The organism is Streptomyces sp. NPDC001393, from assembly GCF_053597455.1.
Window position 1 is genome coordinate 1 of record NZ_JBSFIH010000009.1, and the last position, 111542, is coordinate 111542.

Sequence of the window (111542 nt, forward strand, 5' to 3'; positions counted from 1 at the left end):
CCGCCGTCGTCGCCGCCCTCTGCCGCGAACGCGGACATGCCGTGGCCCGCGTGCACCGCCTTGATGTGCTGCCGGCCCACGACGGCCTGGTGGCGCGCCTGCCAGGGCCGGGGTCTTGCGTTGTTCGACGCCGCGAACGACTGGGTGGTCACCAGTCCGAACGCGGCCGCTACGACGGTGCAGGTGATGAACCGTCGTTGGTGCTTCGGGGGCAACATGCCCTCTCCTCCCTGCACCGGGCATATGGGGGTGTCCCGGCGCAGGGGGGATCTTGGCGTGGCCACAACAGTCACACAAAGGGCTCACAGGAAATATGGCATCTTGTTTACCTTGCGTCTGACGTGAGCCCGAAGTTGCGCTCGTTCCAGCCCGGTTGGGACGCCTCTTGGGTCACCGGACGAGCCGGTGCGGCCGGAGCGAGGCCCTCGTGATCATCGAGGAAGTGACCTCCGGCGTAAGGGGCCGTGGTGGTGTTCCCGGCGGTGAGAGGGTCCGGCCACCGTCGGTGGAGTGGATCAGTTCCACGGAGTCGTAGGCCCCACCGCTGAAGTCCGAACCCTCGTAGCCGGTGTGCGGATCGATGGCGAGGTTCGGCAGATCGCCGCCCGCTCGCAGGGACTTGGTCCCGTCGGTGGGGCCGGAGTTGGAGGAAGCGGTCAAGGACACGTCAATAACCGGTTGCCGGTGTTGGCCATCATCGGCCTGTCGAGCAGGGCGAGAGGCGCATGATCGGACCGCTCGCTGAGGTGACCCGGCGCTGTCCCGCGGAGCCGGTCGGGTACCGGCGGGGTGCGGCCCGCAGGAGCGGACAGCAGCCCCGGTCAACCGAGGCCGAACCAGCCGAGGACCGTCTGGACGAGCAGGATGGTGGACATGGCGGCGACGCCGACGACCACCACGGTGGCGGCGATGCGGTAGCGCGGCCCGTTGGCGGCCGTCCCGAGGACGGAGCGGCGGTTGGTCAGCACCAGCAGGTAGACGAGGACCACCGGACTGATCAGGCCCTGCAGGACCTGAGTGCCGATCAGCAGCTGGATGACGTCGACCGGGGTCATCGCCACCGCCGCCCCGAGGAAGATCTGGGCGGTGAACAGGCCCAGGAACAGCGGGGCGTCACGGAAGCTGCGGGAGACCGAGCGCTCCACGCCCGCCGCCTCTCCTATGGCGTAGCTGGCGGACAGCGGGACGACCGCCCCGGCCAGGGCGGAGGCGCCGAGCAGGCCGACGGCGAAGAGGAGTTCGGCGTTCTGGCCGGCGATCGGCTTGAGGGCCTCGGCCGCCTGCGCTGCGGAGTCCAGCGGGCCGGTGCCGCCGATGGCGGACGCCGTGGCGATGATGATGGTCAGGCTGATGACGCAGGCGAAAACGGCGCCGAGGATCGCGTCGGCGCGGATGAGGGGGTAGTCGGCGGGCCTGGCACCCCGGTCGACGACTCCGGCAGCGGCGTAGAACTGCATGTACGGGCTGACCGTCGTACCGATCAACGCGACCGCGAGGAGGATGAAGTCCTTGCTGGGCTCGATGTGCGGGACGATCAGGTGGTGGCCGACGGCGCCCCAGTCGGGGTGGCCGAGGATCATGGCGATCGGGTAGGCGAAGAACGCCAGGGACATGATGAGGAACACGCGTTCGGCCCAGTGGTAGGAGCCGAACAGCACCAGCGCCCACAGCAGGATCGCGGCCGGCGGGATGACCGCCCACTTGGGGACGCCGAGGAGTTCGAAGGCCGCGCCGATGCCCGCGAACTCTGACACGACCAGGCCGGTGTTGGCCAGCAGCAGGCAGAAGACGGCGAGCGCGGTCAGGCGCAGGCTGAACTGCTCGCGGATCAGGGCGCCCAGGCCCTTGCCGGTGTGGGCGCCGAGGCGTACGGCCATCTCCTGAACCATCACCAGGGCGACGGTGACCAGCACCATGAAGAAGAGGGTGCCGTAGGTAAACTGGGAGCCGGCCGAGGCGTAGGTGGCGATGCCGGCGGCGTCATTGCCGGCGTTCGCGGCGACCAGGCCGGGGCCCGCGACCGCGGCGATCATGGTGAGGCGTCGCCAGCCGGTGCGGCGGGGTGCCGTCGCACCGGCTGCCGGAGCCGCCTCGGTGGTGTCCAGGTCGCGGGTCACTGCAGGAACCTCCTAAAGTGCAGGCGCCCGCGTTCGGGCAGCATCGCGTCGAGCAGGTCGTCGGCCAGGATCCGGCCGATCGGGCGGTCGCCGTCGTCGACCACCAGGAGGGAGGAGGCGCGGGCCGCGACCAGCTGGTCGGCGGCCTCGGACAGGGCGGTGTCCGCGTGGACGGTCACGGGCGGGCCGAACTGAGCGAGCCAGGCCACCAGGTCGGCGACCGGCGCCGCGTCCTCGGCCACCGCCAGGTCGAACAGCGAGATGTCGCACAGCAGCCGGCCTTCGGCGTCGACGCAGACGACAGCGTCGATCTCGGTACGGTGCTCGGCCTGTTCGGCGAGCCGGGCCCGCACCTCGGCGATGGTCTCGTCGCGACGCGCAGTGACGAGCAGCGTGGTCATGGCGCCGCCCGCGGTGCCCTCGCGGTGGGTGAGCAGCCGCCGCAGTTCGGCCGCCTCCTTCTTCGGCATCCGCGTCAGCAGGGCCTCGCGCTCCTCGCGGGTGAGGTCGCGCAGGGCGTCCGTGGCCTCGTCCGGTTCCATCTCGTCGACCAGGCGGGCGGCGTGTTCCGGCTGCGCCTCGCGCAGCAGGTTCTCCAGCTCGGCCGGTTCCATCTCCTCCAGAGCGTCGGCGGCCCGCTCCGGCTCCAGCCAGCCGAGCAGCTGCTGGCGCTCGCTGCGGCCGAGGTCTTCGAGGATGTCGGCCAGGTCGGCCGGGCGCAGCCGGTGCAGTGCGGTCCGGGAGGCGCGCAGCCGTACCTCGGAGGGTCCGTCGGTGGCCTGCTCGGCGAACGGGGCGACCGCCTGCCAGTCGAGCACGCGTTCCGGGGTGGGCCGGGCCTGCCAGCGGCGGGGGCCGAGCCGGCGCAGGAGCGTGGGCAGGGAGACGTCCACGCCGACCAGCACGACCCGGTCCACCAGCGGTGCCAGGTACAGATCGGCGGCACGGGTGACCTGCACGCCGTCCACGTCCACGAGCTGGTGGTCGAGTACGTCCCTGGCGAGCAGCACCTCGCCCGGGCGCCGGGCGAAGTCCCGCAGGTCGATCCGCGCGGTGCGCAGCCGTACGTGCCCGGCGTGCACCTTGCCGATGGCGTCCGACGCCAGGAAGGTGTGCCGGCGCCCGATGCGCAGGATCAGCCCGGTGACCGGCGGGTACGGCTCCTCGCCGTAGAGGCGGGCGACGACGTCGGCGACGCGGCCGACCTCCTCCCCGGCCTGGTTGGTGACCGGGCCGCCGACCAGGCCCGCCAGCGAGACCAGGGACGTGCGGACCGCCTTGGAGGCGGTGGCGCGGCGCTCCAGGATCACCCGGCGGTCGCGCAGACGGGCCGAGGTGGACATGAGCAAAGTGTTGACGGACAAGGTGAACACCCCCTTGCCCCGGCATGACGGGGCAGCGGGCGGCCACGGCAGCGCACTCTTCCCTGCCCCGCGATCAGGGCAGGGCACACCGGGCCCGACGCACCGGGCGGGGTCGGGTCAGTGGAGGAGGACGGGCTGCCTCAGGCCGCGGAGGGACGGCGAGGACAACGCGGACAGGGGCCGACTATGGCCCGGACTACTGTCCATGCTCGCCTCCTCCCGGTCCCGGCCGCGCTCACGACGCCACGGCCATACGGCAAGGGCAACCGGGCGAATCGGCCCGGCGCACCCCAACTCGTCAGAGCTTTGGCACTCCACGGCGTGTCCCCGCAGCTGCGGGGAAGCCACTTGGGGTCACCCCTTCGGCCGGGGAGACCTGTCCTGATCCGGAGCGTCTCTCGACGGGTGGGATCAGTGGCCTGTGTCCGTGAAGACGCCTCACCGAACGAGGTGTCTCATCAAAACCGGATCAACGATACGCCCCCGCCGCCCCGCCCTCCTAATCCATGACCGGCGCTTGACCCCGGCTCTACGGGACCGTGACCTCCCGGATCAGGACCGCCACCGGCCGGCGGCCGACCGGCGACACCAGAAGGCATGCGCGAGCATCTGCGCCGCTCCACGTGACCTTCGCTGCCGCAAGGTCGATACTGCCGACAGCAGAGCTCCGCCCGCGACGCCACCGATCACATCTCAGAGGCCCGCCTGCCGGCCTCATGGGGAGGTACCCGTGAAGATGCTCATCAACGTGCCGGAGACCGTCGTGGCGGACGCGCTGCGCGGGATGGCGGCCGCGTATCCGGATCTGACCGTGGACGTGGAGAACCGGGTGATCGTCCGGCGGGACGCTCCGGTGGCCGGGCAGGTCGCACTGGTGTCGGGTGGCGGGTCGGGGCACGAGCCGCTGCACGGCGGGTTCGTCGGACCCGGCATGCTCTCCGCCGCCTGCCCCGGAGAGGTGTTCACCTCCCCGGTGCCGGACCAGATGGCGCGGGCCGCGGCGGCCGTGGACAGCGGTGCCGGTGTGCTGTTCGTCGTGAAGAACTACACCGGCGACGTGCTCAACTTCGACATGGCGGCCGAACTCGCCGAGGACGAGGGCATTCAGGTCGCCAAGGTGCTCGTCAACGACGACGTCGCCGTCACCGACAGCCTGTACACGGCCGGGCGGCGCGGCACCGGTGCGACGCTGTTCGTGGAGAAGATCGCGGGCGCCGCCGCGGCCGAGGGGCAGCCGCTGGAGCGGGTCGAGTCCATCGGGCGTCGGGTGAACGAGAACTCCCGGAGTTTCGGTGTCGCGCTCAGCGCCTGTACGACCCCGGCGAAGGGCAGCCCCACCTTCGATCTGCCGGGCGGCGAGCTGGAGTTGGGCATCGGCATCCACGGCGAGCCGGGCCGGGAGCGGCGGCCGATGATGACGTCCGGGGAGATCGCCGACTTCGCGGTGAACGCGATCCTGGAGGACCTGCCGCCGCGCAGCCCCGTGCTGGTGCTGGTCAACGGCATGGGCGCCACCCCGCTGCTGGAGCTGTACGGCTTCAACGCCGAGGTGCAGCGGGTACTGCGCGAGCGCGGGGTCGCCGTGGCCCGCACGCTCGTCGGCAACTACGTCACCTCCCTGGACATGGCGGGCACGTCGGTGACGCTGTGTCAGGTCGATGAGGAACTGCTGCGGCTGTGGGACGCCCCGGTGAAGACTCCCGCGCTGCGGTGGGGGATGTGATACGGCGGACGAGGCGACCATCCACCCGTGGCACGCCGGTCAACATCCCTACCACGCAAGGAGATCCCGTGCTCGACGCCGACTTCTTCCGCCGTTGGATGGCGGCGACCACCGCGTCCGTGGACCGCGAGGCGGAGCGGCTCACCGCTCTCGACTCGGCCATCGGGGACGCCGACCACGGCAGCAATCTGCAGCGCGGCTTCACCGCCGTTTCGGCCGCCCTGGAGAAGGAGGCGCCGGACACCCCGGGCGCGGTCCTGGTGCTGGCCGGGCGGCAGCTCATCTCCACGGTCGGCGGCGCGTCCGGGCCGCTGTACGGCACGCTGCTGCGCCGGACCGGCAAGGCGCTCGGTGACGAGGCCGAGGTCAGCGAGGCGCAGCTGGCCGAGGCGCTGCGCGCGGGTGTGGACGGGGTGATGGCGCTGGGCGGGGCGGCCCCCGGCGACAAGACCATGATCGACGCCCTGGTGCCGGCCGTGGACGCGCTCGGCGACGGCTTCGCCGCCGCGCGGGCCGCCGCCGAGGAGGGCGCGGAGGCCACCACGCCGCTGCAGGCCCGCAAGGGCCGGGCGAGCTATCTCGGCGAGCGCAGCATCGGCCACCAGGACCCGGGGGCGACCTCGTCGGCGCTGCTCGTCGCCGCTCTGCAGGAGGCGGCGGAGGGCGGACGGTGAGCGAAGCGAAGGTGGTCGGGATCGTGCTGGTGTCGCACAGCGCGGAAGTGGCCGCCTCGGTCGCCGAGTTGGCGAAGGGCCTGGCGGGCGGGGCCGCGGGGGTGCCCGTGGCCTGCGCGGGCGGCACCGAGGGCGGCGGGCTCGGCACCAGCGCCGAGCTGATCTCCGCCGCGGCGGCCTCGGTGGACCGGGGCGCCGGGGTGGCAGTGCTCACCGATCTCGGCAGCGCCGTGCTCACGGTGAAGGCGCTCATCGCCGAGGGGGACGAACTGCCGGACGGCACCCGGCTGGTCGACGCACCGTTCGTCGAGGGCGCGGTGGCGGCGGTGGTCACCGCCGCCGCGGGGGCCGACCTGGACGCGGTGCAGGCCGCGGCGTCGGAGGCGTACGGCTACCGCAAGGTGTGACACGGCCGCGGGCCGGCTGGTCACCTGTACGTGAGGAACAGCCTGGCCAGCCGCGCTCCTGCGGCCGCGGCCGCCGCGCGGTCCTCGATGGGGTGCACGCGGGAGTTCCTGAAGACGATGTAGGTGACCCCGGAGGGTGCCCCGCCGCCGTCCGGGTCGGCCCGGATGCCGAGGCCGCGGGCGGTGGCGTAGGAGGCTTCGCCGATGAGGTCGCGCGGGCCGGTGTCGCCGACAACGGCGTACTGCACCCGCCCCCGGTAGACGACGGCGGCGACCGAGCCGCCCCGTACGCCGTACGCGCGGGGGTTCCAGATGCGGCTGGGGGCCGGGACGACGATGTAGGGCAGCGTCGCGGCGTTGAGACTGCGGCCGTCGGACTGCTGGTAGGTGGTCATGGTGGCGAACTGCGGGTCGGTGTGGCGGTTGCAGCGGGCGGTGGACCGTCCGTCGCAGTCGATGTCCAGGTCGGCCTTCCAGAAGACGGCGGTCCGGGTGCCGCAGATGGGCACGGTCGCGCGGCGGCCGGCGTCGGTGCGGTACCGGCCGCGGGAGATCTGGTGGCATGCCCCCAGTCGGTCCAGCAGATCGGCGGCGGTCACCGCACCGCCTTTCCTGCGGGCCGCCGGCCGCTGCCGGGGTGGATCGGCATCGGCTACCGCGCCCTTCCGGCGGGCCCCGGGCCGCTGTCGGGGCGGGTCGGCATCGGCCGCCGCGCCCTCCCCGCGGACCACGGGCCGGTCCGGGTGCGGGTCGGCGGCGGCCGGGGTGTGCAGGGCGGCGGGAGCGTGCAGTGCGGCCGGGGCGAGCAGGGCGACTCCGGCCAGGGCCGGCGTCAGCGACGGGACACGCACGGTGAGGGACCCTCTCGTCGGGGACGGGCGGACATCCAGCACACTCTGGGTGCGGGTCCGGGCGCCGGAGCGTACGGGCCGCCCGGAAGGGGCTGGATGGAGCACTCATCTGACGCCCCATGAGGGACAAACCGACGCCGCATGAGGGACAAGCCGCATGAGGACAAGAGGACGGTGCGGGACGACAGGGGCCGGGGATCCGGGACGCAGCCCGCCCCGGATCCCCCGGCCACCCGCGTCGGCGCGGCTTCGGCGACGACAGCGTGTCCGCGCCAGCGGCATGAACTCCCCTGCCCTCGCGGATAGTTCAGCCCTAGGGAGGCTCAGCATACGTAACTCCCCCGCATGGTCACCAACGCGGGCCCCGGATCGGTCACCCGGGCGGACGCCGATCGGTCACCCGAGCGGCCGCGTGCCGGTCCCCCGCACGGCCCCCTTGCCGCATCCGCGGCCGCCGCGCCATATTGGTACGGACCTTTACGTGAATGCCGATGCCGCCGTCCCCCGGGAGGCAGAGCCGTGCGACGCGTGCCGTGCCCGCCCCTGCTGGTCTGCGGAGCCCTGCTCCTGGTCGCGGCGTGCGGCTGGAGCCAGGCCGACGAAGACGACGAAGGCCGGGCACCCGGCGCTCCGACCGGGGTCACCGCGCAGGCGGGCAGTGCCACGAGCGTGCACGTGATGTGGAACGCGGTGCCGGACAGCCCCGGCATCCGCACCTACGAGGTGTATCGCGGCACCACGAAGGTGGAGGACGTGCCGGGTTCACAGCACATGGTGGACGTCACCAGGCTCAGGCCGTCCACCGTGTATGCCTTCACCGTGCGGGCCCGGGACACCGAGGGGCGGCTCGGGCCGCCGAGCCGTGCGGTGCGGGCGCGGACACCGGCCAGGGCGGCGGATGACCGCTCGGCGCCCACCCGGCCGTCGCGTCCCGCCGGGCGGGTGCTCGGCGCCCGGGAGGTCCAGCTGTCCTGGGGCGCGTCCCGGGACGACCGGGGTGTGGTGTCGTACGACGTGTACCAGGGCGGTGCGAAGATCCACAGCGTCGGCGGGAACCAGACCGCGACCGTGCTCACCGGGCTGCGCCCCGGCACCGGTTACCTCTTCACGGTGCGGTCCCGCGACGCCGCCGACAACGTCTCCCCGGCGAGCGCCCCGGTCCGCCTCACGACCCCGGGTACCGACGACGGGCGGGACACCGCGCCCACCGGCTTCACCGCGACGACCCACCGGGCCGGCGGGGCGTACTACATCGACCTGTCCTGGGACCCGCCGCGCGTGGACGGGGTGATCACCGAGTACCGGATCCGGCTCGACGGCACCGCGGCGACCTCGCTGGTGTGGGGCGGCACTCCCCCGCGCGGACAGGCGCATTACAGCTTCTACATCGGCCGGAGAGCGGGAGAGGACCACCGGGTACGCCTGCGGGCACGGCTCCCGGACGGCACGTGGGGCGGCTGGTCGCCGGAGCGGACGGTGACCACGGCAGCCCCGTAAGAAGCGCGGGACTGTGTCGGTGTGCGGCTCCGCCGCCCGAAGGAACCTTTCACCTGGCCGGCCGCCCCCCAGGTGCGGGCACCCCTGCGGCCACGTTGGCTGCTGCCCATGCACACCTCGCGACTTCTCGTCCGCTCCGGCCCGGTCCTGGCGGCCGCCATGGCGCTCCCCGCCGCCCTCGCCGGTCCGGCCGCCGCGGCCTCGGGCATCTCCGTCAGCACCACCGGGTCCACCGTCTCGGTGGTCACCAGCGCGTGCTCGGAGATCAACGGCAGCTGGGGCAACGCGGCCCTGCTCACCAGCAGGCAGGCGAACTTCGCCCAGGGCCGGCAGTCGGCCCTCTCGGGCACGTCCGCCAGCCAGTCCGCGGCCTGGACGGGGGTGAGCCCGGGTACGTACACCGTCGTCGTGGTCTGCTCCAGCGGCAGCACGGCGGGCACCCAGCCGGTGACCGTCTCGTCCGGCTCGGCGCCGACGGCCTCGTCGACGACCGCCCCGACAACCTCCTCGACGGCCTCGCCGGCGCCCTCCCGCGGTGTGCTGGGCGGCCTGGGCGGTGCCGCCCGGGACTACGGCCCGCTGACGCTGGGCATCGGCGCGGCCCTGGTGGGCAGCGGGGCCATTGCCACGGGCTGGTATCTGCGCCGGCGTTCGAAGCCGTACCGGCTCTGAGGCAGAGCTGTACCGGCTCAGCGCACCGGCTGCCGACCCGGCTCAGCCGCCCTCGGGCAGGTCCGAGAACTCCGCCAGGGCGTGGGTGAGCCACTGGGTCCAGAAGGTCTCCAGATCGATGCCGGCCCGCAGCACGAGATGGCGCAGCCGGTCCTCGGGGGCGTCCCGGTCCGGCGGGAAGTCGCGCTTCTCGATCTCCCGGTACTCGGCCAACTGCCGCCGGTGCAGCTCGAGATGGCGGCGCAGGTCCGCCTCCATGCCCGCCGTGCCGACCACCGCCGCGGCCCGCAGCCGCAGCAGCAGCGTGTCCCGCAGCGGCTTGGGGTCCTGCGCGGCGGCGGTCCAGCGGGCCAGTTCGGCACGGCCCGCGGGCAGGACCTCGTAGCTCTTCTTCTGCCCACGGGCCGGCGCCTCGGCCGGCAGGGTGCGGATGAGGCCGTCGGCCTCCAGCCTCCCCAGCTCGCGATAGATCTGCTGGTGCGTCGCGGACCAGAAGTAGCCGATCGACTTGTCGAACCGGCGGGTCAGCTCCAGCCCCGACGACGGCTTTTCCAGCAGGGCGGTGAGGATCGCGTGCGGGAGTGACATGGCCTCATCCTAGGGACCTCCGGCAGGGGGCCTACAGCGCCGCCGCCAGCTCCGTGCCCTGCTTGATGGCGCGCTTGGCGTCCAGCTCGGCCGCGACGTCCGCACCGCCGATCAGATGGACGCTGCGCCCGGCGGCGGCCAGCTCCTCGTACAGGTCGCGGCGCGGCTCCTGCCCGGTGCACAGGACGACCGTGTCGACCTCCAGGACCGTGCTCTCCTCACCGACGGTGATGTGCAGGCCCGCGTCGTCGATGCGGTCGTAGCGCACGCCCGGGACCATGGTCACACCGCGGTGCTTGAGCTCGGTGCGGTGGATCCAGCCGGTGGTCTTGCCGAGGCCGGCGCCGACCTTGGTGGTCTTGCGCTGGAGCAGGTGGACCTGGCGGGGCGGCTTGGGCCGCTGCGGCGCGGCGAGGCCGCCCGGTGTCCGGTAGTCCATGTCGACGCCCCAGGCGCGGAAGTACGTCTGAGGGTCCTCGCTCGCCTTGTCCCCGCCGTCGGTGAGGTACTCGGCGACGTCGAAGCCGATGCCGCCGGCGCCGAGGATCGCGACCCGGTCGCCGACGGGGGCGCCGTCCCGCAGCACGTCGAGGTAGCCCACGACCCGCGGGTGGTCGACGCCGGGGATGTCCGGTGTGCGCGGGGTGACACCGGTGGCGACCACGACCTCGTCATAACCGGCCACGGTCCCGGCAGTGACCCAGGTGTCGAGGCGTACGTCGACCCCGTGGGCGTCGAGCTGGTGGCGGAAGTAGCGCAGTGTCTCGTCGAACTCCTGCTTTCCGGGGACCTTGCGGGCGACGTTGAGCTGGCCGCCGATCTCGCTCGCGGCGTCGAAGAGCGTGACCTCGTGGCCGCGCTCGGCTGCGCTCACCGCACAGGCCAGGCCCGCCGGTCCCGCGCCGACGACGGCGACGCGCTTCTTCAGCCGGGTCGGCGCGAGCACCAGCTCGGTCTCGTGGCAGGCGCGCGGATTGACCAGGCAGGAGGTGATCCTGCCGCTGAAGGTGTGGTCGAGGCAGGCCTGGTTGCAGCCGATGCAGGTGTTGATCGCCTCGGGTGTCCCGGCGGCCGCCTTGGCGACGAAGTCGGGGTCGGCGAGCATCGGGCGCGCCATGGAGACCATGTCCGCACAGCCGCCGGCCAGCAACTCCTCTGCCAGCTCCGGGGTGTTGATGCGATTGGTCGTCACCAGCGGTACGGACACCTCGCCCATGAGCTTCTTGGTGACCCAGGTGTAGGCACCGCGCGGCACGGAGGTGGCGATGGTGGGGATGCGGGCCTCGTGCCAGCCGATGCCGGTGTTGATGATCGTCGCCCCGGCGGCCTCGACGGCCTTGCCGAGGGTGATCACCTGGTCGAGGGAGGAGCCGCCGGGGACGAGGTCGAGCATGGAGAGCCGGTAGATGACGATGAAGTCCTCGCCGACGGCCTCGCGGACCCGCTTGACGATCTCGACGGGGAAGCGCATCCGGTTTTCGTAGGAGCCGCCCCAGCGGTCGGTGCGCTGATTGGTCTGCAGGGCTGTGAACTCGTTGATGAGGTAGCCCTCGGAGCCCATGATCTCCACGCCGTCGTAGCCGGCCTGCCGGGCGAGGCGGGCGGCGCGGGCGTAGTCGTCGATGGTCCGCTCGACGTCCGCGTCGGTCATCTCGCGCGGAACGAAGGGGCTGATGGGCGCCTGCAGCGGGCTGGGGGCGACGAGGTCCTGGTGGTAGGCGTAGCGCCCGAAGTGCAGGATCTGCATCGCGATCCGGCCGCCCTCGCGGTGCACGGCCTCGGTGACCACCTTGTGCTGCTCGGCCTCCGCCTCGGTGGTGAGCTTGGCGCCGCCCTCGTACGGCCGGCCCTCGTCGTTGGGCGCGATGCCGCCGGTGACGATGAGGCCGACGCCGCCGCGGGCGCGGGCCGCGTAGAACGCCGCCATGCGCTCGAAGCCGCGCTCGGCCTCCTCCAGGCCGACGTGCATGGAGCCCATGAGCACGCGGTTGGGCAGGGTGGTGAAGCCCAGGTCGAGCGGGGTCATCAGGTGCGGGTAACGGCTCATCGGGCCCTCCGTGCGCGGTGTCATCGCCTCTTGTTGTAGAGGAAGCCCGAGGCTTTGTGCAACTAGTTGCACAAGCGGGACGGGGTGACGCCGACCACTCTGTACCTACTGGCATGTACAGCAGGTATCTGCCGTACCCCGGTCCGAAAGGACGCCCCACCATGCCACCAGCACCCAGCGGTACGGCGATCACATCGGCCTGCGCTCCCCGGAGCTGAAGCGTGCGCTCTATCGGCGGATCGCCGAGCTGGTGCACGAGCGCACCGGCACCGCCCCGCGCAATGTCGTCGTCACCGTCACCGAGAACACGTCCGTCGACTGGTCCTTCGGCGACGGTGAGGCGCAGTACGCCCCGGCCGACACGGAGCCGGCCGGGGCGCCGTCGTAGCGCGCGAGGGGGTCAGCGGCTGCGCAGCCGCAGATGCAGGTCCCTCTCCTGGTCGCCGGAGGCCGTGCAGGTCTCCTCGACGGTGAACATCGCGTCCAGGGTGTGCCGGAACCGGTCCACGGCCCAGTAGCCGCCCTGGACGTCCGCCTGGACGGACGCGTCGAGGTGGACCGGCGGGCAGCCCGGTCCCCGGGCGTCGGCGACGTCGTACGTGCCGAGCCACACCATCGGCCGGACCTCGTGGAGCTGCTGAGGGATCTCGTCCGGGCCCCGGTCGGACGCGAAGCAGGAGCTCAGCGCGTCGAAGACGAGACGGGCGTCCTCCTTGGAGCCGCTGATCTCCACCATGACGGTTTCCGGGTGCGACCGCTCCGTGTGTGCCATTGATCGCTCCTTTCGTGCCGCGCCGCGGTGGAAGGGGGGTACCCCGCTCCGCCGCGTCCACCCCCAGGAAAGCACCAGCGGCCCCTCGGCACACCCCAGGAGAGCTCAGCCGCGGGAGAACTTGTACGTCTTGCTGTCGGTCAGGACACAGAAGCCCGGCGACATCACGATCACGCGCAGGATCCCGGTGCGCCGGTCGTAGTCGATGCCCTCCACCTCGAAGGTGCCGGAGCACGCGCTGCGCAACGGCAGCTGACGCCGGGCGGTGACATGGCCGGTGACGTCGCCCGAGCCGTTCGGCGGGGCCGACAGGTCGATCTGGAGCAGCGGCTTGGTCATGCCGAAGAGGCTGCCGTCGGAGTCGTCGGAGGAGCACAGCAGGGTGGTGGGGCCGGAGAAGTCGCAGCCCTGGACGTCGCGGACGGCGTGGTCCAGGTTGACGTTCGAGACCTGCGGGAGGTTCGCCGAGGGGGAGGTGGCCGGGTTGACGCCGGGGGTCGGGAAGACCAGCAGACGGTTCATCGTGCCCCACTCGCCGGAGAGCATCCACTGGCCGTCGGGCGAGATCGCGTCCCAGGAGTTGTTCAGGGCCTCGCCGGGGCTGAGCGTGTGGACGTACTCCGACCAGGTGCCGTCGGGCGCCTGCACGCGGTACATCTTCGAGTTGCCGGAGTCCTGCTGATAAGGCTCGATGTAGTAGCCGTTGTACGAGGCGTCGGGGTCGCCGACGTGGTTCCAGCCCCGACTGGAGACGCTGAGGGGAATGGTGCCGATCCCGGTGTACCGGTTGGGACTGTTCACGGGGACCTCCACGGAGGTCAGCCCCTGGCTCTCGTCCAGCGCGCGGGCGTGGTCGGAGCCGATCTCCGTCCAGGTGTCGGCCGCGGCGGCGGACCCGGGTACGGCGAGGGACACGACGGCGCTGGTGGCGAGAGTGACGAGTCCGGCGAGAACAGCGTGACAACGTTGCCGGGCGGACGCGGGCATGGCCGACTCCTTGGACGAGGAATGGGGACGCAGGGCGGGTGGGCGGGATCAGTCGGGCGGCGGGCGGGAACACTCGGTCGGCGGACAGTCTGGCGTGGCGCGATAGTCATGTACAGGCCAATGCAGCAACATCAGCGTGAACTCTCCCCGTCCGCCGAACGGGCGTGCAGGATGTCCGGGACAGCGGTCCGGTCCCGGCGTGACGGCTTCGACGGACGTGCACGGCTGTGGTGAGAGATGGTGGAGGTAACCGGCGACGGCGTCGGAGAGTCGGGTGTGAGCGCGGTGGATCAAGGGGAGTCGGCACGGGGGACGACGTGCCGTGCGGACATGCGAAGGCGGTGCATGGCATGAGTGCAGCCGAGGCTCCGGTGACGGAGGGCGGCGAGCCGGTGCCCGGGCCGGTACGGCCAGGCGGTCTGCTCGACGTGCTCCGCGTGGCGTCGGTGGTGCTGGACACCACCGGCCGGATCGTGCTGTGGAGCCCGCAGGCTGAGGAGCTGTTCGGGTACAGCGCCCAGGAGGCCCTCGGCGAGTACGCCGCCCGGCTCATGGTCCACGAGCGGCACTTCGAGCTGGTCGGCAAGCTCTTCGCCGATGTCATGCGCACCGGGCAGAGCTGGGCCGGCGGCTTCCCGATCCGGCACAAGGACGGCAGCACCCGCGTGGTGGAGTTCCGCAACATGCGGCTGCTGGACGACCGCGGTGACGTGTACGCGCTCGGACTCGCCGCGGACCAGTCGACGGTACGGCGCCTGGAGCAGGACGTCGCGCTGTCGGAGCGGATGGTGAAGCAGTCGCCGATCGGGTACGCCGTCCTGGACACCCAGCTGCGGTTCGTCTCGGTCAACCCGGCCCTGGAGAAGATCAACGGGGTACCAGCCGCCGAGCACGTCGGGCGGACGCTGCGCGAGGTGCTGCCGATGCTGAACCCCGAGCCGGTGGAGATCGACGCCCGGCGGGTGCTGGAGACCGGGGTGCCGGTCATCGACAACACGCTGGTCGGCCGCACCCCCGCCGACCCGGACGAGGACCACACCTGGGCGCATTCGCTGTACCGGCTCGACGACGCCATGGGCAATGTGCTCGGCGTCGCGGTCTCGGTCGTCGACATCACCGAGCAGCACCGGGCCTCCCTGGAGGCAGAGGCCGCCCGGCGCCGGCTCGCGGTCATCGCCGACGCCTCCGCCCGGATCGGTACCACGCTCGAGCTGGACCGCACCGCCTGCGAGCTGGCCGAGGTCGCCGTACCGGAACTCGCCGACGTGGCCGCCGTCGATCTGCTGGACGCGGTGGTGGAGGGCCGGCCCAGCACGCTCGGCCCGTCGGAGGAGGCGGTGATCCGGGCACTCGCGGTACGCCCGCAGGACGACGCGGACGCCGCACGGGCCGCCGACCCGCCCGGCCGGATCGCCCGGTACGGACCGGACCGGCTGGTCACCGAGTGTGTGCGCACGGGCGAGGCGGTGCTGGTGCGGCAGGTGGAGGACGAGGATCTGCCGCGCATCGCCCGCTCCCCCGAGGCGGCCGAGCTGCTGGGCCGGGCGGGCCTGCACTCGTATCTCGCGGTGCCGCTGATCGCGCGCGGCGAGGTGCTCGGCGCCCTGGACCTCAAACGCACCCGCAACCCGGCGCCGTTCGACGAGGACGACGTGCTGCTCGCCCGGGAGCTGGCCGCCCGCGCGGCCGTGCAGATCGACAACGCGCGCTGGTACCAGAACGCCCGCAACACCGCCCTCACCCTGCAGCGCAGTCTGCTGCCCAGCAGTCCGCCGGTGACGACCGGCCTGGAGGTCGCCTCCCGCTACCAGCCCGCCGGGGCCACCAGCGAGGTCGGCGGCGACTGGTTCGACGTCATCCCGCTGGAGGGCGGCAAGACCGCGCTCGTGGTGGGCGATGTGATGGGCAGCGGGCTCAGCGCGGCCGCGACCATGGGCCGCCTGCGCACGGCGACCACCACGCTGGCCGCCCTGGACCTCGACCCGGCGCTGCTGCTGGAGCACCTGGACAAGACGACGTCCGCCCTGGACCACTCCATCGCGACCTGTATGTACGCCGTGCACGATCCGCATCTGCGGCAGTGCCGGATCGCCAACGCCGGCCATCTGCCGCCGGCCCACCTCCGCCCGGGCCGGCCGCCGGTGCTGCTGGACCTGCCGACCGGGGTGCCGCTGGGCGTGGGCGGGGTCGGCTTCTCCACCGTCACCGTCGACTTCGAGCCCGGCGACGAGCTGGTGCTCTACACCGACGGGCTGGTGGAGACCCGTCGCCACTCCCTGGACGAGCGCCTGGACTTCCTGCTGTCCCTGCTCGACGACCCCGCCCGCCCCCTGGAGGAGACCTGCGACTTCCTCCTGCGGACCCTGCACCACCCCGACAACCACGACGACGTCGCCCTGCTGATCGCCCGGGCACAGGAACTGCCCTGACGGTTACGGCAGTACGCCGATCACCACATGCGCGGACAGCTCCTCCGACACCGCCGTACGGGCCGTCAGACCCGCGTCGCCGAAGGCCCGTACGGCGGCCGGTGCCTGGCGTTCGCTGGTCTCGGTCAGCACGCAGCCGCCCGGTGCAAGCCACTCGGGTGCCCCGGCGGCCACCCGGCGCAGCACGTCCAGCCCGTCCGCGCCGCCGTCCAGGGCGATGCGCGGTTCGTGGTCGCGGGCCTCGGACGGCAACAGGGGAAGTTCGGCGGTGGGGACGTACGGCACATTGGCGGTGAGGATGCCGATGCGGCCGCGCAGCCCGGCGGGCAGGGCGTCGTAGAGGTCGCCCTGGTGCGCCCGGCCGTCGAAGGCGGCGAGGTTGCGGCGCGCACAGCGTACGGCGGCCGGGTCGATGTCGGCCGCGTGCACCTCGGCTCCGTCCAGGGCGGCGGCGAGGGCCGCGCCGAGTGCGCCCGAGCCACAGCACAGGTCCACGACCACGCTCGCCCGCGGCGCCTGGGCCAGCGCCTGGTCGACCAGGAACTCGGTACGGCGACGGGGGACGAACACCCCCGGTTCCACCGTGACCCGCACCCCGTGGAACCCGGCCCAGCCCAGGACGTGTTCGAGCGGGTGCCCGGCGGCGCGCCGTTCCACCATCGAGGCCGCCTCCTCGGGCGTGCGGGCGGTGGAGAGGATCAACTCCGCCTCGTCCTCGGCGAAGACACACCCGGCGGCGCGCAGGGCGGAGACGACGGTTTCGGGGGAAGAGAGGGAACCAGGAGGGGACAAGGAGGCCGAAAGCCTTTCGGAGCACGGGACTTCAGGGCGCTCTCGCGGTCACCGCTGCCGGTGCACCGTCCGCGACCGGACGCCCACCCTACCCCAAGGGGGCGGCCCGGTCCGGGGCGGGAAAAACACCTGGCGCCGTCTCGGACGGGTGGCTACGCTCGCCGCGATGACGACTCACACCTCGCAGAGATTGGGGGTCCCGTCCGCGCAAGGTGAGCGCTGATGCTCCCTTCCACCGCGTACGGGGATTCCCGGCTGTCCATGTGGCTGCGCGTACGGGAGTACGCCGTGCCACCGTCCATGATCGAGCTCGCCACCGGCCGCCGTATCGCCGGGGACTGGGCGGGGGCCTGCGCCGCCGCCCGGATCGACGTCGACCTCGATCTGCGTTCCGTCGCCCGCGCCCACGGCCGGGACATCGCGGCCCGGCTCCGCGCCGACCTCCGCCGTCTCGCCCCGGACCTGCTGCGCTGGCACATGCCGAGGATCGCGCCCGACGGGCTGCTGCGCCCCGGCCTGACCCTGACACTGGCCCGGTACGCGCGGCCCGGCCGGTCCGGCCCGCTGCACCTGGTGGCCCGCACCCCACCGGCCTGGGCGGACGCCGGCCAGCGGATCAGCCTGGCCCTGTTCGATCCGGCCGACGCGCCCGCCGGCCGCCATCCGCATCCCCGCCCCAACCGGCGCTACCGGCTCGACCTGCACCGGCACCTGTGGGACGCGAGCAGGGCCGGCGAGCTGCGCGACCGGTCGGGCGCCGGTGGCCCGGCGCCGCCGGACCGCGATCCGCTGGGCCTCGTCCCACCCGGGACCGGCTGCGCCGTCGGCCAGTGGGCGGCCGAGGCGAGCATCCTGCTGCGCGCCGACGGGCACTCCGGCGAAACCTTCGCCGTACGGCTCGGTGGCGGCCGCCGGTTGCTTCTTGCGGTGACACAGGACGGGGGCGACGCACCGGAACCGACCGAGAACCGGCGCGGAACCGACCCGACCGCCACGACGCCGAACCCGGCGGGGCTGTGCCATCCCGGCCAAGCGCACCCCATCGCGGACGCGGGCGACGCGCCGGAACCCCCGCGCAGAACGCGCCCGGCCGACGGGACCCATGGCCCGGCCGGGGCGCGGCAAGCCGGTCAAGCGCACCACATCGCAGGCGGGAGCGACGCGCCGGAGCCGGCCGAGTTCCCGCGCGGCGCATGCCCGGCCAACGGGACCCACGACCCAGCCGGGGTACACCACCATGGCCAAGCGCACCACACCGCAGGCGGGAGCGACGCGCCGGAGCCGGCCGAGTTCCCGCGCGGCGCGTGCCGGGGCGACGGGATGCCGGGCCCGGTCGGATTCCCGTGTCGGGGCGCCGACCGTGGCGGGGTGCCGCGCCTGCGGATCGTGGGCGAGGTGCCGCCGGGAGGTCTGTCCGCCGTGCCGGTGCTGCCCGATGCGGCGACCTGGGTGGCGCCCGATCTGGAGTTGTTGCGTGCCGGGCTGATCGGCGCGGACCGGCTGCATCCCTTGGTCGCCGCGGCCCTGGTGCCAGGTCACACGGCGCCCGGCGCCGTCCGCGATCCGGATCCGGTGGAGCGGGCGCGTCGGGTGGAGTGCCGGGGAGACACACACCGGATCGGCCTGGTCGACGGTGTCCTGGTACCGCTGGACCACGCTCCGGACGAGATCCGGCGCGAGGAACTGCTGGCCGCGCTCGGCGGGCCGCCGTTGCCCTGTCTGCGGGTCATCGACGAGGCGCACCGGCGTCCCGACTGCCTGGCCGGTGTGCGGGAACGGCTGGACCACGGTGACGTCGAAGGCGCCCTGGCCGTGGTCGAGGGCCTGCTGGGCCACGGTGCGGTGCTGCGCGAGGGGCCGCTGCGGGACGAGCTGACGGCGGCCGCCGAGCGGCGCATCGCCTACGGGCTGTACCGGGCGGGTCTGACCGGCTTCGGCGGCACCTCCACCCACCGTCCGAGCCGCCGCACCGGCCAAGGCCGCCGCCCCACTCGACGGCAGACCCGTCCCGTCACCTTCTTCTGAACCCCCTTTCGTTTCCGCCCACTTCACACACCCCAGGTGATGCCCTCATGACGTCGTACGTGTCCACGCCCCTGCCCACCGGCCGGCCCCTCGCCTCCCAACTCGCCGTCGCCGAGGCCCTGTCGGCCCTGTTGCGCGACTCGACCACCGAGGCGCGCTCCGACGTCCAGCTGGAGGCACTGACCCTGGCCGTGGCCGCCGACCTTCCGGTGCTGCTCTGGGGCGAGCCCGGCATCGGCAAGACGGCGGCGCTGACCCAGCTCGCCGACGCCCTGGACCTGCCGTTGACCACCGTGATCGCGAGCGTCCACGAACCGTCCGACTTCTCCGGCCTGCCGGTCCTGGGAGACGACCCGGCGGTGCAGGGCGTTCCGATGGCCCCGCCGGACTGGGCCGTTCGGCTCGTACGGGCCGGGCGGGGACTGCTGTTCCTGGACGAGCTGTCCACCGCTCCCCCGGCGGTGCAGGCGGCCCTGCTGCGGCTCGTGCTGGAGCGGCGGATCGGGGCGCTGCGGCTGCCGCCCGGGGTACGGATCGTGGCCGCCGCCAACCCGCGCTCCTCGGCGGCCGACGGCTGGGAGCTGAGCCCGCCGCTGGCCAACCGGTTCGTGCATCTGCAGTGGGCACACGACCACGACGTCGTCGTACGGGGCCTGGGCGGGACCTGGCCGCGGGCCACCCTGCCCCGGCTCGATGCGGAGCTGCTGCCCGAGGCCGTGGCCTTCGCCCGGCGCGCGGTGTGTGAGTTCCTCGTCGCCCGGCCGGGGCTGGTGCACCGGCTGCCGAGCGGGGAGAGCCGCCGGGGCGGGGCGTGGCCGTCGCCCCGGAGCTGGGAGGCGACCCTGCGGCTGATCGCCTTCGCGACCGCCGCCGGATCCTCGCGGGACGTGCTGTCGCTGCTGGTCCGGGGCACCGTGGGGCACGGTCCCGGCTTCGAGCTGCTGGCGAGCCTGGACCGGATGGAGCTGCCCGACCCCGAGACGCTGCTCGCCGACCCGGCGGGTGGCGCACTGCCCGAGCGCGGGGATCTGCGGCAGGCGGTGCTCGACGGCGTGGTGGACGCCGTACGCAAACGCCCCGAGAGGGTGCGCTGGGACGCGGCCTGGGCCGTGCTGGTGCGGGCGATGGAGACCGGGGCACCGGACGTGGTGGTCGTGCCGGCGACCACGCTGGCCTCCCTGCGCCGGGAGGACTGGGACGTGCCGGCGGCGATCGAGCGGCTGGCCGGGGCGGTGTCGCTGGCCCGGCGGGCCGACGAGGCCGCGCGGCCGACCGCGGCACGCCGATGACGGCGGAGCCCGGCGCGCTGGACCTCGGCAAGCTGTTGGCCGCGCGGCTGCACGCGGCCCGCGTCCGGCCGTATCTGGCGACGGCCCTGTTCGCGCTGCGGCCGGTGGAGTCGCGGGAGGTTCCGACGATGGGGGTGGACCGGTACTGGCGGTGCTATGTCTCCCCGGCGTTCGTGGATCGCACACCGCTTCAGGAGCTGGCGGCGGTGTGGGTGCACGAGGTGGCGCATCTGCTGCGCGACCATCACGGGCGCAGCGAGCGGTACGCCCGCGAGCACCAGCTGAGCGGGCCCGCGGAGCGGCTGCGGATGAACATCGCCGCGGACTGCGAGATCAACGACGACGTGTACGGCGACGGTCTGGTGTGCCCCGAGGACGCGGTGACACCGGGGAAACTGGGGCTGCCCACGGGCTGGTTGATGGAGGACTACCTGCCCGGGTTCCGACTGGGCTCCCGACTGGAAAGGATGGCCTGGCTGGACTGCGGCAGCGGCGCCGACGGGCTGGACCGGGGCTGGGAGCTGGGGCCGGACGGCGCCCACGGGCTGAGCGAGCAGGAGCGGGACGCGATCCGGTTCCGGGTGGCGCAGGGCATCAAGGGCAGCCCGGGCAGCGCACCGCAGGGCTGGCGGCGGTGGGCGGAGGAGGTGTTCCATCCGCCGCAGCCGTGGCGCCAGTTGCTGGGCTCGGCGCTGCGGTCGGCGGTCTCCGCCCCGGGCGCGGGCGAGGACTACCGCTACGGCCGGCCGGCGCGGCGTTCGGCCGGGCTGCCCGGGGTCGTCCTGCCGAGTCTGCGGCGCAGGCCGCCCCGGGTGTGTGTCGTCATCGACACCTCGGGGTCGGTCAGCGACGCAGAACTGGGCAGCGCGCTGCTGGAGGTGGCCGCGATCTGCCGGGCCGTGGGCGGCCGGCGGGACCTGGTCTCCGTACTGTCCTGCGATGCCGCGGCCCGGACCGTGCAGCCGCTGTGCCGGACGGAGGGCATCGAGCTGGTGGGCGGTGGTGGGACGGATCTGCGCACCGGCTTCGCCCGCGCGCTGCGGACACGGCCCGACGCGGTGGTGGTCCTGACCGACGGTCAGACACCGTGGCCGGACGAACGGCCACCGTGCCGGACGGTCGTGGGGCTGTTTCCGCGAACCGGGGGGTCGTACGACGAACACGATCCCGACTACCGGCCGGACACACCGCCGACGTGGGCGCGGGTGGTGACGATCGGGTCGGGGGCGGGGTGACGGACCGAGGTCGCGCCGAGGAGCTCTGCCCCAGGGAGTGCCAGGCAAGGAGCCCGGTCCGACGACGTCCCGGCGGGCGTCCCGGCCCCGACGAAGTGTCGGCGAGTGTCCCGGCCGGATGCGAACCCCTCCGGTGAAGCGCCGGCAGGGAGCCCCGCCCCTCGCCGGGCGTGCGCTCCCTGTCCCTCTCCGGCATCGGGTCAGACGCCGGCATCGGATCGGACACCGGCATCGGGTCAGACGCCGACCGTCTCCTCGACCTCTTCTTCGACTTCTTCCTCGGTGTCCTCCTCGGCCACCCGCGCCGCCTTCCGCTCGGCCGGCGCCACGGCAGGCGTGGCGGTCGGCTCGGTCGCGCTCGCCGGGCCGGTGTGACCGGCCGCGTGCCGGGCCCGGCGGGGCCGCTCGTACAGGGCCGCGATGCCGGTCACGACCAGGCCGGCCAGCAGCCAGACGATGAGTGTCCACACGTTGCGCGAGAGACCGTCGTCGCCGAAGTACAGCAGGCTACGGGCGCCCTCGACGAAGCCGGCGCCGTTCCAGAAGGCGTGCAGCGTGCCGAAGAAGCCGTTCTGCAGCTCGGGGCGGAACAACCCGCCGGAGCTGGTGAAGTTGAGCATCACGAACAGCACCATCATGGTGAGCGTGGTCCAGCGCTTCAGGAAGGTGTGCAGGCCGACGCCGAGGAAGAGGATGCCGGCCGAGTACAGCCAGGCCATGCCCCACACGCCCGCGAGGTCGTGGTGGGCGAGGTGGAACACCGGCCCGGCGAGCAGCGTTCCGATGCCGCCGACCACGGCGGAGACACCGAGCGTGAGCAGCGCCCGTACCCGCATCGGGAGGGCGGCGCCCGCGGCGCCGAGGGCGGCGACCGAGGCGTAGGAGCCGATGCTGAGGGCGATCAGCAGGAAGAACAGACCCTGGCCCGTGGGGTCGTCGGCGACCGGTTCGGCCACGTCGGTGACCTTCAGCGGCACGCCCTCCTTGGCGGCGACCGGCGTGAAGACCTTCTCGACGGCCGTCGCGCCCATGTCGGAGGCGGCGCTCGCCACGAGCAGCTCGGGGGCCTTGGCGCTCGGCACATAGGCGCCGGTCACGGTGCGGGACTTCAGCAGGTCGACGGCGTCGGCGCGGGTCGCGACCGTGCGGACGTCGAGCTTGTCCCCGGCGGTGTCCTTGACCGTCTGGGCGAAGACCTTAGCCTGCGGGGCGCTGCCGACGACGGCGACCGGCAGGTGGTGCGGCTCCGGGGTCACGAAGGCCCCCATGTACGCGAGCCCCATGCCTATGCACATGAGCAGCGGGGTGATCAGGTGCGTGAGCACATGGCGCAGTGCCGGTGACCTCATCGCGGGCGACCTCCAAAAGGTTGGCTTATACAACTTCCACATCAAGTTGTACTATACAACTTAAACGCCGGAGGAGGTATTCCCGTGAGCGCAGCGGAGTCGGCCGTCGAGACGATCCAGCGCGAGATGACCATCTTCGCCCGCCGGGCCCGAGCCTCGGCGGGCCGTATGCATCCCGAGCTGTCCCTGGTGTCGTACACCCTGCTCGGCCATCTCGAGGAGCGCGACGGCTGCCGCGCGACCGACCTGGCGGCCCACTACGCGCTGGACAAGTCCACGGTCAGCCGCCAGGTCGCCGCGCTGGAGCGGGCCGGGCTGATCGAGCGCCGCCTGGACCCGGAGGACCACCGGGTCCAGGTGCTGCATCTGACGGAGGCGGGCCGGGAGATCCTCGCCCAGGTCACCCGGAGCCGCCGGGCCGCGTTCCGCGAACGGCTCGCGCACTGGCCGGAGGAGGACCTGGTGCGCTTCGCGGCCTACCTGGAGCGGTACAACGCGGGTCCGGGCGAGACCGGGGCCGACTGATCCCTCGGCGGTCCGAGACCGCTCATGCCACCGGTACCGCGGCCCGTTCGCCGGCCAGCCGCTCCGGGGCGCGGGCCGCGAGGAACGCCGTAGGGCGGCGCAGCCGGAAGCCCAGTGACTCGTACAACCGGATGGCGCCCGTGTTCCGGGCGCTCGTGTGCAGGAAGGGTGTCTCGCCGCGCTCCCGTATGCCGTGTGCGATCGCGTGGATCAGCCGGGTGGCGAGGCCCTCGCCGCGGAAGGCGGGGTCGGTGCAGACCGCGCTGATCTCCGTCCAGCCCGGCGGGTGCAGTCGCTCCCCCGCCATGGCGATCAGCGCGCCGCCGCGGCGGATGCCGAGGTAGGTGCCGAGTTCGACGGTGCGCGGCAGGAACGGTCCGGGCTGGGTACGGGCCACGAGGTCGAGCATCTCGGGTACGTCGGCCGGGCCGAGGCGGACCGCCTCCGCGTCCGGCGCGGCGGCGAGGCCGTCGTCCACGAACTGCACGCCGTCCACCCGGAAGGTGATCTCCCAGCCGTCCGGCACCTCACCGCAGTATCCGGCCAGCGGGATCTCCGCGCCGGGACCGGCCAGCGCGGCCAGGTCCGCCCAGTCCCGCGCGTCCGGCTCGTCGGGCAGCGCGAGCCACGGAGAGACGTCGACGGGGTAGCGCAGCACCCGGCCGCGCCGCTCGGCGAAGCGGGCGTGCGGACCCGTCAGGGAGGCGAGGGCGGGGTTGTCGAGGACGTGCGGGGCGTCGGCGGCAGGCCCGTCGCCGACGCCCGCTCCGGCTATGGCGCTCACGCGCTCACCTCGATCACGATCTTGCCGAGGGCGTGCCCGTCCTCCACTGCGCGCAGCGCCCGGTCGGCCTGGTCCAGCGGGAAGGTGCGGGTGATGTGCGGCTTCAGGGCGCCGCGTACGGCGAGGTCGGCCACCGCCTCGAGCACGGCGGCGGTGCGGGCCCGCCTGACGGGGGCGCCGCCGAGCGCGGCCACGGCCTCCTGCGGCGAGCCCGCGGTGATCAGTTTGCCGCGGTCCTTCAGCAGCTCGGCGACCTCGGCGAGCACCGGATCGCCCACCAGGTCGTACACCCCGTCGATCCCGTCCGGCGCGGCGGCCCGCACCCGCGCGGCAAGGTCGGGCCCGGAGGACACGTGCACCGCGCCCAGCGACTGGACGAACTCCCTCTTGCCCTCGCTCGCTACGCCCACGACCCGCAGTCCGAAGGCGCGGGCGATCTGCACGGCCGCACTGCCGACGCCGCCGCCGGCGCCCGTCACCAGCAGGGTCGACCCACCGGGCAGGTCGAGCTGGCGGACGCCGTCGTAGGCGGTGGCGGCGGCGACCGGGAGGGTGGCGGCGTCGCGGAAGGACAGCGCGGCGGGCTTGTGGGCGGTCACGTCGGCGGCGAGCAGGGCGTATTCGGCGTATGCGCCGTTCAGGGCGCTGCCGAACACCTCGTCGCCGGCGGCGAAGCCGGTGACCCCCGGGCCGACCTCCTCGACGAGGCCGGCGGCCTCGCTGCCGAAGACCGCCGGAAAGACACGCTCGCCCTCGCCGGGGCGGCGAAACCCCTGGCGCAGCTTCCAGTCGACGGGATTGACGCCTGCCGCGCGGACCGCGATCAGGATCTCGCCGGGGCCCGGTCCGGGGCGGTCCAGATCGATCAGCGCCTCGGTCTCCGGTCCTCCGTGCCGCGTGTAGACATACGCCTTGGGCATGCTCATTCCTCGCTTCTCTCGCGCTGTCACCGGTCTACCGGCGCCGCCATCGAGCGCAAAGGAGAAGCGCCGCAGAGCTATTCCCCTGGCCCGAAAGAGTTCATACGGCCGCAATCATCCGGGGTGACGGGCGGTGACCGGGGGACGGAGCGCGCGGAACGACCACGTACGGTTGAAGGATGAACGTTACGCGAGGCTTCACGGGCCGCCCGCGCGTCCACCATCCGGGGCTGCCGCCCGGACAGTACGACGCGGGCGAGGACTGGCCCGTCCTGTCCGCCGAGGTCACCCCCGACCTCGCACCGGCCGACTGGTCCTTCCGGATCGACGGCCTGGTCGAGCGGCCGCACACCTGGGACTGGGACGAGGCGCACGCGCTGCCGACGTCGGCGTACGACGGCGACATCCACTGTGTGACCGGCTGGTCGAAGTTCGGCGTGCGTTTCGGCGGGGTCTCGCTGGACGCGTTCTTCAATGTGGTGCGGCCCCATGTGTCCGCCACCCATGTGGTCGCCCGCTCCCACACCGGCTACACCACCAACCTGCCGCTCCCCGACCTCACCGGCTCCCGGGCCTGGATCGTCTGGGAGTACGCCGGCGAGCCGCTGCCGGCCGAGCACGGTGGTCCGGCGCGGCTGCTGGTGCCTCATCTGTACTTCTGGAAGAGCGCCAAGTGGATCGCCGGCCTCACCCTCCTCGACCACGACGAGCCCGGCTTCTGGGAAGGCAACGGCTACCACGAGCGCGGCAACCCCTGGAAGGAACAGCGGTACTCCGGTGACTGACACGGTGACGACACCCCCGGACCCCCACGCCGCAACCCCGCGCGTTCCGCCCACAGCCCCGGCCACCGGCACCGCGGCCCCGGAGCCGAGGACTCTCACGTCGGCCGCGGCCGCCACCACGGTCCCTGAAGGGCCCGACGACACGCCAATCCCGAACCCGAAGGCTCCAGCCCAGGCCCCGGCCGCCCCCTCCCATGGCGCCGGCGGGGTCACGGTCCCGTACCCGGCCGCTGCCGCCCTGCCCCGCCCCGCCGGGCCCGCCGGCCCCGCCGTTCGGTTTGCCGTGCCCGGGCGGATCGCGGTGAGTGAGCAGGTGGCGGCGGTGTGGCAGATCGCCACGGTGGTGGAGATCCGGCGTGAGACGGCGCACGCGGCCACCTTCCGGCTGGCGGTGCCGGGCTGGGCGGGGCATCTGCCCGGCCAGCACCTGATGCTGCGGCTGACCGCGGCGGACGGATATGTGGCGCAGCGCCACTACTCGATCGCGTCGGCGCCGGACGACTCCGGGCACATCGAACTGACCCTGGACCAGGTGCCGGACGGCGAGGTCTCCGGCTGGTTCCACACGGTCGCCCGCCCCGGTGACACGGTCGAGGTACGCGGGCCGCTGAGCGGTTTCTTCGCCTGGCCGGGCGACCGGCCGGCGCTGCTGGTCGGCGCCGGCTCCGGGATCGTCCCACTGATGTCGATGGTGCGGCACCACCGCAGGCGCAGGCTCTCCGTACCGCTGCGCATGCTGGTGTCCGCGCGCAGCCCGGAGGAGCTGATCTACGCGGCCGAGCTGGGGGTGGAGACGACGCCCGTCTTCACCCGCAGCGCCCCACAGGGTGTGCCCGTGGGGCGTATGGCGGCCGCACATGTGGCGCCGCTCCTGGCCGAGCAGCCTCCTGGTGAGTGGGAGGCCTATGTGTGCGGATCGAACGGGTTCGCCGAGCACGCGTCACGGCTGCTCGTCGCGGCGGGCCAGCCGGTGGACCGGATCCGGATCGAGCGCTTCGGCTGACCGTCCGGGTCACGCGCCGGGGTCGTTCGCGCGACCGTGGGGCGCATGGCGCGTTCCGTGCTCCAGGTGGGCTTGAAGTCGCGGTTCGCGGCGTGAGCGAGGTGCTCCGTACGGGGTACGAGACGGGTGTGGACGCTCGTGTGCGTGGGCGGCGGGGGTGACGGGCCGCAGGGACCGGCTCGCCGGCTCCGACGGTGCGAGGAGGTGGACATGCGTACCGGGCTGCGTGGCTGGCGCTTGCGGCGCAATCCGCTGCGGCGCCGCTCGGATGTCGTGGAGGCATGGACGGTGCTGATCGTGGCCGTCCTGTTGTTCGTCGTCACACCGCTGGTCGGCGTGGCCGCGGGGCTGCGCGCGCATGACACGGCTCAAAGCATCGCGGCCGCCCAGCGGGCCGAGCGCCACCAGGTCCGCGCGCAGGTGATCGGCGCCCCGCCCGAGCGGCTCTCCACCGAGCAGGGCGACCGTGCTTACGCGTACCGCGCCCAGGTCCGCTGGACCGAGCCCGGCAAGGGGACGCGCACGGCGTGGGCCCGGGTGCCTTCGGGGACCCGTACCGGGGACACGGTCTCCGTGTGGTTCGACGCCCGGGGCCGCAGTGTCGCGCCGCCGCCGGACGACGCGGCGATCTGGCAGCACACGGTGACCGTCGGGCTGGTCGCGGCGGGCGGCGCGGCCGCCGTCGTACTCCTCGGACACGCCGTCGAGCGCCGGATCGCGCTGCGCCACCGGCTGGCGGAGTGGGAACGGGAGTGGGCGCGGACGGGACCGAGGTGGACCCAGCCGCGGGCGTGAGGGGCGGGTGCCCGGCCGCCGCGAGGGAACAAACGCTTACTGGCCAGCCCTTGTGCACCCACGTACGGTGAGCTGACGCAGTCTCCCTTCGCAAAGGTGGTTGTACATGGCCCTGTTCGACCTGCCTCTGGACGAACTCCGCGCGCACCGCAGCGAGTCCACCGAGCCCGAGGACTTCGACGCCTTCTGGGACAAGACCCTCGAGGAGGCGCGCGAGCACGAGCTGGACGCCCGCTTCGAGCCGGTGGACACCGGGCTGTCGACGGTCCGGGTGTACGACGTGACGTTCGCCGGATTCGGCGGCCATCCGGTCAAGGGCTGGCTCCGGCTGCCGGCGGGCGCGACCGAACCGCTGCCGCTGATCGTGGAGTTCATCGGGTACGGCGGCGGGCGCGGGCTGCCGCACGAGAACCTGCTGTGGGCCTCGACGGGCCGGGCACACTTCGTGATGGACACCCGCGGTCAGGGCAGCGCCTGGGGCGCCGGGGGCGGCACGGCGGACCCGGTGGGCGCGGCCCCGGCGTATCCCGGTTTCATGACGCGAGGCATCGACGCGCCCGAGAACTACTACTACCGCCGGGTGTACACGGACGCGGTGCGCGCCGTCGAGGCGGCCCGCGCGCACCCGCTGACCGACCCGGGCCGCACCGTGGCGCTCGGCGCCAGCCAGGGCGGCGGCATCACCCTGGCCGTCGGCGGTCTGGTCCCCGACCTGGTCGCGGTGGCGCCCGACGTGCCGTTCCTGTGCGACTTCCCCCGCGCGACCACCCTGACGGACCGGCACCCCTACCGCGAGGTCGGCCTCTTCCTCAAGACGCACCGCGGCCGCTCGGCGGAGGTGCTGCGCACGCTGTCGTACTTCGACGGGGTGCACTTCGCGGCCCGCGGCCGGGCCCCGGCCCTCTTCTCGGCGGCGCTGGAGGACCAGACCTGCCCGCCGTCGACGGTGTTCGCCGCGTTCAACGCCTGGGCGCACGAGGACAAGGCGATCGAGGTCTACGACTTCAACGACCACGAGGGCGGCGGCCCTTTCCACGAGGCGGAGAAGGTGCGCTGGCTGAGGTCGTACGCCTGACGTACGCCTCCGCCCTTCCCTCCAGTCCGACCAGTCGGTACGTTCGGGGCACCCGGACCGCAGCGTCGCGGCCCGGGTTTCCGGGCGACGACGGAGGTCCCATGTCCGCGCACGAGACACAGGTCCACGGCCACTGCGACGCGCGCTTCACGGCGGTGCGGGAGGCCTTCGAGGACAACTTCCGCGAGCGGGGGGAACTGGGCGCCGCGGTGGCGGTGACCGTCGACGGGGCCACGGTGGTGGACCTCTGGGGCGGCTCGGCGGACGCGGCCGGCACCCGGCCGTGGGAGCGGGACACGCTGGTGAACGTGTGGTCGACCACCAAGGGCCCGGTGGCACTGTGCGCGCATCTGCTCGCCGACCGGGGGCTGCTCGATCTCGACGCGCCCGTGGCCGCGTACTGGCCCGAGTTCGCGGCGGCCGGTAAGGAGAAGGTGCTCGTACGGCATCTGCTGTCGCACCGCGCCGGGCTGTCCGGGCTGCGCCAGCCGCACTCCCTGACGGACCTGTACGACTGGGAGCTGACCACCGCCCGACTGGCGGCGACCGAGCCGTGGTGGGAGCCGGGCACCGTCTCCGGGTATCACGCGCTGACCTACGGCCACCTGGTCGGCGAGGTCGTCCGGCGCGTCTCCGGGCTGCGGCCGGGGGAGTTCCTGGAGCGGGAGGTGACCGGGCCGCTCGGGATCGACTTCACGGTCGGGCTGCCGGCGAAGGAGGCGGGCCGGGCGGCCGAGCTGGTGCATCCGCCGGCCGCCTCCCGCAGCGAACAGGCGGCGGTCTTCAGCCAGTTGGCGCCCGCCGCGCTGGCGGCACTGGCGAATCCGCTGGTCGGTGCGGCGGAGGCGAACACGCCCGAGTGGCGCGCGGCGGAGATCCCCGCGGCGAACGGGCACGGCACCGCACGCGCCGTCGCGGCGCTGTACGGCGTCTTCGCCGGGCGCGGTCGCCACGGCGGGCGGCGCATCCTGTCGCCGGAGGCGGCGGAGCGGGTGCGCGAGGGCCAGGGAAGCTGCCGCGATCTGGTGGTGGGCGCAGGCTTCGAGGGCGAGACCGAGGCCGGGCTCGGACTGTGGCTGAGCGGTCCGCAGCGGTCGTACGGCCCGAACCCGCGGGCTTTCGGTCATGACGGGTTCGGCGGCTCGTGCGGGCTCGCCGACCCGGAGGCCGGCGTGTCGCTGGGGTATGTGATGAACCGGATGGGGCCGCGCATCGCCGACGACCCGCGGAAAATGGCGCTGATCGACGCCCTGTACAGCGCCCTGTGACGGCGCGGTCGCGCGGGTGGGTTTCGGCCGAACCGGCAGACCGCTCTTCCCTTGTGGTTTAGACCAATGCTAAGTGTGGTCGCGCAACGAGCCCGCACGACTACACCTTGTCACCACAGGAGGGCGCGGCATGGCCCGCACCACCCCGCACGAACCCGCACCGCACGAACCCGCGCAGAGCGACGACCGGCCCCTGTACGGGCGGATCGCGGCGCTGCTCCTCGACGAACTGCGCACCGGCGCGATTCCGCCGGGCGAACGGCTGCCCGGCGAACGGCACCTGGCGGCCTACTTCCAGGTCAGCCGGGAGACCATCCGGCAGGCGCTGGAGGTGCTGCGGCGCAGCGGCGCCGTCTCCACCGACCGGCGGGGCAGCCATGCCACGCTGCCCGCCCGGCCGGTGGCGGCGCCGGGGACACCGGCCTTCCCGCTGGGCGCCCGCCCGGCGGACCCCTGTGCGGTCGACCGGGCCACGGTGACCTGGGAGGCGCCGCCGGAGGAGCACGCGCGGGCGCTGGGCCTCGCCCCGCACCGGCCGACGCTGGTGCACCGGTACCGGTCGGCCACGCCGGACGGCCGGTCGCTGCGGACGGCCGTGACCTCGTTCTCGGCGGTGGCACTGGCCGAGGTCGCGGAGCTGGCCCGCTACCGGAACCGGGCCGACGGCACCACCCCCGCGCAGCTGCGCCGGGCCTACGACTGGATGCGCAAGGCCGGGCTGTCCCTGCACCACCGGGATTCCATCACCCAGGTCGACGGCGCCGCCTCGGTGCGGGTGACCCGGCGGGTGCACGACCAGTACGCCCGGCCGCTGGAGATCACCGATCTGGTGGTGGACGCCGAACGGGACGCGCTGGTCTACGAGTTCACGCTGCCGGCGGCCGGCTGAGCCCGCCGGGCCACCACCAGCCGGGCCCGTGCGCCGCCGTCGCCCCGCCGCCCGAACTCGGGCAGGGCGTGCAGCTCGACGGTGAACCCGGCCCGGCCCAGCTCGCCGAGCACACCACCGAGCCGGAAGGCCCGGTAGTACATCACGAACGGCGGCTGCCACAGCGCGTTGCGCACCCGCATCACCGCGTCGAAGCCGAGCAGCATCCAGTAGCCGGCCTGCGTCGGACGGGGCGGGGCGAGCACCGGGAAGGCGAACCGGCCGCCCGGCCGCAGGACCGAGTGGACCTGACTGAACAGCCCGGGCAGCTCCCGCGGCAGAAAGTGACCGAAGGCCCCGAAGGAGACCACGAGGTCGAAGGCGGCCGCGAACGGCAGGGCACGGGCGTCGCCGCGCACCCAGGCGACCCCGGGCCCGCCGGGGGGCCGTACCCGGTGCCGGGCGACGTCGAGCATGCCCGCGCTGAAGTCGACCCCGGTGACGCTGCGGCGGCACAGCCTGGTGAGCACCTCGGCGCCCGCGCCCGTGCCGCAGCACAGGTCGAGTCCGTCCTCGAAGGGGCCGAGCGGGGTGAGCGCCTTCGCCACGGAATCCAGGACGCCGTCGGGTGTCCGGAAGGGCGTGTGATCGAACTTCGGAGCGAGCAGGTCGTAGCCGTGCTCGACGGACGACAGTGCCTGTACGGCGAGTTCACGCAGGCTGGGGCCTTCGGGACCGAACATCTCCTCAGCCTAGGGCCACCCGCTGTGCCAGGACCGCGAGCGCCCGCTCGCACCAGCGCAGGTTCTCCTCCTCGAAGCCGATCCCGGCCATGAGGGTGAGGTACGGGCCGACGCGGTCGGCGCCGCGCAGGTACTCCTCCTCGGTCCGGCCGTCGAGGAGGCGGCTCTGCACCCGCCGGTAGCGGTCGAGCTTTCCCCTCGCCCAGCCCATGCGCTCCTCGATCAGCGCGCGGGTGACCTCCGGGTCGCCGCCGTCCATCGCCTGGATCTTGATGAGGAGTTCGTCGCGGATGGCGGTGGGCCGCTTCGGCGGCTCGGCGGCGAAGGCGTCCAGCTCGGCCCGGCCCGCCTCGGTGAGCGTGAACATCCGCTTGTTCGGCCGCCGTTCCTGCTGCACCGTCCGGGCCCGGACCAGTCCGTCCTGTCCCAGCCGCTCCAGCTCCCGGTAGAGCTGCTGCGGGGTGGCGGGCCAGAAGTTCGCGAGCGAGACGTCGAACGACTTCGACAGCTCGTAGCCCGAGGCCTCGCCCTCCAGCAGGGCGGCCAGGACGGCGTACTTGAGCGACATATGGACAGGCTAGCAGTCGTTGATTAATCTCATCCGCACTTATTCAATTAATTGACTATGCGAGGTGATCCGATGCACGCGTTCCGCGCGGCCGTCGAGGCCGGCGACATCGACGCCGTGGAGGCGCTGCTGGCCGAGGACGTCGTCTTCTCCAGCCCGGTCGTCTTCAAGCCGTATCCGGGCAAGGCGATCACCGCGGCGATCCTGCGCGCGGTCTCCCAGGTCTTCGAGGACTTCCGGTACGTCCGGGAGATCGGCGACCCGGCCGCCCCCGACCACGCGCTGGTCTTCACCGCCCGGGTGGGCGACCGCGAACTGACCGGCTGTGACTTCCTGCATGTGAACGAGGACGGCCTGATCGACGAGCTGATGGTCATGGTCCGCCCGCTGTCCGGGGCGCACGCCCTCGCCGAGGCCATGGGCGCGCGGTTCGACGAGATCGTGAAGGAGGCGGAGGCGCGGTCCGCCTGAGGGCGGCCGGGCAGGAGATCGACGCCATGGATGACAAGGGCGCCGCCGAGGTGACGGCATGCGCCTGCGAGGGCGCGGCAGTTGTCGCCACCTAGGCTGGACGAGGCCGGCGAGAAGCTGGGCGAGGTCGAACTCGCCGACTTCAACCGGGCGTTGGCGGTGAACACGGCGGGCCCGCTGCTCGGCATCCAGGCGCCGGCCCCGCTGATGCCGGCGGGCTCCGCCCCGGTGTTCGTCCGGGCGCACTCGACATGACGCCGCAGGGCCGCGCGGGCACGGCCGGTGAGGTCGCCCCGCTGATGGTGTATCTGCTGTCCGACGAGTCGTCGTACGTCAACGGGGCGGAGATCACGGTCGACGGCGGCTACGCGGCCCACGGCGGCGTGAAGGCCATCACCGACGCGCTGGACCGCGTCTGAGGGTCGAACCGGGTCAGCCCTTGAGCTGCCCCAGCGTGGCCTTGGCGTCCTTCTTCAGCCAGCCGTCCACGTCGCTGAGCGCGGGCGGGTTCTTGTCCTGGTCGTACGAGGTGAGGTAGGCGCTGTAGCTCATCGTGTACGTCACCCACCCGTCGCGGACGGCGAGCGTGGCGTAGCGGGTACCGCTGCTGGAGGAGCCGCCGGTGGTGTCCTGGCTGACCAGGTAGGCTTCGTCGCCGATGCCGCTGACCGGGGAGACGTCGTAACCGGTGTGGCTGTCGCCGTAGTTCTTCCACATGGCCGTGAACTCGGGCCCCGGATCGGTCTTCTTGTGCACGTCGAGCTGCATGGACAGATAGGCGTCGGCATACGAGGACCCGGTCTTCTTCAGGCCCGTGTAGCAGTAACTCTCGTCCAGCGCAGGGTTCTTGAGGGAGTTCTTGGTCGGCGAGGAGTCGCCCTCGGGATACTCGGCCTTGAAGGAGGAGTAGTCGGCGCTGGAGCACATGTTGGAGGGTGCCGAGTAGCCGCGCAGATCCGCGCTGTCGCCCTTGCCGCCGATGAGGAAGACGCCGCCCGCCCAGGCGGCGGAGGCGACAACCGCGCCGACCGCAGCCCACAGCACCGCCTTGCCGGCCCCGCCGCCACCGGACGGAGGGACGGGCGGCACCGCGGCCCCGAACTGAGGAGCCTGGGCGTAGGGGTTCCCCGGCTGCGGCTGCCCCGGCTGGCCGAACTGCCCTTGCTGCCCCGGCTGGCCGAACTGCCCCGGCTGCGGCTGGGCGGCGGGCTGTCCGACCAGCGTGGGCTGGGCGTAGAAGCCGCCCGGCGGCGGGGACTGCGGGTTCGGGTACGGGTAGGCCGTCGGCTGCGGCGGGACGGCCGGCGCCGACGCGGGCTGCTGGGGCTGCGAAGGCGGCTGGTCGGCCGGCTGCGGGGGCTGCGGTGGCGTGGACATGTCCTGAACATAGTCCACGGTTGACGGTCAAGTCCCGGCACGTCCGGGATCGTTATGGTCTGGGGACATGTCCAGCACCTGGTTGCCGAGGACTGCACACAGGGAAGGCGATCAGGTCCACGGGGTCCTGTCCTGACGTTCCGGCGGTACGACGGCGGGGTGCGGGGCGGGAATGAACGCGGACGGCATCATGTTGACCCGACCGAGCGCACGGGTATAGTGCGATCAGCACGTGTGCGTGTCCCGTCGTACGGACACCGGCGCCGTTCCTCTCTCCATCAGCCCCTCGGCCGAGGTTCCCGACCGGCCCGGGCTTCTTCTCTGCACCACCTCGTGACCAGGGCGTTTCCGCCGTACCCGAGGTGCCGTTCCCGCCGCCCGGAGGCAGCTGTCAAGGCCTCCCGCTCGCGGCCTCTCCCCCCTTCCCACCTTCTTCTTCCGTCCGTGAAAGGACCTCCCACCATGACCACCACACTCGAACACCCTCCCGTGGTCCAGCAGGCCCCGGCCGCCCGGATCGTCACCGGTGTCCTCGACATCGACGGGCAGGGGAAGGGGCATCTGCGGGCCCCGCACCTGCTGCCCTCCCCCGCCGATCCCCAGGTCGCGCCCCACCTGATCCGGCGCCACGGGCTGCGCAGGGGTGACCTCGTCGAAGGCGTCCGGGGTGACCGGCGCGCGCTGACCGAGATCACCCGCGTCGACGGTCGCGACCCGGCGGACCTCCGCGCCCGGCGCCACTTCCGCGACCTCACCCCGCTCCACCCGCACGAGCGCATCCGGCTCGAACACCCCGCGTCCGGACTGGCCGGACGCGTCACCGATCTCTTCGCGCCGGTCGGCAAGGGGCAGCGCGGACTCATCGTGGCCCCGCCGAAGAGCGGCAAGACGGTGCTCCTCCAGCAACTCGCGGCCGCCGTGGCCGGCAACCACCCCGAGTGCCGGCTGATGGTCCTGCTGCTGGACGAGCGCCCCGAAGAAGTCACCGAGATGCGCCGCTCGGTGCGCGGCGAGGTGTACGCCTCCACCTTCGACCGGGCGGCCAAGGAGCACATCGCCCTCGCCGAGCTCGTGGTCGAGCGGGCCAAGCGCCTGGTGGAGGCCGGCGAGGACGTCGTGATCCTGCTGGACTCGCTGACCCGGCTGTGCCGGGCGCACAACAACGCCTCCGCCGCCGGCGGCCGCACCCTGAGCGGTGGTGTCGACGCGGGCGCGCTGCTCGGGCCCAAGCGGTTCTTCGGCGCCGCCCGCCAGGCGGAGGAGGGCGGCTCCCTGACCATCCTCGCCAGCGTCCTGGTGGACACCGGCTCCCGCGCCGACGGCTACTACTTCGAGGAGCTGAAGAGCACGGGCAACATGGAGCTGCGCCTGGACCGCGAGTCCGCCGCCCGCCGCCTCTTCCCGGCCGTGGACCTCGACGCCAGCGGCACCCGTCGCGAGGAACTCCTCCTGACTCCGGCCGAGTTGGCGGCCGTACACGGACTGCGCCGCGTCCTGCGCCCCCGCGAGGGCGGCCCGTCCGGTCTGGAGACCCTCCTGGAGCGGCTGCGCTCCACCCCCGACAACGCCGCGTTCCTGCGGCAGATCCGGCCCACGCTGCCCACCGGCTGAGCCCGCCCGCAGACGGCCTCGGTGCGGCATCCGGGTTGCCCGCGTGAGCCGAACGGCCGCTTCGGCGCGAGGAACGACGACCTCGTCCGTACGTTGATCATATGATCAGCGGACTTTCTCATCGGGTGGCCGTGTCGGCGTGTGCCCTGTGCGCGGCGGGCGTGCTGGTCCTCACCCCGGCCGCCGCCTCTGCCGGGCCCCGGGCCGGAGAACCCGCCCCGCCCGGCCCCCGGGCGGCCATGCCCGCACCGTCCCAGCTCTACCGCTCCGGCGTCCAGGTCCGGCCGCACCGGGACGCGCCCGAGGTGCCCGAGGTGTCGGCGCTGTCCTGGCTGGTGGCCGACGCCGGCAGCGGGGCGGTGCTGGCCGCGAGCGACGCGCACCGCAAACTGCCGCCCGCGAGCACCCTCAAGACCCTGTTCGCCGTCACCGTGCTGCCGTCCCTGCCGGCCACGATGCGGCACACGGTGCGCGACGAGGAACTGGCGGACATCGGCCCGGGCAGCAGCCTGGTCGGCGTCAAGGAGGGCCACAGCTACCAGGTGGCCGACCTGTGGCGGGGGGTCTTCCTCAACTCCGGCAACGACGCCGTGCACGTGCTCGCCTCGCTGAACGGCGGCTGGGCGGCCACGGCCGCCCAGATGCAGGCCAAGGCACGCTCGCTCGGCGCCCTGGACACCCATGTCGTCTCCCCCGACGGCTACGACGCCGACGGCCAGGTGTCCTCCGCCTACGACCTGGCGGTCTTCGGCCGGGAGGGCCTGCACAATCCCGACTTCGCCCGGTACTGCTCCACCGCCGAGGCGTACTTCCCCGGGGACGGCGCGTCGTACGGCATCCGGAACACCAACCGGCTGCTCACCGGCGCGAACGGCGTGGAGAAGTACCCCGGGCTGATCGGCATCAAGAACGGCTACACCACCCAAGCGGGCAACACCCTGGTGGCCGCGGCCCGCCATGGCAGCCGCACGCTGCTGGTGACCGTGATGAACCCTCAGCAGGGCGGCGGGCTGGCGGTGTACCAGGAGGCGCGCGAGCTGCTCGACTGGGGCTTCGCGGCGGCCGGCCGGGTGGATCCGGTCGGCTCGCTGGACGGGCTGCGCGTCAGGTCCCGGCCGGCGTCGAGGCCCGCGCCGGTGGCCGCGGCTGCCACGTCGCAGGCCAAGGACGACGACTCTCTCTGGGTGGACGTCGCCGTCGTCGTGGGGTGCTCGGGTCTCGCCGCGGGCGCCGCGGCGGTGGCGACACGGGGCAAGGGCAACCGGGCCCCGCGCGGCTGACCCGTCGGCAGGCCGAGCAGCAGGCCCAGCGTGATCCACGTGTAGGTGTTGCTGCCGAGGAAACCGCCGAGGCCGGAGGCGTCGTCGAACCACAGCCAGACCACGCTCGTGCACAGCACCGTGTACAGGGCGCCCGCGACCCGCGGATGCCCGGCGCGCAGCAGCACGGCGAACGAAGGCAGCAGCCACACCAGGTGGTGCACCCAGGTGATGGGGCTGACCAGGCAGGCCGCCGCCCCCGTGAGCGCGAAGGCCGCCGTCCAGTCACCGGCCCGCACCGCCCGGCGGGTCCGCCACGCCCAGACGCACAGGGTCAGCAGGACCGCCGTCGCCCACAGCGGGCGGCCCGTCTCACCGAGGCGGGCGAGCACGCCCTGGAGCGACTGGTTCGAGACGTAGCCGAGGCGGCCCACCCGGCTGGTGTCCCACAACGCCTCGGTCCAGTAGAAGCGGGAGGCCGCCGGGTCGGCCCAGGCGGCCAGTGCGGTCGCCGCGGCGGCCACGGCCGTCGCGAGGGCGGCCGCCCGACGGCGCCCGGCGAGCAGCAGCAGACCGATGAACAGGGCGGGCGTCAGCTTCACGGCGGCGGCGAGCCCGATCCCGGCACCCGCCCAGCGCTCCCGGCCGGTCGCCAGCAGCAGGCAGTCGCCGAGGACGAGCGCGAGCAGCACCAGGTTGACCTGGCCGAAGCTGAACGTGTCCCGCAGCGGCTCGAACAGCGCGAGCAGGCACAGGCACAGCGCCCAGCGGTACCAGCCGTGCCGCCGCCAGTCCGGGCCCGCCAGGATCCGCAGGATCACCGCCAGCGCGGCCAGGTTGACCAGCAGGGACGCCACGATCGCCTGGGTCCGGTCCAGCAAGGCCAGCGGCAGCATGGCGAGCGCCGCGAACGGCGGATAGGTGAAGCCGTACGTGGTGCCGGGCACCCGGTAGTCGTAGATCAGGCCGTCGTGGTGCGCCCAGGTGTGCACGGTGCCGTAGTAGACGCGCAGGTCGAAGAAGTCCCGCAGCAGCGGCACGGTGGCGGTGAAGACGGTGACGGCGGCCGCGAGGGCGAGCACCAGCAGCAGACGGCCCCTGGTCGTACGCGGCCCGCTCACGCCATGCGTCCCGGGGCCGGGGCCTGGGCCGCCTGGTGGGCCTGCCACAGCACGACCACGCCGAGCGCCCCGCCGGAGACGGCGAGCACCAGCTGTCCGAGGTCGGCGGGGCCGCCGCTGGGCAGGACGGCGAGGGCGAGGACGCCGGCCAGGGCCGCGACCCGGTGCCGTACCGAGGTGCTGGGCGCGGCGGCGGCGATGAGGAACAGGCCCCACAGCACGTACCAGGGGCGGATCGCCGGGCCGAACACGGCGACCGTCAGCAGGCTGAGCCCGAGGGCGTACACGGGTCTGAGGCGCAGCCGGAGCCATATCAGGGCCACGGCGACGGCGGTGGCGGCGAGGCCGAGCAGCTGCCAGGCCGGTACGGCCAGCGGGGCCAGGCTGCTGCCGAGGTGTTCCAGCAGGGCGCCGGTGGCGCGGCCGAGCAGGCTGGTCAGGGCCCAGTTGTGCGGCGAAACGGGGGTGGCCAGGGTTCCGATCCAGCCGTAGCCGGTGCCGGCGACGGCCGTGGCGGCGACCGTCGTCACGGCGGAGGTGGCCGCCGTGGTCAGGACGGCCGGCAGCGGGCGGCGGCCGGCCCGGACCTGGAGGGCCACGACCGCCGGCAGGCCGAGCGCGGCCGGCGCCTTGACCAGGGCGGCCAGGGTGACGAGGACGGCCCCGAGGACACCGCCGGCCGGCCGCTCCCCGCGCGCGGCGACCAGGCCGAGCCCCAGCAGGCCGAGCATCAGGGCGTCGTTGTGGGCACCCGCGACCAGGTGCAGCAGGACCAGCGGGTTGAGGGCGCCGAGCCAGAGGGCGGCGGCCGGGTCGGCGCCGCTGTGCCGGGCGAGGCGGGGCAGCGCCACCGCCATCAGGGCCACGCCGAGCAGGGCGACCAGGCGCATGCCGAGCAGGCCCGCGGGCAGCTGGCCGCGGGTCAGGCCGGTCAGCGCGGAGGCCAGGGCCATGAAGGCGGGGCCGTAGGGGGCGCCGGTGTGCTGCCACATCGGGGCGACCTCGTCGGCGAGCGGGCCGCCGAGCTGGGCCGGGCCGTGGGCGTAGACGTCGATGTGGGCGTCGACCATGGCGCCCTGCGCGAGATAGCTGTAGACGTCCCGGCTGAACAACGGCGGTGCGAGCAGCAGCGGTGCCGTCCACACGGCCAGCACCAGCAGCAGGGCGCGCGGGGTGGGCGGCCGGGGCCCGCGCACCAGACGGCCGAGCAGCACCCAGGCCGCGATCAGCAGGACGACACCGAAGTACACCCCGACCAGGCCGAGCGCCGCCTGCACCGAGGCGGGGGCCAGGAGGTCCTCGACGGGCAGGGCACCGGCCGTCTCACCGCCGAGCGCGAGAAAGGCGGTGCCGGCCAGCCCGAGCACCTGGCAGCGGCGGAGATCGACGGGAAATGCCATGGCCAACACTGGGTCAGCGTGTCAACGCCGGGTGGCCGGAAGACGACGCTCCACTCACGCGGGGGCGGCCTGCACGTGACCGGCGTGTGAGGAATGGTGACTTCAGCACGTCAGGAGCGTCCCCCTGCGCCTGTGGGGCCGAGGGACCGCACGCGATGGCCGCTCAGAACACCGACAGACCCGTCAGCGTCGTGAAGCGGTCCAAGGCCGCCACTCCCGCCACCGAGTTGCCGCGTTCGTCCAGGCCCGGACTCCACACGCACAGGGTGCAGCGGCCGGGGACGACCGCGATGATCCCGCCGCCGACCCCGCTCTTGCCCGGCAGGCCGACCCGGTAGGCGAAGTCCCCGGCCGCGTCGTACGTACCGCACGTGAGCATGACCGCGTTGACCTGCTTGGCCTGGCTGCGGGTGAGCAGCCGGCCGCCGTCGGCGCGGATGCCGTGCCGGGCGAGGAAACCGGTGGCGAGGGCCAGGTCGGCACAGGAGGCGGTGATGGAGCACTGCCGGAAGTACTGGTCGAGCAGGGTCGGCACGTCGTTGTCGATGTTGCCGTAGGAGGCCATGAAATGCGCGAGGGCGGCATTGCGGTCGCCGTGGGCGGTCTCGGAGGCGGCGACCTCCTTGTCGAAGTCCAGGGTGGCGTTGCCGCTCTCGGTGCGCAGGAAGGTCAGCAACTCCCCGGCCGCGTCTCCGGTGCGGGTCTGGAGGCGGTCGGTGACGACGAGGGCACCCGCGTTGATGAAAGGATTCCGCGGGATGCCGTTCTCGTACTCCAGCTGGACCAGGGAGTTGAAGGGGTTGCCGGAGGGCTCGCGGCCCACGTGCTCCCAGAGTTCGTCGCCCTCGCGGGCCAGGTCCAGGGCCAGGGTGAAGACCTTGGTGATGGACTGCGTGGAGAACGGCTCGCGCCACTCCCCCACCCCGTACACCGTGCCGTCCAGCTCGGCGACGGCCATGCCGAAGCGGCGGGGATCGCAGGCGGCGAGGGCCGGGATGTAGTCGGCGGCCCGGCCGCGGCCGGGGGTGCGCTCGATCTCCTCGGCGATGCGCTCCAGGACCGGCAGGAAGGTGAGGGACGACGTCGTTGTCATGATCACCATTGTGCCTCCGGACCGGCCCTGGAGCCTACTCGCGTACGAGCCGATATCTGCCCGTAACCGCAGGTCAGGCGGTAGGCGCGCCGCTGCCGGCGACGACCTCGGGGCGCAGCAGCTCAGCGAGCCGTTCGGCCGGCAGGAGGCCCCGCTCCAGGACGAGTTCGGCCACGCCCCGGCCGGTGACGAGCGCCTCCTTGGCGATCTCGGTGGCGGCCGTGTACCCGATGTGCGGGTTGAGGGCGGTGACCAGGCCGATGGAGTTCTCCACGGTGGCGCGCAGCCGCTCGGTGTTGGCGGTGATGCCGGACACGCAGCGGTCGGCCAGGGTGAGGCAGGCGCTCTGCAGGTGCGTGACGGACTCCGACAGGGAGTGCAGGATGATCGGCTCGAAGGCGTTGAGCTGGAGCTGTCCGGCCTCGGCGGCCATGGTGATGGCGACGTCGTTGCCGATCACCTCGAAGGCGACCTGGTTGACCACCTCGGGGATCACCGGGTTGACCTTGCCCGGCATGATGGACGAACCGGCCTGCACCGGCGGCAGGTTGATCTCCCCGAGGCCCGCACGCGGACCGGAGGACAGCAGCCGCAGGTCGTTGCAGCTCTTGGAGAGCTTGACCGCGATCCGCTTCAGCACACCGGACATCTGCACGAAGGCACCGCAGTCCTGGGTGGCCTCGACCAGGTTGGCGGCGGTGACCAGCGGCAGCCCGGTGATCTCGGACAGGTGCCGGCGGGCGGCCTCCGCGTATCCGGCGGGCGCGTTGAGCCCGGTGCCGATCGCCGTGGCACCCAGGTTGATCTCCTGGATCAACTCAACTGCCTCGGCAAGACGGCTGCGGTCCTCCTCGATCATGACGGCATAGGCCGAGAACTCCTGACCGAGCGTCATCGGCACGGCGTCCTGCAACTGGGTACGGCCCATCTTGAGCACGTCACGGAACTCGACGGCCTTGCGGGCGAAGGCGTCCTGCAGGACGGACATGGCCTTGAGCAGCCCACGGACCGCGAACACCGTCGCTATCTTGACGGCGGTCGGGTAGACGTCATTGGTCGACTGACCCAGGTTGACGTCCTCATTGGGGTGCAGATACGCGTACTCGCCCTTGGCGTGGCCGAGGAGTTCCAGTGCGCGGTTGGCCACGACCTCGTTGGCGTTCATGTTGGTGGAGGTGCCCGCGCCGCCCTGGATGACGTCGACGACGAACTGGTCGTGCAGCTTGCCCGCCCGGATCTCCTGGCAGGCGGCGACGATCGCACGCGCCTTCTCCGGCGCCAGCAGGCCGAGTTCCTCGTTGGCGAGGGCGGCGGCCTCCTTGACGGCGGCCAGGGCGTCGATCAGATGCGGATAGGCCGAGATCGGGGTGCCGGTGATGGGGAAGTTCTCCGTCGCGCGCAGGGTGTGCACACCCCAGTACGCGTCGGCGGGTACGTCGCGGTCGCCGAGCAGATCGTGTTCGCTGCGGGTGGTGGCGGCGGTCATGAGGGGTGGGTCCTCTTTCTGAGGTACGGGAGGTATCAGAGATGTCGAAGGGGCGCGGGGCTGTGTCGATACGCGGCTACCGTCGCGTGGGCGCGGTCAACTGTCCCGCAGATGTGGGACGGCCGATCCGGCGGAGCGCTACGCGCAGGCGGTGAACGGAACCGGATCCAGCGCACGCACGGCCCGCACGCACCCCACCGGCTCCCCGCCCCCGAGCAGCGGCTCCCCCGCAAACTCGGTGAGCAGCTCGGGGTCGACGCCCGCGCGCGCGAGCGCGGCCGCCGCCACCGGAATCCGCGCCCGATTCGCACCGTCGGCGATCTTGACGGCGATCGCCCGCCCATCGGGCAGGGCGGCAACCTGAACGCCCTCGAACCCGTCCTTGGCGAGCAGCCCGGGAACGGCCCTCATCAGCGCAGCGACATCGCGGCCGGCGCCGGAGGCCATCTCCGCGTGCGAGCGCATCGCGTCGGCGACCCGCGCCTCGGGCGTGCCGGGGGCGGCCGCGGTGATCCGGGACAGGGCGCGGGCGAGGCCGTGCAGGGAGATGGAGAACAGCGGTGCGCCGCAGCCGTCCACGGTGACCCGGGCGACCCGCTGGCCGGTCAGGTCCTCGACGATCTCCTGGATCGCCTGCTGGAGCGGGTGCTTCGGGTCGAGGTAGTCCTGAAGGGACCAGCCGTTGAGCTGGGCGGTCCACAGCATGGCTGCGTGCTTGCCGGAGCAGTTCTGGGCGAGCCGGGAGGGCGTGCGGCCCGCGCGCACCCAGGCGTCCCGGACGCCCGGGTCGAACGGCATGTCGGGCACGTTGCGCAGGTCGTCCTCGGTGAGCCCGGCGAGTTCGAGGATGCGCCGGGTGCCGGCGAGGTGGCGCTCCTCGCCGGAGTGGCTGGCGGCGGCCAGCGACAGCAGTGCGCCGTCGAGCGGCAGCCCGGCCCGCAGCATGGCCACGGCCTGGAGGGGCTTGACGGCCGAGCGCGGGTAGAACGCGGCCTCGATGTCGCCGAGCTGGAACTCCACCGTGCCGTCGGCGCCGAGGACGACGACGGAGCCGTAGTGGATGCCCTCGACGACTCCACCGCGGATGAGGTGGGCGACCGGGGCGTGAAGGGGTTCGCGGACGAGGGGTGCGTCGGCGGGAGAACTGCTGTACATCACTGCCTGCATCGATGAGTCGGGTCGGCCGGTACGCGGGTCACGCGTCGGCGCCGGTGGATGTGCGGGATATCCGGCCGCGGATGCCGTACCAGCCGGCGACCAGGATGGCGACGATCAGCGGCAGACAGAGCACGGTGGTGCGTCCGGCGCCGCCGTCGGCGTACATGAGGACCAGGACGGAGGCGAGGAACGCCAGGGTCACGACTTCGGTCCAGGGGGAGCCCGGGAGCCGGTACGACGGCCGGGACAGTTCGCCCTGCTGGGTCTTCCGCCAGAAGAGCAGGTGGCAGAGCATGATCATGCCCCAGGTCGCGAGGATGCCGATCGCCGCGAAGTTGAGGACGATCTCGAACGCGTCGGCGGGGACGACGTAGTTGAGGCCCACGCCGAGGACACAGATACCGCTGGTGAGCAGGATGCCGCCGTACGGAACCTGGCTGCGGCTCATCCGCGCGGTGAACTTCGGGGCCGACCCGCTCATGGCCATGGAGCGCAGGATGCGGCCGGTGGAGTACAGGCCGGAGTTCAGCGAGGACATGGCGGCGGTGAGCACGACCAGGTTCATCACGTCGCCGGCCGCGGGGATGCCGATGTGCGACAGGACCGTCACGAAGGGGCTCTCGCCTGCGCTGTAGCTGTTCCAGGGCATCAGCATGGACAGCAGGACGACCGAGCCGACGTAGAACAGGCCCACGCGCCACATGATCGAGTTGATCGCCTTCGGCATGATCTTCTCGGGGTTCTCGGTCTCCCCGGCGGCGACGCCGACCAGTTCGACGGAGGCGTAGGCGAAGACGACGCCCTGGATGATCAGCAGCATCGGCAGCAGGCCGTTGGGGAAGATGCCGCCGTTGCCGGTGATCAGCGACGGGCCGGGGTGGTGGCCGGCCACCGGGTGCTGGGTGACCAGCAGGAAGATGCCGATCGCCATGAAGACCACGAGCGCGCCGACCTTGACGATGGCGAACCAGAACTCCAGCTCACCGAATATCTTGACCGAGATCAGATTGACCGTCAGGACGACCGCAAGGGCGATCAATGCGATCAACCATTGAGGGATGTCGGAGAACATGCCCCAGTAGTGGGTGTAGGTGGCGACCGCGGTGATGTCGGCGATGCCGGTGGTCGCCCAGTTCAGGAAGTACATCCAGCCCGCGGTGTAGGCGCCCTTCTCGCCCAGGAACTCCCGGGCGTACGAGACGAAGGCGCCGGAGGACGGGCGGTACAGGACGAGTTCGCCGAGGGCGCGTACGACCATGAAGGCGAAGACGCCGCAGACGGCGTAGGCGATGAACAGGGACGGCCCGGCGTCGGCGAGCCGGCCGCCCGCGCCGAGGAAGAGGCCGGTGCCGATGGCTCCGCCGATGGCGATCATGTTGACGTGCCGGTGCTTCAGGCCTTTGCTGTAGCCGGCGTCTCCGGCGTCGACATGGCCGGACGAGGGGCGCGTCTCGTCTTTGAGGTGCTGCTCGCTCACGCCTCGGGTCCGCCTTCCGTGGGGAGGTCGTCCGTCCGCTGGGGACGCACGATGTCGGTGAGGGTCGTCTCGACGCGGTCGAGGTGGTGACTCATGGCCTCCACCGCGTCGTGTTCGGAACCGTCGATCAGCGCCTCGACGATGGCCCGGTGCTCGCGGTTGGACTGCTCGCGGCGGCCGCCCAGTTCGTTGAGGAAGGCCGACTGACGCGCCAGTGCGTCGCGGATCTCCTCGATGACCCGGCGGAACACCGGGTTCTGGGCCGCCTCGGCCACGGCGAGGTGGAAGAGGGTGTCCATCGCGACCCAGGCCGTGGTGTCCGTCTCCCGCTCCATGCGGTCGAGCAGGTGGGCCAGATGGTCCAGGTCCTCCGGGGTGCGGCGCACGGCCGCGTACCCGGCGACGGGGATCTCGATGTGCCGGCGCACCTCCAGCAGGTCGCTGGCCGCGTAGTCGCCGAACGTGGGGTCCTCGACGGCGTTCGCGACGACGAAGGTGCCCTTTCCGGTCCGGGAGACCGTGAGGCCCATCGTCTGCAGCGCGCGCAGCGCCTCGCGCAGCACGGGCCTGGACACCTCGAGGGTGCGGCACAGCTCGGCCTCGGAGGGGAGCTTGTCGCCTATGGCGTACTCGCCGCGTTCGATGGCGCCGCGGAGGTGGGCGAGCACCGCTTCCATGGCGCTGACGCGCCGCGGTGCCGGACCACCTGTCTGGCTGTCTGACAGGTTCACGGAGCGATCCTGCGGGTTGCGTGCCGGGGCTGTCAAGGCGTCCCGTAAACAAACATTCACGGGGTGCGGCGCCTGAATGCAGGCATCCGCACCCCGTGGGTGATCAGGACGGTTCGGTCAGGCGCTCAGCACGCCCGTGCCGAGCAGGCCGAGCAGGCCCAGGCCGATGACGATCCGGTAGATCACGAAGGCGTTGAAGGAGTGCTTGGCGACGAACTTCAGCAGCCAGGCGATGGAGGCGTAGGCGACGACGAAGGAGACGATCGTGCCGACGGCCAGCGGGGCGGCGCCCACGCCCGCGCCGAGGGCGTCCTTGAGCTCGTAGATGCCGGCGCCGGTCAGGGCCGGGATGCCGAGGAAGAACGACAGACGGGTGGCGGCGACGCGGTCCAGGTCGAGGATGAGCGCGGTGGACATGGTGGCGCCGGAGCGGGAGAAGCCCGGGAAGAGCAGCGCGAGGATCTGGGAGCAGCCGACCCACATGGCGTCCTTGAACGAGGTGTCGTCCTCACCGCGCTTGTGTCGGCCCATCTGGTCCGCGCACCACATCACGGCGGAGCCGACGATCAGGGAGCCGGCGACCACCCAGAGGGAGCCGAGCGCGCCGTCGATGAGCGGCTTGGCCGCCAGACCCACCAGGACGATCGGGATGGTGGCGGCGATCACCCACCATGCGAACTTGTAGTCGTGGTGGTAGCGCTCCTCGCGGTTGGTCAGACCGCGGAACCAGGCCGAGACGATCCGCTTGATGTCCTTGAAGAAGTACACGAGCACGGCGGCGATGGCACCGACCTGGATGACGGCGGAGAACCCGACGACGGACTTGTCGTCGACAGGGATGTGCATGAGCCCCTCGGTGATCTTGAGGTGACCGGTGGAGGACACCGGGAGGAACTCGGTCACCCCCTCGACGATGCCGAGGACGACGGCTTGACCGACGGAGATGGCGCTCATGGGATCCAGTTCTGAGGAGAGTTGGTCGACATTGTTGTAGTCAGTACTTGTTGCGCCCGGCGCTCTGGCAAACGCCTAGGCCCACACGGCGGCGGCGAGCGAACCCCCCGCGAAGGCCGCGGCGAGCCCCGCCACCAGGCTCGCCACGATGTTGAACGCGGCATACAGTCCGGAGCCGGCCTCGGCCAGCCGCAGGGTCTCGTAGGAGAAGGTCGAGTACGTGGTCAGGGCGCCGCACAGCCCGGTGCCCAGGAAAAGCTGCAGATGAGGTCCGGCGGCCCCGGCGGAAGCCGCGCCGGTGAGCAGCCCGAGGACCAGACAGCCGGTGACGTTCACCACGAAGGTGCCCCAGGGGAAGACCGAGTCGTGACGGGCCTGTACGGCACGGTCGGTCAGATAGCGCAATGGCGCACCGACCACGGCTCCCGCGATCACGAGCAGCCAGTTCACGACGACTTGCCACCCTTCGGATCCGTGTCGGCCTCGCCGCCCGCACGCCCCACGTACCGGACGACCTCGCACTCCTCCAGGGTCACGAGCCCTTCGCCGACGAGTTCGTCGAGTTGCGGCAGGAACGCCCGTACCCGCTCCTCGGTGTCCACGACGACCACCGCCACGGGCAGGTCCTCGCTCAGGGACAGCAGGCGGGAGGTGTGGATGCGGGAGGAGGCGCCGAATCCCTCGATGCCCCGGAAGACGCTCGCCCCGGCGAGTCCCGCCGCGTGCGCACGGTGCACGATCTCGGAGTAGAGGGGCCTGTGGTGCCAGGTGTCGTCCTCGCCGATGTAGACGGTCAGTCTGAGGGCCCGGCCCGTGAGTGACGTCATCGCTTCCTCCCGATCAGCACCCGGCGGGCGGCGGCCGAGGCGAGCCACACCGCGGCGAGGGCCGCGCACAGCGTCGCGGCGAGATAGGCGAGCCCGAGGCCCGGGCGGCCCGCGTCGACCAGCCTGCGGATGTCGACGGCATAGGTGGAGAAGGTCGTGAAGCCGCCGAGCACACCGGTGCCGAAGAAGGGGCGTACCAGGCGGTGGGCGGCCCAGACGTCGGTGATGAGCACCATGAAGACACCGATCACCGCGCAGCCGATGACGTTGGTGATGAAGGTCGCCCAGGGGAATCCGCCGGGTGGCGTGGGCCAGGCGAGGGCGAGGCCGTAGCGGGCGCACGCGCCCAGCGCGCCGCCGAGGGCGACCACCGCGACGACGGGTGTCTGGGCACGCCACTCGGACCGCCGCCGTGGGGTGGAGCGGACACGGAGGCTCTGGGCTTCCGGGGCTGTCATGCTGGTGCGTCTCCTGTTCGGCCTGCCCCGACGGGTGATCGCGGCCGCGCACCAGCGTACCGTCGTGCCAGCGGGCCACGGTCCGTGCGCAGACCGCGACACCGTGCTCCCACAGACTGCCCAGGACGAGGTGTTCCCCGCTCGCACAGACGCTGGTGACCATGCGGAAGCCGGAGCGACGGCGGGTGAGGTGCCGCACGGTCCGTCCCGTGTCGTCGAGGGCCATGACCCCGCTCGTCCCGCTCGGGCGGTACGGCGCGTGTACGGCGGCCCGCGCGGCGGCTGCGCGCACGGCGGGCGGGGTGCGGTGCAGGAGGTCCAGCGGCGGAACCCGGGGACTGGGGAGGGCGACCCAGAGCGGGCCGTCGGGACCCTCGCGCCAGAGGTTGTCCGGCATCCCGGGCAGTGCGGCGAAGAGGTCGGCGTGGCCGGCGCGCGGACCGGTGAGGTGGTAACGGGTGAGGCGGCAGGCGCCGGTCTCGGCGATCACCAGGAAGGATCCGTCGGCGCCGGCCGCCAGGCCATTGGCGAACTGCAGCCCGTCCAGCAGGACTTCGGGCTCGCCACCGGCGGGCGGAAGGCGCAGCAGCCATCCTGTGCCGGTGTGTTCGACGATGTCGCCGATCCACTGCTCCAGTGGATAGCGCCGGCTGGAGACGGTGAAGTACACGCTGCCGTCCGGCAGGGCGACGACGTTGCTGCAGAAGCGGAGCCGCTCCCCCGCCACCGAGTCCGCGAGCACGCGGACGGTGCCTTCGGCGCCCGCGACGGGATCGACGCGCAGCAGGCCGCGTTGCGCGTCGCACACCAGCAGGCCGCCGTCCGGCAGCGGTTCGAGGCCCAGCGGACGGCCACCGGTCTCGGCCAGCACCTCCACACGGGCCGTGCGCGGGTCGCCGAGGTCGTGGACACACAGGATCCTGCCGTCCGCCACGCCGGTCAGCACGCGCCCGTGCGCGTCCACCACCACGTCCTCGGGACCGCGGGTGCCGAGGGAGACGTAGTGCAGCGGAACGAGTGCCGTGGGTCGGTCCATGCGCGTGCCCTTCGCGGTCGGCCGGCCCGTCCTGCGGCCGGCTGTACGGTGGCCGGGCTGGCTCCGGTCGCCCGGTGCGACCGGCGGCCCTCGTCTCGCTCGGCGGGCCGGCGACCCGTCACCGGCCCACCGCTCCCCCTGTGTCGTCCCCTCACCAGCCCTTCTCGAAAACGCGGGCCACCTCGGCGATGCGGATCTCGTCGCGCCGGTAGCAGGTGCCCCAGCAGCTGCGGCGGGTGCGCAGCAGGCCGAGCCGGGTGAGAAAGTCCAGGTGGGCTTCGGCGGTCCGGCGGGGCACGCCCAGCTTGGCGGCCACGGCACGCGCGGTGACTCCCGTCTCGGCGAGGTCACGGCGACGGGGCGCCGGGAAGTGGGCCGCAGGGTCCTTGAGCCATTCCAGAATCGACTGCCGCATCCGGCCCGAGGGTGTTCCCATCATCGTGCGCCTCCGTCCCCGACCTCCTCGTACGCAGTGTTCCCACTGTCCCGCGGCCGACTCCGTCGCGTCCGGGACTCGGCGGTCGTTGTCCGGTACCGAACGGCCGTGCGACCGAGGCGGGGGCATATGACCCCGGAAAATCGGCGAAGGCCCGGCCGCCCCTTACGGCCGGGCCCGTCACCGGTGGTTCAGCGGTGGCTGAACCACGTCATGGAGGAGAGCGCCTTGTCGTCGTAGCCGAACAGGGCCTGGTTCTCCCAGCCGTTGCCGGAGGTGGCGTCGGTCGGGTCCCAGCCGTTGCCGGAGACGGCGGTCCAGGTCGCCTCCCAGTAGAAGACGCCGAGGCCGCGGCCGTTCGGGACGGCCTCCACGATGCTCGCCACGTCGTTCATCCAATTGGTCTGCCCGGCCACGGTCGCCGGGTAGCCGCTCACCAGCTCGCTGCTGGTGTCGATCTGGTTCTCCAGGGAGTCGTCCTGCGCCAGGGTGAACGGGTAGGCCGTCTCGGCGACGAACACCGGCTTGCCGTAACGGGAGGCCGCGTCGTCCAGGGTGGTCTGGAAGTCGGAGAGCGGACCGTGCCAGTAGCCGTAGTACGACAGGCCGATCGCGTCGAACTTCACGCCGTTGGCAACCGCGTTGTCGAACCACCACTCCGTGCCGGCTTTGTCCCCGCCCTTGGCCAGGTGCAGTGCGACGACCGTGGAGGAGCTGACCGCCTTGGCGGCGTTGTAGCCCGAGTTGAGCAGACCCGCCAGCTGGCTCCAGTTGTCCGTCGAGCCCTCGGACCACAGGATGCCGGCGTTGATCTCGTTGCCGATCTGGACCATGTCGGCGGTGGTGCCTTGTGCCTTCAAGGCGTTCAACACGTCGTACGTGTGGTTGTACACGTCCGTCTTGAGTTGACTGTATGCATGGCCCGTCCATGCGGCCGGCTTGGTCTGCGCCCCGGGGTCGGCCCAAGTGTCCGAGTAGTGGAAGTCCACCAGCAGCTTCATGCCCTGGGCCTTGATGCGCTTGGCCATCGCGAGGACGTGCGTCTTGTCGTTGAAGCCGTCGGCAGGGTTCACCCAGACCTTCAGGCGGGCGTAGTTCATGCCGTACGACTTCAGGATGGCGAGGGCGTCGCCGGTGGTGCCGGAGGCGGTCTTGTAGACACCGCCCTTGGCCTCGCTCTTGGCGAGGGACGAGATGTCGGCACCATGGATGGATGTACCAGTGGTGCCGGAAGTGAAGCTCAGATCGTCAACATTGATCCAGTTGCCGGCGTTCGCGTCACTGTTGATGCTGATGGTGCACTGGTTGTTGGTCACCTTGATCGGCGTGACGATACGGATCCACCCACTGGACGAGATGGGCAGATCGGTGCGCTGCTCCGTACTCCCGCAATTCTTGAGCGCTATGTACGCGGAGTTCTGCCCACCACTGGAGCGGACCCAGGCGGTCAACGTGTAGTCCCCGTTGGTCAGCCCCGACAGGTACTGGTACGTCTCGACCTTGTAGGCCGAGGACGCGTACTGGGTCAGGCGGTAACTCCCGCTGTGACCGCCGGCCTCGGTGTACGAGGCGCCGGTGTCGCCGTACTCGGACCAGCCGGCGGGCGTGGCCACCCCCGAACCGTCGGCCTCGAAGCCGCCGTTGGTGAGGGTGCTCGCGGCGTGCGCGGCCTGCGCGGGCAGGAAGGTGAGGGCGAGCCCGGCCGTGAGCGGCAGCAGCAGGACCCTGATGGTGCGTCTGGGATGGAACTTCATCGTCCGTCGTCCCTTCGACGTGAACGGGGAGGGGGTCCTCCGGTGGGGCCGGAGGAGAACCCCTCCGCCCACGGCTCTCGTGGCACACGCGGGCGGAGGGGAACCGGCTCAGCCGTCGAGTCGTACGACCCGGACGGCCCCCGCCGGGACCGCGAGACGGCCCGCGGCGCGTTCGCCCGTCAGCAGCTCGGTGCCGGGCGTGTCCAGCGGCACCTTGGTGTCGCCGGCGGTGTGGTTGATCGCGAAGAGGTAGGTCCCGGACTCGCCGCTGCGGCGGACGACTTCGACGTCGCGGGGCAGCTCCGTGCGCGGGGCGATCCGGGCGTCGTCGGCCGCGCGGCCGACGAGCGCGTCCAGGCCGTGGGCGTGGAGGCGGGTGGAGACGTACCACGCCGTACCCCGGCCGTACCGGTGCCGGGTGACGGCCGGGCGGCCCGCGGTGAGACCGTCGGCGTAGGTCCACACGGTCTCCGCGCCGCGCGGCACCACGAACTCCGTCCAGACGTCCCCGCCCAGCTGCGAGCCGTCGGGGCCGGACAGGCGCACCCGCTCGTCCTTCAGCAGGGGGGAGAACTCCTCCACCGTCAGGCCGAGCACGTCGCGCAGCGCGCCCGGGTAGCCGCCCTCGTGCACGGCGTCGTGCTCGTCGACGATGCCGGAGAAGTACGAGACCAGGAGCGTGCCGCCGTTCTCGACGTACTCCCCGAGGTTGTTCCCAGCCGCCTCCGTCATCAGGTAAAGGGCCGGTACGACGACAAGGGGATAGGCCGACAAGTCGGCTTCCGGGTGGGCGAAGTCGACCGTGAGGTGGCGGTCGTAGAGGGCTTCGTAGAAGGCGTCGGCGCGTTCGCGCGGGTCGTGGTCCTCGCTGGGGCGCCAGGCGAGGTTCTGCGCCCACCAGGACTGCCAGTCCCACAGCATGGCCACGTCGGCCTCGGTGCGGGTGCCCCGGAGGGTGCTCAACGAGTCGGTGGCCGCGCCGAGTTCGACCACCTCGCGCCACACGCGGGTCTCGGTGCCGCCGTGCGGCAGCATCGCCGAATGGAACTTCTCGGCGCCGCGCCGGGACTGGCGCCACTGGAAGAACATGGCGCCGTCGGAGCCGCGGGCCACGTGCGCCAGGGAGTTGCGGGCCATCTGGCCGGGGGCCTTGGCGGGGTTCCGGGGCTGCCAGTTCACGCCCGAGGTGGAGTGTTCGAGGAGCAGCCAGGGGGCGCCGCCGGCGACCGAGCGGGTGAGGTCCGCCGCCATCGCGAGATTGACGTGAGTGCGGCGGCCGTCGGTGATCAGGTAGTGGTCGTTGGTGACCAGGTCGACCTCGCGGCCCCAGGCCCAGTAGTCCATTGAGTCGCACTGGCTGAGGGCGGTCATGAAGTTGGTGGTCACCGGGACGCCGGGCGAGAGGCGGTGCAGGATGTCGCGCTCGGCGCGGAAGTTCTCGCGGATGGTGGCGTCGGCGAAGCGCCGGTAGTCCAGGGCCTGGCCCGGGTTGCCGACGGTCGGGGTGGCCCGGGGCGGGTTGATCTGTTCGAAGCTCGTGTAGCGCTGGCCCCAGAACGCCGTCCCCCAGGCCTCGTTGACCGCGTCCACGGTGCCGTGGGTCTGCGCGAGCCAGCGGCGGAAGTGGGCGGCGCAGGACTCGCAGTAGCAGGCCGAGACCGGGACGCCGTACTCGTTGTGCACGTGCCACAGCGCGAGCGCCGGGTGGTCACCGTAGCGCTCGGCGAGCCTGGTGGTGATGCCGGCGGCGGCCGCGCGGTAGTCGGCGTTGCTGTGGCAGATCGCGCCGCGCGAGCCGAACTCGTAGCGCAGGCCCTCGGCGGTGACCGGCAGCGCGTCGGGGTGGGCTCGGTAGAACCAGGCGGGCGGTGCGACGGTGGGCGTGCCGAGGTCGACGCGGATGCCGTTCTCGTGCAGCAGGCCGAGGACGCGGTCCAGCCAGCCGAAGTCGTACGTCCCGGGTGAGGGTTCCAGCAGGGCCCAGGAGAAGATCCCGACGCTCACCATCGTGACGCCGGCCTCCCGCATCAGCCGGACGTCCTCCTGCCAGACGCTTTCCGGCCACTGCTCGGGGTTGTAGTCCCCACCGAAGGCGAGCCTGGTGAGGCCCCTGGGGCTGGTGTCCGGCATGGATGTCTCCCGTTTAATCGATCATTTGGGAACGTGCACACACAGCGGCGGCAGTGCGAGCCCAACATAACCGCACAGCAACAACCATTGACAAGTGTCCGGGATGTTTCTCTACTGTGAACGCTCACAGAAGCATGGCAGGGCTCCCGGCCGGCGAGCGCCCGGGTCATGTGAACGTGCACATCAGCACGGCAGGTCCCCGCAGCGGGCGGGGACCCAGGTCAGGGGAGAAACCATGCCGCACACGAAGCGTCGTCGCCTCGTGACAACCGCCCTCGCCGTCGCGCTCGGCGCGACCGCCCTCGCCGCCTGCGGCTCCGGGGACGACAGCAAGTCCGAGTCCGGTCCGGTCTCGCTGACGTACTGGACCTGGACGCCCGGCATGGACAAGGTCGTCGACCTGTGGAACAAGGGGCCGGGGAAGAAGGACCGGATCACCGTCACGGTGAAGAAGCAGGCGTCCGGCGACACGCTGGTCACCAAGATCCTCACCGCCCACAAGGCGAAGAAGGCCCCGGACCTGGTGCAGGCCGAGTACCAGGCGCTGCCGACGCTGGTCAGCAATGACGCGCTGGCCGACATATCCAAGAAAGTCGGCGACGTGAAGGGCAAGTTCGCCGACGGCGTCTGGCAGCAGACCACGCTCGGCACGGACGCGGTCTACGCGATCCCGCAGGACATCGGCCCGATGATGTTCTACTACCGCACGGACCTGTTCCAGAAGTACGGCCTGAAGGTCCCCACCACCTGGGACGAGTTCGCCCAGGTCGCCCGGCAGCTGAAGAAGAAGGCGCCGGACAAGTACCTCACCACTTTCTCCGCCAACGACTCCGGTCTCTTCGCGGGCCTCGCCCAGCAGGCCGGCGCCAAGTGGTGGACCACCTCCGGCGACAAGTGGAAGGTGGCCATCAACGACGCGGCCACCCAGAAGGTCGCCAGGTTCTGGGGCGGGCTCGTCAAGGAAGGCGTCATCGACAACCAGCCCATGTACCAGCCGGCCTGGAACAAGGCGCTCGACACGGGCCAGGAGATCGCCTGGGTCAGCGCGGTGTGGGCGCCGGGCACCCTGACCACGGCCGCGCCGGACACCAAGGGCAAGTGGTCCATGGCCCCGCTCCCCCAGTGGTCGCAGGGCAAGGACGTGACCGGCAGCTGGGGCGGCTCCTCCACGGCCGTCACCACCGACTCCGCACACAAGGAGGCCGCCGCCAAGTTCGCGGCCTGGCTGAACACCGACCACGACGCCCTGAACGCGCTGGCGAAGGACGGCGGGATCTACCCGGCCTCCACCTCCGCCCAGCTCAGCGGCGCCTTCACCACCCCGCCGGCGTTCTTCTCCAACCAGGCCGACTTCTACACGAAGGCCGCCGACATCGCGAAGACCACGGCGCCCTCCGCCTGGGGCCCGAACGTGAACGTCGCCTACGCGACCTTCAACGACGCGTTCGGCGCCGCCGCCAAGAACAAGTCGGACTTCGTCGCCGCCCTGAACACGATGCAGGACGCCACGGTCGCCGACATGAAGAAGCAGGGCTTCGGGGTCTCTCAGTGAGCGGCACCGCAGGCCGGAAGTCGTACGGGGTCAAGGGGGCCCCGTATGCCTTCCTCCTTCCGGCAACGATCCTCTTCACCCTCTTCTTCGCGCTGCCCATCGGGTACGCGCTCTGGCTCAGCTTCCGCAAGGTGCACGTCTCCGGCCTCGGCCTGGGATCCGGGGCTCGTCACGAAGTGTGGGCCGGCTTCGAGAACTACACCGACGCCTTCCACGACAGCGAACTGCTGCACGGCGCGCTGCGCGTGCTCGGTTACGGCTGCATCGTCGTCCCGGTCATGCTCGGACTCGCCCTGCTGTTCGCGCTGATGCTGGACTCCGAGAAGGTGCGGCTCGCGCCCTTCACCCGGCTCGCGATCTTCCTACCGTACGCCATCCCCGGTGTGGTGGCCGCGCTGATGTGGGGCTTTCTGTACCTGCCGTCCGTCAGCCCGTTCTACTACGTGCTGGGCAAGCTGCACCTGCCGCAGCCGAACCTGCTGGACGGCGGCCCGCTCTACATCGCCCTGTCGAACATCGCGGTCTGGGGCGGCACCGGCTTCAACATGATCGTCATCTACACCTCGCTGAGGGCGATCCCGGCCGAGGTGTACGAGGCGGCGAGGCTGGACGGCGCCACCCCGCTGCAGATCGCGCTGAAGATCAAGATTCCGATGGTGGCGCCCTCGCTGGTGCTGACCTTCTTCTTCTCGATCATCGCGACGCTGCAGGTGTTCAACGAGCCGACCACCCTCCATCCGCTGACCAACTCCGTGAACCTGAGCTGGAGTCCGCTGATGAAGGTGTACCAGGACGCCTTCCACCGCAACGACATCTACTCGGCGGCGGCCGAGGCGACGCTGATCGCGCTGGCCACGCTGGTGCTGTCCTTCGGCTTCCTGCAGGCCTCGAACCGGCGCAACAAGCAGGAGGAAGCACGATGAGTTCTCTTGCCATCCGCAAGGCCGCGCCGGCCGCCGGCACCACACCCGGTACGGCGCAGGGCCCGCCGCTGCGCCGCCGGATCGCCCTGGTCCCGACGGTCACCCTGCTGATCGGCGCGGTCTACATGCTGCTCCCGGTGGCCTGGGTGCTGATCGCGTCCACCAAGTCCGGCCACGAGCTGTTCTCCACCTTCACCTTCCTGCCCGGCACCGGGTTCACCCAGAACATCAAGGACCTCAACGCCTACCGCGACGGCATCTACTGGCAGTGGATGGGCAACTCCGCGCTGTACGCCGGTCTCGGCGCGCTGCTGTCGACCGCCGTCTCGGCGTTCAGCGGCTACGCGCTCGCGACGTACCGCTTCAGGACCCGCGAGACGATCTTCAACGTCCTGCTCGCGGGTGTCCTGATGCCGCCGGTGATCCTCGCCATCCCGCAGTACCTGCTGCTGGCGAAGGCGAACATGACGGACTCCTACCTGTCCGTGCTGCTGCCGCAGATCCTCTCCCCGTACGGCGTCTACCTCGCCCGGATCTACGCGTCCGCCGCCGTCCCCGCCGACGTGGTGGAGGCCGGGCGGATGGACGGGGCGAGCGAATGGCGGATCTTCACCCGGATCGCGCTGCCGATGATGATCCCCGGCATGGTCACGGTGTTGCTGTTCCAGTTCGTCGCGATCTGGAACAACTTCCTGCTGCCGTACATCATGCTCAGTGACGACGAGAAGTTCCCGCTCACACTGGGTCTGTACACACTGCTGGAACAGGGCTCCAACACCCCGGCGCTGTACACGCTGGTGATCACGGGTGCGTTCCTGGCGGTCCTGCCGCTGGTCGCGCTGTTCCTGGTGATTCAGCGGTTCTGGAGCCTGGATCTGCTGTCCGGGGCCGTAAAGTCATGACCATGGGCAATTCGGGGGGCCGGCGCAAACCGCCGACGATCCACGACGTGGCGCGCGAGGCAGGCGTCTCGCGCGGCACCGTCTCGCGTGTGCTCAACGGCGGGCACTATGTCAGTCCCGCCGCGGCCGAGGCGGTCAATGCCGCCATCCGGAAGACCGGCTACGTCGTGAACCGGCACGCCCGCTCACTGATCACCGGACGCTCCGACTCGGTCGGCTTCCTGCTGACCGAGCCACAGGAGCGGTTCTTCGAGGACCCCAACTTCAACGTCCTGCTGCGCGGTTGCACCCAGGCGCTGGCCGGGCACGACATCCCGCTGCTGCTGATGCTGGCCGGCACGGAGGACGAGCGGCGCCGGATAACCCGGTACATCACCGCCGGGCACGTCGACGGGGTACTGCTGGTCTCCAGCCACTCCGGCGACCCGGTCGCCGAGGAGCTGCGGGAGGCGGGCGTGCCGCTCGTCGCCTGCGGCAAGCCGATCGGTCTCGGCTCCAAGGTGAGTTACGTGGCCGCGGACGACCGGGACGGAGCCCGGGACATGGTCCGGCATCTGCTGTCGCTGGGCCGCCGCCGGATCGGCGTGGTCACCGGCCCGCTGGACACCCCCGGTGGTGTGGAGCGGCTCGCCGGGTACAAGGAGGTGCTGGCCGAGGCGGGCATCGGGGTCGACGAGAGCCTGATCGTCTCCGGCGACTACAGCCGGGCGAGCGGCGAGGCGGGCGCGGAGCGGCTGCTGGCGCAGGCCCCGGACATGGACGCGGTGTTCGTCGCCTCCGACCTGATGGCGCAGGGCGTGCTGGCGGCGCTGCACCGGGCGGGCAAGGGGGTGCCGGATGACATCGCTGTCGGCGGGTTCGACGACTCGCCGGCGGCTACGGCCGCGACGCCCGAGCTCACCACGATCCGGCAGCCGTGGGACCGGATCAGCAACGAGATGGTGCGGGTGCTGCTCGCGCAGATCGCCGGGGAGGACACGGCCGCGGTGATTCTGCCCACGGAGCTGGTGCGGCGCGCTTCCGCATGAGCCGAGGCGCCTACTGGGATGCCGCGCTGTGCCGTCGAGCGTCTGCGGCCCCGTTGTGGCTGGTCGCGCAGTTCCCCGCGCCCCTTGGGCGCTACCGCGCCCCGGGGCGTACCAGCCCCGTCTCGTAAGCGACGATCACCGCTTGGGCTCGATCGCGCAGGCCCAGCTTGGCGAAGATCCGGGCCACGTGGGACTTGATCGTGGCCTCGCTCAGGGTCAGCTCGGCGGCCAGTTCGGTGTTGGACAGGCCACGGCCCAGCAGGGTCAGGACCTCCCGTTCGCGGGGTGTGAGCGCGGTCAGGTCGGCGGGTACGGCCTCGGGTGTCCGCTCGGCCTCGGCCGCGTACCGCTCCACCAGGCGCCGGGTGATCTGTGGTGCGAGCAGGGCATCGCCGGTGCCGACGAGTCGTACGGCCGCAGCCAGGTGTTCCGGGGTGACGTCCTTGAGCAGGAAGCCGCTGGCCCCGATGGCGAGGGCCTCGTACACATACCGGTCCAGGTCGAACGTGGTCAGCATGAGCACCCGGCAGTCGGGGGTCTGCGCCAGGATGCGGCGGGTGGCCTCCAGGCCGTCCATGGCCGGCATGCGGATGTCCATGAGGACCACGTCCGGGCGCAGTTGACGTGTCGCGGACACCGCCTCGGCGCCGTCGGCGGCCTCGCCGACCACCTCGATGCCGCGGGCGGTGAGGATCAGCCGGAAGCCGGTGCGGATCAGCGTCTGGTCGTCGGCGATCAGGACGCGGGGCGCCCGCTCGGGCGCGTCCGCCGTCATGGGCGGTCCAGGGGTATGCGGGCGCGGACGCGATAGCCGCCGCCGAGTCTGCGGCGGGCGTCCAGGTCACCGCCGTAGACGGCGACCCGCTCGCGCAGGCCGATCAGGCCTCGGCCGGTGCCGGCGGCCCGCGGTCTCGGGGTGGCCGGGGCGGTGCCGGTCAGCACGCTGGGGCCGGTGTTGAGGACCTCCACGCGCAGGGCGTGGTCCGCGTACCGCACAGTCACCTCCGCCTGGCCGCCGTCGCCGTGCCGGAGCGCATTGGTCAGGGCCTCCTGGATGATTCGGTAGGCGGTCACGTCGATGCCTTGTGGCAGCGGGCGCGGCTCGCCGGAGATGCGGACCTCGACCGGGAGCCCGGCGAAGGATATCCGGTCCACGAGCGGGCCGAGCCGGTCGAGGCCGGGCTGCGGGGCGAGGGGTGTGCCCATCTCGTCTGCGCCCGCGTCGGCGCCCGGTCGCGGGTCGGGGGCGCCGTCGGTGCCGTCCTGTGCGGGGGCCAGCAGTCCCAGCAGATGTCTGAGGTCGGTCATCGCGCCCCGGCCGGCGTCCTCGACGGCCCTGAGGGCCGTGGCCGCCTCGTCCGGCATGGTGCCCAGCACCTCGCGGGCGGCGCTCGCCTGGACGACCATGAGGCTGACGTTGTGGCTGACTATGTCGTGCAACTCGCGGGCGATCCGGTCCCGTTCGGCCGTGATGGCGGCCTCCGTGGCGCTCTCCCGCTCGCGCTCCAGCAGCCAGCCGCGCTCCCCGACCGCCGCCTGCCAGCGGCGCCGGGTGCGCACCAGCGCGGCCGTCAGCCCGAGAACGGCCGCGCACGCCACCGCGAGCGCCGCCGTCAGCATGTCGTACTCCCCCATGCCGTTCATGGTCGCAGACGGCACTGACATCCGCATCGACCTGGGGATTCAGCGGTCTGCATCCGGAGGATGAGTCCGGGGGCGCAGTGCCATCCGGGGAGGGATGCCGGGGGCGGTGTCGCGCGTCTAGCGTCCTGTCCATGGTCACTGAGGTGAGAACGGGAGACACCGTGGTACGGCTCGGCGGTGTGCGCAAGGAGTACGGCGAGACGGTCGCACTCGACGGGGTGTCGCTGGAGATCCGGGCCGGGGAGGCGGTCGCGGTGATGGGCCCCTCGGGGTGCGGCAAGTCCACGCTGCTCAACATGATCGCCGGTCTTGACCGGCCGACGGCCGGCGATGTCGTCGTACACGGCGAGAACGTCGGGGAGTTGAGCGAGAAACGGCTCGCGTTGTACCGGCGGCGCCGGATCGGCATGATCTTCCAGTTCTTCAACCTCATCGACGATCTGTCGGCGCTCGACAATGTGGCGCTGGCCGCCCAGTTGACCGGCACTCCGGCCCGGCAGGCGCGGCGGCGGGCGCTGGAGCTGTTCGAGGAGCTGGGCATCGCGGACCGCCGCAACGCCTACCCCGCGGTGCTCAGCGGTGGTGAGCGGCAACGGGTCGCCGTGGCCCGGGCGTTGATGAACCGGCCCGCGCTGCTGCTGGCCGACGAGCCGACCGGCGCGCTGGACAGCCGGGCCGGGGAGCAGGTGATGGACCTGTTGATCGACCTGAACCAGATCGGCCAGACCCTGGTCATCGTCACGCACGACGAGCGGCTCGCGCAGCGCTGTGCGAGCCGGCTGGTGCAGCTGGCCGACGGCCGGGTGACCGGTGAGCACGCTCTGGAGCCGTCGGTATGAGGGCGGTGTGGAAGGCCGCGCGGGCGGCGGCGCGCAGGCGGAGACTGCAGACGCTGGTGATCTGGCTGGTGACGCTGGTGTCGACGGGGTCGATCGTGGTCGCGCTGGGGTTGGTGGACGCGGCGTCGGCGCCGTTCGACCATGTTTTCGGCGAGCAGCACGGGCCGCATGTGGTCGCCGAGTTCGACCCGGGCAAGGTCTCGGACGCGCAGCTGGAACGAGCCGCGCGGCAGCCGGGGTTGGAGGCGGTGGCCGGTCCGTTCCCGCAGGCGACGGTGGACGTTCCGCGTGATATGGAAGATCTGGGACTCGGCGGCGAGGTCACGGTCGTGGGCCGTTCCGGGCCCGGCGGCGCGGTGGACCGGGTGGACCTGTGGGCAGGCCGGTGGCCGACGCGGCCGGGCGAGATGGTCCTCAACCGCCAGTCCGACTGGACCGGCGACGACATCGGCAAGAAGTTCCATCTGCCAGGCGGGCCGACCCTGACGATCGTCGGATTCGCCTTCGACCTGAGCGACACGACGGACGTGTGGGTCGCCCCGGACCAGATCTCGGCCCTGCACCCGGACACCACGCAGATGTTGTACCGGTTCCGGGAGGCGTCGTCCGAGAGCAGGCTGCGCGCGAGCCTGGCCCGGGTGACCGGGGGGCTGCCCGAGGGCTCACTGCGCGGATCGCACACCTATCTCTCCCTGAAGCACCGGATCGGCAGCAACGCGCGCGCCTACGCCCCGTATCTCATGGCGTTCGGCATCCTCGGCATCCTGGTGGCGGTGCTGATCGTCGCGAACGTGGTCGGCGGCGCGGTGGTGTCGGGCTTCCGGCACATCGGCATCCTCAAGGCCCTCGGGTTCACTCCGGGGCAGGTGCTGGGCGTCTATCTCGTGATGGTCTCCGTACCGGCCGTGCTGGGCTGCGCGCTCGGCACACTCGCCGGCAACCTGCTGGCCAAGCCCTTCTTCCAGTTCGTGTTCACGGGGCCGGACTCCGGGGTGCTGCACGACAGGATCGGCATCGCACCCTGGGTGAACGGGCTGGCCCTGGCCGGCATGCCGCTGGTCTGTGTGCTGGCCGCGCTCGGCCCCTCGGTGCGGGCCCAGCGGCTGTCGGCGGCGCGGGCGATCAGCGCGGGCAGCGCACCGCGTACCGGGCGGGCACTCGGCATCCAACGGCGGCTTGCGGGGCTGCGGTTGCCCCGGTCGGTGAGCCTCGGGGCAGGGCTGCCGTTCGCCCGGCCCGCGCGCAGCGCGCTCACGCTGGCCGCGGTGGTCCTGGGGGTGACGACGGTGACGTTCGCGACGGGTCTGGCGACGACGATGACCCGCTTCGGCGACGCCGGCAAGGGCGCGTTCGACGTCACCGTGTATGCGAGCAATTACGTGCAAGGCAAACAGAGGCTGCCGGTCCACGGCGACCGGGAACTCCAGTCGCTACTGAGCTCGTTGCCGGGCGCGGCACACGTGACGGCCCGGGGGGACGAGGACGCCCTGCTCGTGGGCTCCACACAGAAGGTCACGCTCGACGGCAGGCGCGGGCCCGACCTGCCGCTGGACGACGTGCTTGTCCGGGGTCGCTGGATGCACCGCAAGGGAGAGGTCGTGGTCGGCTCGGCCTTCCTGCGCCGCAACGGGTTGCACATCGGTGACCACCTGCGGCTGAGCAATCGCGGCCATGCGGAGGAGATGACCGTGGTCGGTGAGGTGATGTCGCAGAGCGACCAGGTGGTCACCGGCACATGGGCGACATTCACCACCCTGATCCCTGACGGGAAGGCCTTCGCCTACCACGTCGAACTGCGCAAGGGCGCGAATCCGACGGCTTACGCGCGGGCCGCCCGGGCCGTCGACAGGGGGCTCAGTACGCAGCTGACCGGAGCGAACAGCGTCACCCGGACCATCAACGGATCGGCAACGGCCCTCACCCTGCTGCTGGTCCTCGTCGCCGCCCTGGGCGTGTTCAACACGGCCGTGCTCAACACCCACGACCGGCGCCGCGACCTCGGCATGCTCAAGTCGATCGGGATGACCCCGCGCCAGGCGACGGTGATGACGGTGACGTCGATGGCGGTGCTCGGCGTGATCGGGTCGGTGCTGGGCGTCCCGCTGGGCATCGCCGCCTACGAGGTGGTCGTCCCGCGGATGGCGGCGGGGATCGACATCACCCTGCCGTCGTACATGACGGACGTCTGGCACGCGCCGAAGCTGGCGGAACTGGCGCTGGCGGGGCTCGTGATCGCCGTGGTCGGCGCGCTGGTCCCCGCGCGGCGCGCGGCCCGCCTCACCGTCGCCGAGGTGCTGCACAACGAGTAGGGACAGCGAGGAGCCCGCAACCGGTCAGGATCGAAGAAGCCGGAGCGGGCTCCCCGCTCCTAACGTGAAGTGCACCGGCGGAAAACCCGCCGGGCCACGCACCTCAGAAGGAGAGTCCCATGACCGCCGGCGTGCAGACGATCATCTACCCCGTCAAGGACAAGGACCGTGCCAAGGCCCTGTTCACCGCCCTCCTGGGTGTCGAGCCGTACGCGGACCAGCCCTACTACGTCGGTTTCAAGGCCGAGGGCCAGGACGTCGGCCTCGACCCGAACGGGCATGCCCAGGGCCTGACCGGACCGGTGCCGTTCTGGCACGTCACCGATCTCCGGGAGCGCCTCGCGGCCCTGCTGGCGGCGGGCGCCGAGGTGGTCCAGGACGTGCGGGACGTCGGCAACGGCCGGCTGATCGCCTCGGTGAAGGACCCCGACGGCAATCTGATCGGCCTCCTCCAGGACCCGGTCGCCTGAGCACGCGCCTTCCCATGCACCCGCACTAGTTGCATACTCAACGATTGGCCGGATCGGTGCTACGGTGCGGGTATGGCAGTCAACACGGCCGACGCCCGGCTCGAGGAACGGTGGCGGGACATCCTCGCGGTGCACGCACGCACGATGTGCGAGATCGACCGGGTCCTGCATCCGCACGGGCTGGGCGCCAGCGACTTCGAGGTGCTGGACATCCTGGCGGCCGAGTCTTCCGCGACGGGCGACCAGTGCCGGGTGCAGAACCTGGTCGGCCGGGTGCATCTCAGCCAGAGCGCGCTGTCCCGGCTGATCGGCCGGCTGGAGAAGGACGGGCTGGTGGAGCGCTCGGTGTGCGCGGAGGACCGCCGCGGGGTGTGGGTCGCGCTGACCGCCAAGGGCCGCGCGCTGCACGCCGAGGTGCTGCCGCTGCAGCGAGCCGTGCTGGAGCGGATGCTGACCGGGCAGGAACGCCGGAGCACCGGGCAGGACCACTAGAGCACCAGCTCGGCCCCGTCGGGCAGGACCTCCACGCCCTCCTCGGCGACACGCGCGCGTGCCGGTGACTCGGGGTCGAGCAGCGGGTTCGTGTTGTTGAGGTGGGTGTAGATCCGGCGTGCGCCGGGATGCCGGGCCAGGGCGGCGAGGGTGCCGTCCGGGCCCGTGACGGGCAGGTGTCCCATGGCGGCCTGGCGGGCTCCGGAGCGTACCGTCGTGCCCATCTCGTCGGCCGCGTGGAAGGTGCCGTCCAGCAGCACGCAGTCGGCCTCGGCGCACAGCTCGTCCAGCTCCCGGCTCCAGGAGCCCACACAGGGCGCGTACACCAGCACTCCCCCGCTGGCCAGGTCCTCGACGCGGTACGCCGTCACCCACGGGCCGGCCGGCTCCGGCGCTTGCACCGGCACGTACTTCGGGATCTTCGCGCCCACCGGATGGGCCGTGACCACCAGCCCGCCGGCCAGCACGAACCCGCCGGCCGCGAGGCTGTCCGCCCACTCCCAGGGGGCGTAGCGGTCCAGGGCGGCGCGGGCGGGGGCCAGCACGGCGCGGACCGGCGGGGCGGCATAGACCTTCAGGCCCGCCGCTCCGCGCAGCTCGCCCAGGCCGGTGACGTGGTCGGCCTCGGCGTCGGTGAGCAGGACGCCACGGATCGGGGTGTCCCGGGGGCCGGGGCCGGGCCACAGCGCCGGTGTGGCGGTGAGCTGGGTGCGCAGATCGGGCGAGGCGTTCAGCAGCCACCAGTCGCGGCCGTTGCCGGTGAGGGCCGCGCACTCCTGGGTGCGGGCGGGCAGCTTGCCCTCCCTTGCCGCAGTACACAGCGGGCAGGCGCAGTTCCACTGCGGGAAGCCGCCACCGGCGGCGGTGCCCAGGAGGACGACCCTCACGACCATCGGCTCCTTCGCGCGCCGCGTTCTGTCTCCCGCCGGGATCTTCCCCCTCCAAAGACGTGTGACCACCCCTCGGCAGGGGTCAGTTCCGGCCGTCCTTCACCGGGGCGCGGGCGTTGGGTCGCCTAATGGGGTGGGTGATCGGTTCTGATCAACGGGCCAGCAGAGTGCGTACCCCCTGTGACGTGAGCGTCAGAGCGTGGGTGGAGTTGCCGTCTATGGCCAGGGAGAGGTCCTCGTCGGGCCACTGGGAGGCCAGGGCGCCGAGGGGGATGAGGCGGTAGCGGGAGACGAAGGGCAGGAGCTCGGCCATCTCGCCCTCGGTGGTGAAGACGGGGACGACCGGGTCGCCTCCGGGCTGTTCCAGGACGGGCAGGGCCACGGTCGTGGCGTCGGCGCCCTCCCCGTCGACGGCGTCGTCCGGCACGGGAACGAGCACGTCACTATGGGCGAGGACGTCCAGCGCGGCCTGGTCCTCGGCGTTCACGGTCAACGCGTCCAGCGCCTGCTGGGCGGGCGTCGGCAGATCGTTGTGTGCGGGTGTCTCCATGGCAGATCCCCAGGTAGCGACGGTCGTACAGGCCACCCCGGGGCGGAACCGCGCCCGGCGTGCTCCGCCTCGCGTACCCGGTGGGCCGCGGGACATGCGTGAGGATCATCGGGAGATCCGGTGGTGGCCCGGCTCCGGTCGCCCGGCTGGGCCGTGTGCCGGGCTCTTCGTGGTGGATCAGCCGAAGGCGAGGGTCAGCTCGCAGTGACCGGGGTCGAGCAGGCCGACGACATGCTCGACGAAGGAGCCGTCGGCCGCGCGGCTGGTCCGCCGTGTCTCGAGGACCCAGTCCCCCGGCGCGCGGTGCAGCAGCTCCGCCTCCCGGGCGTCGACCGGCCGCCCGGAGACCCGCTGTTCCCCGTGGTCGGGGCGCAGCCCGGCCCACAGCGGCAGCTCGGTGAGCGCCTCCTCGCCGAGGCCGCGGGCGGGCAGCCCGAGGATCACCGGCACGGGCGGGCAGGTACCTGCGCTCGTACGACACGACGGTCCCGTCCGCGACCAGCTCCCGGATCCGCTCCACGCACACGAACCCGTCCTCGTCCAGGCCGAGTTCGACGGCGAGGGCGCCCTCGTGCGTCTGGCGTACGGAGAGGGTCCGCACGGCGGTGTCCTGGCCCCGCACGGCCCGGGCGCGGGCCCGGCCGAGCCGGTCGTCCGGCGGGCGGCCGTCGAAGACGACGTACGAGCCCTTGCCGGTGCGGGTGGCGATCAGGCCGTGCTCGGACAGTTCGGCGAACTCGCCGGACAGGTGCCAGAGTTCGGCGTCCGGGGGCTGCCGGGCGAAGGTCCACGCGGCGTAGTAGGCGCGCCAGGCCCCGGCCGGTTCCGCGGGGGCCAGGAAGCGGGTGAAGATGGCGCGGCCGGCGAAGGCCGGCAGCAGGGGGCCGCCGCTCCGGGCCGTCAACGAGGTACTTCTGCGCGGCAACGGCCCGGCCGGTGCTGGCGGTTCAGCGGTCGAACTCCTCCTGGATCGGTGTCCTCGGCTCCTCCCGCAGGTGCAGGGAGAGTCCGGGCTTGCCGCCCTCCCGTGCCTTGTCCGCGCGCTGTGCGGCCGTGTGGTCGAGGTCCGGGTCCGCCCTTACCGACCTCGCCACGTCCTCGCGCCCGGTGTACTGCTCGGCGGGGATGCCGCGCAGGACCTTGACGACCTCGTCGGACGCGCCCGCCTCCCGCGCGGCCGTGACCAGGCGGTCCTTGTCGGCCGGGTACGACACGTCCTTCAGCGCGGCCAGCACCTCGGGGACGCTGGTGTGTGCCGTGCTCATGGCGCCTCCTCATGCGTCGCCTTCCTCGGTGTTCTCGTCCGCGGTGTCCTCGCCCTCTGCCTGGGACGGAGTCGTACGCGGCGGCTGCTCGGCCTCCGCGCCGCCCGGCTCCCGCTCGCCCTCGGCCTGCGAAGGGGTGCTCTCGCTCATCGGGGCCTCCCAACCCGTCCGTACCGGTTCCGCAAACCCCGAGTACCCGTCCGTCACGTGCCCCATGACGGAAAGGCCGCCCCGCGCGCGACGCTCATTCCGCGGCGCGAACCGCGGGCAGGCCCAGCTCGACGGGGCCGCCCTTCTTGCACGTGTCGTGGCAGTCCTTCTCCAGGCTGCAGCACAGCGAGCAGATCGCGCCCTGGTGGAAGGGGCAGCCCGCCATGTCGGGCCGTTCGAAGTCCATCGCGCACACCGAGCAGGTCAGGGTGGCCGCCGAGGGCAGCCCGTCGGGTCCGAGCAGCGGCTCGTCCAGGGCGTCCGCGCGGGCGATGTAGTACCTGCCCTTCGTGAGCACGGCGAACAGCGGCGAGAGCACCATGGCCAGGAACAGCGCGATGAAGGGGGAGAACGCCTTGCCATAGGCGCCGAAGGCGTCGAAGTACGCGGCGATGGAGACCGCCGACGCGATCAGCATGGAGCCGAAACCGACCGGGTTGAAGTGGTGGAGATGGGCCCGCTTGAACTCGATGTACGACGGGCTCAGCTTCAGTGGCTTGTTGATGACGAGGTCGGCGACGACCGCGCCGATCCAGGCGATCGCCACGTTGGAGTAGAACCCGAGGACGGTGTTGAGGAAGCCGAAGACGCCGCCCTCCATCAGGGCGAGGGCGATCCCCACGTTGAGGAAGATGTAGACGACGCGGCCGGGGTGACGGTGGGTCAGCCGGGAGAAGAAGTTCGACCAGGACAGCGAACCGGAGTACGCGTTCGTCGAGTTGATCTTCACCTGGGACAGGATGACGAAGAAGGTGGCCAGTCCCAGGGCGACGGGCGCGGCGAAGGTCCGGAACCCGTGCACGTACTGCTGGATCGGCTCATTGGCCTTGGCCAGTCCGGCACTTGACGCGATGAAGAAGGCGAGGAAGGCGCCGCCCATCTGCTTCAGCGCGCCCAGCACCACCCAGCCGGGCCCGGCGCCGAGGACCGCGGCCCACCACCGCCTGCCGTTGCCGTCCGTCCTGTCGGGCATGAACCGCAGATAGTCGACCTGCTCCCCGATCTGCGCGATCAGCGACAGGGCGACACCCGCGCCGGCCCCGACCCCCAGCATGCTGATGCTCGATCCGGTGGGCGAGTCACCCGCGAAGTGCGTGAACTCCGCGAACTTACCGGGATCCTGGATCGCGATGGACACGAACGGCGCGACCATCAGGACCAGCCAGACCGGCTGGGTCCACACCTGCAGCCTGGACAGCGCGGTCATGCCGTACACGACGAGCGGCAGGATGACCAGCGAGCAGATGAGGTAGCCCACGGCGAGCGGTATGTGCAGGCCCAGTTCGAGGGCCTGGGCCATGATCGAGCCTTCGAGGGCGAAGAAGATGAAGGTGAAGCTCGCGTAGATCACCGAGGTCAGTGTCGAGCCCAGGTACCCGAATCCGGCGCCGCGGGTCAGCAGGTCCATGTCGATGGAGTGCTTCGCCGAGTAGTACGAGATCGGGATGCCGGTGAGGAAGATGACCACCGCCGCGGTCAGGATCGCCACCATGGCGCTGGAGAAGCCGTGGGAGACGGCGATCGAGCCGCCGATGGCGAAGTCCGCGAGGTAGGCGATGCCACCGAGTGCCGTGGTGGCCACGACGTACGGCGTCCAGCGGCGGAAGGACTTGGGCGCGTAGCGCAGCGAGTAGTCCTCCAGCGTGTCGTTGCGGGTCCACCCGTTGTAGGTACGGCCGCCCCGCGTCCGGCCGCCCGGGGCGGACGGCGGGGCCGGCGGCGCCTGCTTGTCGACGGTCTCCGTCACGGCTGCTCCTGTTCCTGCGGTCCGCCTCGGTGGGTCCCGGGGCGTTGCAGGGAAGGTTCGCGCCACGTCGTTGCTCCGCTGTTTCGCCTCCTTTACGACGACGGACACGATGCGTTCGATCGCCGCTGGTCACGGAGGCGGGGCCGACCATCGTGCAGATGCATGCGGAACGACGCGCCGTGGGAGCGCCGTGCTCCGCGTTCCCCCGCACGCCCGCCCGGGGAGCGGCGTCGGCGGCGTGGCGCGTGCGGCTCCGCAGCGGTTCGCGGTGAGGATGGCGAGCGGGAGCAGTCGGCTGGGAGGTGCGTATGACGGTGAGCCGTATCGGCCTGGTGGTGCACGGCGGCCGTGCCGAGGCCGTGGCCGCCGCGCGTGTCGTGCGCGAGTGGTGCGCGGAGCACGCCGTGGGATGCACGGACATCGACGTGTGGCAGGAAGGGGCGCGGCACAGTGCCCGGGAGGAGATCGACGCGGCCGGCGATCCCGACCTCATCGTCACCCTCGGCGGGGACGGCACCTTTCTGCGCGGCGCCCGGCTGGCGGCCGTGCACGACGCCCTGGTGCTCGGCGTCGACCTCGGCCGCGTCGGCTTCCTCACCGAGGTCCCGGCCTCGGCGGTGCGCGCGGCGCTGGACGCGGTCCGGTCCGAGCGGATCACCGTGGAGAGCAGGATGCTCCTCACCATGCGGGCATCGTGCCGGCTGGAGGTGCCCGCGCAGATGGAGGCGCTGTTGCGGTACGGCCGCGGGCCCATGCTGCCGCCGCCCCGGGTGCGGGCGGAGTGCGAGGTCGGTGACGACTGGGGCGTCGCGCTGAACGTCACCGCGCTGAACGACGTCGTCGTGGAGAAGCTCGCCAGGGACCGGCAGGTGTCGGTCGGTGTCTATCTGGCCGGCCGGCTCCTGGCCAGCTACTCGGCCGACGCACTGCTGGTGGCCACGCCCACGGGTTCCACGGCGTACAGCTTCGCCGCCGGCGGCCCGGTGGTCTCGCCGCGCGCGGAGGGCCTGGTCTTCACGCCGGTCGCCCCCCACATGGTGTTCAACCGCTCGGTCGTGGCGGCCCCCGACGAGCCCGTCGCGCTGCGCATCCTCGAGCGGTCGGGCCAGGCCGCCGTCAGCATCGACGGACAGCTGCGCGGGGTTCTGAGCCCCGGGGACTGGATCGGCGTGTACGCCGCGCCCCGTCGGCTGAAGGCGGTCCGGCTGGGCCCGACGGACTTCTACGGCCGGCTGCGCGAGCGGATGAACCTCACCGACGCGCCGGCCGCGCTCGCCGACGGGGCAGCTCCTCCCCTGTGGCCGGTGACCACACCCCGCCCGGACGATCTGGCCCACCTCGCGCTGCCCCCGGCTCCCGAGGGCGGGCATCGGCTGTCCTGAAAGCCGGGGGCGGTCCGCCGGCTGCCCCGTGCTCGCCGCGCTGCCGTGTCCGGTCGCCGGTCTCCGGTCGCCGGGCGTGCCCTCCGGCACGGCGAACCCGGCGAGTCCGGCTCAGTCCGTCGTGGACGACTCCCGCTTCGGCAGCTTCCAGTTCGGCCGGGGGAAGTGGCACGTGTAGCCGTTGGGGTAGCGCTCCAGGTAGTCCTGGTGCTCGGGCTCCGCCTCCCAGAAGTCGCCCACGGGCTCCACCTCCGTGACCACCTTCCCGGGCCACAGCCCGCTCGCCTCGACGTCGGCGATCGTGTCCACGGCGACGCGGTGCTGTTCCTCATCGCCGTAGAAGATGGCGGACCGGTAGCTGCGCCCGATGTCGTTGCCCTGGCGGTCGCGCGTGGTCGGATCGTGGATCTGGAAGAAGAACTCCAGGATGTCGCGGTAGCTCGTCACCGTGGGATCGAAGAGGATCTCGATGGCCTCGGCGTGGTCGCCGTGGTTGCGGTACGTGGCGTTCGGCGTGTCACCGCCGCTGTAGCCGACGCGCGTGGACACCACACCCGGCTGCTTGCGGATCAGATCCTGCATGCCCCAGAAACAACCGCCCGCCAGGACGGCCCGCTCGGTTCCCACGGTCATCGGTCACTCCCTGAAGCTCGGGCCCGGCGCGATCGTCGACGTGCCGGTTGATCGGTCACCCAGCCTAATACGGCCCGCGGGCGACCGGACTTCGCCCGGCCCCGCACGCGGTTGCGGGCATCGGAGATCCGGATGGACCTCCTTGGTCTAGTCCTCTTGACGGAGTGACACACCGGCGCTTTGGTATGTACCAACTCGGCTCGCACGGCACCACCCCACCACTCACGCCCGAGGCATCCCCAGAAGGGGTACTGTCATGCACCTGGCAAGATCTGCGGCTTCCGCATGCGCGCTCGCGCTCGCGGCCACCGGCGCCGTCGTCGCCCTGGCACCGGCCGGCAGCGCCGCGGCGGCGAGCAGCGTCTACTCCGTCGCTCCCTACGTCGACATGTCCAACAGTCAGGAGGGACTGCTCGACACCGCCATCACCGGACACCAACTCAAGGCCTACACCGCGGCGTTCGTGCTCGGCGAAGGCTGCAACCAGATCTGGGGCGACACCCTCCCCATCGGCAACGACTCCTACACCGACCCGGAGATCGCCAAGGCGAAGTCCGAGGGCGCGTCCGTCATCATTTCCTCCGGCGGGGCGAGCGGCGAACCGCTCGCCTGGACGTGCTCCACCCAGAGCAGTATCGACGCCGGATACCAGGCGATCATCAACGACTACGGCGTCACGCAGCTCGACTTCGACGTGGAGGGCGCCGCCGTCGCGGACACTGCGGCCGCGGCCCGCCAGATGCAGGCGATGAAGGACCTCGAGGCGGCCAATCCGGGCCTGCAGTTCTCCATGACCCTGCCGGTGCTGACCAGCGGCCTGACCAACGACGGCGTCAACATCCTCAAGGCCGCCAAGAACGCGGGCATCAGGATCGACGTGGTCAACATCATGGCCATGGACTACTACGCCGGCACGGGCACCGAGATGGGCCAGGGAGCCGTCGACGCGGCCAAGGCCACACTGGCGCAGATGCAGTCCGTCGACTCCGGTTATACCTACGCCAACCTCGGGATCACCCCGATGATCGGCAAGAACGACGACGGTTCGACGTTCACCCTGGCCGACGCCCGGACCGTGGAGAACTTCGCCGCGCAGAACGGCGTCGGACGGCTCGCCTTCTGGTCCGTCAACCGGGACCAGCCGTGCAGCGGAAGCGCCAACTCGCTGCCCACGTGCAGTGAGATCAGCCAGAACAGCCTGGCGTTCACCGATGCGTTCGTGCCGTACGAGGGCAGTTCGGGCGGCGGAGGCGGAGGCACGACGAGTGACTTCTCCCTGTCCCTGGCACCGGGCTCGGCTTCGGTCGCCCAGGGCGGTTCCACGACCGCGACCGTCGCCACGGCCGTCACCTCCGGCAGCGCCGAGTCCGTCGGCCTCGCCGCCTCCGGCGCGCCCTCCGGCGTCAGTGTCTCCTTCAGCCCCGGCTCCGTGACGTCCGGCGGCACCTCGACGCTGACGGCGACGGTCGGCTCCTCTGTCGCCGCGGGCACCTACCCGATCACGGTCACCGGCACCGCGGCCAGTGGCAGGCACAACGCCACCTACACGCTCACCGTCACCTCCAGTGGCGGCGGAGGCGGAGGCGGCGGGGGCTCACTGACCAACGCCGGCTTCGAAACCGGCGGCCTGAGCCCCTGGACCTGCACGGGCGGCAGCTCGGTGGTCTCCGGCCCGGTCCACAGCGGCAGCCACGCCCTCCAGGTCACGCCGAGCTCCAGCAGCACCGGCGAATGCGACCAGACCGTCACCCTGTCCCCCAACCACAGCTACTCGCTGACCGGTTGGGTCCAGGGCCCCTACGCCTACATCGGGGTCAGCGGGGGCGCCACCGCCAGTACGTGGTCCGACAACACGAGTTGGAACCAGCTGACGGTCAACTTCACCACGGGCAGCAGCGGAACCGTCACCGTCTACGTCCACGGCTGGTACGGCCAGTCCGACGTCCACGCGGACGACTTCACCCTGGGCTAGGCACCACCTGGCCCGTGACCCCCGCGGAGGCGGCCGAGCCGAGCCAGACCACGAGCGGGGAGAGGTTTCTCCGGGGCGGTCTTGGTCTCGGCGCAGGTCCGCTCGGTCATCCGCGTCCGGGCTGCCGGGGCGATGGCGTTGACCTGGACGCCGTAGCGGCCCAGTTCGGCCCATCGGGCGGCTCGACGGCAAGCCCGCCTTCGCCGAGGCTCCTTCCAGGCGGTCAAGCACCGTCACCGCCTGCGAGGCCGCGTACGGCGCCGCGCGCACCGCCCTGCAGCCGCACGGCGCCCTCGGATGCACCGGGGAACTGGACCTGTCCCTCTGGATCCGCAAGGCTCGCCCCGTCCCCGCGGCCACGGCGACCGCCTCGATAGCATCGACCTGCGGCAATGGCATACGGGGTCGATCAAGCAGGGGAAACGGGGCGGCGGTTATGGGCGGGGCGACGCGTTTGCGGGTACCGGCGGGGGTGGACGCCGAGCGTTGGGTCACGCGGGCCGGCTGCCGTCGTGTCCTGTTCGTCGTGCACAACGTGACCTCCGCGACGCGCCTGCTCGATGTACTGCCCTTGCTGCACGGCGATCTGCGGGTCCAGTCGTTCGCCACGTGCACCGGGTCGTCCCCGTTTCTGGCCGGAGTACCCGAGCTGCTGGCGCAGGCCGGCCTTCCGGTACTGCCCTGGGAACAGGCCGGGGAGCTCGAGTTCGACCTGGTGATCGCCGCGAGCTACGGCGGTGAACTGGGAAGGCTCCAGGGCGACTTGGCGATCTTGTCGCACGGCGTCGGCTACAATAAAAAGCTGGCGACCGGACACCCGGACACCCGGACACCCGGACACCCGGACACCCGGACACCCGGACACCCGGACACCCGGACACCCGGACACCCGGACACCCGGACACCCGTTTTCGGGATGTCGCCGGAATGGCTTCTCGAGGGCGGTCGGCCCCTCGCGGCCGCCACTGTGCTGTCCCACCCCGAACAGCTGGACAGGCTGCGCGCGTCCTGTCCGGAGGCGGTGCCCACCGCCGTCCTCGCCGGAGATCCCTGCTACGACCGGATCCTCGCCGCGCTGCCCCATCGCGACCGCTTCCGACGCGCCCTGGGTGTCGGGCCGGACCGGCGGCTGATCGTCATCAGCTCGACCTGGGCCCCACGCTCGCTCTTCGGCGGCGACGCCTCCGCGCAGGACGACGCCACCGGTGAGCTGCTGCCCTGGCTGCTGCCCCGCCTGGCTGCCGAGCTTCCCGCCGACGAGTACGGCACCGCCGCCGTCCTGCATCCCAACATCTGGCACGGCCACGGTCCCGGTCAGGTCCGGGCCTGGCTGGACGGCGCCCGGCGCGCCGGACTCACTCTGATCCCGCCGCTCGACGGCTGGCGGCAAGCCCTGATCGCGGCGGACTGCGTGCTGGGGGACCACGGCAGCGTCACCTACTACGCGGCGTCCATCGGCGTCCCCGTCCTCGTCCGCGGCTTCCCCCAGCAGGACCTCGACCCGCTCTCCCCCGTCGCGTCCCTCGGCCGTACCGCTCCCGTCCTCGTCGCCAGGGGCAGCCTCCGGACCCAGATCGACCACGCGATCGCGGCGCATCGGCCCGAGCGGTACAAGGAACTGGCGGAGCAGACCAGTTCGTCCCCGGGCGAGTCGGCCGTACTCCTGCGTCGCCTGTTCTACGAGCTCATGGGGATCGCCGAGCCCACGGACGGCCGGGCCCGGCTCGATCCGCTGCCGCTGCCGCGCTTCGAGCCGGCTCACCGCACGGCGCCGGTCCGTGTCCTGACCCGCGTGGTCGGCGTGGACCGGCCGGAGGTCTCGGTGCTCCGGTACGCCGACGCGGGCGAACCCGATTTGCCCGGCGGCTGCCACGGCGACGCCGAGGCGTCCCACACGGCGGTGAACGAGGACACCAAGGAGCTCGACCGGTTGCACATCGCGGACGTCATCATCCGGTACGGCCCCGAGGACGATCCACGGGTCGGTCCGCCGGGCGCCTGGACGGCGGAGACGCTCGACAGGTATCCGTACTGCGGGCTGGCCGCCTACATCGACGGGCCGGACCGCTGCGTCGTACGCACCCGGGCCGGAGACCTGGTACGGCTTGCCGCGGCCCCGGATGCGACCGGGCGGCCCGACCTCTGCGATCCCGCCGCCTACGCCTCCGCCGTTCACGCCTGGCTGTCCGCCGGGCGGCCCCTGCGCCAGGCCGGTCCCGAGCTGACGGTGCGCACCGGAACCGCCGGGCACCGCGTCACGGTCGAGGACCTCGCACCGCGGTGAGGACCGCTCACGGCTCCAGTTCCGCCAGCCGGGCGCGTACCCGCGCCGCGCCCGAGGCGTCTCCGTTGCGCTCGTGGCAGACGGCCGCGGTGCGCAGATCGGCCGCCTCGTCCGCGGCACGGTCCGCCGAACGGTGACAGCGGGCCCGCAGTTCCAGGGCGTCGGCGAGCTGGAGGCCGGCTCCGGCGGTCTCCATGGCCTCGACTGCCTGGTCCAGGCACACCCGGGCGAGGTCCGGGTCCGCCGCCTCCAGATGGGTCTCGCCCAGGCTCATGTAGACGCGGCCCACGTTGTAGGGGTCGCCGCCGGGGAGGGCACGGAAGCGTGCGAGCGCGTCGTTGAGGCGCTCCAGGGCGGCGGCGACCTGCCGCCGGCGCCCCAGCGCGCGTCCGGCGTGATGTTCCACCAGCGCGCGGGCCCGGGGCAGGTCGTCCCAACCGTCGTCGCCCGGCCCGATGCGTTCGAGGATCTCCCGGGCCTCCTCGAAGCAGCGCTCCGCCTCGGCGTATCTCCACTGCTTCAGGCGGAGCAGGCCGAGAGCCTCGACCGCGCTGGCGTGCCCGCGGTGGTGACCGCACGCCTCGTCCGCGGCCGCCGCCCCGGCCAGGGCGGCAGCGGCGTCCTCCGCCTGCCCCGCGCCCATGTGGCCGAAGGCGAGCTGGACCAGCATGCGGCCCACGGATCGCGGGTCGCCGAACTCGACCGCGCTCCGGCGGGCGGCCTCGACTCCCCGCCGGTGGGTGTCGATCCACTGGACGTGAAAGCCGAGCAGCAGATGCAGACCCCACATCGCCTCGCAGAGCTGCCACACGAGGTCGTCGAAGCCGTGGTGCTCGGCCGCCCGGACGGCCGCTGCCAGGTTCTCGCGTTCCCGGCGCAGGTCCTCCAGCGCGTCCTTGCCGTCCGAAGCGGCACGGCGCTCCGGCAGGCGGAGGCCGGCGTAGGCGGGACCGAGTCGCCAGCGCAGCGGCATCACCCGGAAGTCGGCGGCCGCCGCGAAGCGCAGATACCCGACGGCGACCCGGCGGACGGCGGCGGCCATGCGCCCGTGTCCGTCCTCGGTGACCGCGAGTTCGTACGCGTATGCGCGCGAGAGGTCGTGCAGCCGGTACCGCTCCTCGCCGACCTCCTCCAACAGGTGCACCCGGGCCAGCTCTTCGAGCAGCGCACGGGCTGCGTCCCGGCTCACGTCGGCGGCGTGCGCCGCGCTCATGACGGTGAGGGTCGGCCATGGCCAGACCGCGAGCGAGCGGTAGAACGCGGCGCACTGCGGGGTCAGTTCGCGGTACGAGACGTCGTGCGCGCGGTGCACGGGGTCGTCCGCGCCTGCCGGGGCGGCATGGGTTTCGTCCGGCACGCGGGCCCCTTCCCGTCCGTGGCCACGGACCCGTTCGGCCAGTTGTTCCGCCACCCGCTGCCAGGGCAGATGCTCGCGCACCGCGAGGCCCGCGCCCGTGGTGCACACGGCGAGCGGGATGCCGCCGGTTCCTTCGGCCACGGCGCGGACGATCTCCTCCGGAACCTCCGGGATCTCCGGACGCCCGCGCCCGCGTCCGACGAGGCGTTTGAGCAGCACGACGGAGTCGTCGGTGGACAGCGGCGGCAGGGTGTGGTGCCGGGCCCCTGTCTCGGCCACGAGCCGGTCGAGCCGGTGCCGGCTCGTCACCAGCACGAGGGAGTGCGGCGCTGCCGGGAGCAGCGGCATGATCTGGGCGTCGGAATGGGCGTTGTCCAGCACGACCACCATGCGCCGGTCGGCCGTGCAGTCGAGGTAGAGATCCCGCTGGCGTCTCTCGTCGCCCGGCACCGCGGCCGGCCGGACCCCGAGGCGCTCCAGGAAACGCACGAGCGCCTCGGACGGCGACAGTGCCGTGGCGGCGGACGCTCCGGCCAGATCCACGTACAGCGTCCCGTCCGGGAACCGCTCCCGCAGCACATGGGCGGTGTGGACGGCGGTGGCGGTCTTGCCGATGCCGCCGGGCCCGGTGAGCGCGACGACGGCCGGTGCGCCGGGTGCGCGGCCCCGCTCGTCCAGCAGGGCGACGACCGCGGCCGTCACGTCCTCGCGGTCGGTGAACAGGCCGGTCGTCGCCGGCAGCATCCGCGGGCGAGCGGCGTCGTGCGCCACAGCGGGCACGGCGCGCGGTGCCAGCCAGGACGCCTCACGGAGCCAGTCCTGGAGCTCCTGTGCGAAGTCGGGGGAGCGACGGGCCACTTCGGTCAGCCATAACGCGGCCTGCCTGCGCTCGGCGTCGGTCCCCGGCAAGGTGGGCGCCTGCCGACCGCTGCCGCCGGCATCGCCGCTCGCGTCCTGCTGCTCGGCGCGTGCGCGGCCGAGGAGCCCGCACAGCCGCTCCGAGGTGCGGCGGCCCATTTCCCCGCCCGCTCCGGACAAGGCCCCGGACGCGACCGTACCGACAGCGGTGAGCACCATGCCTGCCAACGGTTCCACTGGACTCCCCCCGATCCGCCACCGCCGCCATGCTATCGATCCGGTCGGCGCCATCGGGCCCGAGGCGGGACAATCGGAAGCGAAGGGGGCCCGGAGAAGGGATCGGGGCAGCCATGGTCGGTGACATCAGCGACGAGCTGCGAGCACGGCGTGAGGGCGAGAACGGCCACCGGTCGATGCCGCACACCGCCGACACGCGTCTGCAGGCCTGGGGCACCACCCGGGAACAGTGCCTGGCCGAGGCCGTGCAGGCCATGGTCGAGGCCTTCGCCGACGCGTCCGGGGCACACCCCACCACCATGGAACGGATCCGTCTCGCCCCCGGCGACGACGCGGACCTGCTGGTCGCGCTGCTGGACGAGGTGGTCTACCGGCTCGAGGTGGCGGGCCGGATCCCCGTCGACGTCGAGGCGGAGCCCGCCGACGACGGTGGGCTGGCGGTACGGCTGTCGCTCACGGACCTTGCCGACGTCGCCGTCGTCGGCGCCGTGCCCAAGGGTGTCTCCTGGCAGGACCTGCACATCGGCCCGGACGCGTACGGCTGGTCCTGCTCGGTGATCGTGGATGTGTGACCGGATCACGGACATGTGCCCTGATCATGGATGTGTGGCCGGGTCGTGGTTGTGTGACCGCGCGGGCAGGGCCACCCCGGGCCCCGCCCGCGTCATCCCTTCACCACTCCGAGCGGCACCAGCCGGGCGACCTTCCGGCACAGCCCCGCCCCCTCGCTCGCAGCGACCACGGCGTCCACGTCCTTGTACGCCTCCGGCGTCTCCTCCGTCAGGCCGCGCCAGGACTTCGGGCGGGCGGCGATGCCAGCATGCCGCAGCCGCGCCCGCAGCTCGCTGCCGGTGATGCTGCGCGCGGCCTGGTGACGGCTCATGGTGCGGCCCGCACCATGGCAGGTGGAGTGGAAGGCGTCGCCCCGGGACACACCGGCCAGCACGTACGACGCCGTCCCCAGGGTGCCGGGGATCAGCACCGGCTGCCCGAACTCACTGATGTCCTGGGGCAGTTCGGGATGTCCGGGTGGGAAGGCACGGGTGGCGCCCTTGCGGTGCACGCACAGCAGCCGCCGCTGCCCGTCCACCGGATGGGTCTCGATCTTGGCGAGGTTGTGGGAGACGTCGTACACCAGCGACAGCCCGGTACCGGCGGTGCGCCGGAACACGCGGCGTGCCGCGTCGGAGAGCAGCTGCCGGTTCGCCCGGCCGTAGTTGGCGGCGGCGGCCATGGCCCCGAGATAGGCCTGTCCCTCGGGCGAGCCGACGGGTGTGCAGGCGAGTTGCCGGTCGGGCACGGAGATGCCGTAGCGGGCCATCGCGCGGTCCATGAGCCGTACGTGGTCGGTGCAGATCTGGTGCCCCAGGCCGCGCGAGCCGCAGTGGATCATCACGCAGACCTGGCCCGGCCCGATCCCGAAGGCGGCGGCGGCCTGGCCGTCGTACACCTCGGCGACCTGCTGCACCTCCAGGAAGTGGTTGGCGGAGCCGAGGCTGCCCACCTGGCCCAGGCCCCGCTCCCGGGCCCGCTGCCCGACCTGGGTCACGTCCGCGTCGGCGACCGCGCCGCCGTCCTCGCAACGCAGCAGGTCGCGTTCCTCCCCGTGGCCCTGTTCCACGGCGTAGCGGGAGCCGCCGTCCAGCAGCCGCTCCAGCTCTCCGGGGCCGGTGAGGCGCCATACGCCGCCGGGACCGGCCCCGCGCGGTATTGCCCGGTCCAGGCCGTCCATCACCGCGGGCAGCGCGGACCGGAAGGTGTCGCCGTCGCAGTCGGCGGCCAGCAGCCGCACCCCGCAGGAGATGTCGAAGCCGACGCCGCCCGGCGAGACCACCCCGCCGGCGTCCACGTCGGTGGCGGCGACTCCGCCGATGGGGAAGCCGTACCCCCAGTGGATGTCCGGCATGGCGTACGAGGCGGCGACGATGCCGGGCAGCGTGGCCACGTGCACGACCTGTTCCAGGGACTGCTCGGCGTCCCGGAGCAGATCCCGGGACGCGAAGACGATCCCGGGCACGCGCATGCCCGCGTGCGGCTCGATGCGGTAGCGGAAGGAACGTTCCTCGACCAACTCCATCGCGGTCTCCGCTCCGGCCCGGCGCGCCCGGGGCTCACTGCCCGTGCAACGCGGCGAGCACGTCGTCGTCCGTCAGCTGCTCGAAGTTCTCGTACCACTCCCCCACGGCCAGGAAGACGGTCGGCCGCTGCAGGCAGAGCACCTCGTCGGCCTCGCCGCGCAGCAGGTCGGCCGCCTGCGGAGAGCACACCGGCACCGCCAGCACCAGCCGCTCCGGCGACTGCCGGCGCAGCCAGCGCAGCGCCGCCCGCGCGGTCGCCCCGGTGGCCACCCCGTCGTCCACCAGGATGACGGTACGGTCCCGCAGCTCGGGCGGCGGCCGGCCCTCCCGGTACCGCTGCTCCCGGCGGTGCAGCTCCGCCCGCTCCCGCTCCACCACGTCGTCCAGGGCCTCCTCGGTCAGACCGAGTTCGTCCAGGGTCCGCTTGTCGAACAGCGGCGGATCGTCACCGGCGAGCGCCCCGACGCCCAGCTCCTCCTGGAACGGCGCGCCGATCTTGCGTGCGACCAGCACGTCGAGCGGTGCCTCCAGCGCCCGCGCCACCTCGCGGGCCACCGTCACCCCGCCGCGCGGCAGGGCCAGCACGACCGGATGCGTCAGTGCCCCCGCCTCCTGCCGGATGCGCAGCCGCTCGGCCAGCTCCCGGCCGGCATGGACGCGATCATGAAACCGCATGCCCAGTCGACTCCTTCCCACACCTCCGCCGTGCCCGTCACCGGGCCACGGCGTGCGGTCGTACGACGCCTCGCGCCCGGCGGGTGCGCCTGCGCGCACTCGGACGATCCGGACGGGCGTGACGGCACCTCCCTCCGGCGCCCCGGCCGGGTACCCGGGCAACACCTCCGCGACACGGGCAGCGGCACGGAGGAGCGAGGAGTATGGAACGGAGGAGCTGAGCGATGGCACGCATTCTCGTCGACGGGGACGACGTGGTGGTCCGTCTGTCGTGGTGGCAAAGGGCGGCCGCCCGCCGCGGTGACATGCGCGTACCGCTGACGGCGGTGTGCCGGGTCACGGTCGAAACGGCCTGGTGGCGCGCCCTGCGCGGAGTGCGGCGGCGCGGCGTCTGGATTCCCGGCGGCTGGTCCATCGGCACGCGCGGCCACACCGGCGGCACGGACTTCGTGGCGCTGCGGCCCGGCAGGCCCGTCGTGGTCGTCGAGCTGCGGCCCTCAGCTCCCTTCCGGCTCCTCGCCGTATCCGTGCCGGACGACGCCGAGGCGCGGGCCACGGCCCTGCGGCTGAGCCGGAGCGCCCCGCGGGTCGACACCTCCACGCGCTACCGGCAGCCGCTGCCGGTCGCCGAGGAGACCCCCGGCGGGAGCACCCGTCCTGCCCTGCCCAGGTAGGTGTGCCGGTGCCTGGCTGTCGGGGCGCCCGGTCACGGCACCAGGGGCTGGGTCGCAGCCCAGGCCGGACCCGAGCTGCTCCTCGTGGCGTAGGCGCGTCGGCGCGTGGGGCGGGCCACAGCCCCGTATAGTTGAATCCAACGTCAAGTTCAATACTCACAGAGCCCGCCGGCCAGGTGTGTTGGTCGAAGGGACCAGCCGATGGGCGGTGCGGTGGCACATGACGACGAAGGGTTCACTCGCGGAGTGGGAGCGCCTAGAGGCGCGTGATGTCGCGACGAACGGCATCACTCTGCGCGTCTTCGAGCACGGCGAGCACAGGCCCGGCACACCGCCGGTCGTGCTGTGCCATGGCTTTCCCGAGCTCGCCTTCTCCTGGCGGCATCAGGTCTTCGCCCTGGCCGAGGCCGGACACCGGGTCCTCGCGCCCGACATGCGCGGTTACGGGGGCAGCTCACGGCCGCGGGATGTCGAGGCCTACGACGTGCTGAGCCTGTGCGCGGACCTCGCGGGACTCCTGGACGACGTGGGCGCCGAGGACGCGGTCTTCGTGGGACACGACTGGGGGGCGAACGTCGTGTGGCACATGGCCTGGCTGCACCCCGAGCGGGTGCGCGCCGTGGCCGGCCTGAGCGTTCCCGTCACCCCGCGCTCCCCCGCCCCGCCGCTGCCCATCCTTCGTTCGCGTCTGGGCGACGACTTCTACATCGTGTGGTTCCAGGAACCCGGAGTCGCGGACGAGGCGCTGGCCCGCAACGTCCGCAGGACACTCGTCGCACGGGAGATCTACTCCGCCGAGTGGGCGTCCCGCGACGAGGCGGAACTCACGCCCCCGCCGTGGCTCGGCGAGGCAGAGCTGGCCCATTACGTCAAGACGTTCGAGGAGACCGGCTTCACGGGCGGCCTCAACTACTACCGCAACATGGACCGCAACTGGGAGCTCACCCGCGAACTCGAAGGCCGCCCCATCACACAGCCGTCCTTCTTCCTCACCGGCTCCAGGGATCCCGTGGCCATGTTCATGCCCGCACAGAACCTCGGTGAGGTCCTCACCGACCTGCGCGAGCACGTCGTCCTGGACGGCGCCGGCCACTGGGTCCAGCAGGAGCGCCCCGAGGAGGTCAACGCCGCGCTCCTCCGCTTCCTCGGCTCGCTCGGCCTGGGACGGTGAAGCCGGCTCCGCGCACGGGCACGGGCCGCCAGGCCCGGGCTCATGGCGGTTCCCGGCAACCGCTGGCCCCGCGCAGCCGACGGGGCGAGCGTACGCGCGACGCGCTCATCGCCGCGGCACGCGAGGTCTTCGAGCGCGATGGTTATCTCGACGCCCGGATCACCGACATCACCGCGGCCGCCCATGTCGCGTCCGGCTCGTTCTACACCTACTTCAACGACAAAGAGGACGTCTTCCGGGCGCTGGTGGACATGGTGCAGGAGGAGATGCTCCACCCGCACCTGCGGGAGCGCACCGGCATCACCGACACCCGGCAGCTCATCGACGCGGCCAACCGTGACTATCTGCGCTCGTACCAGAAGAACGCGCGCCTGATGGCCCTCTTCGAGCAGGTCGCCCACATCGACGACAGCTTCCTGGCCCTGCGCGTCGAACGCGGCAACGCCTTCGCGCGACGCAACGCCAGGATGATCCGCGCCCTGCAAGCCAGCGGCGAGGCCGACCCCACGCTCGATCCGCTCGTGACGGCCCACGCCCTGTCCGGCATGGTAAGCCGCATGGCCTACAGCGTGTTCGTGCTCGGGCAGCGGATCCCCTTCGAACGGCTGGTGACCACGCTCAACAAGATCTGGGAGAACGCACTGCAGCTGAAGCCCGCCGGCGACGCTTAGCACCGTCGCGGCCGTTCAGTACTTCTTCGCGCCGGCCGTGACGGCCTGCCGGATGCGGTGGTAGGTGCCGCACCGGCACACGTTGCGGATCTCGTCGAGGTCGGCTTCGGTGATCTCCCGGCCCTCCTCGCGTACCTGGCGGACCTTCGCGACGGCGGCCATGATCTGGCCGGGCTGGCAGTAGCCGCACTGCGCGACGTCGTACTCCAGCCAGGCCTCCTGCATCGGATGGAGGTCACGGCCGACGGTGCCGGGCAGGCCCTCGATGGTGGTGATCTCGTCATCGGCGGCGATGTCCTTCACCGGCACCGAACACGGATTGAACGCCTTGCCGTTGATGTGGCTCGTGCAGGCCTGGCAGACGCCGAGACCGCAGCCGTACTTCGGTCCGGTGACGCCGAGGACGTCTCGGAGCACCCACAGCAACCGGACATCGTCCTCGATGTCGACGGTGACCCGGTTGCCGTTGAGGATGAAGGTGTGTTCGGGCACGTGGTCTCCTAGAAGGCGCGGTCGAGTCCGTCGGTGGGGGACGCGGGGATGGGCGGTGAGGTGGGCAGCGGCTCGAAGCCGAGCGGTCCGGCGTGGTTGAGCGGGAAGCTGGTCGGCATGGTGCCGGTGGCGCGGCCGTGGGCGCAGGCCACGGCGGCGGCCGCACCCGCCACGGCCAGCTCGCCCGCACCGCCGGGCTGCCCGCTGGTCGGCGGCATGACGACGATCTCCAGTTCGGGCGGGGTGTTCCACTGCCGGGTGTAGAAGTAGTTGTCCCAACTTCCTTCCAGGAAGTGGCCGTCCGACAGATGGAGGCCGGCGCTGAGGGTGATCGCGATGCCGTCCATGATGCCGCCCATCATCTGCGCCTCGAGGCCTCGCGGGTTGACCGCGAGACCCACGTCGACGGCGCACACCACCTTGGTGACGCGGGGGCCGGTGTAGGCGTCGCGGACCGTGCGTCCGGTGGTCTCGGGCCGGCAGTCGATCTCGGCGAGGACGGCGACGCATGCGTGGTACTCGGGATGGACCGCGATGCCCTGCGCCGTCCCGGCGGGCATGCTCCGGCCCCATTCCCCGACGTCGGCCACCTTGTCGAGGACGGCCCGCACCCGCCCGTCCTTCAGGAACTCCCGGCGGAACCGGTAGGGGTCCTTGCCCATCCGCCTGGCCAGCTCGTCCACGACCAGTTCCTGCGCACAGCGCACATTGGGCGAGTAGATGTTGCGCATGGAGCCGGTGTTGAAGCCCTTGTCGGTCTCGCCGAGCAACTGGGTGACGACACCGAAGTCGTACGGGGTCTGCTGGCTGAGCGCGAAGATCGTCTCGGAGAAGGTCAGATCGCCGACGGGCAGCCGGGCGGCCTGTGCGGTGATGATCTCGCCGACTCCGTGGCCGAAGTCGGTGGCGACGGAGGTGTGCCGCTGGTCGTAGGTGAGCACCTGGCCGAGCGCGTACGTGGCGCGTACACGCGAGGTGGCCATCGGGTGGGTGCGGCCCTGCCGGAAGTCGTCGGTGCGGTGCCACATCAGCTTGACCGGCTTGCCCATCGCCCTGGAGATCTCGGCGGCCTCGGCGGCGGCGTCGTGGAAGAGCTTCCGCCCGAAGGAGCCGCCGCCCTCGGTGACATGGACCTTCACCGCGGCCACCGGCAGCCCCAGCTTCAGCGCGATCTGCTCCTGGGCGACGATCGGGGACTTCAGGCTTCCCCAGATCTCGGCCGAGTCCTCCCGTACGTCGGCGATGGCGCAGTTGGTCTCCAGCGCGCTGTTGCTCGCGAAGTGGAAGGTGAACCGGGCGTCGACCGACTTGGTCAACAAGTCCGGTGCAGGAAGCGGGAGTTCGGCCCTGCTCAGTTCGTCGCGGACGGTGTCGTCGCTCTTCGCGTCGGCCGTTCCGGGGCCCCAGGACACCTTCAGTGCGCGCACGGCGTCGATGCACTGGCCGAAGGTACGGCCGCGGACAGCGACGCCGGTGGAGACGGCGACGACGTCCGTGATGCCGGGCATCGCCCGCACCTCGGCGAGGTTCTCCACCGAGCGCACGGTGCCGTTGACGGTGGGCGGCCGGCACACCATCGTCGGCAAAACATCGGGGATGTGCAGGTCCATCGCGAACTTCTTGCGCCCCGTCACCGCGTCCCGGGCGTCGATGCGCCGCTGCGCGGTGCCGATGACCTCGAACTCCGCGGCCTCCTTGAGCACGACGGAGACCTGACCTGTCGTCACTGATGCTGCTTTCTGGGCGAGTTCACCGTAGGTGAGACTGCGGCCGGTGGCCGTCGAGGTGATGACCCCGGCCTTGGTGGTCAGGGTGTCCAGGGCCGCCCCGAGTTCCAGGGCCGCCGCCCTGAGCAGCCGGCCCCGCGCCACCGCGGCGGCCACCCGGATCGGTGTGAAGGTCGAGATCGTGGTGTTGGAGCCGCCGGTGAGCTGGTTGAACAGCAGCTCGGGCCGCGCGTCCGCGAGTGTGACGCGGATCCGCTCCAGCGGCAGGTCCAGTTCCTCGGCGATCAGCATGGCGCTGGACGTCGTGATGCCCTGCCCGACCTCGGCCCGGGGCAGCGCGAAGGAGGCCGTGCCGTCGGAGTCGATCCGGATCGTGATGAGATTCGCGGTCGGCAGTGCCGCATCGGTGAGCATGTCGTTGAGGTCGTAGATCTCCGCCGGACCCGGCACGGAGGGGACGACGGCCGCCGTCTCCTCCGGCGCGAGCACGGCCTCGCCGAGTTCGGCGGCCACGGTCAGCGTCGAGGCGGCCAGCACATACCCGAGGAATCGCCGCCGCCCCATCCCCGCCGTTGCGGGTGCGTGTCCCCTGCTGTCCATGCGATCTCCTTCGATCCGCCACGACTTGTGCACATGCCCGATCCGCGCGACCACGGTGAGACACATCGCCGGTGATTCCACCGCTCACCACCGGTTTCGGCCATAGGCAGGGGGCGGGAAAAGGCGGCACGGGACTGTGCCGTCGCACAGTTGCGCCGCACTACACTGCGCCCGTGACGACGCAGCCGATGGCCGCCGACCGGGTCGTCGAACTCGTCGGCCGCCTGCTGACCGAGGTGGACCGGCTCGCGGAGGACCTCACCGACGAGATCCTCGGCGGCGAGCACGCGTACGCCGAGCACACGCTGCTCGGCCGGGAGCAGTTGCGCGCCATGGTGCACGACAACCTGACCACGATGTTCGCGGCGCTGCAGGGTCGGCCCACGACGCTCGAGGCGCCCCGCGCGGCCGGGCGGCTGAAGGCCGCACAGGGCATCCCGCTGGCCGCGGTCCTGCACGCCTACCGGCTGGCCGGCCGCTTCGTCTGGGACCGGCTGCTCGCGACCGCCGTGGCCGAGGAGAGCACCGTCGAGCTGCTGCACATGGCCTCCGACATCTGGGCGGCCATCGACGACTACTCCAGCGCGGCCGCCGACGCCTACCGGGCCACCGTCGAGGAACAGTCGCGTCGCGACACCACGGCCCGCAGCATGATGCTCACCACCCTGCTCGACGGCAGGGCCGGCACCGGTGCGAGCGCATGGGAGATCGCACGGGTCCTGGACCTCGACCGGCAGGGTCCCTTTCTGGTGGTCTGCGCCGAGGTCCACGACGGGGTCGAGCCACTGCCCAGCGTGCGCAGCCGCCTGGGGGCCGCCGGAATCGGCTCCGAGTGGATCCAGCCGATAGGGGCCTGGGTGGGCCTGCTGTCGCTCCCCGACGAACAGGCCATCGCGCATGCGGTCGGCCGGCTGTCCGACATCGCGCTGTCCCGGGTCGGGGTCAGCCGTGCCTTCACCTCGCCCGTGAACGCCCCGGCGGCCTGGCGGCAGGCCCAACTGGCCCTGCAGTGCCTGCCCCACGGCGCGGGCGGCACCCACCTGTACGGCAGCGCGCCGGTGTCGCTCCTGACGGCCGCCTCCCCCGACACGGCGCAGGAAGTCGCCCGGGCAGTCCTCGGGCCCCTCCTCGCCCTGCCCCCACAGGAACAGGCCACCCTGCTCGAGACCCTGCACGCCTGGTTCGCCGGCGGCGGATCGACGACGGCGGCTGCGGGCCGGCTGCACTGCCACCGGAACACGGTCCTGTACCGCCTCAACCGCATCGCCGAACTGACCGGCCGCCGCACCACCGACGCAGAGTCCGCCGCGGAGCTCTACATCGCCCTGGAGGCCGTACGCCTGAGCGGGCGGCCGGGTCCGTACACCGGGCCCGGCACGCCGGACTGAGCCCGGCCTCCGCCACCGTGCGCACGCCGGGGCCAGGTCCGGCGGGAAAGGTGTCTCAAGATCGCCGGTGGCCGGACGTCCGGCGCGCGGCCCCTTCTACGATCGGCTTTCCGCATGCTCCCGGAACAGAAAGCTGAACCGCTCTGATGGACAAGCGAGTTGTCATCGTCACCGGCGCCGGCTCCGGCATCGGCCAGGCCACCGCCCGGCTGCTGCGCGAGCAGGGGCACCATGTGGTGGTCTCCGGTCGCCGGGTGGAACCGCTGCGGCGGCTGGAGCAGGAGACCGGCGTACTGGCGTATCCGTCCGATGCGGGCGACCCCGACGCCGCCGAAGGCCTGGTCCGTGCGGCCCTCGACGCCCACGGCCGGCTGGACGGTGTCGTGCTCAACGCGGGCATCGGACGCGGCGGCACCGTCGGGGACCTGTCACTGGCGGACTGGGACGAGGTGATGCGCACCAACCTCACCGGTCCGCTGCTGCTCCTGCGTGCGGCGATCCCCCACCTGGTGCGGGTGCGGGGAGCGGTCGTGGCCGTCGCGTCGGTCTCCGCCCTGCTCGGCGGCCCGGGCAACGCCCCGTACGCCGTGTCCAAGGCCGCCCTGCTGTCGCTGTGCCGCTCCGTGGCCGTCGACTACGGGCGCGCGGGGGTGCGCGCCAACGTCGTGTGCCCCGGCTGGGTGAGGACCGAGATGGCCGACCGGCGCATGGCGCGTTTCGCCCGGGAGGCGGGCATGGAGGACGGCGGTGTGGACTCCGCCTATGCGGAGGCGACCAGGCCGCTGCCCATGAGCCGGCCGGGCGACCCGCGTGAAGTGGCCGAGACGATCGGCTGGTTGATCTCCCCGGCGGCGTCCTATGTCAACGGTGCGGTGCTCACGGTCGACGGCGGGGCGACGGCCCTGGATCCCGGAACCCTCGCGTTCGACTTCCGCATCACGCCACGCGCCGGTGCGGACCTCTGACGCGGGCGGGGCCGCGCCGGAAAAAGGAAGTGCGCGTGTTCGAGCCGGCGAGGTACGTTCCTGCCTGTTCGAAGGGGGACCCGAAGTGGCGAAACTGAACCAGATCATCGCCGTCGAGAAGGGTGTCAAGAGCAAGTCGCTCCAGGACATCACCGCGGCGCACCACAAGGTGCAGAAGCCGGCGCTGCTGGCCGGTATCTCGCGTACGTACCAGCCGAAGGACGAGGAGGGCGAGCAGCTGCCTCCCGAGTCCACGCGGGTACAGGTGCAGGCCGAGGACGTGCTGCGGGAGATGTCCGCGTCGCTGACCCGGCTCTTCGACGTGACCGCCACCAAGGACTGGGCGAACTGCGCGGCCCGCGCGGACGTCACGGTCGACGGCCGGACGATCCTCACCGACGTCCCGGTCAGCTACCTGCTCTTCCTGGAGAAGCAGCTCACCGACCTGCACACGTTCGTCAGGAAGCTCCCCACCCTCGACGCCGCCGAGTCCTGGTCGCACGACCCGTCCACGGACTGGTGGAAGACGGACCCCGTGCGCACGATCCGCACGAAGAAGGTCCCGCGCAACCACGTCAAGGCCGAGGCGACCGAGAAGCACCCGGCGCAGGTCGAGGTGTACTACGAGGACGTGCCCATCGGGTACTGGACGACCGTGAAGTTCTCCGGGGCGCTCCCGGCGCGGCGGATGAACGAGCTGGTGGAGCGGGTCGAGAAGCTCCAGCAGGCGGTGAAGTTCGCCCGCGAGGAGGCCAACGGCGCCGAGGTCACCGACCAGCGGGTCGGCGACGCGGTGTTCGGCTACCTGCTCGGCTGACGCCGGCCACGGGTAGCATCCACGATCGCCCCCGCGTGCGAGCGCGGGGGTGCGCAACAGGCGCGGGCCGGATTGAGGCCTGGTCCGCGTGATGAGCGCAAGCTGACACTGAAGTTCAGCCTGAAGACACGGTGACAGTGAAGGTTCGAGTCCTTCCCCCGGCACAACGCCCGCGACGGGCCGGGGTAGCCCAACATGGCAGAGGCAGCCGCGGTCAGTCTCAGACTCTCGCTCCAGTCTCAGCATCGCCGCCGATCGCCGGATCGACGGGGCCGGACGACCGCCGTCGGATGCGAGTTCGACTCTCGCCTGCAGCTCTTTCCTGCTGCGGTAGTTCAAAGGAAGAACACGACGGCATGATGACTGATCCGTCCTCTTAAACGCCGCCGGCGTGCGCAATTGGGTGGCATCCCCAGGGGCCCGGGAGCTGGATACGACTCCCGGGCCCCGCCACGTCGTTGCGGCCGGCCCGGCCTGCGTGGCCACTGTCGGACGCGAGCTGGTTTGACCGACGCCCCGTTCGGGCTACCCATGCCGCATGATCCCCTCCAAGGTCGAAGAGACCCTGCCGGAGCTGGCGCCCTTCGTGCACGCGGTGCAGGCACGGAGGCCCGACGACGGCACCTGGTGCGAGGCGTGGACGGTACGGGACATCCTGATCCACCAGACGGGCAACGCCGAGGAACTGGCCCGGGTGCTCCGGGCCTTCCATGCGGGAGCACCGGTGGAGACCAGGGGTTTCGACCGTGAGGCGCCCTTCCGGCGGATGTCCGACTCCGAGCTCTGGGCGACGTTCCTGAACCGCTGCGAGCAGCTCACCGAGGTCGCCGCGGCCGCCGAGCAGGACCTGGCACCGGACACCGAGGTGATGTGGACCGGCCGGTCGGTGACGGTCCCGTTCTTCGCCGAGCACATGCGCGAAGAGCTGATCCTGCACCGCTGGGACCTGACCGGTGACGACCGGACCGCGGTGCAGGCGCTCAACGAGCCGTGGATGACCGAGCACAGCGTGGTGTCCGTCGGCCGCCCCCTGCTGGAAAAGGGACGCTCCGGGCTGGACCTGGACCCCGGCGGACGGGTGGAAGGCCGCTTGCGCACGCCGGGCATGGACGACGTCGTGGTGTCCGCCGACGCCGACGGCGGCAGCATCCGGCTCGCCGCGCCCGAGGGGCCCGCGACGATCGAGAGCGACGCGGCCGTACGAGTGCTGCTGCTGTGGGGACGGCGCCCCGCCGACCCGAACCGGTGGCACAGCTCTGCCGGACCGGAGACCCTGCACAGGGTACGCGCCCTCCTGGGCGGCTACTGAGGACCGGTTCCGCCCGCCGCCGGTGCCCCTGGCGCCGTGCTCGCTCACCCCGCATGTGACGTGCGCAGCAGCGGTCCGGCCCGCGATGAAGGCCTTCGGCCGGCCGTGCGGGCGCATGCACGAACCGGGTCCTGACCGATTCTCCGTGCACCCGCTGTAGGTGGGGACGGCATGGACGTCCGGGCCGCTCGTGACGGCATCCCGACCGGTTCGTACGACCACGGGTGGCTCGCCCTGGTGGATGCGCTGTGCCAGTGCGCTGACCTGCTGTGGGACCACCGGGAACCCACCGCGTCGGCCATTCGTCTACGGTTCATTACTCGTCTACATGCCTGTAGTCACTCTCCAGGAAGGCCCGAGCCCGATGAGCACACCGCTGCACCCCGCCGCGCAGTCGGCCGTCGACGTGCTGGGCGCCCAGTCACGGCCGGTCGCGCTCGGCGTGCCGGGGTCGGAGCGCTGCTGGAGAACCATGCGTCACAAGATCCTCTTCCGCGGGGACCGCGCCCTGCGTGACGGACCGCACCTGTCATGAACCTTCGCCGTGTCCTGCGCCGTCTGGCCCCCCGCACCCTGCGCGGCCGGCTCTCCCTCGTGGCAGTGGCCACCGCAGCTCTGCTGATGACCGTCCTGACCGTCGTCTTCAACGCCGTGATGGACCGCCATCTGCAACATCAGGCGGACGACGAACTGCGCAACCGGGCCGCCGCGGTCGCCACGACCGTCGACACCAGCGGCCCCCGGGTGCGCGTCCTGGAGACCGTCAACGACCGTTTCCTCGATGCGAACGTGTGGATCTACGCCGGCACGCGGCTGCTCGAGAAGCCCCCGTCGACCACGACCGGCAGCCCGCTGGCCCGGGCCGCCGACCGGCTGGCCGCGCAGCACCGGCATGCCTGCGTCACCGTCCATGCCGACGGTGGCGAACCCGTCCGGCTGTGCTCACGGCCCGAGCGCGGCCGCCATGTCAGCGCCACCGTCGTCACCGCACTGGATCTCAGCCCCTACCGCAGTTCGGCCGACACCCTGCTGCTGGGATCACTGATCCTGGACGCGGTCATGCTCGGCTGCACGTACGTGCTGACGCGTCTGGCCGTCGGGCGGGCACTGCGGCCGGTGCGGACGATGACCGACCAGGCCACCGAGTGGAGTGCCGTGGGCTCCGACGACCGCTTCGGGGACGAGGAGCACCCGGCCGAGCTCGCACGCCTCGGTACCTCCCTGGACGCGCTCCTGGACCGCATCCGCACGGTGCTGCGCCACGAACAGCAGCTGACCGGCGAACTGTCCCACGAACTGCGCACCCCCCTCACCCGGATCATCATCGAGCTGGACTGGTGGCGTGCCCGCCCCCGCTCGGAGGCCGAGACCCGCGCCACCCACGAGGTGATCAGCGAGGCCGCCCAGTCCATGCGCACCATCTGCGACACGCTCCTGAACGACGCCCGGGACAACGCGCTCCACCCGCCGTCCACCGCACCCGGGACGACCGACGTCGTGCCCGTCCTCGATCGACTGATCCACAACCTCGACACACCGCAGGGGGTCAAGGCCACGGTCGAGAGCGAGGCGCCGACGCTGGAGACAGGAGCCGCGCCCGCTCTCCTCGAACGCATCATCAGCCCCCTCCTCGCCAACGCGGCCCGATACGCACGCTCCAGCGTGACCGTGTCGGCGCGGCGCCTGCCCGGAGCCGTGCGGATCGACGTCGTCGACGACGGCCCCGGCGTGCCGGGCGCCTTCGCCGGCGAACTGTTCCAGCCCGGCCGCCGCGCGGACCCCGGTGACGGACACGACGGGGCGGGCCTCGGCCTGCCACTCGCCCGCCGCCTGGCCCGCGCCGTCGGCGGTGAGGTGTCCTACGACCCCGTACACACCCCCGGGGCCCGCTTCACCGTCCACCTGCCGGCCGGGTGAGCGCGAGGACCGGGCGACGAGATGTGCGCCGGCGAAGGACGGGATCAGCGCTCGTGGTTGTGCATGACGTGCTTGGTGCGCGAGTAGTCGCCAGCGCGTAGAGGGACAGGTCCCGGCCGTAACCGGATCCCTTGAACCCGCCCCAGGGGACCTCGCTCGCCAGTACCAGATGGGAGTTGACCCACACGGTTCCGAAGTCAAGGCGCGCGGCGATGTCGTGGCCGCGGCGGGCGTTCTCGGTCCGTGTGCGGGCCGTCGTCCTGGGCCTGGAGGGGGATCACAACGATGCGGGAAACCGAAGCCGACATGAAGGACAAGTACAAGGAGACCGCCCGCGGTGGTCTCGCCCTCAACGTCGTCGAGTGCTGAGGAGCCGTCCATGAACAGCGAGTTCGTCCTCACCTCAGCTGCCCCGAACGCCCCGGCGTCCGGCACGCCGTGACGTCGTTCCTCCAGCGGCACGGGTGCGACATCACCGAGCACCAGCAGTTCGACGACGCCGAGCACGGCATCGTGTTCCTGCGCACCGGCTTCACCGCCCCCGGTGCCGGGACCACCCTGGGCGGACTGCGGGACACCTTCGCGCCGGTGGCCGCCGAGATCGTCCTGGTGGTCTCCAACCATCCCGACCTCCAGCCGCTGGCCGCGGCCGAAGGCGTACCGTTCGAGCACATACCGGTGACGGCCGACAGAAGCCGCAGGCAGAAGCCCGGCTGCTGGCCCTGGTGGAGGAGCACCGCATCACGGACCCGGCACCCGCACTGCCGTGTCCGTCCGCCGGGCCGGTGCCCTGCCACCGCACCGCCTGCGGCGACGGAGGAGGAGGCCACGTATGAGGGTCGTGGCCCTCCTCCTCCCTCTCAGCCGGACACCGGGATCGGCGAGTCTGCACGGCCGCGGGCTGGTGCCGTCAATCCTGCTGTCTCCCGCACACGGCCCGCGCCCAGCCTCCGCCGATCACCGGCCGACGTAGGGCCGCCCCGTGGCGCCACCACAGTCCAGCAGCCACCGCCGCGATGACGGCCATCACACCGGCGCCCAGGCGGGCCAGGTCAGCATCGGTCACACTGTCAGGGTCCAGCCCGGTCGGGTCGGTCGCGTGCACGCTCAGCGCGACCACGGTCCACCCGAGGGCCGCCGCACCCACCAAGAAAGTCAGAACCGCTGCGCCCCTCCGGTCCAACTCGTCCCAGAATGCGTCACGTTCGATTTCATGTCTCATGCTGGAGGGCAGTGTTGCGCTGAACGGCGCCACTGCGGCCGGCGTCAGGGCCGACCGTACTTCCTGTGCAGCAACCGTCTCCGCCGGCCGTGTCCGGGAGCGCGTCGAGGCGGCAGAAGCAGGACGCCTGGACCGGCACGTCCGCCATCGCGACGGCGATCTTCAACTGCTGGGCCACGAGCTGCGCCTCCCCCGCCTTGCCCAGCCGGACCAGGCACTCGTGCAGCCCGTGCAGGGCCCAGACATTGCCGGGGTGCTGCAAGGCGCGTGGAAGGGTGTCGTCGAGTCCCAGGTCGGCCCGGTAGACCGCCTCGGCCTCCGCGACACGCCCCCGTTCCAGGAGCAGGGCGCCGTACGCATGCCGGGTGGGCTGCATCCACCCCCACGGCTCGTCGTAGGGAAGGTTGTCGTCCAGTTCGATCGACCGCTCGAGCGCGGCGAAGGCGGCGTCATGGTCGCCCTTGCGGTATGCGAGCTCACCGTCGAGCATCGCCGACGCGATCGCCAGGATGTCGGCACAGGTGTTGTTGAACAGCATGCGCGTCTCCGGCACCCGGGCGACCGCCTGGCCGAACAGCCGTCTTTCGGCCTCGGCCTCAAGGACACGGCCGGTGGCCGCGAACGCGACGCCGCGGGCGTAGTGCAGCATCGCCGTGCTCACGCTGTAGAGCTCCGGGTCGGCGGGCATGGGCATCCGCAGGATGTCGCGCCAGCGGCCGAAGCGGATCAGTACGTGGACCCGCATGGCGAGGAATCCCTCCAGCCAGTCGGCCATGGGCGGGCTCTGCACGCGCAGCAGTTCCTCGGGGATCGACGCCTCCAGCTGGGCAGCGGCCTCCAGAGCGGTCCGCAGCCGGCCGAGGAACATCGCACCGTAGGTCTTGAAGTGGTGGTTGTGCGACCGGTACAGCGTGTAGAAGTTCATGGCCCCGGCCCGCGCGTGGAACTTCTCGTCGGCGACGATCGCTTCGGTGTTGTCCGACACCACGCGCCGGTAGTCGCCGCAGAGCACCTCGATGTGTGAGGGCATGTGCCGCAGGTGGCCGGCATCGGGCACCAGGCCGCGCAGCCGGTCGGCCACGGGCAGGGCGACCTCGGGCGTCGGGGACATCTCCATCAGGTGGATGTACATGTGCAGGATGCCGACGTGTCCCGCCCCGGCATCGGTCGCGACCGCCCGGTCCAGGACGGCCTTGGCCTCCAGCGTACGGGCGCCTTCGGCCGGCTCACCGGTCCGCAGGTTCCACAGCCGCCAAGGAGTGAGGTTCATCAGCGCGTCGGCGTACAGGGTGGCGATGTCGAGGTCGTCCGGGGCGAGTTCGTGGACGGCGTGCATGCTGTCCGCGTAGTCCCCGTTCCACACGGAACAGTTCTCGACGGCCTGCGGCTGCGGATAGCGGGCACGCAGCGCGCCGATCAGGGCTCGCTCGACGGCCGTGGCGCCCGCCTGCGCCCTCTCGTGGGCGATTTCCACGGCGGCGTGGGTGCGTTGGACGGTACGTGCGAGGTCCTGCTCGTCGAAGAACTCCCACGGCTTGTTGTAGTTGGGGCCGAGGGCGTACGCGATGCCCCAGTAGGCCATGGCACAGTCGGGGTCGGCCGCCGCGGCGGCTTCGAAGCAGGAGACGGCTTCCTCGTGGTTGAAGGCGTACGTCCAGACGAGTCCGCGGTCGAACCAGAGTTGTGCCTCGGGCGAGGAAGTCGTCACGGAGCGGCTGTAGGTGCCGAGATCGTAGTAGTCCATGCATCGCCCCTCACCAGCCGGCCGCCGAAGCGCCGGGAACCGACCGAGCTTTCTACGCAAGACGTGTACTGAGTAGCGTAGTGTGCCGAGTCGGTTCCTCACGGCGACGAGGGCGGGCCCGGTCGTCCTCGGGACCCACCCCGGAAACGCCTCAGACGCCGACGGGTTTGCCCGGTCCGGGAACGTTGCGGAAGCGGAACGGCTCCGGTTCGCGGCCGGCCTGGATGAGCCAGCACTCCCCGGTGCCGTCACCGGTGAGGATCCGCAGCACCGTGTCGGCGACGGTCTCGGCCGGGATGACCGGCAGACCCTGCTCGGAGAGCATGCCGCGCAGGGGGTCGATGATCCGCGATTCGGCGAATCCCGGGCAGACCGCGTTGAAGCGCACGTTCTCCGGCGCGAGCGCCGGCCCCAGGGAGCGCGCGAGTCCCACGACCGCGTGCTTGTTGGCGCCGTACAGCGGATCGAGCGGCACGGCCGCCAGGCCCGCCAGGGACGCGGTCGCCACGATCGATCCTCCGGCGCGGGCCCGCAGCGCGGGCAGCACCGCGTGGGTGCCGAAGACCACTCCGTCGAGGTTGGCGCCCATCGCCCGGCGGTAGCGCGCGGGATCGAAATCCTCACCGACGCCGCATCCGGTCGCCACCCCCGCGTTGAGCAGCGCGATGTCGACCCCGCCGTACGTCTCCTGGGTGAACTCCACCAGCGCGCGGTTGGCGTCGAGGTCGGAGACGTCGCAGGCACGGAAGTGGCCGCCGGCCATGTCGGCCACTTCCCGGCCGCCCTGCGCGTCGAGGTCGGCGACGACCACGTGCGCCCCCGCCCGCGCCAGTGCCAGCGCCGTGGCCCGGCCCAGCCCGCTGGCGGCGCCGGTGACGATCGCCACCTTCCCCTGGAGCGCGGCGTTGTTGTTCTGCTCCTCCTGCGGGGCGGCGGTCACGCCAGCTCCAGCACGAGCTTGCCGACGTTCTCGCCACGGAAGAGCATCTGAAACGTCTCGGGGAAGTCGTCCACGGTGCCCCTCACCACGTGTTCCTTGACCTTGATGCGGCCGGCGCCGATCCAGGCGGAGATCTCCTGTGCCGCCTCCGCGTAGCGCTTGGCGTAGTCGAAGACGACGAAGCCCTCCATCCGGGCGCGGCGCACCAGCAGCGAGAGGTAGTTCGAGGGACCCTTGACCGGTGTGGCGTTGTTGTACTGACTGATCGCGCCGCAGACCACGACGCGCGCGTGCATCGCCAGCCGGGTCAGCGCGGCGTCGAGGATGTCCCCTCCGACGTTGTCGAAGTAGACGTCGATGCCGTCGGGCGCGTGCTCGCGCAGCGCCTTTCTGACGTCGTCGGCCCGGTAGTCGATCGCCGCGTCGAATCCGAGTTCACCGGTGAGCAGCGCGCACTTCTCCGGCCCTCCGGCGATACCCACGACCCGGCAGCCCTTGGCCTTCGCGATCTGCCCCGCGATGCTGCCGACGGCGCCGGCGGCCCCGGACACCACAACGGTCTCGCCGTCCTTCAGCGCCCCGACGTCCAGCAGACCGAAGTACGCGGTCATGCCGGGCATGCCCAGCGCTCCCAGATACGTCGAGGGCGGGGCGAGCGAGGTGTCGATCTTCATCGCTCCCCGGCCGTCGGAGACCACGTACTCCTGGACGCCGAACGTGCCGACCACGTGATCACCCGGTTGAAAGCCCGGGTGGTCGGATGCGGTGACCTCGACGACCGACCCGGCGCGCATCACCTCCCCGATGCCCACCGGCGGCAGGTAGGAGGGCCGGTCGTCCAGCCAGCCCCGCATGGCGGGATCCAGGGAGATGACGCGTGTCCGGCCCAGGAACCGGCCCGGGCCCGGCTCTTCGAGGGGCTCGCCACGGTGCTCCCAGTCTTCGGGTTTCACTTCGCCCACCGGACGGGCTGCCAGACGGATCTGCCGGTTGGTCGCGGACATCGCGCCTCCTGTCGTTCGCGGCTCCCCGTGACCATACCGACCAGTAGGTACGCCTGTGGCTGTGATATTCCCCACAAGCCATTCCTGCGCCCCAGGGGCTACGGTCCGGGGGTCGTCGCCGTCGAGCGATCACTGCCGCCCGGATGCCTACGACCGGATGCCTACATCGAACTCGAAACGTGACGTTCAGCGGGCTTATCAGGCATTCCAACCAGTCGGTATCGTGCGCCGCTCACCCGACCTTTCACCCCCCACGTCCCACGCATCCGAGCCGCACCGGAAAGCCAGGCGATGACACCCTCCGACGACAACCCGTACCCGCCCCCGCCACCCGTGCTCTCGCGGTGGTCGCAGCAGCATGCCGAGCCGTATGCCTTTTCGTACGAGCCGCACGAGCCGTACGAGCGGTACGAGCCGTACGGCCAGGCAGCCCGGCATGGACTGTCCTCGCCCGAGACCGATCGGCACGGTGGCGACCTCGCCGCCCTGCGCTCGGCCTACCGCGTGCTCCGCCGGGTCTCCACGCTCACCGCGCTCGGCTCCTTCGTGGTGTACGTCGTGCTGTCCTGCAGTGCGCCGGACCTGATGGGGTCCAAGATCACCGGTGAACTGAGCCTCGGCATGGCCCTGGGGGTCCTCCAGCTCGTCGTCACCTTCGGGGCGGTGCTCTGGTACGGACGCAGCGCCCAACGCTCCGTGGACCCGCTGGCGCGGGCCGTGCGAGAGCGGGCGGTCCGGCGGCCGGCCCAGGGTGCCGGGGTGGCGAGATGAACGACTTCGGCACGGGGACGCAGGCCGTCGTCCTGGTCCTGTTCACCACACTGGTGACCCTCACCCTGCTGATGTGTGTGATGGCGGGACCGGACCGAGACGATCTGACGAACTTCTACACCGGCTACCGCTCGCTCACGCCCCTCAAGAACGGCCTGGCGATCGCGGGCGACTACATCTCGGCGGCCACGGTGCTGAGCACCACCGGCATCATCGCGCTCGCCGGCTACGACGGATACGTCCTGGCGGTCAGTACCGCCCTCTCGCTGGTGCTGCTGATGTTCCTGCTGGCCGAACCGCTGCGCAACGCCGGCAGGTTCACCATGGGCGACGTTCTGGCCCGCACCATGCCGGGGCGTGCGACCCGTATCGCCTCCTGTGCGGTGACACTCAGCGCGACCCTGCCTTTCCTGGTCGTCCAACTGTCCGGAGCCGGGTCGCTCCTCACCTTCATCCTGGGCATCCCGCACTTGACCGGCGCGAGGACGACCTGCATCGTCCTCGTCGGCAGCCTGATGATCATCTACGCGGCGCTCGGCGGCATGCGAGGAACCGCGCTCATCCAGATGATCAAGATCGTGCTCCTGCTCGGCACCAGCGCCACCGTCGCCGTGCTCGTCCTGAACCGCTTCGACTGGAGCCCCGACGCGGTGCTCCAGGCCGCCCGGCACGGCAGCGGGGCGGGCCCCGCCTTCTTCCGGCAGGGGCTTCAGCTGGGCACCTCGGCCCTCGACCGGCTGGACTTCGCCAGTCTCCAGATCACCGTGATCCTCGGCGCCGCCTGTCTGCCCCACATCACGATGCGTCTGTACTCCGCACGGGACGTGCCCGCCATTCGCCGTTCCATGTCGTGGGCGGTCGGTACGGTCACCACGTTCTGCCTGCTCGTGATCATCATGGGTACGGGCGCGGCGGCGCTGGTGGGATCGCAGTACATCACCGCGGCCGACCCCCACGGAAGGACGTCGGTGCTCATGCTGTCCCGGGTGCTCGGCGGCGGCACCGGCTCCGTGGGCACCACGGTTCTCTACGCGGCCATGGCGGGCACGGTGTTCATCACGCTGCTGTCCTCGGTCGCCGGAATGACCCTGGCCGCGGCCTCGTCGCTCGCCCACGACCTGTTCGCCCACGCCGTGCGGCGGGGACGGGCGGCGCCGCGTACGGAGATGACGGTGGCGGCGTGGACGAGCGTGGCCGTGGGAACCGTGGCCATCGCGCTCTCCACCCTGGTCCAGAACTGGGACGTCGTCGTACTGACCACGCTGGCGATCTGCATCGGGGCGTCGGCCGTGGCCCCGGCGCTGACGTACTCCCTGTTCTGGCGAGGCTTCACGCGCACGGGCCTGCTCGCGAGCCTCTACGGCGGTGCGGCCTGTGCGCTGGTGCTGATGGTCTTCTCCAAGGCCGTCTCCGGCACGCCGTCAGCGGTCTTCCCGGACGCGGACTTCCACTGGTTCCCCATGCAGTCGACCGGACTGGTCTCCGTTCCGTTCGGCTACCTGGCGGGCCGGCTCGGCAGCCGCTGGGAGCACCGGCGCCGCGCGGCCGACAGCCTCGAGAGCCGGCGGATGTACGAGGAGAGCGAGGCACGGCTGCTCGCCGCAGCCGAATGACCCCACCGGCGCAGGCGGGCTACGCGAGCGGCCTCGGTGCCGCCGCCGTAGCCTGCCCGGGTCGCCGAGGCCGTTCACCAACTCGGCTCGATGGGCCGCGAGGATCAGGCGTCGTGCCAGCCGTTGTGGTGCAGGACCTGCTCCAGGGGCAGCCGCGGGCCCGGCCGGAACGTGTCGCGCACGGGGTACGCCGTCGGCAGCAGCGCGCCCTGGCGGACGGTGGGCGGCAGGCCCAGCAGGTCGGCGATCTCCTGCTCACGGTCCAGATGGACCGCTGTCCAGGCGGTGACCAGACCGCGGCTGCGGGCCGCGAGCGCATAACTCCAGGCGGCAGGCAGCAACGACGCCCACAGACCGGCCTGGTTGCCCTCCGACAGCCCGCCGGCCACTTCGAGGCAAGGGAGGACCAGGACGGGTACCCGGTGCAGCCGGTCGGCCAGCGCCCGGGCAGCGGTGAGCACGGAGCGCGTGGCCCCGGGAAGATCCGCCGGACGCTGGAGCGCGTCGGCGTTGCGGTCGTAGAAGGCGGCCCGGTACACCTCGGCGACATCGGCGCGGATCCGCGGGTCGGTGAGCAGGATCCAGCGCCAGTTCTGCCGGTTGTGGCCGTTGGGTGCCTGCAGGGCGATGCGCAGGCAGTCCTTGACCAGTTCCGGGTCCACCACGCGATCCAGGTCCAGGCCCCGCCGCACGCTCCGCGTGGTGGTCAGCAACTCCGTGCAGGACAGCCCGGGTTCGTTCGTCATGGCCGCAGCACCGCCCGGACGACCAGCGCGAGGTAGGTGGCCGCGACGAATCCCGTCGCGGTCGGCATCGGCCAGCCGCCGCGGCGGGCGGCCAGAAACCGCCGGGTGCCGCATGCGGGCAGAGCCGCCGCCAGGCAGGGCGACAGCCCGAGCGGGCCGGCCGGCGCGAACAGCAGCACCTGGCAGCCGACCGCACCGGCCGCGAAGCCCGCGGCGACCACCGCGCTGCGCCGGGGGCCGAGGTCCGCCGAGTACAGGCGGGCACCGGGCTGCGGCTCCCACGTCGTCTTGCGGGCGAACTCGAAGTGCAGGAAGACGCAGGCGCACAGGGCGAGCAGCGCCGCGCCGCGCCAGTCGGCGGTGACGGTCCCGGCGGCGACGAGCGTCCCGTACACGTAGGTGCCGAGCAGCACCTGCACCGGGTAGGTGACCGCGAGTTCGAGCAACTGCCGGTCCCGTAGCACGGGTGACAGCCGTTCCAGCGCGGCGAGGAGCAGCCCGTACCCGAGCGCCGCGAGCAGCAACGGGGCGGCCGTGGCCGAGAGGGCGGCGTTCAGGGCGGTCGCCACGACGGTGATCGCCGCCATGGCGCCGCGCAGTTCGGCCGTGGTGATCGCGCCGGTGACGAGCGGCCGGTCCGGGTGGTGCACACGGTCGTAGGCGAGGTCCTTCTGCTCGTCCAGCATCCGCAGGAACAGCAGCGCGAGCACGACACTCGCGGCCCGCAGCCAGGTGGCGCCGGACGGCCGCCAGGCCGCGCCGGTGGCGGTGACCGCCGAGCTCTCCAGGGCGAGCACCCACAGCAGTCCGTAGGTGACGTAGATGTGCGGCCGGAACATGCGCAGCACGAAGCGGCCCAGCCGGGCGGGTATCTGAGGAGCGGCGACGGTGGTCACTGCGGGGCTCTCCTGTTCGGACGAGTGCGGCCGGGTCATACGGCTCCGTGGGCCGCAAAGGTCTCCGGAGCGCCTGCCGTGGCGTCCGGGTCCGGGTCGGCGAGCCTGATCCGGGCTTCGGCGGCGACGGCGCCGGGGTGGTGCAGGGTGCACTCGATGTCGGCGCCGGGCAGGACCGGAGCGGTCCGGCAGCGCAGCGGAAGGTCCATCTCGGCGAAGCAGCGGAACCGTGCGGCCAGGCCGACGGGCAGCGCCGTGGGGGTGCGGACGGCTCCGGCTGCGACGGCCGCGGTGAGGGCGAGCTGGCGGAAGGCTTCCAGCTCCAGCATGCCGGGAACGTGGTCGACCCAGTGGTCGTACAGGCTGGGATGCGCGGTGTCGACGATCAGCCGTGCGGTGCGCGTGCCGTCGCCGGTGGTGCGCGGTGGGGAGATGACCGTGTTGGCCGGGTCGCGCCGGCCGACGAGGGCGGGGTCGACGTATGGTCCGGGCAGGGCGACGGGCACATCGGACAGGCCCAGCGCACCGCGCTGTCCGGCCCGCAGCCGGCTCCAGTCCCCGGGTGGCATCCAGGAGTAGGTGATGCGGGCCAGCAGGGCTTCCTGGGTGCCGATGGTCACGGTGAAGCGCAGCCGCAGGCCCGTCACCGTGACCCGGGTGCGGAACCGGTGCTCGACCCGTGTGGTGATCACGGCCTCGGTGGGACGGTCGCCGCAGGTCAGGGCCGAGTGGTCCAGCACCTTGAACTCGACCGCGCGGAGCAGGAACTTCCATCCCGGTGGGACGCCCAGACACCGATGAGCTACGACGAAGATGCCCTGCCGGCACGCTTCGAGCAGCATCAGTGGATCGTGGTGGGTGCGGGGGCCGAGGGTGTCGTGGTAGAAGGCGTGGCGGCGGGGAAGCTGCGCGGCGAGCAGCAGTTCGTCCTCGCTGTGGCGCTCCGCGTCGGTCAGGAAGACCTCGGCGACCGCGGCGCGGTGCACCAGCTCCTTGGGGAGTGTGCGGCTGAACTGCATGGACCGCTCCTCAGGTCGGGTTGGCGCGGATGGTGTCCAGGTGGCGGCGCCAGGTGCCGGCGTCGGCGCCGTCGAGCACGGGGGCGCGGCCGGGCACGCGCATGGGGAGCACCTTCGAGCCGACGATGACGGTGTCCCACGGGTCGAGGTCGATGCCCTCCTCCCACGCGGTCTCCAGCAGCGTGCGCGGGGTGGCCGTCGGGTCGGTGCCGGTGTGCCGGCGGACGGCGTCGCGCAGCCGGCCGACGGCGGGTTCGAAGTCCAGGTCCCGTGGCTTGGTGGCCGCGTACAGCCGGCCGGTCAGCTCCAGGGCGTGCGCGGTGCGGTCCTCGTCGGCGAGAGCGGAGCCCAGGAGGCGGCCGCGCGCGGTGTCGTCGAAGTGGACGGCCAGCTCCCGCAGGACGTCGGCGGGTTCGTCGGGGGTGTGCACGAGGTTCAGCAGATAGCTGTGGCGGCCGAGGTGATGGCGCAGCTGGCCCGGCCGCCGGGCGTCGGGGTCCGTGGGCCCCTTGAGCCGGGTGAGTTCGACCGATGCCGGGATGCCCGGGTCGTGGGCGAGGCGGACGAGCAGGACGAGAGCGTCGGCGTCCTCCAGGAACAGGGCGGCGAGCCTCCTGCGGTAGGGGGTCGCGAGGTTCCACTGGAAGTACCAGAGGGAGCGGATCATGGTGCGGGTGAGCCGGGTGACCGCCGCTCCGACGATCCTGAACCCCCGCCCGGTCAGCCAGTCCAGCGCCGCCTCGAGCCTGCGGGCCACCACGGCGTCCGGCTTGAGCAGCAGCACGGCGTGCCGGTGGGCGAAGCCGGTGACGTCGTCGGTGAGGGCGGCGAGTTGTTCGTGGGCCTCCTGGTAGTAGGTGTCCGCACCGTACAGCCGCCGTTTGGCGGGGTCGCACGTCAGCCGCGCGGAGACCGGTATGCCGTGCGAGGGGTCGGCGAGGTGGTCGGGGGTCATCGGTGTGGGCTCCTGTCAGGTCGGGCGGTGGCCGGCTCCCGGCGCGGTGCCGGGCCCAGATAGCCGGTCGTGAGGCAGTGGTCGAGAAGGCGGCGCAGGTACGGCCGTGCGCCTGTGGGTGCGGGACGGCCCCGGAAGACCGCCGCCTGGGCGTCGTCGAAGTGGACGCGCCGCCGGAAGTAGGTGTCGTACCGGCAGACGACGCGGTCGTAGTAGGGGTGCTCGCGGTCGGGCAGGGCCCGGGCGGAGAACGCGGACGGCGGGACGAACCGCGGGACGTGGAAGCAGAGGTACTCGGCCAGGACGTCGGAGAAGTCCCGCAGGGTCAGTTCGTGGCCGACGGCGTGCAGGGTGCGGCCCTGGGCCTCCTCGAAGCGGATGGCGGCCCCGGTGACCAGGTCGGCGACGCGGTCGACCGGGGCCAGGTCGAGGACGCCGTCGTAGTGGCCGGGCACGGTGCGCACCAGGCCCCTGGTGAGGACCCGGAGCACGGGGTAGATGGTCTTGAAGTCGCGGACGCGGCCGGTGCGGGTGGCGCCGGTGACGATGCTGGGGCGCACCACGGTCGTCGGCAGGCCGTCCGCCGCGGCCTTGCGGACCATGGTCTCGGCGGTGAGTTTGCTCCTCTCGTAGCCGTTGCCGGGACGTTGGCCGACGTCGAGTTCGTCCTCACGGGCGGTGCCGTCGCGTTCCCCGCACACATAGGCGGTGCTGAGGTGCACGAGCGGGGTGCGGGCGGCCAGGGCGAGGTCCAGGACGTGCCGGGTGCCGGCCACGTTGATGCGGTCGTAGCGTTCGTCGGGGAGTCCGAAGTCGGTGACGGCGGCGCAGTGCACGATCCGGTCGGCGGTGGCGGCTAGCCGCCGGCCTTCTTGGGTCAGCCCGAGGCCGGGCCGGGTGATGTCGCCGGTGACCGGGATCAACGCGCCCGGGCCGGGGCTGAGTCGGCTGCCGTCGTTGCGGACGATGTCGGGCGTGCGGTGCAGCAGTGCCAGCACGGTGTGGCCCGCGGCGGTGAGCCGGGCGGTCACCTCCGCGCCCACGAAGCCGCCGGCGCCGGTCACGAGCACCGTCATCGGGTGGGGCATCGGTGGATCCTCCGGGCGGTGGGTCGGTGGGAGTGCGTGCAGGCGTCCTGGTGCGGTCATCGGGCCTGGTGGGGCTGGGCGCCGTTGCCGGCTAGCAGGTCGCGGGCTTCTTCGATGGGAAGTTGCGCGTCGAGGTGGGCGCCGATGCGCAGCCAGTCGTGGCCGAGTTGCAGGGTGGCCCGCCAGGTCTCCGCGGAGTCGAAGGAGAGCGGGAAGGTGTGGGCGCCCACGGCGGCGCGGACCTGGGCGATGAAGCCACGCAGCTCTGCGAGCAGGGCATCGCCGTTCGTCGTCGGGCCGGCGGTGCGCCGCAGCAGTTCGCCGGCGCGTGCCCCGAGCGGCCCGGTGCCGGACGGCAGCAGGTCGAGGCGGCGTACGAGGTCGGGATCGGCCGGCAGCGGATGCACCCCGTGGGCGCTGAACAGTCCGCGCAGTGCGGCGTGCACGGCGCGCCGCACGCTGAGTTCTGCGACCCGCCACTGGCCGCGTCGCAGGGCGCCGGTCAGATCCTCGACGGCGTTCTCGACGACCACGTTCGACCACACCAGGGCCATGGCAGCGGCGGCGAACCGGTCGGCGGGCAAGGGCATCAGATCGACGGCGCGGGGGCCGGTGACACGGGCGCCGTGCACCGAGAGCACCGGCTGCGCGGTGGAGGGCGGCGGGGTGACGGGGCCGGGCGGGGCGGCGAGCGGCAGCGACGGGGTGACGGTGCCGCCGCCCTTCCAGGCGAGGCGGATCAGCCCGTAGCGCAGGAAGACGGCCAGCAGCGGGCCGGGGTCGGCGACACCGGTGTCCGCGGCCGCGTCCAGCACGCGGGGCAGCGGCCGGCGCAGGACGAGGGAGCGCCACACGGCACCGGCGTCGTCGCCCAGGGCGAACAGCTCCCGCCGGGCGCGGATGACGTGCACCCGCTCGCCGGTCTGCCAGGTGGTCACCCCGGCCACGCGTTCGACGGTGAGCCGCTCGGGCCGCCAGGGGACGCCGGTCAGCCCGAGATCCTCGGCGAAGGCGAGAGAGGCGGTGAGGTGGTCGCGGGCAGCGGTGTCGTCCCCGGACGCGGGGGCGGCGGCCTGCAGCTCCCCGTAGCGGTCACGTACGTCCGGCCGGCCGGCCCGGTCCAGTTGCAGGGACAGCCACTTGGGTTCGAGGTAGGTCTCGCCCAGGCCGGCCGCCCATGACTTGACGGTCTGCACGAGTCCGGCGCGGGTCCAGTCGACCGCCGCGTCGCTCTCGCCGAGGCACAGCAGCGCCATCGCGTGCCGCAGGGACTGGCGGGCCCGGTGCGCCCACCAGTCGGCGGTGATCCGGCGGAACCGCTCGGCCGGCAGCAACGCCTTCACCTCCTCCACCAGGGCGTGGCCGCGCAGCGGGTGGCTGTGCAGCAGACGCTGACAGCGGTTGAGGAGGTCCTCGGACAGCCGGCCGGGCCGTTCGGCTCCCTCCTCCACCGCCCGGAGCTGATCGGTGAGCCGGCGCACCGAACGGGTCCGGATCTCCACCCGCCGGCCCTCCAGGAACAGCAGCGACGGCATGGTCGGCAGGTCGTCCTCGGTGCGGCCGATGAGCAGGAAGTCGATGTCGGAGGACGGGTTGCCGAACCCTTCCGCGAGGGAGCCTTCGAGGACTGCGGCCCACTCGGTGCCGTGGGGCGGTTCGGCGAGGGAGGCGAGGGACGTGTCGAGCAGGTCCTGCAGCTGCTCCTCGGTGAGGATCACGAGGGGGTCTCCGTTCCGGGGCCGTCGTGAGTGGCGGTCGTACCGTCGTCGCAAGCGTCGGCGAGTACCGTGACCGTCCCGGCGCCGCCGTCGACGCCAAGGCGCGTGCCGGTACGGATCTCACCGGTGAGGTTCTTGACCTGGACCACGGTCGGAATGCCCAACTCCCGTGCCACGACGGCGACATGGGTGAGCGGACTGCCGCGTTCGATGACGAGGGCGGCGGCCGAGGGCAGCGCGGCGACCCAGCCGGGGTCGGTGCGGTAGGTGACCAGGATGCCGCCGCCGATGTCGCGGGGGGTGTCACAGACCACGGCGGGCCCTTCGGCGACGCCGGGGCAGCAGGCGGTGCCGCGCAGTTCTCGGGTGCCGCTGCGGGCGGCCGGGCCGCCGGTCCAGCCCGCCCGGTCCAGGTTGCCCGACCAGTACGGGGCGCCACGGGTGGTGAAGCGGGACGGGGCGTGCAGGCCGGTGTCGACGGCCAGTTGCCTGCGCCGCAGCGCGACCAGCTCCCGCAGCTCGGTGTGGACGATCATTCCCTCGTACGCGCCGCCGATCTCCTCCAGGCGCAGCATGAACACGTCGTCCCAGGCGTCGATGGCGCCGGCGCGCGCCAGGTCACGGCCCAGGGCGCGCAGCATGCGCTTGGCCGCGCCGAAGGCCCTGGTGCGGCAGAACCTGAGGCGTTCCCGGTCGGCGAGCGCCGTCCGGGCCTTGTGCCGCACGCGCTCGTACAGCAGGCGGCGCGGGCCGCGCAGGTGCTCGTCGAGATAGGCGTCGGCCTCGCCGCCACTCTCCGGAGCGCCGTCTTCCTCGGTGTGCGACAGCGCGTCACGCAGCAAGGTGAACAGCCCTGCCGGGTTCTCGGACAGGTCGGGGACCTCCAGCTTGAGTTCGTCGGGGCTGCGGTAGCCGTAGTCGGCGATGTATGCGTCGACGGCGGCCAGGAACCGGGTGTGACCGGCTTCCCGCAGCGCCCGGTGGGCATCGGATCCGGGTACGCGTTCCAGCAGGCGCCGGACCTCTTCGTCGGCGCGTGCCCGGTCGGCCAGCTCGCGCAGGGCTCGCACCGGTTCGGCGGACTCCACCGTGCCACCGGGGGCGGCTGCGGCCCAGATGAACCATTCGGGTGCCTCAGGCAGCCAGCTGCGGGTGAGCAGCGCCAGCAGCCCCACGGAGAGCAGGATCGTGGCGTCCAGGACCTGCATCGGTCCCCATTTTTCGATGAGTTCGCGCTGCAGCCGGCGGAAACGGCGGTAGATCTCCTCACCGGGCAGGGAGTCGTAGTCGACATCGTTGAACTTCGCGTAGGCCCGGTAGAAATCCCGGTGGAAGGTCTCCACGGATTTCCGGATGGTCAGGAATCTCGTGGCGAAGATCATCGTGCGGGCCAGGCGCGAGAACCGGCCGCGCAGTCCCGGCCGCGGTGTGAACGGATGGAGTGTGTCGGCGATCTCGTCCGGAATGCTCTCCGCGACCCCGAGCGAATTCTCCAATACCCGCCGGCCCAGCGGGTACAGCGGGGCGAGGCGCACCATGCGGTACCAGTGGAACAGGTTGTAGTAGACCCGGCCGTGGACATAACCGAGCAGATGCGGGGTCCACTCCCGCACCTCGCGCAGTTGCTCGCCGCGGACGCCCAGGGCACGGGCGTAGCTGTCGTACACCTTGGCGTAGGTGTCGGCGGCGAAGCTGAAGGTGAGCGGGGAGACGACGCCGCTGAAGCTCTCGATGATGTTCGAGTTGTCCCAGATCCGCAGTTCGCCCTCGGGCGCGGGCACGGGCGCCGGGGTGGTGACCGGGCGGCTCTGCAGAATCCACAGGGTGCCCTCGGCCATGGCCCACTCGATGTCCTGGGGGCTGCCGTAGCACGCGGTGATGCGGACCCCCGCCGCGTGCAGCCGGGCGAGAGCGGCGGCGGTCAGCACTGGCGCCGACCGGTGCTCGTCGGTGACGGGCCGCGGCCGGCAGCCGGGACCGGGGCCGGCCTCGTAGCGTTCCCGCTTGTCACCGATCACCGTGGTGAGCGGCTCGCCGGTGCCCGCGTCCAGGACGACGGTGTCCGCGTCGACCGCGCCCGAGACCAGTCCCTCCCCCAGCCCGTACACCGCGCTGACCACATGGCGGTCGGTACGGCCGGTCGCCGGGTCGACGCTGAACAGCACCCCGCTGTACTCGGCCGGGACCATGCGCTGAACGATCACGGCGACGCCGTCGGCGCCGGGATCCAGCCGGCGCTGGGCGCGGTAGCACAGGGACCGCTCGGAGAAGGCGGAGGCCCAGCAGCGGCGGACGTGGGCGGTGACCTCGTCGAGGCCGCGGATGTTGAGGAAGCTGTCGAACTGGCCGGCGAAGGAGTGCCGGGCGCCGTCCTCCTCCGCGCCGGAGGAACGGACGGCCACCGCGCCGCCGCCGGCGTGCCGATAGGCCCGGGCGATGACCTCGGCGATGCGTTCGGGGAGCGGCGCGGCCTCGATCAGGCGCGCGATCTTCTCGGCGACCTGTCCGGCCCTCAACTGCCAGCCGTCGGTGAGCAGTCGTGCCAGTTGCTCGTCCAGTCCACTGGCGCGGCAGAATTCCGCGAAGACGTCCAGGCCGAGTACGGACCAGCTCGGTACGTGAAAACCGGACGTGGTCAGGGTGTGGAGGTTCCTCCCCTTTCCGCCGGCCCTTGCGGCGATCAGGGAATGGTCACTGGACGCTGTGAGCACGTTCAGGGGGCGGTGTACGGATGTCGTGCTGCGCGACAACTCGTTTCCCTTTCAAAGGTGTTACTCACGGGTATGAGTCGACCTCGCCCGACTGTTTCACAGCACTGCCGGTCAAAACATCACGTGCGCCCGCAGTGGGCGCATTTCGGCCGCTGTAGAATCTTCAAGCGGTGAATCATGCCGCCAAGGCCTGGAGCAGGATGCGGAGGTCGAGCACGGCCCCGGTGGCTCCGACCGGCCTCGCGTCCAGTTTCTCCAGGACGTGGAGCATCGACCCGTTGCTCGCCGCCAGCACGGCGGCCGGCGCGTGGTGTCCCTCGCGGCGGGCAACGGTCGCCGCGTGCTCGGCCAGCGCGGTGCCGAGTCCCCTGGCCTGCCACGCGTCCTCCACCAGGATGACGAGTTCCCCCACCCCTTGCTGATCGGTGCGCATGACGTTCGTCATGGCGATGATGTGGTCCCTACGCTCGGCCGGAGCGGTCACCAGCGTGATGCCGCGCTCCGGGCTGGACAACCGGCGCCATTCGGCAGGTGAGAGACCGGGGAGCGCTCGAAGCGGGGCGCTGCCGGGCGCACTGCACGGGTTCAGGCGGCAACGGCCGCCCGGAGCCGGAGGGGTGGCCCCGCCATCACGGTGATGCGGCCGGCCTCGGCCTCGAATACGCGGCCGGTCACCCCGGCGGAGGCGCTGGAACCGCCCGGCCTTGGCGGCGGAGTAGTTGCCCTGGCCGACGCTGCCCAGCAGGCCCGCCCCGGAGCTGGTGTTGATGACCCGCGCCTCGGGCGTACGGCCCGTCTTCGCCTCGGCACGCCAGTGCGCGGCGGCGTGTTTCAGCGGCAGGAAGTGGCCCTTGAGGTGCACGCGCAGCACCGCGTCCCAGTCGTCCTCGCCGCGCCCTCGGAGGTGGCGATGTCCGAGCCGTGCGCGACGGCCTCGCCGCCGAGCGCGCGGATCTCGTCGACGACCTGCTGGGCGGGGCCCGGGGAGGCGCCCGAGCCGTCGAGTCCGGCCCCGAGGTCGTTGAGGACGACCTTGGCGCACCATCGCTCTCCCGGGACGCCCCGCCAGGGCGAGCGAGCCGTCGCACCCCGGCGCGGCACGGCGCCCGGGGCGGCATGTGATCGCCGCCGGTGCTGCCGCCGAGGCACGGACGGTCTGACGGGCCTCTCCGAAGGAGCCTGCACGCCCGGCCCCCGTACGGCACGTTCGTACGGGGGTCAGCGTCTGTCCGGTGCCGCCAACCGGTGCAGCCGCAGGGCCAGTTGGATCTCCAGGGCGCGGGCCGGGGTCTGCCAGTCCTCGCCCAGCAGCCGGCCCACCCGCTCCAGCCGTTGGGCGACCGTGTTCACGTGGACGTGCAGCGTGTCCTTGGTCCGGGCGGGGCTCATCCCGCAGGCGAAGTAGGCGTCGAGAGTGCGCAGCAGTTCCGTACCCCGTCGCTCGTCGTAGGTCACGACCGGGCCGATCGTGCGGTCGACGAAGCCGGCGATGTCCCGTTCGCCCGCGAGGAGCAGGCCGAGGAAGCCGAAGTCCTCGGCCGCCGCGCCGTCCCCGGCCCGGCCGAGCAGATGCAGCGCCTCCAGGCAGCGGCGGCCCTCGGCGTAGGCGGTGGCGACGGTCTCGGGACGGGTGGTGAGCTCGGTGACCGGGGCCGAGGCGCCGACCGTGACGGGTTGGTGGACGGCCGTACCGAGCTGGCGGGCGGTGCGCCGGGCCAGGTCCGTGGCGGTGTCGCCGGCGGTGAGCGGCAGCAGCAGGACGGTGCCGCCGTCGCGTGCGGCGGCCAGGCCGTGCCGGGTCGCGGCGAGGTGGGAGGCGGCCGACCAGAGCCGGCGCCGGGCCGCGGCCTCCTCGTCGGCGTCGGCGGCCGGGCCGTCCAGGCGAGCGGCGAGGACGACCTGGGTGGCGTCGAGGTCGGCGCGCAGCCGGGCGGCGCGTTCGCGCAGCAGGCGCGGATCGCGGTCGCGCGCATCGAGCAGGTCGTCCAGCAGCTCGCCCCGCACCCGTTGTTCGGCCTCGGCCGCCGAGCGGCGGGCAAGCAGCAGGAGCGAGGTGACCATCGCCGCGCGCTCCAGGGTGCGCTGGTCGACGGGGTCGAGGCCGGGGTGTCCGCGCAGGACCAGCGCGCCGAGGAGTTCGCCGCCCGCGGCGACCGCGGCGATCCAGTCGTTGCCGTGCCGTACGGCGTGTCCCTCGGCGCGGGAGGCCTCGAGCGCTTCGGCCGGTGCCGCGTCGGCCTCGCCGAACTCCACGGTGCCGTCGAGGACTTCGGAGACGGCCGCGGCCACGTCGTGCACCCCGCCGCCGCGCAGGACGAGTTCGGCGAGTCGGTCGTGGACGTCGGAGGCGCGCTCGATGGCCGCGCTGCGGTCCCGGATGATCTCGTTGGCGCGCTCCAGGCCGGCCAGGGCGGCGCGGGTCTCGGTGAGCAGGTTGGCGGAGTCGATCGCGGCCGCTGCGAGCGCGGCGAAGGAGCCGAGCAGGGCGATCTGTTCGCGTTCGAAGACGCGTGCCCTGCGGTCGGCGGCGAAGAGGACGCCGATGACGTGCGGGCCGAGCATGAGGGGGACGCCGAGGATGGCGACCAGGCCCTCGTCGCGGACGCCGGAGTCGATGGTGAGGGTGTGCTGGAAGCGGGCGTCCTTGAAGTAGTCGTCCGTGACGTACGGCCGGGTCGTCTGGGCGACCAGCCCGCCGAGGCCCTCGCCCATGCCGAGGCGCAGCTGCTGGAAGCGGGCGGAGACCGAGCCCTCCGTGACCCGCATATAGGTGTCGCCGCGCGCCGGGTCGTTCAGGGTGAGGTAGGCGACGTCCGTGCCGAGCAGGGAGCGGGCGCGCTGCACGATGGCCTGCAGGACGGCGTCGAGATCGCGCAGGCCCGCGAGGTCGTGGGCGGTCTCGAACAGTGCGGACAGCTCCGCCTCGCGGCGCCGGCGCCCCTCCAGCTCGGCCCGGACCCGCAGGGCGAGCAGCTTGGCCCGCTCCAGCGCGGCGATCCGGTCGGCCGGCCCGCCCTCGGCGCGGGCGAGCAGCACCGGCTGCTCGTACGCCTCCGCGGAGGCGTCGCGGGTCAGCAGCTCGAGGTAGGCGGCCTCGGCGCTGCCGCTGGGTGCCGACTGAACGTGATCGCGAGACATGGTCACAGGATTCCGCATCGCGGGCCCGGCCCGTCAGGCCTGTGGAAAACTCCCCGGCCGGGCGCCGCCGGACGCTTCAGTGGGCCGTCCACCCGCCGTCGAGCACCAGTGAGGTGCCGGTGACGAAGGACGCCTGCGGGCTGCACAGGTAGGCCACGGCCTCGGCGACCTCCTCCGGTTCGATGAGCCGCTGGACCGCGCTGTCCTTCAGCAGGATCTCGGACAGCACGCGTTCCTCGGGGATGCCGTGCGCCTGCGCCTGGTCGGCGATCTGCTTCTCCACCAGGGGCGTGCGCACATAGGCCGGGTTCACACAGTTCGAGGTCACCCCATGGGCCGCCCCTTCCAGAGCGGCTGTCTTCGACAGCCCCTCCAGACCGTGTTTGGCGGACACATACGCGGACTTGAAGGCAGAGGCTCGCAGACCATGGACGGAGGACACATTGACTATCCGGCCCCAGCCCTGCGCGTACATGTGCGGCAGGGCGCCGCGGATGAGGCGGAACGGCGCCTCCAGCATCACGGTCAGCACGGTGTGGAAGACGTCCGGCGGGAACTCCTCGATGGGACGCACCAGTTGCAGGCCCGCGTTGTTGACCAGCACATCCGCGCCGGCGGCGGCGCACTCGGCGGCGTCGAGGTCGGTGAGGTCCACGACGTGCGGTTCGACGGTCCCCGGCAGATCACCGGCGCGTTCCGCCTGCTGGGCCAGCTCGGCCAGGCCGGCCGTGTCGCGGTCGACGGCCCGGACCTTCGCTCCGGCGGCCGCCAGCCGCAGCGCGCAGGCGCGGCCGATGCCGCTTGCGGCGCCGGTGACGAGGGCGGTGCGGCCGCCGAGGTCGAGGGAGAGGGGCCGGGGGTGCGGGGCGGGCGGCCGGCTGGACGAGGTCATGTGCCGACCCTAAGCGGAACCCACTCGTCACCACATGTGGTGGCAGCCCATACTTCAGCCCACAGTCGTAGGGTCAAACCATGTGGGTGCATCGGACATGGCCTGCTTGATCCGGAAGCGGCCGAA

At 72.1% G+C, this 111542-nt stretch carries 104 protein-coding genes, 4 pseudogenes and 1 riboswitch (1 of these 109 running past the window's edge); of the genes and pseudogenes, 45 read left to right on the forward strand and 63 right to left on the reverse strand.

All coding sequences use genetic code 11. The features are described from left to right. From ACWC2T_RS12930 to ACWC2T_RS12945, 4 genes are all read right to left on the reverse strand, one after another. Nucleotides 1-218 (reverse strand): hypothetical protein (locus ACWC2T_RS12930; protein ID WP_450670414.1); only part of this gene is annotated, 218 nt, incomplete at its 3' end. 172 nt (nucleotides 219-390) lie between these two features. Next, the gene (locus tag ACWC2T_RS12935; RefSeq protein ID WP_450670415.1) at nucleotides 391-660 is read right to left on the reverse strand and encodes a hypothetical protein; all 270 of its coding nucleotides are present in this window, start codon (nucleotides 658-660) and stop codon (nucleotides 391-393) included. A 161-nt stretch (nucleotides 661-821) separates the two neighbouring features. After that, nucleotides 822-2117, reverse strand: a complete 1296-nt coding sequence (locus ACWC2T_RS12940) for an NRAMP family divalent metal transporter (protein ID WP_450670416.1) — start codon at nucleotides 2115-2117, stop codon at nucleotides 822-824. After that, a complete protein-coding gene (locus tag ACWC2T_RS12945; RefSeq protein WP_450670417.1) occupies nucleotides 2114-3460 on the reverse strand; it encodes a magnesium transporter MgtE N-terminal domain-containing protein in 1347 nt (448 codons plus the stop codon). The genes ACWC2T_RS12940 and ACWC2T_RS12945 overlap by 4 nt, the downstream gene beginning before the upstream one ends. A gap of 303 nt (nucleotides 3461-3763) precedes the next feature. Further along, nucleotides 3764-3938: riboswitch (M-box (ykoK) riboswitch) on the reverse strand. 273 nt (nucleotides 3939-4211) lie between these two features. Here ACWC2T_RS12945 and dhaK point away from each other — a divergent pair. The 3 genes from dhaK to ACWC2T_RS12960 all read left to right on the forward strand — a co-directional run bounded on the left by dhaK (nucleotide 4212) and on the right by ACWC2T_RS12960 (nucleotide 6285). Next, nucleotides 4212-5204 carry a dihydroxyacetone kinase subunit DhaK gene (gene dhaK, locus ACWC2T_RS12950; RefSeq protein ID WP_450670418.1) on the forward strand — a complete coding sequence of 331 codons (993 nt, stop codon included), beginning with the start codon at nucleotides 4212-4214 and terminating at the stop codon, nucleotides 5202-5204. A gap of 68 nt (nucleotides 5205-5272) precedes the next feature. Next, the gene (gene dhaL, locus ACWC2T_RS12955) at nucleotides 5273-5878 is read left to right on the forward strand and encodes a dihydroxyacetone kinase subunit DhaL (protein WP_450670419.1); all 606 of its coding nucleotides are present in this window, start codon (nucleotides 5273-5275) and stop codon (nucleotides 5876-5878) included. Then, entirely contained in the window at nucleotides 5875-6285 is a 411-nt protein-coding gene (locus tag ACWC2T_RS12960) for a PTS-dependent dihydroxyacetone kinase phosphotransferase subunit DhaM (protein WP_450670420.1), read from the forward strand. The genes dhaL and ACWC2T_RS12960 overlap by 4 nt, the downstream gene beginning before the upstream one ends. A 20-nt stretch (nucleotides 6286-6305) precedes the next feature. Here the strand turns inward: ACWC2T_RS12960 and ACWC2T_RS12965 are convergent, their stop codons facing one another. After that, a complete protein-coding gene (locus ACWC2T_RS12965) occupies nucleotides 6306-7136 on the reverse strand; it encodes a glycoside hydrolase family 75 protein (RefSeq protein ID WP_450670421.1) in 831 nt (276 codons plus the stop codon). Between the two features lie 519 nt (nucleotides 7137-7655). Between ACWC2T_RS12965 and ACWC2T_RS12970 the strand changes: the two genes are divergently transcribed. Further along, nucleotides 7656-8633, forward strand: a complete 978-nt coding sequence (locus ACWC2T_RS12970; RefSeq protein WP_450670422.1) for a fibronectin type III domain-containing protein — start codon at nucleotides 7656-7658, stop codon at nucleotides 8631-8633. Between the two features lie 108 nt (nucleotides 8634-8741). Beyond that, nucleotides 8742-9305, forward strand: a complete 564-nt coding sequence (locus tag ACWC2T_RS12975) for a hypothetical protein (RefSeq protein WP_450670423.1) — start codon at nucleotides 8742-8744, stop codon at nucleotides 9303-9305. 42 nt (nucleotides 9306-9347) lie between these two features. Here ACWC2T_RS12975 and ACWC2T_RS12980 read toward each other — a convergent pair whose 3' ends face one another. Continuing rightward, the gene (locus ACWC2T_RS12980) at nucleotides 9348-9893 is read right to left on the reverse strand and encodes a PadR family transcriptional regulator (RefSeq protein ID WP_450670424.1); all 546 of its coding nucleotides are present in this window, start codon (nucleotides 9891-9893) and stop codon (nucleotides 9348-9350) included. Nucleotides 9894-9924: 31 nt separating this feature from the next. Next, entirely contained in the window at nucleotides 9925-11940 is a 2016-nt protein-coding gene (locus ACWC2T_RS12985; RefSeq protein WP_450670425.1) for an FAD-dependent oxidoreductase, read from the reverse strand. A gap of 214 nt (nucleotides 11941-12154) precedes the next feature. Between ACWC2T_RS12985 and ACWC2T_RS12990 the strand changes: the two genes are divergently transcribed. After that, the gene (locus ACWC2T_RS12990) at nucleotides 12155-12328 is read left to right on the forward strand and encodes a tautomerase family protein (protein ID WP_450670588.1); all 174 of its coding nucleotides are present in this window, start codon (nucleotides 12155-12157) and stop codon (nucleotides 12326-12328) included. Between the two features lie 12 nt (nucleotides 12329-12340). Here ACWC2T_RS12990 and ACWC2T_RS12995 read toward each other — a convergent pair whose 3' ends face one another. Both ACWC2T_RS12995 and ACWC2T_RS13000 read right to left on the reverse strand, forming a co-directional pair. Next, on the reverse strand, nucleotides 12341-12712 hold the full coding sequence (locus tag ACWC2T_RS12995) for a hypothetical protein (RefSeq protein WP_450670426.1): 372 nt from the start codon (nucleotides 12710-12712) through the stop codon (nucleotides 12341-12343). A gap of 105 nt (nucleotides 12713-12817) precedes the next feature. Then, entirely contained in the window at nucleotides 12818-13699 is an 882-nt protein-coding gene (locus tag ACWC2T_RS13000; RefSeq protein WP_450670427.1) for a hypothetical protein, read from the reverse strand. 350 nt (nucleotides 13700-14049) lie between these two features. On the opposite strand from ACWC2T_RS13000, the gene ACWC2T_RS13005 reads away from it, so the two are divergent. Continuing rightward, nucleotides 14050-16128 carry a SpoIIE family protein phosphatase gene (locus ACWC2T_RS13005; protein ID WP_450670428.1) on the forward strand — a complete coding sequence of 693 codons (2079 nt, stop codon included), beginning with the start codon at nucleotides 14050-14052 and terminating at the stop codon, nucleotides 16126-16128. Between the two features lie 3 nt (nucleotides 16129-16131). On the opposite strand, the gene ACWC2T_RS13010 is transcribed toward ACWC2T_RS13005, so the two are convergent. Beyond that, nucleotides 16132-16920, reverse strand: coding sequence for a putative protein N(5)-glutamine methyltransferase (locus ACWC2T_RS13010; RefSeq protein WP_450670429.1), 789 nt, complete (start codon nucleotides 16918-16920; stop codon nucleotides 16132-16134). A 222-nt stretch (nucleotides 16921-17142) separates the two neighbouring features. Between ACWC2T_RS13010 and ACWC2T_RS13015 the strand changes: the two genes are divergently transcribed. Genes ACWC2T_RS13015 through ACWC2T_RS13025 form a run of 3 tightly spaced genes read left to right on the forward strand, consistent with a single transcriptional unit; the run spans nucleotide 17143 to nucleotide 21469 of the window. Further along, on the forward strand, nucleotides 17143-18945 hold the full coding sequence (locus tag ACWC2T_RS13015) for a hypothetical protein (protein WP_450670430.1): 1803 nt from the start codon (nucleotides 17143-17145) through the stop codon (nucleotides 18943-18945). 47 nt (nucleotides 18946-18992) lie between these two features. Then, nucleotides 18993-20234, forward strand: coding sequence for an AAA family ATPase (locus ACWC2T_RS13020; RefSeq protein WP_450670431.1), 1242 nt, complete (start codon nucleotides 18993-18995; stop codon nucleotides 20232-20234). Continuing rightward, nucleotides 20231-21469: a vWA domain-containing protein gene (locus ACWC2T_RS13025; protein WP_450670432.1), complete on the forward strand. Its 1239-nt coding sequence runs from the start codon at nucleotides 20231-20233 to the stop codon at nucleotides 21467-21469. Before ACWC2T_RS13020 ends, ACWC2T_RS13025 begins: the two co-directional genes overlap by 4 nt. Before the next feature lie 236 nt (nucleotides 21470-21705). On the opposite strand, the gene ACWC2T_RS13030 is transcribed toward ACWC2T_RS13025, so the two are convergent. After that, nucleotides 21706-22818, reverse strand: a complete 1113-nt coding sequence (locus tag ACWC2T_RS13030; RefSeq protein WP_450670433.1) for a hypothetical protein — start codon at nucleotides 22816-22818, stop codon at nucleotides 21706-21708. Nucleotides 22819-22944: 126 nt separating this feature from the next. Here ACWC2T_RS13030 and ACWC2T_RS13035 point away from each other — a divergent pair, with 126 nt between their 5' ends. Continuing rightward, nucleotides 22945-23343, forward strand: coding sequence for a MarR family winged helix-turn-helix transcriptional regulator (locus ACWC2T_RS13035; RefSeq protein WP_450670589.1), 399 nt, complete (start codon nucleotides 22945-22947; stop codon nucleotides 23341-23343). Nucleotides 23344-23365: 22 nt separating this feature from the next. On the opposite strand, the gene ACWC2T_RS13040 is transcribed toward ACWC2T_RS13035, so the two are convergent. Continuing rightward, nucleotides 23366-24118, reverse strand: a complete 753-nt coding sequence (locus ACWC2T_RS13040; protein WP_450670590.1) for a GNAT family N-acetyltransferase — start codon at nucleotides 24116-24118, stop codon at nucleotides 23366-23368. A 5-nt stretch (nucleotides 24119-24123) separates the two neighbouring features. Beyond that, entirely contained in the window at nucleotides 24124-25047 is a 924-nt protein-coding gene (locus ACWC2T_RS13045; RefSeq protein ID WP_450670434.1) for an NADP-dependent oxidoreductase, read from the reverse strand. A 179-nt stretch (nucleotides 25048-25226) separates the two neighbouring features. Between ACWC2T_RS13045 and ACWC2T_RS13050 the strand changes: the two genes are divergently transcribed. From ACWC2T_RS13050 to ACWC2T_RS13075, 6 genes are all read left to right on the forward strand, one after another. Beyond that, nucleotides 25227-25832 (forward strand): sulfite oxidase-like oxidoreductase, encoded by a 606-nt coding sequence (locus ACWC2T_RS13050; protein ID WP_450670435.1) that lies wholly within the window; start codon nucleotides 25227-25229, stop codon nucleotides 25830-25832. Nucleotides 25833-26070: 238 nt separating this feature from the next. Continuing rightward, complete coding sequence (locus ACWC2T_RS13055) at nucleotides 26071-26835, forward strand: ferredoxin reductase (RefSeq protein WP_450670591.1); 765 nt, start codon at nucleotides 26071-26073, stop codon at nucleotides 26833-26835. A gap of 210 nt (nucleotides 26836-27045) precedes the next feature. Further along, entirely contained in the window at nucleotides 27046-27630 is a 585-nt protein-coding gene (locus ACWC2T_RS13060) for an Rv1733c family protein (protein ID WP_450670436.1), read from the forward strand. Between the two features lie 106 nt (nucleotides 27631-27736). After that, entirely contained in the window at nucleotides 27737-28705 is a 969-nt protein-coding gene (locus ACWC2T_RS13065; RefSeq protein WP_450670437.1) for an acetylxylan esterase, read from the forward strand. Nucleotides 28706-28806: 101 nt separating this feature from the next. Next, on the forward strand, nucleotides 28807-29973 hold the full coding sequence (locus ACWC2T_RS13070) for a serine hydrolase domain-containing protein (protein WP_450670438.1): 1167 nt from the start codon (nucleotides 28807-28809) through the stop codon (nucleotides 29971-29973). 130 nt (nucleotides 29974-30103) lie between these two features. Then, entirely contained in the window at nucleotides 30104-30862 is a 759-nt protein-coding gene (locus ACWC2T_RS13075) for a GntR family transcriptional regulator (protein WP_450670439.1), read from the forward strand. Here the strand turns inward: ACWC2T_RS13075 and ACWC2T_RS13080 are convergent. Next, on the reverse strand, nucleotides 30832-31584 hold the full coding sequence (locus ACWC2T_RS13080) for a class I SAM-dependent methyltransferase (RefSeq protein ID WP_450670440.1): 753 nt from the start codon (nucleotides 31582-31584) through the stop codon (nucleotides 30832-30834). The genes ACWC2T_RS13075 and ACWC2T_RS13080 overlap by 31 nt on opposite strands. Before the next feature lie 4 nt (nucleotides 31585-31588). Then, a complete protein-coding gene (locus tag ACWC2T_RS13085; protein ID WP_450670441.1) occupies nucleotides 31589-32152 on the reverse strand; it encodes a PadR family transcriptional regulator in 564 nt (187 codons plus the stop codon). A gap of 72 nt (nucleotides 32153-32224) precedes the next feature. Between ACWC2T_RS13085 and ACWC2T_RS13090 the strand changes: the two genes are divergently transcribed. The 3 genes from ACWC2T_RS13090 (at nucleotide 32225) to ACWC2T_RS13100 (ending at nucleotide 33042) form a co-directional block, all read left to right on the forward strand. Then, on the forward strand, nucleotides 32225-32623 hold the full coding sequence (locus tag ACWC2T_RS13090; protein WP_351205676.1) for a nuclear transport factor 2 family protein: 399 nt from the start codon (nucleotides 32225-32227) through the stop codon (nucleotides 32621-32623). Between the two features lie 81 nt (nucleotides 32624-32704). After that, the gene (locus ACWC2T_RS13095; RefSeq protein ID WP_450670442.1) at nucleotides 32705-32878 is read left to right on the forward strand and encodes a hypothetical protein; all 174 of its coding nucleotides are present in this window, start codon (nucleotides 32705-32707) and stop codon (nucleotides 32876-32878) included. Next, complete coding sequence (locus tag ACWC2T_RS13100; RefSeq protein ID WP_450670443.1) at nucleotides 32875-33042, forward strand: SDR family oxidoreductase; 168 nt, start codon at nucleotides 32875-32877, stop codon at nucleotides 33040-33042. Before ACWC2T_RS13095 ends, ACWC2T_RS13100 begins: the two co-directional genes overlap by 4 nt. Before the next feature lie 13 nt (nucleotides 33043-33055). On the opposite strand, the gene ACWC2T_RS13105 is transcribed toward ACWC2T_RS13100, so the two are convergent. Beyond that, a complete protein-coding gene (locus ACWC2T_RS13105; RefSeq protein ID WP_450670444.1) occupies nucleotides 33056-34000 on the reverse strand; it encodes a hypothetical protein in 945 nt (314 codons plus the stop codon). A 462-nt stretch (nucleotides 34001-34462) separates the two neighbouring features. Between ACWC2T_RS13105 and rho the strand changes: the two genes are divergently transcribed. Together rho and ACWC2T_RS13115 are read left to right on the forward strand one after the other, a co-directional pair. Then, nucleotides 34463-35611: a transcription termination factor Rho gene (rho, locus tag ACWC2T_RS13110; protein WP_450670445.1), complete on the forward strand. Its 1149-nt coding sequence runs from the start codon at nucleotides 34463-34465 to the stop codon at nucleotides 35609-35611. Between the two features lie 239 nt (nucleotides 35612-35850). Further along, a pseudogene (locus ACWC2T_RS13115) lies at nucleotides 35851-36546 on the forward strand (D-alanyl-D-alanine carboxypeptidase family protein); the annotation flags it as partial. A gap of 59 nt (nucleotides 36547-36605) precedes the next feature. On the opposite strand, the gene ACWC2T_RS13120 reads toward ACWC2T_RS13115, so the two are convergent. The 15 genes and pseudogenes from ACWC2T_RS13120 to ACWC2T_RS13190 all read right to left on the reverse strand — a co-directional run bounded on the left by ACWC2T_RS13120 (nucleotide 36606) and on the right by ACWC2T_RS13190 (nucleotide 52931). Beyond that, entirely contained in the window at nucleotides 36606-37991 is a 1386-nt protein-coding gene (locus ACWC2T_RS13120) for a glycosyltransferase 87 family protein (RefSeq protein ID WP_450670446.1), read from the reverse strand. Beyond that, the gene (gene mptB / locus ACWC2T_RS13125) at nucleotides 37988-39391 is read right to left on the reverse strand and encodes a polyprenol phosphomannose-dependent alpha 1,6 mannosyltransferase MptB (protein ID WP_450670447.1); all 1404 of its coding nucleotides are present in this window, start codon (nucleotides 39389-39391) and stop codon (nucleotides 37988-37990) included. The genes ACWC2T_RS13120 and mptB overlap by 4 nt, the downstream gene beginning before the upstream one ends. 163 nt (nucleotides 39392-39554) lie before the next feature. Beyond that, nucleotides 39555-40493 (reverse strand): glutaminase, encoded by a 939-nt coding sequence (locus tag ACWC2T_RS13130; protein ID WP_450670448.1) that lies wholly within the window; start codon nucleotides 40491-40493, stop codon nucleotides 39555-39557. Nucleotides 40494-40557: 64 nt separating this feature from the next. Beyond that, nucleotides 40558-41970 (reverse strand): aspartate ammonia-lyase, encoded by a 1413-nt coding sequence (aspA, locus tag ACWC2T_RS13135; protein WP_450670449.1) that lies wholly within the window; start codon nucleotides 41968-41970, stop codon nucleotides 40558-40560. 138 nt (nucleotides 41971-42108) lie between these two features. Next, nucleotides 42109-43125 carry an asparaginase gene (locus ACWC2T_RS13140; RefSeq protein WP_450670450.1) on the reverse strand — a complete coding sequence of 339 codons (1017 nt, stop codon included), beginning with the start codon at nucleotides 43123-43125 and terminating at the stop codon, nucleotides 42109-42111. 40 nt (nucleotides 43126-43165) lie between these two features. Next, the gene (locus ACWC2T_RS13145) at nucleotides 43166-44605 is read right to left on the reverse strand and encodes an amino acid permease (protein ID WP_450670451.1); all 1440 of its coding nucleotides are present in this window, start codon (nucleotides 44603-44605) and stop codon (nucleotides 43166-43168) included. Continuing rightward, nucleotides 44602-45282 (reverse strand): FadR/GntR family transcriptional regulator, encoded by a 681-nt coding sequence (locus ACWC2T_RS13150; RefSeq protein WP_450670592.1) that lies wholly within the window; start codon nucleotides 45280-45282, stop codon nucleotides 44602-44604. The genes ACWC2T_RS13145 and ACWC2T_RS13150 overlap by 4 nt, the downstream gene beginning before the upstream one ends. Before the next feature lie 171 nt (nucleotides 45283-45453). Beyond that, nucleotides 45454-46290, reverse strand: a complete 837-nt coding sequence (locus ACWC2T_RS13155; RefSeq protein WP_450670452.1) for an undecaprenyl-diphosphate phosphatase — start codon at nucleotides 46288-46290, stop codon at nucleotides 45454-45456. A 75-nt stretch (nucleotides 46291-46365) separates the two neighbouring features. Further along, nucleotides 46366-46740, reverse strand: coding sequence for a fluoride efflux transporter CrcB (gene crcB / locus ACWC2T_RS13160; RefSeq protein ID WP_450670453.1), 375 nt, complete (start codon nucleotides 46738-46740; stop codon nucleotides 46366-46368). Beyond that, a complete protein-coding gene (locus tag ACWC2T_RS13165) occupies nucleotides 46737-47117 on the reverse strand; it encodes a DUF190 domain-containing protein (protein ID WP_450670593.1) in 381 nt (126 codons plus the stop codon). Before ACWC2T_RS13165 ends, crcB (ACWC2T_RS13160) begins: the two co-directional genes overlap by 4 nt. Further along, nucleotides 47114-47575, reverse strand: coding sequence for a fluoride efflux transporter CrcB (gene crcB, locus ACWC2T_RS13170; RefSeq protein WP_450670594.1), 462 nt, complete (start codon nucleotides 47573-47575; stop codon nucleotides 47114-47116). The genes ACWC2T_RS13165 and crcB (ACWC2T_RS13170) overlap by 4 nt, the downstream gene beginning before the upstream one ends. Nucleotides 47576-47645: 70 nt before the next feature. After that, a pseudogene (locus ACWC2T_RS13175) lies at nucleotides 47646-48611 on the reverse strand (SMP-30/gluconolactonase/LRE family protein); the annotation flags it as partial. 151 nt (nucleotides 48612-48762) lie between these two features. Continuing rightward, complete coding sequence (locus ACWC2T_RS13180) at nucleotides 48763-49050, reverse strand: ArsR family transcriptional regulator (RefSeq protein ID WP_450670454.1); 288 nt, start codon at nucleotides 49048-49050, stop codon at nucleotides 48763-48765. A gap of 188 nt (nucleotides 49051-49238) precedes the next feature. Then, entirely contained in the window at nucleotides 49239-50801 is a 1563-nt protein-coding gene (locus tag ACWC2T_RS13185) for a glycosyl hydrolase 53 family protein (RefSeq protein ID WP_450670455.1), read from the reverse strand. 108 nt (nucleotides 50802-50909) lie between these two features. Then, nucleotides 50910-52931 carry a beta-galactosidase gene (locus ACWC2T_RS13190; protein ID WP_450670456.1) on the reverse strand — a complete coding sequence of 674 codons (2022 nt, stop codon included), beginning with the start codon at nucleotides 52929-52931 and terminating at the stop codon, nucleotides 50910-50912. 235 nt (nucleotides 52932-53166) lie between these two features. Here ACWC2T_RS13190 and ACWC2T_RS13195 point away from each other — a divergent pair, with 235 nt between their 5' ends. Genes ACWC2T_RS13195 through ACWC2T_RS13210 form a run of 4 tightly spaced genes read left to right on the forward strand, consistent with a single transcriptional unit; the run spans nucleotide 53167 to nucleotide 57336 of the window. Further along, entirely contained in the window at nucleotides 53167-54483 is a 1317-nt protein-coding gene (locus tag ACWC2T_RS13195; RefSeq protein WP_450670457.1) for an ABC transporter substrate-binding protein, read from the forward strand. Then, nucleotides 54480-55406, forward strand: a complete 927-nt coding sequence (locus tag ACWC2T_RS13200) for a carbohydrate ABC transporter permease (RefSeq protein WP_450670458.1) — start codon at nucleotides 54480-54482, stop codon at nucleotides 55404-55406. The genes ACWC2T_RS13195 and ACWC2T_RS13200 overlap by 4 nt, the downstream gene beginning before the upstream one ends. Next, nucleotides 55403-56308: a carbohydrate ABC transporter permease gene (locus tag ACWC2T_RS13205; protein WP_450670459.1), complete on the forward strand. Its 906-nt coding sequence runs from the start codon at nucleotides 55403-55405 to the stop codon at nucleotides 56306-56308. The genes ACWC2T_RS13200 and ACWC2T_RS13205 overlap by 4 nt, the downstream gene beginning before the upstream one ends. Beyond that, complete coding sequence (locus ACWC2T_RS13210; protein WP_450670460.1) at nucleotides 56305-57336, forward strand: LacI family DNA-binding transcriptional regulator; 1032 nt, start codon at nucleotides 56305-56307, stop codon at nucleotides 57334-57336. The genes ACWC2T_RS13205 and ACWC2T_RS13210 overlap by 4 nt, the downstream gene beginning before the upstream one ends. Nucleotides 57337-57427: 91 nt before the next feature. On the opposite strand, the gene ACWC2T_RS13215 is transcribed toward ACWC2T_RS13210, so the two are convergent. Both ACWC2T_RS13215 and ACWC2T_RS13220 read right to left on the reverse strand, forming a co-directional pair. Then, nucleotides 57428-58111 carry a response regulator gene (locus ACWC2T_RS13215; protein ID WP_450670461.1) on the reverse strand — a complete coding sequence of 228 codons (684 nt, stop codon included), beginning with the start codon at nucleotides 58109-58111 and terminating at the stop codon, nucleotides 57428-57430. Beyond that, nucleotides 58108-58971 (reverse strand): sensor histidine kinase, encoded by an 864-nt coding sequence (locus ACWC2T_RS13220; RefSeq protein ID WP_450670462.1) that lies wholly within the window; start codon nucleotides 58969-58971, stop codon nucleotides 58108-58110. The genes ACWC2T_RS13215 and ACWC2T_RS13220 overlap by 4 nt, the downstream gene beginning before the upstream one ends. Before the next feature lie 140 nt (nucleotides 58972-59111). Between ACWC2T_RS13220 and ACWC2T_RS13225 the strand changes: the two genes are divergently transcribed. The 4 genes from ACWC2T_RS13225 to ACWC2T_RS13240 all read left to right on the forward strand — a co-directional run bounded on the left by ACWC2T_RS13225 (nucleotide 59112) and on the right by ACWC2T_RS13240 (nucleotide 63090). Beyond that, the gene (locus tag ACWC2T_RS13225) at nucleotides 59112-59819 is read left to right on the forward strand and encodes an ABC transporter ATP-binding protein (RefSeq protein ID WP_450670463.1); all 708 of its coding nucleotides are present in this window, start codon (nucleotides 59112-59114) and stop codon (nucleotides 59817-59819) included. Then, on the forward strand, nucleotides 59816-62128 hold the full coding sequence (locus ACWC2T_RS13230; RefSeq protein ID WP_450670464.1) for an FtsX-like permease family protein: 2313 nt from the start codon (nucleotides 59816-59818) through the stop codon (nucleotides 62126-62128). Before ACWC2T_RS13225 ends, ACWC2T_RS13230 begins: the two co-directional genes overlap by 4 nt. A 119-nt stretch (nucleotides 62129-62247) precedes the next feature. Next, entirely contained in the window at nucleotides 62248-62598 is a 351-nt protein-coding gene (locus ACWC2T_RS13235) for a VOC family protein (protein ID WP_351205639.1), read from the forward strand. A 72-nt stretch (nucleotides 62599-62670) separates the two neighbouring features. Further along, nucleotides 62671-63090, forward strand: a complete 420-nt coding sequence (locus ACWC2T_RS13240; protein WP_450670465.1) for a MarR family winged helix-turn-helix transcriptional regulator — start codon at nucleotides 62671-62673, stop codon at nucleotides 63088-63090. Here ACWC2T_RS13240 and pqqB read toward each other — a convergent pair. The 6 genes from pqqB to ACWC2T_RS13270 all read right to left on the reverse strand — a co-directional run bounded on the left by pqqB (nucleotide 63087) and on the right by ACWC2T_RS13270 (nucleotide 67752). Beyond that, on the reverse strand, nucleotides 63087-63977 hold the full coding sequence (gene pqqB / locus ACWC2T_RS13245; protein WP_450670466.1) for a pyrroloquinoline quinone biosynthesis protein PqqB: 891 nt from the start codon (nucleotides 63975-63977) through the stop codon (nucleotides 63087-63089). The two genes, ACWC2T_RS13240 and pqqB, sit on opposite strands and share 4 nt — an antisense overlap. Nucleotides 63978-64131: 154 nt before the next feature. After that, nucleotides 64132-64530: an SseB family protein gene (locus ACWC2T_RS13250; protein WP_450670467.1), complete on the reverse strand. Its 399-nt coding sequence runs from the start codon at nucleotides 64528-64530 to the stop codon at nucleotides 64132-64134. Nucleotides 64531-64707: 177 nt separating this feature from the next. After that, complete coding sequence (locus ACWC2T_RS13255; protein ID WP_450670468.1) at nucleotides 64708-64980, reverse strand: UTRA domain-containing protein; 273 nt, start codon at nucleotides 64978-64980, stop codon at nucleotides 64708-64710. Nucleotides 64981-65477: 497 nt separating this feature from the next. After that, nucleotides 65478-65795 (reverse strand): DUF2795 domain-containing protein, encoded by a 318-nt coding sequence (locus tag ACWC2T_RS13260; RefSeq protein WP_450670469.1) that lies wholly within the window; start codon nucleotides 65793-65795, stop codon nucleotides 65478-65480. 9 nt (nucleotides 65796-65804) lie between these two features. Next, nucleotides 65805-65945, reverse strand: coding sequence for a hypothetical protein (locus ACWC2T_RS13265; RefSeq protein WP_351205623.1), 141 nt, complete (start codon nucleotides 65943-65945; stop codon nucleotides 65805-65807). Between the two features lie 94 nt (nucleotides 65946-66039). Continuing rightward, nucleotides 66040-67752: a purine-cytosine permease family protein gene (locus tag ACWC2T_RS13270; RefSeq protein ID WP_450670470.1), complete on the reverse strand. Its 1713-nt coding sequence runs from the start codon at nucleotides 67750-67752 to the stop codon at nucleotides 66040-66042. Nucleotides 67753-68060: 308 nt separating this feature from the next. Here ACWC2T_RS13270 and ACWC2T_RS13275 point away from each other — a divergent pair, with 308 nt between their 5' ends. After that, the gene (locus ACWC2T_RS13275; RefSeq protein ID WP_450670471.1) at nucleotides 68061-69134 is read left to right on the forward strand and encodes an NAD(+)/NADH kinase; all 1074 of its coding nucleotides are present in this window, start codon (nucleotides 68061-68063) and stop codon (nucleotides 69132-69134) included. A gap of 111 nt (nucleotides 69135-69245) precedes the next feature. Here ACWC2T_RS13275 and msrA read toward each other — a convergent pair whose 3' ends face one another. After that, on the reverse strand, nucleotides 69246-69767 hold the full coding sequence (gene msrA, locus ACWC2T_RS13280; RefSeq protein WP_450670472.1) for a peptide-methionine (S)-S-oxide reductase MsrA: 522 nt from the start codon (nucleotides 69765-69767) through the stop codon (nucleotides 69246-69248). Nucleotides 69768-70023: 256 nt separating this feature from the next. On the opposite strand from msrA, the gene ACWC2T_RS13285 reads away from it, so the two are divergent. Continuing rightward, nucleotides 70024-71739 carry a carbohydrate binding domain-containing protein gene (locus ACWC2T_RS13285; RefSeq protein ID WP_450670473.1) on the forward strand — a complete coding sequence of 572 codons (1716 nt, stop codon included), beginning with the start codon at nucleotides 70024-70026 and terminating at the stop codon, nucleotides 71737-71739. Here ACWC2T_RS13285 and ACWC2T_RS13290 read toward each other — a convergent pair. Further along, nucleotides 71729-71909, reverse strand: a pseudogene (locus ACWC2T_RS13290) (short-chain dehydrogenase); the annotation flags it as partial. The gene ACWC2T_RS13285 and the pseudogene ACWC2T_RS13290 overlap by 11 nt on opposite strands. Nucleotides 71910-72175: 266 nt before the next feature. Between ACWC2T_RS13290 and ACWC2T_RS13295 the strand changes: the two are divergent. After that, entirely contained in the window at nucleotides 72176-74023 is a 1848-nt protein-coding gene (locus ACWC2T_RS13295) for a hypothetical protein (protein ID WP_450670474.1), read from the forward strand. 7 nt (nucleotides 74024-74030) lie between these two features. On the opposite strand, the gene ACWC2T_RS13300 is transcribed toward ACWC2T_RS13295, so the two are convergent. After that, a complete protein-coding gene (locus ACWC2T_RS13300) occupies nucleotides 74031-76457 on the reverse strand; it encodes an ATP-binding protein (protein WP_450670475.1) in 2427 nt (808 codons plus the stop codon). A 131-nt stretch (nucleotides 76458-76588) separates the two neighbouring features. Here ACWC2T_RS13300 and ACWC2T_RS13305 point away from each other — a divergent pair, with 131 nt between their 5' ends. Beyond that, the gene (locus tag ACWC2T_RS13305) at nucleotides 76589-77047 is read left to right on the forward strand and encodes an archease (RefSeq protein ID WP_450670476.1); all 459 of its coding nucleotides are present in this window, start codon (nucleotides 76589-76591) and stop codon (nucleotides 77045-77047) included. A gap of 92 nt (nucleotides 77048-77139) precedes the next feature. Here ACWC2T_RS13305 and ACWC2T_RS13310 read toward each other — a convergent pair whose 3' ends face one another. Further along, nucleotides 77140-78552, reverse strand: coding sequence for an RtcB family protein (locus ACWC2T_RS13310; RefSeq protein WP_450670477.1), 1413 nt, complete (start codon nucleotides 78550-78552; stop codon nucleotides 77140-77142). 34 nt (nucleotides 78553-78586) lie between these two features. After that, on the reverse strand, nucleotides 78587-79228 hold the full coding sequence (locus tag ACWC2T_RS13315; RefSeq protein WP_450670478.1) for a phosphoribosyltransferase: 642 nt from the start codon (nucleotides 79226-79228) through the stop codon (nucleotides 78587-78589). 224 nt (nucleotides 79229-79452) lie between these two features. On the opposite strand from ACWC2T_RS13315, the gene ACWC2T_RS13320 reads away from it, so the two are divergent. The 3 genes from ACWC2T_RS13320 (at nucleotide 79453) to ACWC2T_RS13330 (ending at nucleotide 81744) form a co-directional block, all read left to right on the forward strand. After that, nucleotides 79453-79902: a hypothetical protein gene (locus tag ACWC2T_RS13320; RefSeq protein WP_450670479.1), complete on the forward strand. Its 450-nt coding sequence runs from the start codon at nucleotides 79453-79455 to the stop codon at nucleotides 79900-79902. A 220-nt stretch (nucleotides 79903-80122) separates the two neighbouring features. Then, nucleotides 80123-81073 carry an alpha/beta fold hydrolase gene (locus tag ACWC2T_RS13325; RefSeq protein ID WP_450670480.1) on the forward strand — a complete coding sequence of 317 codons (951 nt, stop codon included), beginning with the start codon at nucleotides 80123-80125 and terminating at the stop codon, nucleotides 81071-81073. Further along, nucleotides 81070-81744, forward strand: coding sequence for a TetR/AcrR family transcriptional regulator (locus ACWC2T_RS13330; RefSeq protein WP_450670481.1), 675 nt, complete (start codon nucleotides 81070-81072; stop codon nucleotides 81742-81744). The genes ACWC2T_RS13325 and ACWC2T_RS13330 overlap by 4 nt, the downstream gene beginning before the upstream one ends. 15 nt (nucleotides 81745-81759) lie before the next feature. Here ACWC2T_RS13330 and ACWC2T_RS13335 read toward each other — a convergent pair whose 3' ends face one another. Then, nucleotides 81760-82236, reverse strand: coding sequence for a (2Fe-2S)-binding protein (locus ACWC2T_RS13335; protein WP_450670482.1), 477 nt, complete (start codon nucleotides 82234-82236; stop codon nucleotides 81760-81762). Between the two features lie 8 nt (nucleotides 82237-82244). Then, entirely contained in the window at nucleotides 82245-84563 is a 2319-nt protein-coding gene (locus tag ACWC2T_RS13340; RefSeq protein ID WP_450670483.1) for a molybdopterin cofactor-binding domain-containing protein, read from the reverse strand. A gap of 173 nt (nucleotides 84564-84736) precedes the next feature. On the opposite strand from ACWC2T_RS13340, the gene ACWC2T_RS13345 reads away from it, so the two are divergent. From ACWC2T_RS13345 to ACWC2T_RS13370, 6 genes are all read left to right on the forward strand, one after another. Further along, a complete protein-coding gene (locus tag ACWC2T_RS13345; RefSeq protein WP_450670484.1) occupies nucleotides 84737-85951 on the forward strand; it encodes a PucR family transcriptional regulator in 1215 nt (404 codons plus the stop codon). 143 nt (nucleotides 85952-86094) lie between these two features. After that, nucleotides 86095-86916, forward strand: a complete 822-nt coding sequence (locus ACWC2T_RS13350; protein ID WP_450670595.1) for an SDR family NAD(P)-dependent oxidoreductase — start codon at nucleotides 86095-86097, stop codon at nucleotides 86914-86916. 85 nt (nucleotides 86917-87001) lie between these two features. After that, on the forward strand, nucleotides 87002-87733 hold the full coding sequence (locus ACWC2T_RS13355; RefSeq protein ID WP_450670485.1) for a DUF7873 family protein: 732 nt from the start codon (nucleotides 87002-87004) through the stop codon (nucleotides 87731-87733). 538 nt (nucleotides 87734-88271) lie between these two features. Then, nucleotides 88272-89042, forward strand: a complete 771-nt coding sequence (locus ACWC2T_RS13360) for a maleylpyruvate isomerase N-terminal domain-containing protein (RefSeq protein WP_450670486.1) — start codon at nucleotides 88272-88274, stop codon at nucleotides 89040-89042. A gap of 364 nt (nucleotides 89043-89406) precedes the next feature. Beyond that, the gene (locus ACWC2T_RS13365; RefSeq protein WP_450670487.1) at nucleotides 89407-89577 is read left to right on the forward strand and encodes a hypothetical protein; all 171 of its coding nucleotides are present in this window, start codon (nucleotides 89407-89409) and stop codon (nucleotides 89575-89577) included. Then, nucleotides 89574-90959 (forward strand): sensor histidine kinase, encoded by a 1386-nt coding sequence (locus ACWC2T_RS13370; RefSeq protein WP_450670488.1) that lies wholly within the window; start codon nucleotides 89574-89576, stop codon nucleotides 90957-90959. Before ACWC2T_RS13365 ends, ACWC2T_RS13370 begins: the two co-directional genes overlap by 4 nt. On the opposite strand, the gene ACWC2T_RS13375 is transcribed toward ACWC2T_RS13370, so the two are convergent. From ACWC2T_RS13375 to ACWC2T_RS13395, 5 genes are all read right to left on the reverse strand, one after another. Beyond that, nucleotides 90934-91146, reverse strand: coding sequence for a hypothetical protein (locus ACWC2T_RS13375; protein ID WP_450670489.1), 213 nt, complete (start codon nucleotides 91144-91146; stop codon nucleotides 90934-90936). The two genes, ACWC2T_RS13370 and ACWC2T_RS13375, sit on opposite strands and share 26 nt — an antisense overlap. A gap of 723 nt (nucleotides 91147-91869) precedes the next feature. Next, nucleotides 91870-92025, reverse strand: coding sequence for a hypothetical protein (locus ACWC2T_RS13380; RefSeq protein ID WP_450670490.1), 156 nt, complete (start codon nucleotides 92023-92025; stop codon nucleotides 91870-91872). Nucleotides 92026-92170: 145 nt separating this feature from the next. Continuing rightward, the gene (locus ACWC2T_RS13385; RefSeq protein WP_450670491.1) at nucleotides 92171-93925 is read right to left on the reverse strand and encodes a tetratricopeptide repeat protein; all 1755 of its coding nucleotides are present in this window, start codon (nucleotides 93923-93925) and stop codon (nucleotides 92171-92173) included. A 151-nt stretch (nucleotides 93926-94076) separates the two neighbouring features. Next, entirely contained in the window at nucleotides 94077-94865 is a 789-nt protein-coding gene (locus ACWC2T_RS13390) for an SDR family NAD(P)-dependent oxidoreductase (RefSeq protein WP_450670492.1), read from the reverse strand. Beyond that, nucleotides 94862-95869, reverse strand: a complete 1008-nt coding sequence (locus ACWC2T_RS13395) for an NADP-dependent oxidoreductase (RefSeq protein ID WP_450670493.1) — start codon at nucleotides 95867-95869, stop codon at nucleotides 94862-94864. Before ACWC2T_RS13395 ends, ACWC2T_RS13390 begins: the two co-directional genes overlap by 4 nt. Before the next feature lie 291 nt (nucleotides 95870-96160). On the opposite strand from ACWC2T_RS13395, the gene ACWC2T_RS13400 reads away from it, so the two are divergent. Both ACWC2T_RS13400 and ACWC2T_RS13405 read left to right on the forward strand, forming a co-directional pair. Further along, on the forward strand, nucleotides 96161-96640 hold the full coding sequence (locus ACWC2T_RS13400; RefSeq protein ID WP_450670494.1) for a DUF485 domain-containing protein: 480 nt from the start codon (nucleotides 96161-96163) through the stop codon (nucleotides 96638-96640). Further along, a complete protein-coding gene (locus tag ACWC2T_RS13405; RefSeq protein WP_450670495.1) occupies nucleotides 96637-98253 on the forward strand; it encodes a sodium/solute symporter in 1617 nt (538 codons plus the stop codon). The genes ACWC2T_RS13400 and ACWC2T_RS13405 overlap by 4 nt, the downstream gene beginning before the upstream one ends. 104 nt (nucleotides 98254-98357) lie before the next feature. Here ACWC2T_RS13405 and ACWC2T_RS13410 read toward each other — a convergent pair whose 3' ends face one another. From ACWC2T_RS13410 to ACWC2T_RS13465, 12 genes and pseudogenes are all read right to left on the reverse strand, one after another. Further along, a complete protein-coding gene (locus ACWC2T_RS13410; RefSeq protein ID WP_450670496.1) occupies nucleotides 98358-98999 on the reverse strand; it encodes a nitroreductase family protein in 642 nt (213 codons plus the stop codon). Beyond that, entirely contained in the window at nucleotides 98996-99895 is a 900-nt protein-coding gene (locus ACWC2T_RS13415) for a hypothetical protein (protein ID WP_450670497.1), read from the reverse strand. The genes ACWC2T_RS13410 and ACWC2T_RS13415 overlap by 4 nt, the downstream gene beginning before the upstream one ends. A gap of 35 nt (nucleotides 99896-99930) precedes the next feature. Further along, nucleotides 99931-100914: a ScbA/BarX family gamma-butyrolactone biosynthesis protein gene (locus ACWC2T_RS13420; RefSeq protein ID WP_450670498.1), complete on the reverse strand. Its 984-nt coding sequence runs from the start codon at nucleotides 100912-100914 to the stop codon at nucleotides 99931-99933. A 10-nt stretch (nucleotides 100915-100924) separates the two neighbouring features. Continuing rightward, on the reverse strand, nucleotides 100925-101869 hold the full coding sequence (locus ACWC2T_RS13425) for a nucleoside-diphosphate kinase (protein ID WP_450670499.1): 945 nt from the start codon (nucleotides 101867-101869) through the stop codon (nucleotides 100925-100927). After that, nucleotides 101866-102957 (reverse strand): SDR family oxidoreductase, encoded by a 1092-nt coding sequence (locus tag ACWC2T_RS13430; RefSeq protein ID WP_450670500.1) that lies wholly within the window; start codon nucleotides 102955-102957, stop codon nucleotides 101866-101868. Before ACWC2T_RS13430 ends, ACWC2T_RS13425 begins: the two co-directional genes overlap by 4 nt. Before the next feature lie 56 nt (nucleotides 102958-103013). Next, complete coding sequence (locus ACWC2T_RS13435; protein WP_450670501.1) at nucleotides 103014-104675, reverse strand: hypothetical protein; 1662 nt, start codon at nucleotides 104673-104675, stop codon at nucleotides 103014-103016. Then, nucleotides 104672-107425: a phosphoenolpyruvate synthase gene (locus ACWC2T_RS13440; protein WP_450670502.1), complete on the reverse strand. Its 2754-nt coding sequence runs from the start codon at nucleotides 107423-107425 to the stop codon at nucleotides 104672-104674. Before ACWC2T_RS13440 ends, ACWC2T_RS13435 begins: the two co-directional genes overlap by 4 nt. Nucleotides 107426-107561: 136 nt before the next feature. Continuing rightward, nucleotides 107562-107900 (reverse strand): N-acetyltransferase family protein, encoded by a 339-nt coding sequence (locus tag ACWC2T_RS13445; RefSeq protein ID WP_450670503.1) that lies wholly within the window; start codon nucleotides 107898-107900, stop codon nucleotides 107562-107564. 107 nt (nucleotides 107901-108007) lie between these two features. Then, a pseudogene (locus ACWC2T_RS13450) lies at nucleotides 108008-108424 on the reverse strand (SDR family NAD(P)-dependent oxidoreductase); the annotation flags it as partial. 180 nt (nucleotides 108425-108604) lie between these two features. Beyond that, nucleotides 108605-110524: a helix-turn-helix domain-containing protein gene (locus ACWC2T_RS13455; protein WP_450670504.1), complete on the reverse strand. Its 1920-nt coding sequence runs from the start codon at nucleotides 110522-110524 to the stop codon at nucleotides 108605-108607. 76 nt (nucleotides 110525-110600) lie between these two features. Continuing rightward, a complete protein-coding gene (locus ACWC2T_RS13460; RefSeq protein ID WP_450670505.1) occupies nucleotides 110601-111416 on the reverse strand; it encodes a 3-hydroxybutyrate dehydrogenase in 816 nt (271 codons plus the stop codon). A gap of 54 nt (nucleotides 111417-111470) precedes the next feature. Next, nucleotides 111471-111542, reverse strand: partial view of an NUDIX hydrolase gene (locus ACWC2T_RS13465; RefSeq protein WP_450670506.1) — the final stretch only. 408 nt of this gene lie beyond the right edge of the window; the window shows 72 of its 480 coding nt (coding positions 409-480); its start codon lies off the right edge, out of view; the stop codon is at nucleotides 111471-111473.

Excerpts from the sequence above, each read along its gene's own strand:
- mptB (WP_450670447.1), bottom strand. The coding sequence starts at position 39,391 with ATGGCATTTCCCGTCGATCTCCGCCGCTGCCAGGTGCTCGGGCTGGCC.
- ACWC2T_RS13150 (WP_450670592.1), bottom strand. The coding sequence starts at position 45,282 with ATGGAAGCGGTGCTCGCCCACCTCCGCGGCGCCATCGAACGCGGCGAG.
- ACWC2T_RS13165 (WP_450670593.1), bottom strand. The coding sequence starts at position 47,117 with ATGACGTCACTCACGGGCCGGGCCCTCAGACTGACCGTCTACATCGGC.
- ACWC2T_RS13205 (WP_450670459.1), top strand. The coding sequence starts at position 55,403 with ATGAGTTCTCTTGCCATCCGCAAGGCCGCGCCGGCCGCCGGCACCACA.
- ACWC2T_RS13425 (WP_450670499.1), bottom strand. The coding sequence starts at position 101,869 with ATGACCCCCGACCACCTCGCCGACCCCTCGCACGGCATACCGGTCTCC.
- ACWC2T_RS13405 (WP_450670495.1), top strand. The coding sequence starts at position 96,637 with ATGAACGACTTCGGCACGGGGACGCAGGCCGTCGTCCTGGTCCTGTTC.
- ACWC2T_RS13130 (WP_450670448.1), bottom strand. The coding sequence starts at position 40,493 with ATGGTGATCATGACAACGACGTCGTCCCTCACCTTCCTGCCGGTCCTG.
- ACWC2T_RS13240 (WP_450670465.1), top strand. The coding sequence starts at position 62,671 with ATGGCAGTCAACACGGCCGACGCCCGGCTCGAGGAACGGTGGCGGGAC.
- aspA (WP_450670449.1), bottom strand. The coding sequence starts at position 41,970 with ATGACCGCCGCCACCACCCGCAGCGAACACGATCTGCTCGGCGACCGC.
- ACWC2T_RS13430 (WP_450670500.1), bottom strand. The coding sequence starts at position 102,957 with ATGCCCCACCCGATGACGGTGCTCGTGACCGGCGCCGGCGGCTTCGTG.
- ACWC2T_RS13230 (WP_450670464.1), top strand. The coding sequence starts at position 59,816 with ATGAGGGCGGTGTGGAAGGCCGCGCGGGCGGCGGCGCGCAGGCGGAGA.
- ACWC2T_RS13075 (WP_450670439.1), top strand. The coding sequence starts at position 30,104 with ATGGCCCGCACCACCCCGCACGAACCCGCACCGCACGAACCCGCGCAG.
- rho (WP_450670445.1), top strand. The coding sequence starts at position 34,463 with ATGACCACCACACTCGAACACCCTCCCGTGGTCCAGCAGGCCCCGGCC.
- ACWC2T_RS12980 (WP_450670424.1), bottom strand. The coding sequence starts at position 9,893 with ATGTCACTCCCGCACGCGATCCTCACCGCCCTGCTGGAAAAGCCGTCG.
- ACWC2T_RS13250 (WP_450670467.1), bottom strand. The coding sequence starts at position 64,530 with ATGGAGACACCCGCACACAACGATCTGCCGACGCCCGCCCAGCAGGCG.
- ACWC2T_RS13275 (WP_450670471.1), top strand. The coding sequence starts at position 68,061 with ATGACGGTGAGCCGTATCGGCCTGGTGGTGCACGGCGGCCGTGCCGAG.
- ACWC2T_RS13155 (WP_450670452.1), bottom strand. The coding sequence starts at position 46,290 with ATGAGCGCCATCTCCGTCGGTCAAGCCGTCGTCCTCGGCATCGTCGAG.
- ACWC2T_RS12945 (WP_450670417.1), bottom strand. The coding sequence starts at position 3,460 with ATGTCCACCTCGGCCCGTCTGCGCGACCGCCGGGTGATCCTGGAGCGC.
- ACWC2T_RS13395 (WP_450670493.1), bottom strand. The coding sequence starts at position 95,869 with ATGTCCGCGACCAACCGGCAGATCCGTCTGGCAGCCCGTCCGGTGGGC.
- ACWC2T_RS13385 (WP_450670491.1), bottom strand. The coding sequence starts at position 93,925 with ATGGACTACTACGATCTCGGCACCTACAGCCGCTCCGTGACGACTTCC.
- ACWC2T_RS13265 (WP_351205623.1), bottom strand. The coding sequence starts at position 65,945 with ATGAGCGAGAGCACCCCTTCGCAGGCCGAGGGCGAGCGGGAGCCGGGC.
- ACWC2T_RS13050 (WP_450670435.1), top strand. The coding sequence starts at position 25,227 with ATGAACGTTACGCGAGGCTTCACGGGCCGCCCGCGCGTCCACCATCCG.
- ACWC2T_RS13030 (WP_450670433.1), bottom strand. The coding sequence starts at position 22,818 with ATGAGGTCACCGGCACTGCGCCATGTGCTCACGCACCTGATCACCCCG.
- ACWC2T_RS13020 (WP_450670431.1), top strand. The coding sequence starts at position 18,993 with ATGACGTCGTACGTGTCCACGCCCCTGCCCACCGGCCGGCCCCTCGCC.
- ACWC2T_RS13455 (WP_450670504.1), bottom strand. The coding sequence starts at position 110,524 with ATGTCTCGCGATCACGTTCAGTCGGCACCCAGCGGCAGCGCCGAGGCC.
- ACWC2T_RS13400 (WP_450670494.1), top strand. The coding sequence starts at position 96,161 with ATGACACCCTCCGACGACAACCCGTACCCGCCCCCGCCACCCGTGCTC.
- ACWC2T_RS12975 (WP_450670423.1), top strand. The coding sequence starts at position 8,742 with ATGCACACCTCGCGACTTCTCGTCCGCTCCGGCCCGGTCCTGGCGGCC.
- ACWC2T_RS13015 (WP_450670430.1), top strand. The coding sequence starts at position 17,143 with ATGCTCCCTTCCACCGCGTACGGGGATTCCCGGCTGTCCATGTGGCTG.
- ACWC2T_RS13225 (WP_450670463.1), top strand. The coding sequence starts at position 59,112 with ATGGTCACTGAGGTGAGAACGGGAGACACCGTGGTACGGCTCGGCGGT.
- ACWC2T_RS13045 (WP_450670434.1), bottom strand. The coding sequence starts at position 25,047 with ATGCCCAAGGCGTATGTCTACACGCGGCACGGAGGACCGGAGACCGAG.
- ACWC2T_RS12985 (WP_450670425.1), bottom strand. The coding sequence starts at position 11,940 with ATGAGCCGTTACCCGCACCTGATGACCCCGCTCGACCTGGGCTTCACC.
- ACWC2T_RS13220 (WP_450670462.1), bottom strand. The coding sequence starts at position 58,971 with ATGGGGGAGTACGACATGCTGACGGCGGCGCTCGCGGTGGCGTGCGCG.
- ACWC2T_RS13065 (WP_450670437.1), top strand. The coding sequence starts at position 27,737 with ATGGCCCTGTTCGACCTGCCTCTGGACGAACTCCGCGCGCACCGCAGC.
- ACWC2T_RS13260 (WP_450670469.1), bottom strand. The coding sequence starts at position 65,795 with ATGAGCACGGCACACACCAGCGTCCCCGAGGTGCTGGCCGCGCTGAAG.
- ACWC2T_RS13320 (WP_450670479.1), top strand. The coding sequence starts at position 79,453 with ATGGCACGCATTCTCGTCGACGGGGACGACGTGGTGGTCCGTCTGTCG.
- ACWC2T_RS13085 (WP_450670441.1), bottom strand. The coding sequence starts at position 32,152 with ATGTCGCTCAAGTACGCCGTCCTGGCCGCCCTGCTGGAGGGCGAGGCC.
- ACWC2T_RS13365 (WP_450670487.1), top strand. The coding sequence starts at position 89,407 with ATGAGCACACCGCTGCACCCCGCCGCGCAGTCGGCCGTCGACGTGCTG.
- ACWC2T_RS13090 (WP_351205676.1), top strand. The coding sequence starts at position 32,225 with ATGCACGCGTTCCGCGCGGCCGTCGAGGCCGGCGACATCGACGCCGTG.
- ACWC2T_RS13420 (WP_450670498.1), bottom strand. The coding sequence starts at position 100,914 with ATGCAGTTCAGCCGCACACTCCCCAAGGAGCTGGTGCACCGCGCCGCG.
- crcB (WP_450670594.1), bottom strand. The coding sequence starts at position 47,575 with ATGACAGCCCCGGAAGCCCAGAGCCTCCGTGTCCGCTCCACCCCACGG.
- ACWC2T_RS13315 (WP_450670478.1), bottom strand. The coding sequence starts at position 79,228 with ATGCGGTTTCATGATCGCGTCCATGCCGGCCGGGAGCTGGCCGAGCGG.
- ACWC2T_RS13195 (WP_450670457.1), top strand. The coding sequence starts at position 53,167 with ATGCCGCACACGAAGCGTCGTCGCCTCGTGACAACCGCCCTCGCCGTC.
- ACWC2T_RS13070 (WP_450670438.1), top strand. The coding sequence starts at position 28,807 with ATGTCCGCGCACGAGACACAGGTCCACGGCCACTGCGACGCGCGCTTC.
- ACWC2T_RS13060 (WP_450670436.1), top strand. The coding sequence starts at position 27,046 with ATGCGTACCGGGCTGCGTGGCTGGCGCTTGCGGCGCAATCCGCTGCGG.
- ACWC2T_RS13215 (WP_450670461.1), bottom strand. The coding sequence starts at position 58,111 with ATGACGGCGGACGCGCCCGAGCGGGCGCCCCGCGTCCTGATCGCCGAC.
- ACWC2T_RS13305 (WP_450670476.1), top strand. The coding sequence starts at position 76,589 with ATGGTCGGTGACATCAGCGACGAGCTGCGAGCACGGCGTGAGGGCGAG.
- ACWC2T_RS13360 (WP_450670486.1), top strand. The coding sequence starts at position 88,272 with ATGATCCCCTCCAAGGTCGAAGAGACCCTGCCGGAGCTGGCGCCCTTC.
- ACWC2T_RS13180 (WP_450670454.1), bottom strand. The coding sequence starts at position 49,050 with ATGATGGGAACACCCTCGGGCCGGATGCGGCAGTCGATTCTGGAATGG.
- ACWC2T_RS13185 (WP_450670455.1), bottom strand. The coding sequence starts at position 50,801 with ATGAAGTTCCATCCCAGACGCACCATCAGGGTCCTGCTGCTGCCGCTC.
- ACWC2T_RS13285 (WP_450670473.1), top strand. The coding sequence starts at position 70,024 with ATGCACCTGGCAAGATCTGCGGCTTCCGCATGCGCGCTCGCGCTCGCG.
- ACWC2T_RS13105 (WP_450670444.1), bottom strand. The coding sequence starts at position 34,000 with ATGTCCACGCCACCGCAGCCCCCGCAGCCGGCCGACCAGCCGCCTTCG.
- ACWC2T_RS13235 (WP_351205639.1), top strand. The coding sequence starts at position 62,248 with ATGACCGCCGGCGTGCAGACGATCATCTACCCCGTCAAGGACAAGGAC.
- ACWC2T_RS13295 (WP_450670474.1), top strand. The coding sequence starts at position 72,176 with ATGGGCGGGGCGACGCGTTTGCGGGTACCGGCGGGGGTGGACGCCGAG.
- ACWC2T_RS13460 (WP_450670505.1), bottom strand. The coding sequence starts at position 111,416 with ATGACCTCGTCCAGCCGGCCGCCCGCCCCGCACCCCCGGCCCCTCTCC.
- ACWC2T_RS13340 (WP_450670483.1), bottom strand. The coding sequence starts at position 84,563 with ATGGACAGCAGGGGACACGCACCCGCAACGGCGGGGATGGGGCGGCGG.
- ACWC2T_RS13080 (WP_450670440.1), bottom strand. The coding sequence starts at position 31,584 with ATGTTCGGTCCCGAAGGCCCCAGCCTGCGTGAACTCGCCGTACAGGCA.
- ACWC2T_RS13310 (WP_450670477.1), bottom strand. The coding sequence starts at position 78,552 with ATGGAGTTGGTCGAGGAACGTTCCTTCCGCTACCGCATCGAGCCGCAC.
- ACWC2T_RS13100 (WP_450670443.1), top strand. The coding sequence starts at position 32,875 with ATGACGCCGCAGGGCCGCGCGGGCACGGCCGGTGAGGTCGCCCCGCTG.
- ACWC2T_RS13370 (WP_450670488.1), top strand. The coding sequence starts at position 89,574 with ATGAACCTTCGCCGTGTCCTGCGCCGTCTGGCCCCCCGCACCCTGCGC.
- ACWC2T_RS13140 (WP_450670450.1), bottom strand. The coding sequence starts at position 43,125 with ATGTACAGCAGTTCTCCCGCCGACGCACCCCTCGTCCGCGAACCCCTT.
- msrA (WP_450670472.1), bottom strand. The coding sequence starts at position 69,767 with ATGACCGTGGGAACCGAGCGGGCCGTCCTGGCGGGCGGTTGTTTCTGG.
- ACWC2T_RS13035 (WP_450670589.1), top strand. The coding sequence starts at position 22,945 with ATGACCATCTTCGCCCGCCGGGCCCGAGCCTCGGCGGGCCGTATGCAT.
- ACWC2T_RS12995 (WP_450670426.1), bottom strand. The coding sequence starts at position 12,712 with ATGGCACACACGGAGCGGTCGCACCCGGAAACCGTCATGGTGGAGATC.
- ACWC2T_RS13000 (WP_450670427.1), bottom strand. The coding sequence starts at position 13,699 with ATGCCCGCGTCCGCCCGGCAACGTTGTCACGCTGTTCTCGCCGGACTC.
- ACWC2T_RS13190 (WP_450670456.1), bottom strand. The coding sequence starts at position 52,931 with ATGCCGGACACCAGCCCCAGGGGCCTCACCAGGCTCGCCTTCGGTGGG.
- ACWC2T_RS13300 (WP_450670475.1), bottom strand. The coding sequence starts at position 76,457 with ATGGTGCTCACCGCTGTCGGTACGGTCGCGTCCGGGGCCTTGTCCGGA.
- ACWC2T_RS13325 (WP_450670480.1), top strand. The coding sequence starts at position 80,123 with ATGACGACGAAGGGTTCACTCGCGGAGTGGGAGCGCCTAGAGGCGCGT.
- ACWC2T_RS13005 (WP_450670428.1), top strand. The coding sequence starts at position 14,050 with ATGAGTGCAGCCGAGGCTCCGGTGACGGAGGGCGGCGAGCCGGTGCCC.
- ACWC2T_RS13210 (WP_450670460.1), top strand. The coding sequence starts at position 56,305 with ATGACCATGGGCAATTCGGGGGGCCGGCGCAAACCGCCGACGATCCAC.
- ACWC2T_RS13025 (WP_450670432.1), top strand. The coding sequence starts at position 20,231 with ATGACGGCGGAGCCCGGCGCGCTGGACCTCGGCAAGCTGTTGGCCGCG.
- ACWC2T_RS13410 (WP_450670496.1), bottom strand. The coding sequence starts at position 98,999 with ATGACGAACGAACCCGGGCTGTCCTGCACGGAGTTGCTGACCACCACG.